At 59.0% G+C, this 114,349-nt stretch carries 106 protein-coding genes, 2 pseudogenes and 1 riboswitch (2 of these 109 only partly in view); of the genes and pseudogenes, 41 read left to right on the top strand and 67 right to left on the bottom strand.

Annotation, left to right across the window (positions count from 1 at the left end; translation table 11 throughout):
- The 4 genes from ACL2XM_RS14080 to ltaE form a co-directional block, all read left to right on the top strand.
- A protein-coding gene (locus tag ACL2XM_RS14080) for a VirK/YbjX family protein (protein ID WP_413722377.1) crosses the window boundary here: on the top strand, positions 1-304 show its 3' end. The gene continues 647 nt to the left of window position 1, outside the view; 304 of the gene's 951 nt are visible here — the last part of the coding sequence; its start codon lies off the left edge, out of view; the stop codon is at positions 302-304.
- A gap of 153 nt (positions 305-457) precedes the next feature.
- Positions 458-1,357: a lysine exporter LysO family protein gene (locus ACL2XM_RS14085; RefSeq protein ID WP_410015922.1), complete on the top strand. Its 900-nt coding sequence runs from the start codon at positions 458-460 to the stop codon at positions 1,355-1,357.
- 97 nt (positions 1,358-1,454) lie between these two features.
- Positions 1,455-3,176, top strand: a complete 1,722-nt coding sequence (poxB, locus tag ACL2XM_RS14090) for a ubiquinone-dependent pyruvate dehydrogenase (RefSeq protein WP_410015923.1) — start codon at positions 1,455-1,457, stop codon at positions 3,174-3,176.
- Between the two features lie 101 nt (positions 3,177-3,277).
- A complete protein-coding gene (gene ltaE, locus ACL2XM_RS14095) occupies positions 3,278-4,330 on the top strand; it encodes a low-specificity L-threonine aldolase (RefSeq protein WP_410015924.1) in 1,053 nt (350 codons plus the stop codon).
- Here ltaE and ACL2XM_RS14100 read toward each other — a convergent pair.
- Complete coding sequence (locus ACL2XM_RS14100) at positions 4,292-5,134, bottom strand: N-acetylmuramoyl-L-alanine amidase (protein WP_413733225.1); 843 nt, start codon at positions 5,132-5,134, stop codon at positions 4,292-4,294. The two genes, ltaE and ACL2XM_RS14100, sit on opposite strands and share 39 nt — an antisense overlap.
- Before the next feature lie 666 nt (positions 5,135-5,800).
- Between ACL2XM_RS14100 and ACL2XM_RS14105 the strand changes: the two genes are divergently transcribed.
- The 5 genes from ACL2XM_RS14105 (at position 5,801) to artM (ending at position 9,448) form a co-directional block, all read left to right on the top strand.
- Complete coding sequence (locus tag ACL2XM_RS14105) at positions 5,801-6,349, top strand: lipoprotein (protein ID WP_410015925.1); 549 nt, start codon at positions 5,801-5,803, stop codon at positions 6,347-6,349.
- Between the two features lie 228 nt (positions 6,350-6,577).
- On the top strand, positions 6,578-7,306 hold the full coding sequence (artP, locus tag ACL2XM_RS14110) for an arginine ABC transporter ATP-binding protein ArtP (protein ID WP_413731115.1): 729 nt from the start codon (positions 6,578-6,580) through the stop codon (positions 7,304-7,306).
- A 16-nt stretch (positions 7,307-7,322) separates the two neighbouring features.
- Positions 7,323-8,054 (top strand): arginine ABC transporter substrate-binding protein, encoded by a 732-nt coding sequence (gene artJ, locus ACL2XM_RS14115; protein WP_410015927.1) that lies wholly within the window; start codon positions 7,323-7,325, stop codon positions 8,052-8,054.
- A 9-nt stretch (positions 8,055-8,063) separates the two neighbouring features.
- On the top strand, positions 8,064-8,780 hold the full coding sequence (gene artQ / locus ACL2XM_RS14120) for an arginine ABC transporter permease ArtQ (protein WP_410015928.1): 717 nt from the start codon (positions 8,064-8,066) through the stop codon (positions 8,778-8,780).
- Positions 8,780-9,448 carry an arginine ABC transporter permease ArtM gene (artM, locus tag ACL2XM_RS14125; protein WP_410015929.1) on the top strand — a complete coding sequence of 223 codons (669 nt, stop codon included), beginning with the start codon at positions 8,780-8,782 and terminating at the stop codon, positions 9,446-9,448. Before artQ ends, artM begins: the two co-directional genes overlap by 1 nt.
- Here artM and rlmC read toward each other — a convergent pair.
- From rlmC to rimK, 8 genes are all read right to left on the bottom strand, one after another.
- A complete protein-coding gene (gene rlmC, locus ACL2XM_RS14130; RefSeq protein ID WP_413731116.1) occupies positions 9,425-10,576 on the bottom strand; it encodes a 23S rRNA (uracil(747)-C(5))-methyltransferase RlmC in 1,152 nt (383 codons plus the stop codon). The genes artM and rlmC overlap by 24 nt on opposite strands.
- Before the next feature lie 55 nt (positions 10,577-10,631).
- Positions 10,632-11,156 (bottom strand): YbjO family protein, encoded by a 525-nt coding sequence (locus ACL2XM_RS14135; protein ID WP_413722372.1) that lies wholly within the window; start codon positions 11,154-11,156, stop codon positions 10,632-10,634.
- A gap of 71 nt (positions 11,157-11,227) precedes the next feature.
- Positions 11,228-12,073 (bottom strand): putrescine ABC transporter permease PotI, encoded by an 846-nt coding sequence (gene potI / locus ACL2XM_RS14140; protein ID WP_410015932.1) that lies wholly within the window; start codon positions 12,071-12,073, stop codon positions 11,228-11,230.
- On the bottom strand, positions 12,070-13,032 hold the full coding sequence (gene potH, locus ACL2XM_RS14145; RefSeq protein ID WP_410015933.1) for a putrescine ABC transporter permease PotH: 963 nt from the start codon (positions 13,030-13,032) through the stop codon (positions 12,070-12,072). Before potH ends, potI begins: the two co-directional genes overlap by 4 nt.
- Before the next feature lie 14 nt (positions 13,033-13,046).
- Positions 13,047-14,180: a putrescine ABC transporter ATP-binding subunit PotG gene (potG, locus tag ACL2XM_RS14150; RefSeq protein WP_410016594.1), complete on the bottom strand. Its 1,134-nt coding sequence runs from the start codon at positions 14,178-14,180 to the stop codon at positions 13,047-13,049.
- 124 nt (positions 14,181-14,304) lie between these two features.
- Positions 14,305-15,417 carry a spermidine/putrescine ABC transporter substrate-binding protein PotF gene (gene potF / locus ACL2XM_RS14155; RefSeq protein ID WP_410015934.1) on the bottom strand — a complete coding sequence of 371 codons (1,113 nt, stop codon included), beginning with the start codon at positions 15,415-15,417 and terminating at the stop codon, positions 14,305-14,307.
- A 376-nt stretch (positions 15,418-15,793) separates the two neighbouring features.
- Positions 15,794-16,273 (bottom strand): YbjN domain-containing protein, encoded by a 480-nt coding sequence (locus ACL2XM_RS14160; protein WP_413731117.1) that lies wholly within the window; start codon positions 16,271-16,273, stop codon positions 15,794-15,796.
- Between the two features lie 269 nt (positions 16,274-16,542).
- On the bottom strand, positions 16,543-17,445 hold the full coding sequence (gene rimK, locus ACL2XM_RS14165) for a 30S ribosomal protein S6--L-glutamate ligase (RefSeq protein ID WP_413731119.1): 903 nt from the start codon (positions 17,443-17,445) through the stop codon (positions 16,543-16,545).
- A 243-nt stretch (positions 17,446-17,688) separates the two neighbouring features.
- On the opposite strand from rimK, the gene ACL2XM_RS14170 reads away from it, so the two are divergent.
- Positions 17,689-17,955 (top strand): GrxA family glutaredoxin, encoded by a 267-nt coding sequence (locus ACL2XM_RS14170; protein ID WP_410015937.1) that lies wholly within the window; start codon positions 17,689-17,691, stop codon positions 17,953-17,955.
- A 72-nt stretch (positions 17,956-18,027) separates the two neighbouring features.
- Here the strand turns inward: ACL2XM_RS14170 and ybjM are convergent, their stop codons facing one another.
- The gene (gene ybjM / locus ACL2XM_RS14175) at positions 18,028-18,396 is read right to left on the bottom strand and encodes an inner membrane protein YbjM (RefSeq protein WP_413731121.1); all 369 of its coding nucleotides are present in this window, start codon (positions 18,394-18,396) and stop codon (positions 18,028-18,030) included.
- A 1,515-nt stretch (positions 18,397-19,911) separates the two neighbouring features.
- Here ybjM and ACL2XM_RS14180 point away from each other — a divergent pair.
- On the top strand, positions 19,912-21,204 hold the full coding sequence (locus ACL2XM_RS14180) for a serine/threonine transporter (protein ID WP_410015940.1): 1,293 nt from the start codon (positions 19,912-19,914) through the stop codon (positions 21,202-21,204).
- Positions 21,205-21,258: 54 nt separating this feature from the next.
- On the opposite strand, the gene ACL2XM_RS14185 is transcribed toward ACL2XM_RS14180, so the two are convergent.
- From ACL2XM_RS14185 to ACL2XM_RS14200, 4 genes are all read right to left on the bottom strand, one after another.
- Positions 21,259-22,458 carry a serine hydrolase gene (locus tag ACL2XM_RS14185; protein ID WP_410015941.1) on the bottom strand — a complete coding sequence of 400 codons (1,200 nt, stop codon included), beginning with the start codon at positions 22,456-22,458 and terminating at the stop codon, positions 21,259-21,261.
- A gap of 280 nt (positions 22,459-22,738) precedes the next feature.
- Positions 22,739-23,398, bottom strand: a complete 660-nt coding sequence (locus ACL2XM_RS14190; RefSeq protein ID WP_410015942.1) for a methionine ABC transporter permease — start codon at positions 23,396-23,398, stop codon at positions 22,739-22,741.
- Complete coding sequence (locus ACL2XM_RS14195) at positions 23,391-24,407, bottom strand: methionine ABC transporter ATP-binding protein (protein WP_410015943.1); 1,017 nt, start codon at positions 24,405-24,407, stop codon at positions 23,391-23,393. The genes ACL2XM_RS14190 and ACL2XM_RS14195 overlap by 8 nt, the downstream gene beginning before the upstream one ends.
- Positions 24,408-24,479: 72 nt before the next feature.
- Positions 24,480-25,322, bottom strand: coding sequence for a MetQ/NlpA family ABC transporter substrate-binding protein (locus ACL2XM_RS14200; protein ID WP_413731123.1), 843 nt, complete (start codon positions 25,320-25,322; stop codon positions 24,480-24,482).
- Between the two features lie 368 nt (positions 25,323-25,690).
- Between ACL2XM_RS14200 and ACL2XM_RS14205 the strand changes: the two genes are divergently transcribed.
- Positions 25,691-26,317 (top strand): glutathione S-transferase family protein, encoded by a 627-nt coding sequence (locus ACL2XM_RS14205; protein WP_410015945.1) that lies wholly within the window; start codon positions 25,691-25,693, stop codon positions 26,315-26,317.
- Between the two features lie 133 nt (positions 26,318-26,450).
- On the opposite strand, the gene ACL2XM_RS14210 is transcribed toward ACL2XM_RS14205, so the two are convergent.
- Complete coding sequence (locus ACL2XM_RS14210; RefSeq protein ID WP_413731125.1) at positions 26,451-27,560, bottom strand: PQQ-dependent sugar dehydrogenase; 1,110 nt, start codon at positions 27,558-27,560, stop codon at positions 26,451-26,453.
- 286 nt (positions 27,561-27,846) lie between these two features.
- Between ACL2XM_RS14210 and ACL2XM_RS14215 the strand changes: the two genes are divergently transcribed.
- Positions 27,847-28,674 (top strand): 5'-nucleotidase, lipoprotein e(P4) family, encoded by an 828-nt coding sequence (locus ACL2XM_RS14215; RefSeq protein ID WP_413722365.1) that lies wholly within the window; start codon positions 27,847-27,849, stop codon positions 28,672-28,674.
- Between the two features lie 675 nt (positions 28,675-29,349).
- On the opposite strand, the gene gsiD is transcribed toward ACL2XM_RS14215, so the two are convergent.
- From gsiD to ACL2XM_RS14240, 5 genes are read right to left on the bottom strand one after another with little or no spacing between them, the layout of a single operon-like run.
- Entirely contained in the window at positions 29,350-30,255 is a 906-nt protein-coding gene (gene gsiD / locus ACL2XM_RS14220; protein WP_413722364.1) for a glutathione ABC transporter permease GsiD, read from the bottom strand.
- 9 nt (positions 30,256-30,264) lie between these two features.
- Positions 30,265-31,185, bottom strand: a complete 921-nt coding sequence (gene gsiC / locus ACL2XM_RS14225; RefSeq protein ID WP_413722363.1) for a glutathione ABC transporter permease GsiC — start codon at positions 31,183-31,185, stop codon at positions 30,265-30,267.
- 9 nt (positions 31,186-31,194) lie between these two features.
- A complete protein-coding gene (gene gsiB, locus ACL2XM_RS14230; RefSeq protein ID WP_413727010.1) occupies positions 31,195-32,736 on the bottom strand; it encodes a glutathione ABC transporter substrate-binding protein GsiB in 1,542 nt (513 codons plus the stop codon).
- 28 nt (positions 32,737-32,764) lie between these two features.
- Complete coding sequence (locus tag ACL2XM_RS14235) at positions 32,765-34,702, bottom strand: dipeptide ABC transporter ATP-binding protein (protein ID WP_413731127.1); 1,938 nt, start codon at positions 34,700-34,702, stop codon at positions 32,765-32,767.
- A gap of 11 nt (positions 34,703-34,713) precedes the next feature.
- A complete protein-coding gene (locus tag ACL2XM_RS14240; RefSeq protein WP_413731128.1) occupies positions 34,714-35,667 on the bottom strand; it encodes an isoaspartyl peptidase/L-asparaginase family protein in 954 nt (317 codons plus the stop codon).
- A 366-nt stretch (positions 35,668-36,033) separates the two neighbouring features.
- Between ACL2XM_RS14240 and moeA the strand changes: the two genes are divergently transcribed.
- Together moeA and moeB are read left to right on the top strand one after the other, a co-directional pair.
- Positions 36,034-37,269 (top strand): molybdopterin molybdotransferase MoeA, encoded by a 1,236-nt coding sequence (moeA, locus tag ACL2XM_RS14245; protein ID WP_413731130.1) that lies wholly within the window; start codon positions 36,034-36,036, stop codon positions 37,267-37,269.
- 9 nt (positions 37,270-37,278) lie between these two features.
- Positions 37,279-38,043 carry a molybdopterin-synthase adenylyltransferase MoeB gene (gene moeB, locus ACL2XM_RS14250; RefSeq protein WP_413731131.1) on the top strand — a complete coding sequence of 255 codons (765 nt, stop codon included), beginning with the start codon at positions 37,279-37,281 and terminating at the stop codon, positions 38,041-38,043.
- 123 nt (positions 38,044-38,166) lie between these two features.
- Here the strand turns inward: moeB and ACL2XM_RS14255 are convergent, their stop codons facing one another.
- Both ACL2XM_RS14255 and ompX read right to left on the bottom strand, forming a co-directional pair.
- On the bottom strand, positions 38,167-39,762 hold the full coding sequence (locus ACL2XM_RS14255) for an ABC-F family ATPase (protein WP_413731133.1): 1,596 nt from the start codon (positions 39,760-39,762) through the stop codon (positions 38,167-38,169).
- Positions 39,763-40,480: 718 nt separating this feature from the next.
- A complete protein-coding gene (gene ompX, locus ACL2XM_RS14260) occupies positions 40,481-40,999 on the bottom strand; it encodes an outer membrane protein OmpX (RefSeq protein ID WP_410015956.1) in 519 nt (172 codons plus the stop codon).
- A gap of 685 nt (positions 41,000-41,684) precedes the next feature.
- Between ompX and dps the strand changes: the two genes are divergently transcribed.
- The 4 genes from dps (at position 41,685) to ACL2XM_RS14280 (ending at position 43,762) form a co-directional block, all read left to right on the top strand.
- A complete protein-coding gene (gene dps, locus ACL2XM_RS14265; RefSeq protein ID WP_410016595.1) occupies positions 41,685-42,191 on the top strand; it encodes a DNA starvation/stationary phase protection protein Dps in 507 nt (168 codons plus the stop codon).
- Positions 42,192-42,321: 130 nt separating this feature from the next.
- The gene (locus ACL2XM_RS14270) at positions 42,322-42,588 is read left to right on the top strand and encodes a DksA/TraR family C4-type zinc finger protein (protein WP_410015957.1); all 267 of its coding nucleotides are present in this window, start codon (positions 42,322-42,324) and stop codon (positions 42,586-42,588) included.
- A gap of 159 nt (positions 42,589-42,747) precedes the next feature.
- Positions 42,748-43,389 (top strand): flavin reductase family protein, encoded by a 642-nt coding sequence (locus ACL2XM_RS14275; protein ID WP_410015958.1) that lies wholly within the window; start codon positions 42,748-42,750, stop codon positions 43,387-43,389.
- Between the two features lie 151 nt (positions 43,390-43,540).
- Positions 43,541-43,762 (top strand): hypothetical protein, encoded by a 222-nt coding sequence (locus ACL2XM_RS14280; RefSeq protein ID WP_410015959.1) that lies wholly within the window; start codon positions 43,541-43,543, stop codon positions 43,760-43,762.
- A 21-nt stretch (positions 43,763-43,783) separates the two neighbouring features.
- Here ACL2XM_RS14280 and ACL2XM_RS14285 read toward each other — a convergent pair whose 3' ends face one another.
- Together ACL2XM_RS14285 and ybiB are read right to left on the bottom strand one after the other, a co-directional pair.
- Positions 43,784-45,637 (bottom strand): M3 family metallopeptidase, encoded by a 1,854-nt coding sequence (locus ACL2XM_RS14285; RefSeq protein ID WP_413731135.1) that lies wholly within the window; start codon positions 45,635-45,637, stop codon positions 43,784-43,786.
- An 85-nt stretch (positions 45,638-45,722) separates the two neighbouring features.
- Positions 45,723-46,703: a DNA-binding protein YbiB gene (gene ybiB / locus ACL2XM_RS14290; RefSeq protein WP_413731137.1), complete on the bottom strand. Its 981-nt coding sequence runs from the start codon at positions 46,701-46,703 to the stop codon at positions 45,723-45,725.
- A gap of 852 nt (positions 46,704-47,555) precedes the next feature.
- Between ybiB and ACL2XM_RS14295 the strand changes: the two genes are divergently transcribed.
- Positions 47,556-47,993 (top strand): hypothetical protein, encoded by a 438-nt coding sequence (locus tag ACL2XM_RS14295; RefSeq protein ID WP_413723589.1) that lies wholly within the window; start codon positions 47,556-47,558, stop codon positions 47,991-47,993.
- Between the two features lie 77 nt (positions 47,994-48,070).
- Here the strand turns inward: ACL2XM_RS14295 and dinG are convergent.
- Positions 48,071-50,167 (bottom strand): annotated as a pseudogene (gene dinG, locus ACL2XM_RS14300) (ATP-dependent DNA helicase DinG); the annotation flags it as partial.
- Between the two features lie 248 nt (positions 50,168-50,415).
- Between dinG and ACL2XM_RS14305 the strand changes: the two are divergent.
- Positions 50,416-50,520 carry a hypothetical protein gene (locus ACL2XM_RS14305; RefSeq protein ID WP_410015963.1) on the top strand — a complete coding sequence of 35 codons (105 nt, stop codon included), beginning with the start codon at positions 50,416-50,418 and terminating at the stop codon, positions 50,518-50,520.
- A 17-nt stretch (positions 50,521-50,537) separates the two neighbouring features.
- On the opposite strand, the gene ACL2XM_RS14310 is transcribed toward ACL2XM_RS14305, so the two are convergent.
- The 6 genes from ACL2XM_RS14310 to bglX all read right to left on the bottom strand — a co-directional run bounded on the left by ACL2XM_RS14310 (position 50,538) and on the right by bglX (position 57,483).
- Complete coding sequence (locus ACL2XM_RS14310) at positions 50,538-51,269, bottom strand: ABC transporter permease (RefSeq protein WP_413731139.1); 732 nt, start codon at positions 51,267-51,269, stop codon at positions 50,538-50,540.
- A 1-nt stretch (position 51,270) separates the two neighbouring features.
- On the bottom strand, positions 51,271-52,209 hold the full coding sequence (locus tag ACL2XM_RS14315) for an ABC transporter ATP-binding protein (RefSeq protein ID WP_410015965.1): 939 nt from the start codon (positions 52,207-52,209) through the stop codon (positions 51,271-51,273).
- On the bottom strand, positions 52,206-53,357 hold the full coding sequence (locus ACL2XM_RS14320) for an ABC transporter permease (protein ID WP_410015966.1): 1,152 nt from the start codon (positions 53,355-53,357) through the stop codon (positions 52,206-52,208). Before ACL2XM_RS14320 ends, ACL2XM_RS14315 begins: the two co-directional genes overlap by 4 nt.
- Positions 53,358-53,387: 30 nt before the next feature.
- Positions 53,388-54,320, bottom strand: a complete 933-nt coding sequence (locus tag ACL2XM_RS14325) for an ABC transporter substrate-binding protein (RefSeq protein WP_410015967.1) — start codon at positions 54,318-54,320, stop codon at positions 53,388-53,390.
- A gap of 176 nt (positions 54,321-54,496) precedes the next feature.
- Entirely contained in the window at positions 54,497-55,039 is a 543-nt protein-coding gene (gene idi / locus ACL2XM_RS14330) for an isopentenyl-diphosphate Delta-isomerase (RefSeq protein ID WP_413727016.1), read from the bottom strand.
- Between the two features lie 152 nt (positions 55,040-55,191).
- Entirely contained in the window at positions 55,192-57,483 is a 2,292-nt protein-coding gene (gene bglX / locus ACL2XM_RS14335; RefSeq protein ID WP_410015969.1) for a beta-glucosidase BglX, read from the bottom strand.
- Between the two features lie 361 nt (positions 57,484-57,844).
- On the opposite strand from bglX, the gene dld reads away from it, so the two are divergent.
- The 4 genes from dld (at position 57,845) to ACL2XM_RS14355 (ending at position 62,043) form a co-directional block, all read left to right on the top strand.
- Positions 57,845-59,578 carry a D-lactate dehydrogenase gene (gene dld / locus ACL2XM_RS14340; protein ID WP_413731141.1) on the top strand — a complete coding sequence of 578 codons (1,734 nt, stop codon included), beginning with the start codon at positions 57,845-57,847 and terminating at the stop codon, positions 59,576-59,578.
- A 236-nt stretch (positions 59,579-59,814) separates the two neighbouring features.
- The gene (locus ACL2XM_RS14345; RefSeq protein WP_413731142.1) at positions 59,815-60,801 is read left to right on the top strand and encodes a Gfo/Idh/MocA family protein; all 987 of its coding nucleotides are present in this window, start codon (positions 59,815-59,817) and stop codon (positions 60,799-60,801) included.
- Positions 60,801-61,277 (top strand): GNAT family N-acetyltransferase, encoded by a 477-nt coding sequence (locus tag ACL2XM_RS14350; RefSeq protein WP_413722351.1) that lies wholly within the window; start codon positions 60,801-60,803, stop codon positions 61,275-61,277. The genes ACL2XM_RS14345 and ACL2XM_RS14350 overlap by 1 nt, the downstream gene beginning before the upstream one ends.
- A 76-nt stretch (positions 61,278-61,353) precedes the next feature.
- A complete protein-coding gene (locus ACL2XM_RS14355) occupies positions 61,354-62,043 on the top strand; it encodes a glutathione S-transferase family protein (protein ID WP_413731143.1) in 690 nt (229 codons plus the stop codon).
- 371 nt (positions 62,044-62,414) lie between these two features.
- Here ACL2XM_RS14355 and pbpG read toward each other — a convergent pair.
- From pbpG to ACL2XM_RS14390, 7 genes and pseudogenes are all read right to left on the bottom strand, one after another.
- Positions 62,415-63,227 (bottom strand): annotated as a pseudogene (gene pbpG / locus ACL2XM_RS14360) (D-alanyl-D-alanine endopeptidase); the annotation flags it as partial.
- 390 nt (positions 63,228-63,617) lie between these two features.
- Positions 63,618-64,817, bottom strand: coding sequence for a multidrug effflux MFS transporter (locus tag ACL2XM_RS14365; protein WP_410015974.1), 1,200 nt, complete (start codon positions 64,815-64,817; stop codon positions 63,618-63,620).
- A gap of 71 nt (positions 64,818-64,888) precedes the next feature.
- Entirely contained in the window at positions 64,889-65,356 is a 468-nt protein-coding gene (locus ACL2XM_RS14370) for a spore coat protein U domain-containing protein (RefSeq protein ID WP_410015975.1), read from the bottom strand.
- A 2-nt stretch (positions 65,357-65,358) separates the two neighbouring features.
- The gene (locus ACL2XM_RS14375; RefSeq protein ID WP_413731144.1) at positions 65,359-67,737 is read right to left on the bottom strand and encodes a fimbria/pilus outer membrane usher protein; all 2,379 of its coding nucleotides are present in this window, start codon (positions 67,735-67,737) and stop codon (positions 65,359-65,361) included.
- On the bottom strand, positions 67,710-68,435 hold the full coding sequence (locus ACL2XM_RS14380) for a molecular chaperone (RefSeq protein WP_410015977.1): 726 nt from the start codon (positions 68,433-68,435) through the stop codon (positions 67,710-67,712). The genes ACL2XM_RS14375 and ACL2XM_RS14380 overlap by 28 nt, the downstream gene beginning before the upstream one ends.
- 16 nt (positions 68,436-68,451) lie before the next feature.
- Positions 68,452-68,961, bottom strand: a complete 510-nt coding sequence (locus ACL2XM_RS14385; protein WP_410015978.1) for a spore coat U domain-containing protein — start codon at positions 68,959-68,961, stop codon at positions 68,452-68,454.
- Between the two features lie 306 nt (positions 68,962-69,267).
- A complete protein-coding gene (locus ACL2XM_RS14390) occupies positions 69,268-70,419 on the bottom strand; it encodes a helix-turn-helix domain-containing protein (RefSeq protein WP_410015979.1) in 1,152 nt (383 codons plus the stop codon).
- A 790-nt stretch (positions 70,420-71,209) separates the two neighbouring features.
- Between ACL2XM_RS14390 and ACL2XM_RS14395 the strand changes: the two genes are divergently transcribed.
- The 6 genes from ACL2XM_RS14395 (at position 71,210) to ACL2XM_RS14420 (ending at position 77,231) form a co-directional block, all read left to right on the top strand.
- The gene (locus ACL2XM_RS14395) at positions 71,210-72,496 is read left to right on the top strand and encodes an efflux RND transporter periplasmic adaptor subunit (RefSeq protein ID WP_413731146.1); all 1,287 of its coding nucleotides are present in this window, start codon (positions 71,210-71,212) and stop codon (positions 72,494-72,496) included.
- Positions 72,493-74,061, top strand: coding sequence for a DHA2 family efflux MFS transporter permease subunit (locus ACL2XM_RS14400; protein WP_410015981.1), 1,569 nt, complete (start codon positions 72,493-72,495; stop codon positions 74,059-74,061). Before ACL2XM_RS14395 ends, ACL2XM_RS14400 begins: the two co-directional genes overlap by 4 nt.
- A gap of 1 nt (position 74,062) precedes the next feature.
- Positions 74,063-75,664: an efflux transporter outer membrane subunit gene (locus ACL2XM_RS14405; RefSeq protein WP_413727024.1), complete on the top strand. Its 1,602-nt coding sequence runs from the start codon at positions 74,063-74,065 to the stop codon at positions 75,662-75,664.
- A 110-nt stretch (positions 75,665-75,774) separates the two neighbouring features.
- On the top strand, positions 75,775-76,062 hold the full coding sequence (locus tag ACL2XM_RS14410) for a YjcB family protein (RefSeq protein WP_410015983.1): 288 nt from the start codon (positions 75,775-75,777) through the stop codon (positions 76,060-76,062).
- A 131-nt stretch (positions 76,063-76,193) separates the two neighbouring features.
- The gene (locus ACL2XM_RS14415; protein WP_413731148.1) at positions 76,194-76,655 is read left to right on the top strand and encodes a DUF1348 family protein; all 462 of its coding nucleotides are present in this window, start codon (positions 76,194-76,196) and stop codon (positions 76,653-76,655) included.
- Positions 76,656-77,231, top strand: coding sequence for a TetR/AcrR family transcriptional regulator (locus ACL2XM_RS14420; RefSeq protein ID WP_413731150.1), 576 nt, complete (start codon positions 76,656-76,658; stop codon positions 77,229-77,231). It abuts the gene before it with no gap.
- A 67-nt stretch (positions 77,232-77,298) separates the two neighbouring features.
- Here the strand turns inward: ACL2XM_RS14420 and ACL2XM_RS14425 are convergent, their stop codons facing one another.
- Positions 77,299-78,000: a DJ-1/PfpI family protein gene (locus ACL2XM_RS14425; protein WP_413733226.1), complete on the bottom strand. Its 702-nt coding sequence runs from the start codon at positions 77,998-78,000 to the stop codon at positions 77,299-77,301.
- A 60-nt stretch (positions 78,001-78,060) separates the two neighbouring features.
- Positions 78,061-78,618, bottom strand: coding sequence for an isochorismatase family protein (locus ACL2XM_RS14430; RefSeq protein WP_413727027.1), 558 nt, complete (start codon positions 78,616-78,618; stop codon positions 78,061-78,063).
- Positions 78,619-78,785: 167 nt separating this feature from the next.
- Between ACL2XM_RS14430 and ACL2XM_RS14435 the strand changes: the two genes are divergently transcribed.
- Positions 78,786-79,409 (top strand): glutathione S-transferase family protein, encoded by a 624-nt coding sequence (locus ACL2XM_RS14435; RefSeq protein ID WP_410015987.1) that lies wholly within the window; start codon positions 78,786-78,788, stop codon positions 79,407-79,409.
- 26 nt (positions 79,410-79,435) lie between these two features.
- Here the strand turns inward: ACL2XM_RS14435 and ACL2XM_RS14440 are convergent, their stop codons facing one another.
- From ACL2XM_RS14440 to moaA, 15 genes are all read right to left on the bottom strand, one after another.
- On the bottom strand, positions 79,436-80,746 hold the full coding sequence (locus ACL2XM_RS14440; RefSeq protein ID WP_413731151.1) for an ABC transporter substrate-binding protein: 1,311 nt from the start codon (positions 80,744-80,746) through the stop codon (positions 79,436-79,438).
- A complete protein-coding gene (locus tag ACL2XM_RS14445; RefSeq protein WP_413722345.1) occupies positions 80,747-81,814 on the bottom strand; it encodes an ABC transporter ATP-binding protein in 1,068 nt (355 codons plus the stop codon).
- Complete coding sequence (locus ACL2XM_RS14450; RefSeq protein WP_413731153.1) at positions 81,814-82,638, bottom strand: phosphodiesterase; 825 nt, start codon at positions 82,636-82,638, stop codon at positions 81,814-81,816. Before ACL2XM_RS14450 ends, ACL2XM_RS14445 begins: the two co-directional genes overlap by 1 nt.
- A 10-nt stretch (positions 82,639-82,648) precedes the next feature.
- Positions 82,649-83,479, bottom strand: a complete 831-nt coding sequence (locus tag ACL2XM_RS14455; protein WP_410015991.1) for a carbohydrate ABC transporter permease — start codon at positions 83,477-83,479, stop codon at positions 82,649-82,651.
- Complete coding sequence (locus tag ACL2XM_RS14460) at positions 83,469-84,341, bottom strand: carbohydrate ABC transporter permease (protein WP_413722343.1); 873 nt, start codon at positions 84,339-84,341, stop codon at positions 83,469-83,471. The genes ACL2XM_RS14455 and ACL2XM_RS14460 overlap by 11 nt, the downstream gene beginning before the upstream one ends.
- A gap of 160 nt (positions 84,342-84,501) precedes the next feature.
- A complete protein-coding gene (locus ACL2XM_RS14465) occupies positions 84,502-85,167 on the bottom strand; it encodes a DUF1345 domain-containing protein (RefSeq protein WP_413722342.1) in 666 nt (221 codons plus the stop codon).
- 419 nt (positions 85,168-85,586) lie between these two features.
- Positions 85,587-86,543 carry a tRNA dihydrouridine(16) synthase DusC gene (gene dusC, locus ACL2XM_RS14470; protein WP_413722340.1) on the bottom strand — a complete coding sequence of 319 codons (957 nt, stop codon included), beginning with the start codon at positions 86,541-86,543 and terminating at the stop codon, positions 85,587-85,589.
- Between the two features lie 259 nt (positions 86,544-86,802).
- Positions 86,803-88,227: an ATP-dependent RNA helicase RhlE gene (gene rhlE, locus ACL2XM_RS14475; protein ID WP_413722339.1), complete on the bottom strand. Its 1,425-nt coding sequence runs from the start codon at positions 88,225-88,227 to the stop codon at positions 86,803-86,805.
- Positions 88,228-88,464: 237 nt separating this feature from the next.
- Positions 88,465-89,220 (bottom strand): L-cystine ABC transporter ATP-binding protein TcyN, encoded by a 756-nt coding sequence (gene tcyN / locus ACL2XM_RS14480; RefSeq protein ID WP_413722338.1) that lies wholly within the window; start codon positions 89,218-89,220, stop codon positions 88,465-88,467.
- A gap of 130 nt (positions 89,221-89,350) precedes the next feature.
- Positions 89,351-90,340 (bottom strand): D-cysteine desulfhydrase, encoded by a 990-nt coding sequence (locus ACL2XM_RS14485; protein ID WP_413730736.1) that lies wholly within the window; start codon positions 90,338-90,340, stop codon positions 89,351-89,353.
- A 353-nt stretch (positions 90,341-90,693) separates the two neighbouring features.
- Complete coding sequence (locus ACL2XM_RS14490) at positions 90,694-91,404, bottom strand: Bax inhibitor-1 family protein (RefSeq protein WP_413722337.1); 711 nt, start codon at positions 91,402-91,404, stop codon at positions 90,694-90,696.
- Positions 91,405-91,529: 125 nt separating this feature from the next.
- Entirely contained in the window at positions 91,530-91,991 is a 462-nt protein-coding gene (gene moaE / locus ACL2XM_RS14495; protein ID WP_410016597.1) for a molybdopterin synthase catalytic subunit MoaE, read from the bottom strand.
- Between the two features lie 15 nt (positions 91,992-92,006).
- On the bottom strand, positions 92,007-92,252 hold the full coding sequence (gene moaD, locus ACL2XM_RS14500) for a molybdopterin synthase sulfur carrier subunit (protein ID WP_413730737.1): 246 nt from the start codon (positions 92,250-92,252) through the stop codon (positions 92,007-92,009).
- Complete coding sequence (gene moaC, locus ACL2XM_RS14505; RefSeq protein WP_410016000.1) at positions 92,249-92,731, bottom strand: cyclic pyranopterin monophosphate synthase MoaC; 483 nt, start codon at positions 92,729-92,731, stop codon at positions 92,249-92,251. Before moaC ends, moaD begins: the two co-directional genes overlap by 4 nt.
- Before the next feature lie 8 nt (positions 92,732-92,739).
- Positions 92,740-93,726 (bottom strand): GTP 3',8-cyclase MoaA, encoded by a 987-nt coding sequence (gene moaA, locus ACL2XM_RS14510; protein ID WP_410016001.1) that lies wholly within the window; start codon positions 93,724-93,726, stop codon positions 92,740-92,742.
- Positions 93,718-93,858: riboswitch (molybdenum cofactor riboswitch) on the bottom strand. It overlaps the preceding gene by 9 nt.
- Positions 93,859-94,190: 332 nt before the next feature.
- Between moaA and yvcK the strand changes: the two genes are divergently transcribed.
- Positions 94,191-95,102, top strand: coding sequence for a uridine diphosphate-N-acetylglucosamine-binding protein YvcK (gene yvcK / locus ACL2XM_RS14515; RefSeq protein ID WP_413727034.1), 912 nt, complete (start codon positions 94,191-94,193; stop codon positions 95,100-95,102).
- A 14-nt stretch (positions 95,103-95,116) separates the two neighbouring features.
- Here yvcK and uvrB read toward each other — a convergent pair whose 3' ends face one another.
- Positions 95,117-97,126, bottom strand: coding sequence for an excinuclease ABC subunit UvrB (gene uvrB, locus ACL2XM_RS14520; protein WP_410016003.1), 2,010 nt, complete (start codon positions 97,124-97,126; stop codon positions 95,117-95,119).
- Between the two features lie 894 nt (positions 97,127-98,020).
- On the opposite strand from uvrB, the gene ACL2XM_RS14525 reads away from it, so the two are divergent.
- Positions 98,021-98,731 carry an ATP-binding cassette domain-containing protein gene (locus ACL2XM_RS14525; protein ID WP_410016004.1) on the top strand — a complete coding sequence of 237 codons (711 nt, stop codon included), beginning with the start codon at positions 98,021-98,023 and terminating at the stop codon, positions 98,729-98,731.
- 159 nt (positions 98,732-98,890) lie between these two features.
- On the opposite strand, the gene bioD is transcribed toward ACL2XM_RS14525, so the two are convergent.
- The 4 genes from bioD to bioB are packed head-to-tail and all read right to left on the bottom strand — an operon-like array spanning position 98,891 to position 102,522.
- A complete protein-coding gene (gene bioD / locus ACL2XM_RS14530) occupies positions 98,891-99,583 on the bottom strand; it encodes a dethiobiotin synthase (protein ID WP_413722334.1) in 693 nt (230 codons plus the stop codon).
- A gap of 5 nt (positions 99,584-99,588) precedes the next feature.
- Entirely contained in the window at positions 99,589-100,347 is a 759-nt protein-coding gene (bioC, locus tag ACL2XM_RS14535) for a malonyl-ACP O-methyltransferase BioC (RefSeq protein ID WP_410016006.1), read from the bottom strand.
- Positions 100,328-101,485, bottom strand: a complete 1,158-nt coding sequence (bioF, locus tag ACL2XM_RS14540) for an 8-amino-7-oxononanoate synthase (protein WP_413722333.1) — start codon at positions 101,483-101,485, stop codon at positions 100,328-100,330. The genes bioC and bioF overlap by 20 nt, the downstream gene beginning before the upstream one ends.
- Entirely contained in the window at positions 101,485-102,522 is a 1,038-nt protein-coding gene (gene bioB / locus ACL2XM_RS14545; protein ID WP_413722332.1) for a biotin synthase BioB, read from the bottom strand. The genes bioF and bioB overlap by 1 nt, the downstream gene beginning before the upstream one ends.
- A gap of 103 nt (positions 102,523-102,625) precedes the next feature.
- Here bioB and bioA point away from each other — a divergent pair, with 103 nt between their 5' ends.
- The 4 genes from bioA to ACL2XM_RS14565 all read left to right on the top strand — a co-directional run bounded on the left by bioA (position 102,626) and on the right by ACL2XM_RS14565 (position 106,289).
- Positions 102,626-103,912, top strand: a complete 1,287-nt coding sequence (gene bioA / locus ACL2XM_RS14550) for an adenosylmethionine--8-amino-7-oxononanoate transaminase (RefSeq protein ID WP_413731155.1) — start codon at positions 102,626-102,628, stop codon at positions 103,910-103,912.
- 102 nt (positions 103,913-104,014) lie between these two features.
- A complete protein-coding gene (locus tag ACL2XM_RS14555) occupies positions 104,015-105,058 on the top strand; it encodes an NADP-dependent oxidoreductase (protein WP_413731157.1) in 1,044 nt (347 codons plus the stop codon).
- A 55-nt stretch (positions 105,059-105,113) separates the two neighbouring features.
- On the top strand, positions 105,114-105,794 hold the full coding sequence (locus ACL2XM_RS14560) for a type 1 glutamine amidotransferase domain-containing protein (RefSeq protein ID WP_410016011.1): 681 nt from the start codon (positions 105,114-105,116) through the stop codon (positions 105,792-105,794).
- A 12-nt stretch (positions 105,795-105,806) separates the two neighbouring features.
- Positions 105,807-106,289 (top strand): kinase inhibitor, encoded by a 483-nt coding sequence (locus tag ACL2XM_RS14565; protein WP_410016012.1) that lies wholly within the window; start codon positions 105,807-105,809, stop codon positions 106,287-106,289.
- A gap of 303 nt (positions 106,290-106,592) precedes the next feature.
- On the opposite strand, the gene pgl is transcribed toward ACL2XM_RS14565, so the two are convergent.
- Positions 106,593-107,588, bottom strand: coding sequence for a 6-phosphogluconolactonase (gene pgl, locus ACL2XM_RS14570; protein ID WP_410016013.1), 996 nt, complete (start codon positions 107,586-107,588; stop codon positions 106,593-106,595).
- A gap of 177 nt (positions 107,589-107,765) precedes the next feature.
- Here pgl and ACL2XM_RS14575 point away from each other — a divergent pair, with 177 nt between their 5' ends.
- Positions 107,766-108,587, top strand: coding sequence for a pyridoxal phosphatase (locus ACL2XM_RS14575; RefSeq protein ID WP_413722330.1), 822 nt, complete (start codon positions 107,766-107,768; stop codon positions 108,585-108,587).
- Positions 108,588-108,683: 96 nt separating this feature from the next.
- Here the strand turns inward: ACL2XM_RS14575 and modC are convergent, their stop codons facing one another.
- The 5 genes from modC to ACL2XM_RS14600 form a co-directional block, all read right to left on the bottom strand.
- Positions 108,684-109,742 carry a molybdenum ABC transporter ATP-binding protein ModC gene (gene modC / locus ACL2XM_RS14580; protein ID WP_410016015.1) on the bottom strand — a complete coding sequence of 353 codons (1,059 nt, stop codon included), beginning with the start codon at positions 109,740-109,742 and terminating at the stop codon, positions 108,684-108,686.
- Positions 109,742-110,431 (bottom strand): molybdate ABC transporter permease subunit, encoded by a 690-nt coding sequence (modB, locus tag ACL2XM_RS14585; protein ID WP_413722329.1) that lies wholly within the window; start codon positions 110,429-110,431, stop codon positions 109,742-109,744. The genes modC and modB overlap by 1 nt, the downstream gene beginning before the upstream one ends.
- Positions 110,431-111,225 (bottom strand): molybdate ABC transporter substrate-binding protein, encoded by a 795-nt coding sequence (gene modA, locus ACL2XM_RS14590; protein ID WP_413731159.1) that lies wholly within the window; start codon positions 111,223-111,225, stop codon positions 110,431-110,433. Before modA ends, modB begins: the two co-directional genes overlap by 1 nt.
- Positions 111,226-111,373: 148 nt before the next feature.
- Positions 111,374-112,483: a D-alanine--D-alanine ligase gene (gene ddlA / locus ACL2XM_RS14595; protein ID WP_413731160.1), complete on the bottom strand. Its 1,110-nt coding sequence runs from the start codon at positions 112,481-112,483 to the stop codon at positions 111,374-111,376.
- Between the two features lie 241 nt (positions 112,484-112,724).
- Positions 112,725-113,066: a hypothetical protein gene (locus tag ACL2XM_RS14600; protein ID WP_413731161.1), complete on the bottom strand. Its 342-nt coding sequence runs from the start codon at positions 113,064-113,066 to the stop codon at positions 112,725-112,727.
- 301 nt (positions 113,067-113,367) lie between these two features.
- On the opposite strand from ACL2XM_RS14600, the gene ACL2XM_RS14605 reads away from it, so the two are divergent.
- Complete coding sequence (locus ACL2XM_RS14605) at positions 113,368-113,718, top strand: hypothetical protein (RefSeq protein WP_413731162.1); 351 nt, start codon at positions 113,368-113,370, stop codon at positions 113,716-113,718.
- A gap of 31 nt (positions 113,719-113,749) precedes the next feature.
- Here ACL2XM_RS14605 and ACL2XM_RS14610 read toward each other — a convergent pair whose 3' ends face one another.
- Entirely contained in the window at positions 113,750-113,929 is a 180-nt protein-coding gene (locus ACL2XM_RS14610) for an AcrZ family multidrug efflux pump-associated protein (RefSeq protein WP_410016021.1), read from the bottom strand.
- Positions 113,930-114,150: 221 nt separating this feature from the next.
- Between ACL2XM_RS14610 and modE the strand changes: the two genes are divergently transcribed.
- Positions 114,151-114,349, top strand: the 5' portion of a protein-coding gene (gene modE / locus ACL2XM_RS14615; protein WP_410016022.1) for a molybdenum-dependent transcriptional regulator. The gene runs 593 nt beyond the window's last position; the window shows 199 of its 792 coding nt (coding positions 1-199); the start codon lies at positions 114,151-114,153; its stop codon lies off the right edge, out of view.

Genomic DNA, 114,349 nt, shown 5'->3' on the forward strand with positions numbered 1-114,349 from the left:
GGTAATGCTGCTGGCGGCCAACCTGGATATCCAGCGCATTCTCGCCGTGGGCAATAATAGCCATATGTACCGGGCGCGGCGTTACTCTTCTAAAAAAAGGCGGTTCCTGCACGCTGACTACGACAATTTCTGGCTATCCCTCAATGGTCAACGCGACGAACAGGGTTATTTCCATCTGCCATTAAGCATCCCGCGCAAGCCTCTGGAAACAGTGCCCAGCAAAAAACGCGCCGAATACCGACGCCGATATGAGCTGCTGGACCAGCTTGCCCGACAAATCAACGCGCATTTCGCCAGGGACTAGCCGGCTGCCGCCTGGTCCCAGGCGGCAGCGCCGTGCGTACTTATCACGTTCATCCGCGCAAGACACCATCGCCCCACGCCGCCTTTACAGTTATCCCGGTTTTGGTTAGTTTAAGGCAGCTTTCCCCGCCGCACAAAAGGATGTGACCCCACTATGTATTCCGGCCTGTTGATTATTCTCATTCCTTTACTCCTCGGCTACCTGTTGCCACGCCTGCGCCAAGGGGTGCTGCGGGCCGTCAACCGCCTGTTGAGCGCGATGGTCTATATCATTCTGTTCTTCATGGGCATCAGCCTGGCATTTTTAGATAACCTGGCCAGCAACCTGTTGCTGATTGCCTGGTATGCCGGCATCAGCGCCCTGTGCATCCTGACGGTTAACGGCGCCGCGCTGTGGTGGCTGGAGAAGCGCGCGCCCTGGCCGGCGCCCACCCATCAGGACACGCCTCCCTCCCGGCTGCGCATGGCCATGGATTCGCTCAAGCTCTGCCTGGTGGTGGCGGCGGGATTTGCCATCGGCCTGACCCAATGGCGCTGGCTCAGCGTCGCCTCGCGCGCCAGCGAATTCGCCCTGATCCTGCTGCTGCTGCTGGTGGGGATGCAGTTGCGCAACAGCGGCATGACGCTACGGCAGATACTGCTGAACCGGCGCGGCGCCAATATCGCCCTGGTGGTGGCTGCCAGCGCGATGCTCGGCGGCGCCGGCGCGGCAATGATCCTTGGGTTGCCCCTGCTTACCGGACTGGCCATGGCCTCAGCTTTCGGCTGGTATTCCCTTTCCGGCATTTTAATGACCGATGCCTTTGGCCCGGTGGTGGGCAGCGCCGCATTTTTTAACGATCTGATACGCGAGTTGCTGGCCATCATGCTGATTCCCGGACTGATGCGCCGCAGCCGCAGCGTCGCCCTGGGCCTGTGCGGCGCCACGTCGATGGATTTCACGTTGCCGGTGCTGCAACGCAGCGGCGGCCTGGAAGTGGTGCCGGCGGCCATTGTGCACGGCTTTTTATTGAGCCTGCTGGCGCCGGTTCTTATCGCGCTATTCTCCGCCTGACCGGCCAGGCACTGCACTTCCCCGTTTAAAAGGACTAAGCTTTACCGGCATGGGATTTTTTTTGTCTTAGTCCCGACTCATTTTAAAGGGGAAAGCCATGAAACAAACCGTTGCGGCAGCCATTGCCAAAACCCTCGAGCAAGCCGGCGTTAAACGTATCTGGGGCGTCACCGGCGATTCGCTTAACGGCCTGAGCGACAGCCTTAATCGCATGGGCACTATTCAATGGATGGGCACCCGTCATGAAGAGGTGGCGGCCTTCGCCGCCGGGGCGGAAGCCCATGTCACCGGTCAGCTGGCGGTGTGCGCCGGCTCTTGCGGGCCGGGCAACCTGCATTTGATCAACGGGTTGTATGACTGCCACCGCAACCAAGTGCCGGTGCTGGCGATTGCCGCCCATATTCCCTCCAGCGAAATCGGCAGCGGCTACTTCCAGGAGACCCACCCGGAAGAACTGTTCCGCGAATGCAGCCATTACTGCGAATTGATTTCCAATCCGGAACAACTGCCCCAGGTGCTGGGCATCGCCATGCGCAAGGCCATTCTCAACCGCGGCGTCTCGGTGATCGTGCTGCCGGGGGACGTGGCGCTGAAACCGGCGCCGGAAGACTATCAGCCGTCATGGTATACCCCGCAGCCGTCCCTGAGCGTCCCGCCGGTGGGCGAATTGGAAAAACTGGCCGCGGTGCTGAACCAGGCGGAAAATATCACGCTGATGTGCGGCTGCGGCTGCGCCGGCGCCCATGATGAAGTGGTCAGGCTGGCCGGACTGCTCAAGGCGCCGATCGTCCATGCGCTGCGCGGCAAGGAGCATTTGGAGTGGGATAATCCCTATGATGTCGGCATGACCGGCCTGATTGGCTTCTCGTCCGGTTATCATGCCATGATGAACGCCGATACGCTGGTCCTGCTGGGGACCCGTTTCCCCTATCGCGCCTTTTATCCCACCAACGCCAATATCATCCAGATTGATATCGATCCGGGCAGCCTGGGCGCCCATTGCGCGGTGAACATGGCGCTGGTCGGCGATGTCAAATCCACGCTGGCGGTACTGTTGCCGCGCTTGACGGAGAAAACCGGGCGCCATCATCTTGATCAGGCGCTGGAGCATTATCACGCCACCAGGGGGGATCTCGATGCCCTGGCCAAACCCAACGGCAATAAACCTATCCATCCGCAGTACGTGGCGCAGCAGGTCAGCCGCCTGGCCGCCCGCGATGCCATCTTCACCTGCGATGTGGGTACGCCGACCGTATGGGCGGCACGCTATCTGGAAATGAACGGGCAGCGCCGGCTTATCGGCTCTTTTAACCATGGCTCCATGGCTAATGCCATGCCGCAGGCCCTGGGCGCTCAGGCGGCCTATCCCAAGCGCCAGGTGGTCGCCCTGTGCGGCGACGGCGGCTTCACCATGCTGATGGGCGATTTTTTATCCATGGCGCAGATGAAGCTGCCGGTTAAGATCGTGATTTTCAACAACAGCGTGCTGGGCTTTGTCGCCATGGAAATGAAGGCGGGCGGCTATCTGACCGACGGCACCGACCTGCAGAACCCTGATTTTGCCGCCATCGCCCGCGCCGCCGGGATCAAGGGCATCCGGGTGGAAAAATCCGCTGATCTTGACGCCGCGCTGGAAGAGGCGTTTGCCACCGACGGACCCGTGGTGGTGGATGTGATTACCGCCAAGGAAGAACTGGCCATGCCGCCGCAGATTAAATTCGAACAGGCAAAAGGTTTCAGCCTGTATATGCTGCGGGCCATCATTAACGGCCGCGGCGATGAAGTGGTAGAATTGGCCAAAACCAACTGGCTGCGCTAGGGCCCGGTATGATACGCCCGGCATCAGGGTCCCTTTGCCGGGCGGCGGCATCATTAGGGCACAGGTGTTAACGCCCGTATCAAGAACGTAACGGAGTGAGCATGATTGATCTACGCAGTGATACCGTCACCTTGCCAAGCGCCGCCATGCGCCGGCTGATGGCGGAAGCCGAGGTTGGCGATGATGTTTATGGCGACGATCCCACCGTGGCGTCGCTCGAAGCCGACGGGGCCCGGCTCAGCGCCAAAGACGCGGCGCTGTTTTTCCCCAGCGGCACCCAGGCCAACCTGGTGGCCTTGCTGACGCATTGCCAGCGCGGGGAAGAGTACATCGTCGGCCAGCAGGCGCATAATTACCGCTTCGAAGCCGGCGGCGCGGCGGTGTTGGGCAGTATCCAGCCACAGCCGCTTGACGCCGACGCCGACGGCACCCTGCCGCTGGATAAGGTGGCGGCGGCCATCAAACCCGATGATTTTCATTTCGCCCGCACGCGCCTGTTAAGCCTGGAAAATACCCATAACGGTAAAGTGCTGCCGCAGGAATACCTGCGGCAGGCCTGGCAGTTTACCCGCGACCACCGTCTGGCGCTGCATATTGATGGGGCGCGCATTTTCAATGCCGTGGCGGCGCTGCAGATCCCACTCAGCGAAATCACGCAATATTGCGATACGCTGACTATCTGCTTATCAAAAGGACTGGGTGCGCCGGTGGGCTCGCTGCTGTGCGGCGGCGCGGATTATATCCACCAGGCCCGGCGCTGGCGCAAGATGGTGGGCGGAGGGATGCGTCAGTCGGGGATCCTGGCGGCGGCGGGCCGTTACGCCCTTGAGCATAATGTGCAGCGGCTGCGCGAGGATCATGATAACGCCCGCTGGCTGGAACAGCGGCTATCGGCATTGGGCGTTGAGATCGTGGCCCCGGGCGCGCAAACCAATATGCTGTTTATCCGCCAGCCGGCGGAATTGGCCGCCAAACTCGGCCCCTGGATGAAACAGCATGATATCGTGGTGGCCGCCGGCACGGTTACCCGCCTGGTCACCCATTTAAATATCAGCCGCGCCGATCTGGAAAAGGTGGTGGGCTGCTGGGAGGAATTCCTGCGCCATCAGGCACAGCTATCCGGCGCCCCGCTCACCGGCGTGTATTTCCAGTAACGCATCCAGGATCGCCTCGGTTTCCGCGTCCGCCACGCCGCGGAAATCCCGCGGGCGAAAATGCATCTGGAACGCCGCCAGCGCTTTTTGCTGCAGCGCCGCCGGCAGTTGCGGCGCTACATCGTAACCGTATTGCGCCATCCGGGTCATTATGCCCGCCATCGCCGCCGGCGAGTTGGGGTCGCGCCCCGCCAGGTAATGCTCTACCCGCCGCGTATCCGGCCAGACGCCAACGCCCGCCGCCGCCAATTGCCGCCAGGGGAATAACGGGCCGGGATCCTGTTTGCGCCGCCAGGCGATATCGCTGTGCCCCACGACATTGCCTGGCAGGATATGATACCGGCGGATGATATCGCGGCTCAGGGCAATGACCAGTGCGATTTGCGCCGGGGGATAGGGGGTCGCGCGCGCGCCCGTCAGGGTACGCCGGTACCCGTGGTTTTCGATTTCAATGCCAATCGACGTATCGTTAAGATGCGTGCGTCCGCGCCAATAGCTTTCGCCCGCGTGCCAGGCGCGACGGGACTCATCCACCAGCCGTAGCGCGGTGGGTACGCCCGGCGCCCCGCCGGGCACCGCCGGGATAAGATAGTGGGCGCTGACCTGCTCGGCGGTCAGGGTGCTCAGCGACGCGGCAAAATCCTCGGCGGTATAATGGATGACTAAAAACTGCACCCGCTCATCCGCGCCATGCGCGCGCCGTGAATCGTCCACCCGGTAAGCCGCCTCATGGGCCGGCGGTGTTATTGCCTGCTGGCAGCCGGCGATGCACAGGATTAACAGGGTCATGGCCCACCATGGCATCGTTGGTTTCGGCCCGCCGGCCGGACAGCCCGGCGCGCCGCTGCTCATCATGCCAATATCCATCAAGCACCTAATCCTGTTGAGTCATATCACCCGACGGTGACGCGCTGTAAATGATATACGCCAGGTATCGGGCCGGCTATCCTGTTTACGATTTAATTATTTTCAACGCTGTCGCCAGCAACGCATGCCGCGGCTGATAAATATCCTTTCCCCTCGGCGCGAAAGCAGCGCTCGGGATTTTCCGGTCTTGACAAGACCAAGGATTAAAAACCGCTACAGGCGCGTTAATCAATAAAGAAATTGATGATTTACAGGCGCCACCGCAAGACGGCAAAAATGATGAAATACCCGCCGATTGCCCTGAATTAATGCAGATTAAAAAAATATCAGGAAAAATTGAGCAATAACATCCACTTGAAGTTTAATGCAAGCGCATTCTCCAAGGATGATAAAGATATTCACCCGCACAATACCTTGGGATAAAATGATTTTAAGACCGCTATCCCACCCCATTGCCCGCCAGAATAACGCCAGGCGCCATCTTAACCGGGCCTGGCGCGTCCCCGTCTTTAGCCAAACGTGCCGATCCTCACACAACCATCTGATTTTTAATTATACTCGATGGTACTGATCTATCGCCATCCTCTATCGTGAAGGTTAATAATGAACAATAAGCTTTATGCCCTCTTGCCGCTGGCATTGATTCTTGCCGCATGCACCCAGGTCGATCCGGCGTTTAAGGATATCGGCACGCGCAGCGCGCCCTGCGTCGACGGCGGGCCGGATACGGTGGCGCAGGCGTTCTACAATCTGCGCATCGCGCAGCCGCAGGGCAAACCCAGCGCCTCGCAGCTGGGGCAGTACCGCCCCTACCTCAGCGAACGGTTGTTCCACGTACTGACCACGGATCGTAAAGCGCAGGCCAAGCTTACCGCCTTGCCGCCCGGGGATATCTTCAGCAGCCAGGCCGACGGACCCGCCACGGCCGAGGTTCACAGCGCCTCGCGTATCCTCAATACCGATGCGAAAAATATCCCCCTGCGCGTAGACCTGTCCCGCAGCCAGGGCAGCAACGGCCAATCGGTGCGCTGGCAGGATGAAGTGCTGATGATCCGCGAAGGCAACTGCTGGGTGCTGGACGACGTACGCTACCTTGGCACGCTATCTCCCCATCCCGCCGGCACCCTGCGCCAAACGCTGGAAGAACGTTAATCGCATGTAGCCAGCGGTTCTTGCTGCCGCGGGCGCCAGCGGGCGCTGCGTCCACTGCCCGCTGGGATAAAATGCAGCACATCGCGGCAATGCGGCGGGGAGGAATGACGTTTTGTGCTGTTCGTGATATTATTACGCCCCTAAATGTAAATTTTAATCGCGGCGGATTGCATCGACAGGCCGTCGACGTTAACATCTGCCGCCTTAATGGCTATTCAGTTTCTTCGCATGAGTATTCAACTAAACCGCATTGACTGTTTTTACGGCGCCACCCAGGCGCTGTTTGATATCACCCTTGACTGCCCGGCGGGAGAAACGCTGGTGCTGCTCGGCCCCAGCGGGGCGGGTAAAAGTTCTTTACTGCGGGTACTCAACCTGTTGGAGATGCCCCGCGCCGGTCAGTTGTCGATCGCCGGCAACCATTTCGATTTTATCCAGGCGCCCGGCGAGAAAGCCATTCGCGAACTGCGTCAAAACGTCGGCATGGTATTCCAGCAATACAACCTCTGGCCGCATTTAACCGTGCGGCAGAATTTGATCGAGGCGCCCTGCCGGGTGCTCGCCCTGTCGCGCGCCGTGGCCAACGAACGGGCGGACAAGCTGCTCGATCGCCTGCGTTTAACCGATTTCTCCGATCGTTTTCCCCTGCATTTATCCGGCGGCCAGCAGCAACGGGTCGCGATAGCCAGGGCGCTGATGATGGAACCGCAGGTGCTGCTGTTTGATGAGCCGACCGCGGCGCTGGACCCGGAAATTACCGCACAAATCGTCAGCATCATTCGTGAACTGGCCCAAACCGGCATCACGCAGGTGATTGTGACGCATGAAGTAGAGGTAGCGCGTAAGACTGCCAGTCGCATCGTGTATATGGAAAACGGCCACATTGTGGAACAAGGCGATGCCACGCATTTCGCCACCCCCCACACCGAGGCGTTTGCTCACTATTTGTCGCATTAATTGTTGGAATAAAAAAATGAAAAAATTGATTATTGCCGCAGTGCTGGCCGGAATGACGTTTTCCGCCGCCGCGGCGCAGACCATTCGTTTCGCCACGGAAGCCTCTTATCCTCCGTTTGAATTTGTTGATGCCAATAACAAAATCCAGGGGTTTGATATCGATTTGGCCAATGCGCTCTGCAAACAGCTTCAAGCCGAATGCACCTTTACCAACCAGGCTTTCGACAGCCTGATCCCAAGCCTTAAATTCCGTCGTTTCGACGCGGTGATCTCAGGCATGGATATCACGCCGGACCGTTTGCAGCAGGTGACGTTCAGCCAGCCTTATTATGAAAACTCCGCCATTTTCGTGGCGCAAAAAGGCAAATTCGCCGATCTGGCCGCGTTGAAAGATAAGCGTGTCGGCATGCAGAACGGCTCCACCCATCAGAAATTCCTGCTGGATAAACATCCTGAAATCACCGCCGTGCCTTACGACAGCTATCAGAACGCCATCCTGGACTTGAAAAACGGCCGTTTGGACGCCGTCTTCGGCGATACCGCCGTGGTCAATGAATGGCTGAAGAAAGACGCCGACCTGGCCACCGTCGGCGATAAAATCACCGATAAAGCCTATTTCGGCACCGGCCTGGGCATTGCCATGCGCCTGAACAATAATGAGCTGCGCGACCAGTTCAATACGGCGCTGGATAAAGTCAAGCAAGACGGTACCTACCAGACTATCTACCAGAAATGGTTTAAGCAGTAATCGCCTTTCATGAATGAACTTCAACCCATAGCCAGCGCCGCCGGGACCACCGTCGGCCTGGCGCTGTGCGCGCTGGTGGCCGGGCTGTTTCTGGCGATGTGTTTTGCCGCCTGGGAATCTGTCCGCTGGAGATGGCTGGGGCTTATCGGCACCGCCGTGGTGACGCTGTTGCGCGGCCTGCCGGAAATTCTGGTGGTGCTGTTTATTTATTTCGGCGCCTCGCAGCTGCTGGTGATACTTGCCGACGGCTTTAGCCTCAACCTGATTGCGGCGCGTATACCGGTGCGCCTGCCGATTGATAACTTTAACGTCAGTCCCTTTGTCTGCGGCGTGATTGCCCTGGCGTTGCTGTATGCCGCCTATGCCTCGCAAACGCTGCGCGGCGCGCTGAAAGCCATCCCGCAGGGACAGTGGGAGTCGGGCCAGGCGCTGGGCATGAAAAAAAGCACGGTTTTTTTCCGCCTAGTGATGCCGCAGATGTGGCGCCATGCGCTGCCCGGTCTGGGCAATCAATGGCTGGTGCTGTTGAAAGATACCGCGCTGGTGTCGTTGATAAGCGTTAATGACCTGATGCTGCAAACCAAAAGTATCGTCAGTTTCACCCAGCAGCCGTTTACCTGGTACCTGGTCGCGGCGGCGGTGTATCTGGTCATCACCCTGTTCAGCCAGATCATCCTGCGGGCGTTCGAGCGCCGTTCCACCCGTTTCGAGACGAGGGATTCCTGATGCTGGCCTACCTGCCCGAACTGCTGAAGGGGCTGCCCACCAGCCTGACGCTGACGCTGTGCGCCATCATCATAGCCTTGCTGCTGGCGCTGCTGTTTACCCTGGTTATCAGCCTGAAGACGCCGGTGCTGACGCCGTTAATCAAAATCTACATTACCCTGTTCACCGGCACGCCGCTGCTGGTGCAGATATTTTTGATTTATTACGGGCCCGGGCAATTCGCCGCCCTGCGCGCCATTCCCTGGTTATGGGCGCTGGTCTCGCAGCCATGGCTGTGCGCCATGGTGGCGCTGGCGCTTAACAGCGCCGCCTACAGCACCCAGCTCTTTACCGGCGCTATGCGCGCCATTCCCGCCGGACAATGGCAGTCATGCGCGGCGCTGGGCATGTCGCGCCTGCAATCCCTGCGCTTATTGATGCCGTTCGCCATCAAGCGGGCGCTATCGTCCTACTCCAATGAAGTGGTGCTGGTGTTTAAAAGTACCTCGCTGGCCTACACCATTACCCTGATGGATATCATGGGCCATGGACAGTTAATGTATGGTCGCACCTACGACGTCATGGTGTTCGGCGCCGCAGGCATTATCTATCTGTGCGTTAACGGCGTGCTGACCCTGCTGATGCGTTTGATCGAGCATCGGGCGTTACGGTTTGAACGACGTAACTGAGGGAATGCGTTGCAGCAGAACCAACGTCTCGTAATGGGCGGTATGCGCAAACATATCAAATAACTGCGCCTTGACGATACGGTATGCCGGCAGGGCCTGCAGATCCCGGGCCAGGCTTTCCGCCTGGCAGCTGGAGTAAAGAATATACGGGGGCGCCATGCTCTCCAGATAGCGGCATAAATCCGCGCCAATGCCGCGCCGGGGTGGGTTGACCAGCACCAGATCCGGCACCTCCGCCCTTGAGCGCGCGAACTGGGTGGAATCCAGCGCCTGGAACATCACCTGGGTCAGCCCCATCAGCTGCGCCGACTGGCGCGCGCTGGCTATCGCCTCGGCGCTGATTTCAATGCCGGTCAGGCGCATATCCGGGCGCGCGCAGTGCAAACCAAAACCCCCCACCCCACAAAACAAATCCCACAGGCTGCTGATTTCCAGCTCGCCAACCCACTGCCGGGCGGCGGCGTACAGGCGCGCGGCGACCGACGGGTTGGTCTGGAAAAAACCGCGCGGGCGGATAAACAGCGGCACATCATTGAGCCGTTCCGCCAGCGCGGTATCCTCGGTCAGGATGATTTCAGTTTCACCTTCAAGAATGGCCATATGCACCGGCTGGAGATTCACCGATATCACCTGAAGCTGGGGCACACGCTCCCGCAGCCAGGGCAATTGGGCGCGCAGCGCGTCCAGCTTGGCCTGCGAGCGCAGCACGAAACGCAGCATCATGCCGCCGTCATGTCGGCTTTCGGTCAACAGCAGGAATTTTAACTCGCCGCGCCGGCGCGCCACGTGATAAGGCGTCAGGCCGGCGCGGGCGATAAAGTGTTTAAGCACGCCGAATACCGGCGCGAAGGTGGGGGGGTAAAGCGGGCAGGCGCAGAGGTCCAGCGGCTCTCCGTCCCGCGCCATGATGCCCAGCACCGGGCGTTCTACGCTGCCGCTTACCACCATTTTCGCTTTATTGCGAAACGCCGCGGGCGGCGAAGCCACCGGCGACAGCCACTGCGCCACGGGCATGGCCGACAATAACCCGGCCAGGGCGGCCTGTTTATCCGCCAACTGCTGCGCATAGGGTTTATCCAGCCACTGGCAGGAATGGCAACGATCCGCGCTGAAAAGTTCGCAATGCATAGGTTTTCTGGCCGGTTAAACGGGCGCGCATTGTACCACCGGTTTTAGGTAAAAATCACCGGCCGCGTTTAAAAAACCGCCGGCTGGAGATCGGCGCGAATAACAGCAACACGATCACCATATCCGGCAGTTTATGCATCAGCAGTTCGCCGGAGATCTCCGCGGCGCTGGCGCCCGGCAGCGCGAACATTTCAGGATAAAAACCATTCCAGGTGGCCAGGAACAAATAGCCGGCGCTCAGGCCCTGGCACCCGGCAAAATACCAGCGCGCCCAGGAATGACCGCGCATCACCGCAAATCCGCAGCGCAACTCGACGAACAGCACCGTGAGGCTTGCCAGAAACAGCAGCGTCAAATCCCACGAGCGGCTGCTGGTCTCGATAAAACTGCGCACCCCCTCCACACCCAGGTTGCTGGTCAACATCAGCATGCCCAGGCAGCGGGTGGCGACGATGGCGCTGCCGGCGACCAATACCGCCACCGGCACATTACCGCGCCAGCGCGTCCGTTCCGCCGCGGCGCGCTTTAGCATACGCCAATGCAGCGGGCCCGTATTGCCATCCCTCAGGATGTCCGACATGGCCTTTCTCCTTGTTATTACGCCGTATTAAACAGCGGCACACGGATAAAGACTAGCAGTAATCTGCGCAATCAGCCACGGGCCGCCCGCTGGCGATCCCGCAGGCGTTGCTTTTCAGCGCGGGACATCAGCCACCAGGCGATCAGGCCGATAATGCCGACCACGCCCAGGATGATGGTGGCCAGGGCATTGATTTCCGGATTTACCCCCATCCTGACGCTTGAGAACACCAGCATCGGCAACGTGGTGGCCCCCGGACCGGCGACAAAACTGGCGATCACCAGATCATCGAGCGACAGGGTAAAGGCCAGCAGCCAGCCGGATACTATGGCCGGGGCAATCATCGGCAGCGTTATAATAAAAAACACCTTGATGGGCGTGGCGCCCAGATCCAGCGCGGCTTCCTCGATGGAGGCATCCAGCTCGCGCAGCCTGGAATTGACCACCACCGCCACGTAGGCGGTACAAAACGTCACGTGCGCCAGCCAGATGGTGAACATGCCGCGCTCCGCCGGCCAGCCGATGGCGTGCCCCAGCGCCACGAACAGCAGCAGCAGCGACAGGCCGGTTATCACATCCGGCATCACCAGCGGCGCGGTCAGCATAAAGGCGAATCCGTTGGCGCCGCGAAAGCGGCCGAAACGCACGATCACCACCGCCGCCAGGGTACCCAGGATCACCGCCATGGTGGCGGTGGCGGCCGCCAGCGTCAGGCTGAGCGACACGGCGCTTAGCATCGCCTGGTCATTGACCAGGACGCCATACCACTGCGTCGACCATCCGGCCCATACCGTGACCAGTTTCGAGCTGTTAAACGAGTAGATGACCAGCATCAGCATCGGGGCGTACAAAAAGGTAAACCCGGTGATTAAAATCACGATGCGCCAGGGCGAACGCACGACAGGTAGCGTATTCATGCCCGATCCCCCAGGGTTTTATTCTGATGTTTATGGAACCACATAATCGGCACAATCAGCAGCAGCAGCATGATAACCGCTACCGCGGACGCCACCGGCCAATCGCGGTTATTGAAAAATTCCTGCCATAAAATGCGCCCGATCATGATGCTGTCGGGGCCTCCGAGCAGCTCTGGAATCACGTATTCGCCCACCGCCGGAATAAACACCAGCATCGAGCCGGCGATAATGCCGCCTTTGGTCAGGGGAACAATCACCTGGAAAAAGGTTTTCATCGGCCGGGCGCCGAGATCGAGCGATGCCTCCACCAGGGAATAATCCAGCCGTGTCAGCGCGGTATAAATGGGCAGGATCATAAACGGTAGATAGGCATAGACCACTCCGATATATACCGCCAGATTGGTATGCAGGATCACCAGCGGCTGATCGATAACGCCGAGCCACAGCAGGACGTTATTGAGAATACCGTTGTTTTTCAGGATCCCCATCCAGGCGTAGACCCGGATTAAAAATGACGTCCACGACGGCAGGATAACCAGCAACAGCAGGATATTGCGCGTCGAGGGTTTACTGTGGGCCACCGCCCAGGCCATCGGGTAGCCTATCAGCAGGCAGAAAAAGGTGGAAACGGCCGCGACCTGCAGTGATTGCAGATACGCCTCGATATACAGCGGATCGTCCAGCAGTTGCAGGTAATTGGCCAGGTTCAGCGAGATATCCAGCTTACCGTCGAGCCAGCTGACCAGGTCGGTGTAGGGCGGGATCGCCCGGGCCATCTCCGCCATGCTGATTTTGAAAACAATCAGGAACGGCAGCATAAACAGCAGCAACAGCCACAGGTACGGCAGAAAAATCACCGCCTTGCGCCCATGGCGCATCTGCAGCCTTGTCAAGATGCGGGGGGTGTTGACCCGCTCGACGGCCGGCGGGGGCAGTAATTTTTCGTCAGATGCAGACATGATGTTCCCCTGTCCTATACCGTCAGCACAACACAGCTGTCCGCATCCCAACAGAGACGCACTTCATCCCCCCAGGTCGGCGTGCCTTTTCGGTAACGGTGCGCATTTTGCAGCTGCGCGCTGATGGTCTGGCCGCTTTGCAGCAGCACATGGTAAATGGAGAGATCGCCGAGATAGGCGATATTGACCACTTCGCCGACGGCAAAGTTAAAGCCGTCCGCGGGCACCTCCTCGCACAGCATGATTTTTTCCGGCCGCAGCGCCACATGCACCGGCACGCCGTCAACCACCGACACATCGGAATTCACCTGCAGCGGATGCACCAGGCCGGGACTTTGGATAATGAGCGCATCGTCGTGACGCTCAACCAGCAGGCCGTCGAACATATTGACCGAACCGATAAATTCGGCGCTGAAGCGGCTGTTGGGATGCTCATAAATCTCTTCCGGCTCGCCGATTTGCACAAACTTGCCCCGGTTCATAATGGCGATGCGTCCGGCCATGGTCATGGCCTCTTCCTGATCGTGCGTGACCATCACGCAGGTCACCCCGACGCGTTCCAGGATATCCACCACTTCCAGCTGCATGCGGTCGCGTAATTTTTTATCCAGCGCGCCCATCGGTTCGTCAAGCAGCAATAGCTTTGGCCGTTTAGCCAAGCTGCGCGCCAGCGCCACGCGCTGGCGCTGGCCGCCGGAAAGCTGATGGGGCTTGCGGGCGGCGAATTCCTGCATATGCACCATCGCCAGCATCTCCGCCACGCGTTGCTTAATCTCGGCGCGCGGCAGTTTATCCTGCTTCAAGCCGAAGGCAATATTCTGTTCCACCGTCATATGCGGAAACAGCGCATAGGACTGGAACATCATATTAATGGGCCGTTGATACGGCGGCATATGGGACAGGTCCTGGCCGTCGAGCACAATCTGGCCATGGGTGGGTTGTTCAAAGCCCGCCAGCATCCGCAGCAGCGTGGATTTACCACAGCCTGACGCGCCCAATAAAGCAAACATTTCCCCTTTATAGATCGTTAAACTGACATCATCGACCGCCGACTGGCCGTCGAAGGTTTTGGTCAAATTGCGAATCTCCAGCAATGGCGTTACCATTTTCTGGGTTTTGGGCTGTGGGCGGGGTATGGCATCGTTCACTGACATGACTCTCCGGAACAGAAGAAACGGATAATCGTTAATCGTCTACCGTCTCTGAAATAGCATAACAGGCGGTATGAAACCGCCTGTTGGTTAGCATAATGTCAACCCTGCGGCGGGCAGATTACTTGCCGCTTTTTACCTTGGTCCAGGCACGGGTGATAACCCGGTCTATTTGCGGCGGCTGAACTTTAAGGCTAAATAATTTAGCGCGCACCTCGGGCGGCGGATAAATGCCGGGATTATTGCGCACCTCTTCATTGACCAGCGGCGTGGCCGCTTTATTGCCGTTGGCATAGAATATCTGATTGCTGACCTGGGCAATAACCTGGGGGTCCATCAGAAAATTAAGGAACTGATAGGCCTCGTCGGTATTTTTGGCGTCGGCCGGAATCGCCAGCACGTCAAAAAACGCCAGCGCGCCTTCCTTAGGAATACTATAGGCGATATGAACGCCGTTCTTCGCTTCCTTCGCGCGATTTGCCGCCTGCATCACGTCGCCGGCCCAGCCGATGGCAACGCAAATGTCCCCATTTGCCAAATCGTTGATATATTGCGAGGAATGGAAATAACGGATGCTGGGGCGCAGCTTTAACAGCAGATCGGTGGCCGGCCCGGTATAATCCGCGGCGTTGGCGCTGTTCGGATCCTTGCCCAGGTAATTGAGGACGGTGGCGAATATCTCCGAGGGCGCATCAAGGAATGAAACGCCGCAGCTTTTCAGCTTCGCCAGGTTTTCCGGTTTTAACACCAGATCCCAGCTGTTTACCGGCGCGTCCGCGCCCAGGATGGCTTTGACCTTATCGACGTTATAGGCAATGCCGGTGGTAGCCCACATATAGGGAATGGCATATTTGTTATCAGGATCGTGCTGGCTGATAAGTTTCAATAATTCCGGATCCAGATTTTTATAATTCGGCAGTTTACTTTTATCCAAAGGCTGGAATACCCCGGCGGTTAACTGTCGCTCCAGGAAACTGGCGGAAGGTACCACCACGTCAAAGCCGGTACTGCCGGCCATCAGTTTACCCTCCAATACTTCATTGGAGTCGAAAACATCATAGATGACTTTTATGCCGGTTTGTTTTTCAAAATCCGGCACGGTGTTCGGCGCAATATAATCCGACCAATTATAGACATGCAGCGTTTTTTGTTCCGCACCTGATGCGGTGACGGACGCAGCCATCAGCAGGCCGGCAACTATACCCGACAACCATTTTTTACGTTGGGTGAACATCCGTTGCTTCCTCCAAATCCCGGTCAATAAAAGATATTTCTGTATAACGTCGCCGGTATACAGTGCTTAAATAAGCGCAGCGGCTGTTGGCGGCACCGTGAATAGCCGATCCCCCGCGGACGCGCGCGGGGAGATAACGTTATGAAAACGGTTGTCCGACGGATCACGCGCAGCATCGCAAGCATAACCGCAGCGCCACTGCGACGCCAGCGATCCGCAAAAAAAATGGCTTTAATCGATTAATTATTCACTAATTAGTGAACAAATCTGGTATTGGACGCATAAATGACAAAGGATCTGCGCTCGCGCGGGCGCAACGACAGCATAAATGATGGGAAGGTACCGGGAGGGCACGCCGCCTGCGGCAGGCGGCAGATCAATGGATAACCGGAAGGGTATTTTTGGCGTCGGCGGGCTGTTCTTCGCCGTCAATAAACAGCAAATCATTGGCACGCGCTTCCAGAATCAGCATGGAAATCTGTTCTTCGGACTGCTGCATAAAATGTTTAAACTGACCAAAGGTCACGCCCACCTCAATGCTTAACGCCTGGCACGCCACCAGCTTGGGCAAGTTATCGTCCTGAATATCGATAAAGGCCTTCACCATCAGCGAACTGGCATTTATCTGACTTAAATCCCCCACCAGCGCTATCAGCGCGGTGGGACGCACCTCCGCCAGGGCGGAAAATAAAATGACGTTATCGACCAAATCAACTTTGGCATCGAAGATACCGTCAAAATTTTGCATATGCGGCAGATGCAACGCCTGGCAGGAGTCACACTCGAAAAACGTCAGGCTGAGCTTTTCCAGCCAGCGTCTAAGGATGTCCAGATCCGGGACAACAAGTGAATCCATGAAGGCCAACCTCTAAATGAAAAATGCGAAACGGGGCATAGCTTACGGAATAATCGTCAAAGGTGCCATGGACAAACGCAGGAAATTATTTTAACAGTCGGCCCGGCCGGTTATCCGGGCGTAGCGGCGCGCGGCGCGCTATTGCGCGGCAAACAACATCATATTGATTTTTAATAGATAGCTTTCTCATTAATCACCATAGGTCAGACCAATGTCCGCCCCCCGGGACAAAATCTGAAAATGCCCTTTTTGCCGCGGGTACGGTGGATTTACAAGGTATTGCCCGGTTTTAACATTTTCTGGCCGTGCTGTTCGATGTATTCAATCATCATTCCGGCAATATCGGTGCCGGTGGCGGTTTCCACCCCTTCCAGGCCCGGCGAGGCATTGACCTCCATCACCAAGGGCCCGCGCCGCGCCCGCAGGATATCGACGCCGGCCACATCAAGCCCCAAAGTGCTAACCGCCTTGATGGCCACCGCCCTCTCCCGGGGGGTAATGACAATTTTGCGGGCCGAACCGCCCCGATGAAGATTGGAGCGGAAATCTCCCGCTTCGGCCTGGCGTTCGATAGCCGCCACCACCCGGTTGCCCACCACCAGGCACCGGATATCGCAGCCTTTCGCCTCCTGAATATATTCCTGCACCAGAAACTGCGCCTTCAAGCCGCGAAAGGCGTCGATAACACTCTTGGCGGCCTGGGATGTTTCAGCCAGCACCACGCCGATGCCCTGAGTGCCTTCCACCAGCTTCACCACCAGGGGCGCCCCGCCCACCATGGCAATCAGATCGCCGGTATCGTCCGGGGAATCGGCAAAGCCCGTCACCGGCAGATCGATGCCCTCTTTTGCCAGCAGTTGAAGGGAATGCAGTTTATCCCTGGCGCGGGTAATGGCCGAAGAACCGTTGAGCGCATAGCTACCCAGCATTTCAAACTGGCGCAAGACCGCGGTGCCGTAAAAGGTGATGGCGGTGCCGATACGCGGGATAACCGCATCGTAATGCGCCAGGCGATTGCCGCGGTAATGAATGGCAGGCGCGTCGCAATTGATGTTCATATAGCAGGAGAGCGGATCGATGATATCCACGCTATGACGTCGGGATTCGGCCGCTTCCCGCAGTCGCCTGCAGGAAAACAGGGTGCCGTCCCGGGATAAAATGGCTATTTTCACGGTTTACCCAGATTGATCATAGTGGACCGGCTCATAATAATCCGCCCGCAGGCGCGGGTCGAGAAAAGTTTAGCGTCCCGGGACGGTTTGCTCGCGCATGAAACAGATAGGCGGGATGCATTGGACTAAAAGGTATTTTCTGCTTTTTTTTGACGCAGGTCACAGGCATAGTAGCTGTCAGCGAAAAGCATAACCGAGTGCAAAGATTCGTTTCGTTTTTCTTTTATGCGTTAAGGAGTGTATATGTTTGCTGTCATTTTTGGACGTCCGGGCTGTCCTTATTGTGTGCGCGCTAAAGAGCTGGCTGAAAAACTGACCGCTGAACGGGATGACTTCTCTTTCCGTTATGTCGATATCCATGCGGAAGGCATATCCAAGGCCGACCTGTCGAAAACCGTCGGCAAACCCGTGGAAACCGTGCCGCAAATCTTCGTCGATCAGGTTCATATCGGCGGCTGCACTGATTTTGAAGCTTACGCGAAAGAAAACCTCAGCCTTTACCAGCAATAATCCGCACTGCTTTATCACTGCATCACTGCCATGGAAGCCAGCCCGGGCTGGCTTTATTCTTTTATGCCGCCGTCAATGCGCCGCCCCTTTGTATATCACGCCGGCAAAGTAACACCCCAGCGCGCCGCAGGCGCACCAGAATACCGCGCTTAACGTGTAGGCAAGCTGATACCACAGGCTGATGGATAAACCATGTCCGAGGTAAAACAGCAGCAGGCAAAAAGGCGAAGCGATCAGGGCGCCCACTATCGGATTGATGATTTTATTCTCATGCAACAGCAGGCTGCCGACGATGCCGGGCAGTAAAAACAGCAGCAGGCCAAATGCCGCACCGTGATCCCCGGTCTTCATCACTTCGAAGCCGCTGACCTGGCTGGCAAAGATTACGCCGAACAGTACAGCACTGCTTATGGTTCCAGCCCAATGCCGGTAGAGCGCCATTTTTGCCTCCCATAATTCACGCTGTGATCAAAACGCCCTAGAAAAAAACGCGATTTCCCGGTGATGAATGCCGCCCAGATCATCCCCGGCCGCCGGTCATCGGCAGAAAATGTTTACCGCGATAAAATGACGTATATTTTCCCGGCGTCGAGGGAAAAACGGCGCCAAAGGCGAACGTCCGGTAACCGTCAAATCCCGGGACGCTTACCTGGCGGCAATAATTGTGTATTCTAAGATTTTATTCTAATGAATATACTTGATAATCTCATAATTATCAAACAGTTGCTGGTAACAATAAAGTTATGGCCCATGCTTATTAAGGTGGCTGATTTGTTACGCAAGAATGAAATTTTGTTATTCATTGTGAGAGAACAATCACACCCCGATGGACATATAATACCGATGATAATCTTCCAACCTTGTCATTAGCCTGACTTTTTTTACGGTAAATAAAATAATTTCTTTTTTTGCCCAGGGCGCGGCGCTGAAACGCTTTTTGCCACCATCAGACCTTTTCTATCCATGGCGGCGTGGCAATAAAATGAAAATTTCAGTTTTTTCTTATGATGACACGCCGCCCTCTTACATTAATTTTTTTACATAAACAGCAGCCACCGGCCGCGCGCGCCGCGCCGGCCGTACGCGTTGCCGGCTGCTGCCGTACGGCGCGGGCGCCGACGCATAAGCCCGGCGCTCATGGCGCCGGTCGGAAATGAGATTTTTTTGATCTAACGCAGAACTTTCGCTTATGGCCGCAGTCTGAATATGTGCCACTGCTTTTCTTTGATGTCCCCAAATTGAGGAGCCCGATCGTCCCGCCTATTAGGTTCAAGACTTTCGGGTTTTTTATTGTCCGCTATTCCCCCGGTCATAACGGTTGCCTGGCGCATCGAGCGGCGGTTTCCCCGGTACAACCTGCACCTCTGCGCCCCTGCGCTGACGCCGCCACCTGCAGGCCGGGCAGCGATTTTTTAGTCTGGTCGTTGGGCCGGGGCCGTATTATCCCCTATTATTCCACGAAAAATGACTAATTCAATTACAGTAAATTAATTAAAAGATAATTCATAATAACAGCAATAATAAATGCCGACATTAGGTGCTTGGCCGCATAATAGCGTTATAGGGGTGCAGGCTATTGGGCAGGCATTAATCTCATGACGGCGGCAGGTCGAAAAAAACGCCGCCGATGCCAAAAAATATTATTATATTAAAGCGTTAGATAACTTTAACGTTAATGAACCATTACAAATATTATAGCAGGAGTTATTATTATTACGCATTAACCTGACCCGTACTGCACCATTAAATAATCGACTTAGATCAAAAAAATCAACATAGCGCATGAATATCCCGAACAAATTCTATATTATGTCCATCTGATCTCACCACCCAATATTATTTACCTGATGACTCGCTCTTACTGTTTTTCGTAACTGCTATTGCAATAAAAGCGGCTATGTAATAAGCCTTTGCAGTTTATATATTATTCGTTCCGCTTTGTTTTTTGGAGATATAATGGATACAACTCAAGCCACCACGGAAACACTGGCCCATCGGACCGCGTCGGCATCCTGGAGCAAAACGGATGCTGTCTGGATGATGGGGCTTTATGGCACGGCTATCGGCGCCGGGGTGCTGTTTTTGCCCATCAATGCGGGTATCGGGGGCCTGGTGCCGCTGATCATCATGGCGCTGATTGCGTTCCCCATGACCTTTTTCGCCCATCGCGCTTTATGCCGCCTGGTGTTGTCGGGCGACGGCGCGTGCCGGGATATTACCGACGTGATTGAGCAACACTTCGGCGCCCGGGCGGGCCAGGTGATTACCCTGCTTTATTTTTTTGCCATTTACCCCATTCTGCTGGTCTACGGCGTCGCCATCACCAATACCGTCGACAGTTTTATTACCCATCAATTGCACCTTACCGCGCCGCCGCGCGCGCTGCTGTCGTTGATCTTGATCATGGGCCTGATGACCGTCATCCGCCTGGGTAAAGAGATTATCGTCAAGGTCATGAGTATGCTGGTATTTCCCTTTGTCGCGGTGCTGTTGTTCCTGGGCGCGTTCCTGATGCCCCACTGGAGCACCGACATTTTCCATACCGCCCTGCCGCTTCGCGGCACAGGAAACGGCGGGTTATGGCATACCCTGTGGCTGGCGGTGCCGGTGCTGGTATTCTCGTTTAACCATTCACCCATCATTTCCGCCTTCGCCATGTCGAAAAAAAAGGAATACGGCGATAACGCCGAGCAAAAATGCTCGCGCATTTTATTATACAGCAACATCCTGATGGTGCTGACGGTGATGTTTTTCGTTTTCAGCTGCGTCCTTAGCCTCTCGCCCCAGGACCTGGCGCACGCCAAAACGCAAAATATCTCCATCCTGTCCTTCCTGGCCAATCACTTCAACAATCCCTTTATCGGTTTTTTGGCGCCGGTCGTGGCGTTTGTCGCGATAACCAAATCCTTCCTCGGCCATTACCTCGGCGCCAGCGAGGGCTTTATCAGCCTGCTGGATAAGGCGCTGCGCAAGCCGGGCAGAACCGTCCATGAGGTTACACTGCACCGGCTGACGGGGCTGTTTATGCTGGCGTCGACCTGGCTGGTGGCGACCATCAACCCCAGCATCCTGGGTATTATTGAAATGCTGGGCGGCCCGATTATCGCCATGCTGCTTTTTCTGCTGCCCATGTATGCCATAGCCAAGGTGCCGGCCATGGCCCGCTATCGCGGCGCGGCCAGCAATTATTTTGTTTGGGCCATAGGCTTTATCGCGCTGTCGGCGATTCTGTATAAGCTGCTGGAATAAGGTGGGATAATGCCTCCCGCTGGGAGGCATCATAATAACGGAAGACGAGACGGCCTATTTGCCAAACCAGCCGTGTATGGTCTGTAGGATCCAATCCCAGATGTTGCGGAAAAAGCCGCCTTTCTGCACTTCATCGAGCACCACAAGCGGGCGTTGTTCGACAACCTTGCCGTCCAGTTGAAAATCAATGGTTCCTACCACCTGGTGGCGAGCCAGCGGCGCCTCAAGATGAGGAGACGCCAGGGTAAATGACGCCTTCAGGTTTTTCATCTGGCCTTTAGGCAAGGTAACAGACGCATCCTGCGCCACGCCCAAGTCCACCTCACTGCGATCGCCGAACCAGACCCGCTGGCGGGTAAAGGGTTTGCCGGCGGGAATCAGCGTCAGCGTTTCATAAAAATTGAAGCCCCAGGTGAGGATTTTTTCGCTCTCGCGAAAACGCACCCCGTCGGTGGGCGCGCCCAGCACCACCGAAATCAGCCGCATGCCGCCAGGGGTGATAGCCGACGCCACCAGGTTATGGCCCGCGCCATCGGTATAACCGGTCTTGATGCCGTCCACGGTGAGATTGCTGTTCCATAACAGCCGGTTGCGGTTGAGTTGTTTAATCTTGTTATAGGTGAATTCTTTTTGTTTATGCAGGGCATATTCGTCCGGGACATCCCGAATCAGCGCCTGGCTGATGATCGCCATATCCCGCGCGGTGCTGTATTGCCCTTCGGCATCCAGGCCATGCACGGTGAGGAAATGGGTATTTTTCAATCCCATGACGTCGACATATTTGTTCATCAGGCTGACAAACGCATCCTGACTGCCGGCGACATAATCCGCGAGGGCGATACTGGCATCGTTGCCCGACTGGATCACCACCCCGTTGTTCAGATCCGCCACGGAGACCTGCTCTCCGGGCTTCAGGAACATCAGCGACGATCCGCGCAGTACGGGGTTACCCGTGGCCCAGGCATCCTTGCCGATGGTGACTTTATCCTGCTCCGTGATTTTTTTGGCCTTCAGGGACTGCCCAATCACATAGCTGGACATGATTTTTGTCAGGCTGGCGGGGTCGAGACGCAGATCGGCATTTGACTCCGCCAGCACTTTGCCGCTTTGATAATCCATCAGGATAAACGCCTTGGCGTTTACTTCCGGCGCGGCGGGCGGCGTATCGGCCCGGGCTGCGGGGATGAGGGCCAGCACCAGCAGTGCGCCCAGGGTCAGGGTGGTTTTTTTTTGTGGAAAAATGTCATTCTTCATGGCGTGGCCAGAGTATCCCTTCAACAATGGTAACCGCGTTACTCACGGTAGAGATCCCAACAGAGTTTGATGACAAAGCCATACCTTGGGATGATGGGCAAAACCATAAACATAGCGATGTTCCTGATCATCATACCCGTTTTAAATTTGTGTGCTGGTTTGTCAGCCGTGCAAACACATCAAGTCTATGCGAAACAGTTCAACTTTGCCGCAACGGCGATCAATTTTCAGCTCTTTTTACATTTTTTTATCTTACCGCCGCCTGACGGCGGGCGGCGGTTTAGCGTTTACTGCGCCGGTCGGCGCGTTGTGCCAAGGCGTCGCCCAACACCTGGACTATCTGGACTAAAATAACCAGCGCCACCACGGTAATTATCATGACGTTGGTTTCGTAGCGGTAATAACCAAAACGGATGGCCAGATCGCCCACCCCGCCGCCGCCGACAATCCCCGCCATGGCGGAATAGCCGATAAGGCTGACCAGGGTGATGGTCAACCCGCGTAATAGACCCGCCAGCGCCTCCGGTAATAACACCGTGCAGATGATGCGCATCGGGCTGGCGCCAAAGGCTTCGGCAGCCTCGACAATGCCGGGATCCACTTCGCGCAGCGCGCCATCCACCAGACGGGCATAAAACGCGATGGCCGCCACGGATAACGGCACGGCCGCGGCGATGGGCCCGATGGTGTTGCCCAGCAACAATTGCGTTAACGGCAGCAGCAGCACCAGCAGGATGACAAAGGGTATCGAACGGATGATATTTACCAGCACCGTGCCGCTAAGATAGAGGGCGCGGTTTTGCCAGAACAGATGGCGGTCGGTGACATAGATGAGAAAGCCCAGCGGCAGGCCGCCGATAATGGCAAACAGCGTGGCGATCCCTACCATCTGGAAGGTTTCGCCAAACGCGGCAAAAAGATCGAGCCATAAATCAGCCATGCAGCACCTCCACGCGCGCGGTATTTTCCTGGATATAGGCGACCGCCAGGGCAACCTGTTCCGACCTGGTGGGATGGGTTAACAGCGCCACCAGCACGCCCAACGCGCGGTAGCCGATATACTCAATTTTTCCGTGCAGGATATTCACCGACACGCCGAAACGCGTGGCGACATCCGACAGCACCGGCTGCTCGGCGGAGGCGCCGACAAACAATATTTTCAACAGGGTACCGCGTAAATCCTGCATTAAGCGGGGCGGCAGCTCCAGATTAAAGGTATGCGAAACCAGTTGCCGGGTAAATTCGTGCCGGGGCGTGGCGAAAATGTCAAAAACCGCCCCTTCCTCCACCACTTTCCCCCCGGTCATCACCGCCACGCGGTCGCAGATGGTCTTGATGACCGTCATTTCATGGGAAATCAATACAATGGTAATGCCGAGGCGGACATTGATTTCCTTAAGCAGCGTCAGTATTGATGCCGATGTTTCCAGATCCAGCGCCGAGGTCGGCTCGTCACACAGCAACACCTCAGGCTGGTTAGCGATGGCGCGTGCGATGCCGACCCGCTGTTTTTGCCCGCCGCTAAGCTGTGCCGGGAAGGCCGCCGCCTTATCGGCCAGGCCCACCAGCGCCAGGATTTCCGGTACCCGCCGGGCGATATCACCGGAGGATTTGCCGGCCGCACGCAGACTGAAGGCGACGTTCGCCGCCACCGTGCGCGTATGCATCAGGTTAAAATGCTGGAAAATCATGCCGATTTTTTGCCGTTGCCGGCGCAGCGCGCCGCCGGAAAGCGCGCTGACCCGGACGTCGTTAACGATAACTTCGCCGGCGCTTGGCCGCTGGAGCAGGTTGATGGTGCGCAGCAGCGTGCTTTTGCCCGCCCCGCTGGCGCCGACGATACCGTAGATTTCACCGCGTTTAATCCGCAGGCTGACGTCGTCCACCGCACGGGCGCCCGGTTGCTTTCCCTGTGGGAAATCCACGCTGATATGGTCTAACTGAATCATTATCCGCATACTCCAAAATCACATCCAAAGCGGAAAACCGCCTGCCGGACAAGAGTGCCGGCAGGGGCTTGGTCAGGGTTTAACCTGGGGGGCGGCCTGCATCCATTCGGGTTTCTGGAATTGGCTGAACATCGAGCCGGGTTGGTTAATCACCGCAGCATACGCCGGCGATTCCACCGCGGCCTTGATGTCTTTGACAAAAGGTTTATCCAAATCGTCGGTGCGTACCGCAATGACATTTTTCAGATTTTCATCCAGCGTTTCCAGCGCCAGGGCCGATGACATCTTCAGGCCCGCGGCAATGGCAAAGTTGCCGTTGACCAGCGCGCCGCTGGCGCTGTCTAGGGTGCGCGGCAACTGGGCGGCCTCCAGCGGCTTGAATACCAGGCCGCGCGGATTCAGGGCGATATCGCGTTCGGAGGCTTTAGTGGGGTCGATATCCGCCTTGATTTTAATCAGACCCAGTTTTTCCAGAAAACGCAGGCCGCGCGCCAGGTTGGTGGGATCATTTGATAGCGTGATGATATCGCCCTTCTTGAGCTCGCGGATAGCGGTGATTTTATGCGAATAGAAACCCATGCTGGCGGTGGGCACGGTGATAAGTTTACTCACCTTAAGGTTTTTGTCGGCGGCAAACTTTTCCAGATACAGCGTATGCTGGAAAAGATTGGCGTCAATACTGCCGTTGGCCAATGCCATATTCGGCTGCACATAGTCGCTGAACTCCCGCACCTCCACCGTATAGCCTTTCTTTACCAGCTCAGGCTTGATGGCCTGCTTCACCATATCCCCATAAGGACCCGGCGCGACGCCGAAGACAATGGTTTTTGGATCGCTGTTCGCCTGGGCCAATTGCAACCCCAGGGCAAACAGCCCTACGGATAAAACCGCGCGCACGATTTTTATCACTATCATAACGATACCTTTCCCTAAATGAATGGACCCGGCCAATGGCCGTAAAACCCATGATTAAAGCATAATTCCCAGGCGGACATCGCGGATTCTTGCCGCGCTATTTTTTTTTGAAACAAAATATCGTTTAAAGATGCATGTTTAGATAATTATCAATTAGCGCAATAGTTTACAGGTTATAATTTATGAAGACCGGTTAAACCATGAAGATATGTCCGGGAAAAGCTCATTTTCTTTTTATGCGCTAAAATCAGGCTTAATACGGCGATAAAAGGCGGAGCAGGTAAACCGGTTTTTTTACGGCATAACCCCCTGTTAGGCCACGCTGAAGATTGCCCAACTATTTAGAAAAATATAACGGAGAAGGCGCAATGTTGACAATCTGGGGTCGTGAGAATTCAGTGAACGTGAAAAAAGTACTGTGGTGCGCCGCGGAACTTGAACTGGCGTTCAACGTAATACCGGCTGGCGGCGAATACGGTAAAAACAAGGATCCGCTGTTCCTGGCGTTAAATCCCAACGGCCTGGTGCCCTGCCTGCAGGATGATGATAACGATTTGGTGCTCTGGGAATCCAATACCATCGTACGCTATATGGCGGCAAAATTCGGCCAGGACCAGTGGCTATTAGCGGATGCGGCGGTACGCGCCGCCTCTGAAAAATGGATGGACTGGACGTTATCCAGCCTGTCGCCGGCGTTACAGCCGGTGTATATCAATCTTATCCGCACGCCACCGGCCAAGCGTGATAAACAATTGATAGAAAACGGCATTAAACGATGCGAGGAATTATTGGATATCGCTGAAACCGCTCTGGAAAAACACCCCTATTTTTCCGGGGAAAAATTCGGCATCGGCGACATTCCCATCGGATGCCTGGCGTATAACTGGTTTACGCTTGATATCGAGCGCAAACCACGTACCCATCTGCAAACCTGGTATGACGCCATTTCTTCCCGTCATGCCTTCAAGACGCGGGTCATGCTGCCGCTGAGCTAACCCGGGCCTGCCGACCGGCATGATGACGCGATGCGGGCCCGGGCGGAAGCGCCCGATCCCCGTGGCGGCCGTTGCCCGTCATGCGTGCGTTACGCTGTTCAAATACCGCAGCCATCGGCTATCAGGCCGGTGGTTATTCCAGCCCAAGCCTGAGCAATTTACCGTCCCGCTCGTCGGTGAGCGCGTAGACGAAGCCGTCGGGTCCCACGCGCACATCGCGGATGCGCTCATGGCGGTCTTCCAGCAAGCGTTGTTCAGACTTCACAACGTCTCCCTTTAGCGTCAGTCTGATTAACGCCTGTTGTTTTAATGCGCCGATAAACAGCGAGTTCTTCCACTGCGGAAATCGATCGGCGTTATAGAACGCCATACCGCTTATCGCCGGCGATTTTTGCCAATACCAGGCGGGTTGCACCGTGCCCGCGACCACACCGCCCTGCGCTTCGGGGATTTTCAAACCCGAGTAGTTAATGCCGTAAGTGGCGATCGGCCAGCCAAAGTTAGCGCCTTTGGTGATGATATTCACTTCATCGCCCCCCTGAGGGCCGTGTTCATTCTCCCAGATGACGCCGGTCCAGGGATTTAATGCCATTCCCTGCGGATTGCGATGCCCCAGGGACCAGATTTCCGGACGGGCATTATCGTCGTGGACAAAAGGATTATCCGGCGGTATTTCGCCATCGGCGGTTAAACGGACGATTTTGCCCTGGTGTTTGGTCATATCCTGCGCCGTGGGGCGGCGATTATTTTCGCCCAGGCTGATAAACAGAAATCCTTGCCGGTCAAATACCAGCCGTCCGCCAAAATGCTCGCCGCTGGACAGTTTGGGCTGCTGGCGGAAAATCACTTTAAAATCGGTCAGTTGCAGATTATTTTCCGATAAACGGCCATACCCGACCGCCGTCCCCGCGTCGTCTTTGCCCGCTTCGGCATAGCTAAGATAAATGCGCCGCGACTGTGCAAAATCCGGGGCCAGGACCACATCGAACAGCCCGCCCTGGCCGTGGGCGTAGACCTTTGGCACGCCGGCGATGGGGGCCGAAAGGGGCTGGCCGGGCTGCCAGTAGCGTAGCCGTCCCGGTCGTTCGGTAATCAACATACCGCCGTCCCGCGGCAAAAATGCCAGGGACCAGGGGTGATCCATACCCGTGAGCAATTGGGTGACCTGAAGTTCCGCCGCCATGACCCGGCCGCTGAAAAACGCCAGGCCGGCCAACAGCAGCAGAGGTGTTATCCAACGCATGGTGTTCTCTCCATTTTATCGTTCCCCTTAAGCGTAGAAATGACCCGCCGGTTGCGCGATAAATCACCGCCGGATTTACACTTACTGACATTACCGTTATTCCCTCGCGTGGTTCTCGTGTCCAATCGCACGATGTTTTTAGTTTCATAATTAATAAAATGCATGTTATTAATTTATAAATAACTAAGTTATCTTGAAAATTGATACCCCCTGCCAGACAACACTGAAATTACCCGCTTCGATGGGTCGAGCTATAGACAGTTTCGGGATACGACAAGGAGAAACAATGCATACTGTAAAATGCGGGTTCGCCGCTTTGACCCTCAGCCTGCTGCTAAGCGGCTGCGCTCCTCATCAGCAAGCCGCCGCGCCTGAGACGGCACAGCAAAAGCTCACGGAACAAACGGTATTTGCCGTTAACTGGATGCAGCAATCGGGCGAAATCAGCGCCCTGTCCTACCAGGCTTTTAATACCGCCGAAACGGCATTTATCCAAGCCAAGGCCCGCCCCGGCCTGAAGAAGGCGGTGGTGGTGGATCTGGATGAAACCATGATCGATAACAGCGCCTATGCCGGCTGGCAGATCAAGCATCACCAGCCCTTTACCGACGCTACCTGGAGCAAATGGAACCAGGCGCGCGAGGCCAAGGCGCTGCCGGGCGCGGTGGCGTTCTCCCACTATGTGCTGGAGCACGGCGGTCGTATTTTTTATGTCTCCAACCGCGCGCAGGCTGACTACACCGCCACGGTGGATAATCTCAAGGCGTTGGGTTTTGCCGACGTCAGCCCGCAAACAGTATTGCTGAAACCTACCGGCGGCAGCTCCAATAAGGTTGAGCGCTTCGCGGCGGTGGAAAAACAGGGCTATGATATCGTGGTGTATGTCGGCGATAACCTGAATGATTTCAGCGGCGAGACCTATCATAAACTGAATACCCAACGGCGGGATTTTGTTAACCGTCACCAGGAGGAATTCGGGCGCAAATATATTGTGCTGCCCAATCCCAGCTATGGCGATTGGGAGGGGGGCATGGCGCAGGATTACTTTAAGGTGAATGATGAGGGCAAGGTGAAGATCAGGGAGGAGAGAATCGATGCCTGGGATGGGAAATAGGGAAGGATTGGCACTGCGGGTAATGGTCCGTGGCAGTTGCTTTTATCATTGACTGTCGCTTCTGCCAATGGCATTTATTTTTGGCACTGGCTCTTGCTATAGATAGTGCCATTTTCTATTGCCACCTGCTTTTGACCTTCACCTTCACTTTGATTTTTACTTTGATTTTGACTTGGTCGTTGATTTTGACGTTGACGTTGGACCGGCATCAAGCACGCTGACGGCACGGTTCACGACCGGACGAGCCGCAGGGATGCGGCGAGAGCTTAGGCCCGCGCCGGGAGCGCGTGCCGTGCGGGCCGCAGGGCGGGAGCCGGGACGGAAGGCACCGCGCAGCGGCGTGCGATCTGCCGGTAGCCCGGGGGTCGAGGGGGCCGGGGCTACTGCCGGCCCCTCGTCGCTTGCCCGCACGGGGCAACATAAAACACCGCCGCCCGCGGCAAGCGAAGTCCCCACCTCACCCGCAGACATCCCACTCCGGCAAGCGAAATCCCCGCCTCACCCGTTGACAACCACCCCACGCCGGCAAGCGAAGTCCCCACCTCACCCGCAGACATCCCACTCCGGGAAGCGAAATCGCTGCCTGACCCGCAAACATCCCAATTTGGTAAAATCAATCAATGCCTCCCCCACGCCCAAAAACGCAAGCACATTCCCTCAGGGGCACCCTTCTCCTTAATTCTTTAACTTCGGATCCAGCGCATCCCTCAACCCATCCCCCAGCAAATTAAACGCCAGCACCGTCAAAAAAATCGCCAGGCTCGGGAAAATGGCAATATGCGGCGCCGTCACCATATCCGCCCGCGCCTCATTTAGCATCGCCCCCCATTCAGGCATCGGCGGCTGCGCGCCCAGCCCCAGAAATGACAAACTGGCGGCGGTGATAATCGAGGTGCCGATACGCATGGTAAAATACACCACGATGGAAGACATCGTCCCCGGCAGAATATGGCGCAGCAGGATGGTGCGGTCCGACGCGCCGATACTGCGCGCCGATTCAATAAAGGTCTGGTGCTTGAGCACCAGCGTATTGCCGCGCACCAGCCTGGCAAACGCCGGAATGCTGAAAATCGCCACGGCGATAATCACATTCGCCATGCCGCTGCCCATAATCGCCACCACGGCGATAGCCAGCAAAATACCCGGAAAGGCAAACAGCACGTCGCAGATCCGCATAATCAGCCGGTCCCACCAGCCTTCATAAAACCCGGCCACCAGGCCCATCACCGTGCCGATGACCATGCCGAGCAAGACGGAAAAAAAGCCCGCCGCCAGCGAAATGCGCGTGCCCATCAGGATACGGCTGAAAATATCGCGCCCCAGGGAATCCACCCCCAGCCAGTGCATGGCCGACGGCCCTTCGTTAAGCCGGTCATAATCAAAAAAGTTTTCCGCGTCAAACGGCGCCAGCCAGGGCGCCAATAACGCGCTGATTATCAGCAGCAGCACAAATACCCCGGCCGCCAGCGCCAGCGGCTGCTGTTTAAAGCGCCGCCAGAACTCGCTCCACGGCGTGCGCACGCGATGAGGATTAAGCACCGGCATCGCCGCCAGGGCGGCGTTTCGTCGCCAGAATTTCATCGCCGGTCCTTACTGATACCGGATAGACGGATTGATTGCCGCATATAACATGTCCACCAGTAAATTAATAATGATAAATTCCAGCGAAAACAGCAGTACCTCGGCCTGTATCACCGGATAATCGCGCATCTCCACCGAATCCACCAGCAAACGTCCCAGTCCCGGCCAGTTAAATACCGCCTCCACCACGATCGAACCGCCCAGCAGAAAACCAAACTGCAGGCCCATCATGGTCACCACCGGAATCATAGCGTTGCGCAGGCCATGTTTTACCACCACCCAGAATTCGCCCACGCCCTTGGCCCGGGCGGTGCGCATATAGTCTTCCTGCATCACCTCGACAAAAGAGGCGCGGGTAAAACGCGCCATGATGGATGCCACCGCCGCGCCGAGAGTAATGGCGGGCAGGATATAATGCCGCGGCGTGTCCGCGCCCACGGTGGGCAGCCAGCCCAGACCGACGGAAAATACCTGCATCAGCAGCATGCCCAGCGCAAAGGCGGGAAAAGAAATCCCCGAGACCGCAAGCGTCATGCCGATGCGGTCCGGCCAGCGGTTACGCCATACCGCCGAAACGATGCCCAGCGCCATGCCCAGAATCACCGCCCACGCCATACTGGCGACGGTCAGCCAGAATGTGGGCATAAACCGCGAGCTTATCTCGGCGCTGACCGGCCGTTTCGACACCAGCGAGGTGCCGAAATTGCCACGCACGGCATTGGAGATAAAATGGACAAACTGCTCCGGCAAGGGCCGGTCCAGCCCCAAATCCTGGCGCACCAGCGCCACCACCGAGGCATCGGCGTTCGGCCCCGCCGCCAGCCTGGCCGGATCGCCCGGCAGCAGGTGGACAAACAGGAACACCAGCACCGCGACGATCAGCAGGGTCGGGATCAGCCCCAATAAGCGCTTAATAAAATAATTCAGCATTCTGCCGGGTTATTTCATATCAGCGTGGGTGAAATCAAATGAACTGTCCGGCATGACATAAAAACCGGTCAGATTCTTGCTGCGCGCGTACAGCATTTTTTCCGTCAGCAGGAATACCCAGGGTGCGTCAGCCCAGATTTTATCCTGCGCGTCTTTATACAACCGGGTTTTCTCGGCGCGGTCGGTGGTTTTCAGCGCCTCGGTCAAATCTTTATCCACCTGCGGATTACTGTAAAAGGCGGTATTGAAGATGGCAGGCGGCGCGGAGGTGCTGGCGAACAGCGGCGTCAGGGCCCAGTCGGCCTCGCCGGTGGACGCGGACCAGCCGGTATAGAACATGCGCACGCCGGTTTCGTTCACCCCTTTGGCCTCGACCTGGGCCGCGCGCTGGCCGGCATCCATGGCGGTAACGGTGGTTTTAATCCCCACCTGGGCCAGCTGTTGCTGGGTAAACTGCAGCGCCTTCTGGAAGGTGCTGGTATTGTGCGATGACCATAGGGTGGTGGTGAACCCGTCCGGATAACCGGCTTCCTTCAGCAGTTCGCGCGCCTTGGCCGGATCGTAGGGCCAGGGTTTGTATTTAACCGCATAATCAATGCCTGCGGGCAGCGGCCCCTCGGCGGGCACGGCATAACCGGCATAGGCGACTTTGATCAGCGCGTCTTTATTAATGGCGTAGTTCACGGCTTGGCGCACCCTGACGTCGTCAAACGGCTTTTGCGTTACATTCAGGCTGATATAGCGCTGCAGGATGGAGGGCGCCGACACCACATCCAGCTTCGTGCTTTTTGCCAGTAAGGCCGCCTGTTCGTAAGGGACCGGGAAGGCAAAATTGGCTTCGCCGGTTTGCAGCATCGCCGCGCGGGTATTGTTGTCCACCACCGGTCGCCAGGTGATGCTGTCGAGCTTGGCGGCGTCTTTTTGCCAGTAGCCGTCAAAACGCTTCACTTTGACAAAATCGGTCTGGTTCCACACCTCAAATTCGTATGGGCCGGTGCCCACCGGATGAAAGCCGATTTCCTTGCCGTATTTTTGCAGCGCCGCGGGGGAAATCATCGCCGCCGCCGGATGGGACAAATTATTGATAAACGGCGAGAACGGCGTTTTCAGCGTGATTTTTACCGTTAACGGGTCGACCACCTCGGTCTTGTCGATCATTTTGAACAGATTGTAGCGCTTGAGATGGTTGTCCGGATTGCTGGCGCGATCCAGGTTCACCTTGACCGCTTCGGCATTAAAATCAGTGCCGTCCTGGAACTTCACGCCTTTATGCAGCTTGATGGTATAGGTGAGGCCGTCGGCGCTGGCCTGATAACTTTCCGCCAATACGTTAACCTGCTTCATATCCTTATCGAAGCCAAACAGCCCCTGGTAGAACGACTTGGCCACCGCCTGCGACAGGGTATCATTGGCGTCATACGGGTCCAGGCTGGTAAAGTTGGAACCCACCGCGATCACCGCGTCCTTGGCCGCCCAGGCCGGTACCGATACCCACGCGCCCATCACCGCCGAGGCGATAAGCATATTACGCTTAACCGTGTTTTTTATCATAAGGTTGCACTCTCCAAGAATATCCCTGTCAGTAGGCGCCGCCGATCGGATGACGGGCCACATAGTGCCCCTCCCCGACCTTAACCAACGGCGCAACGATTGGTTCATCTCCCAGCGCCCTGACGGGGCTGGGAATCTCATCTACCAGTAAAGCATGTTCCGGCCGGCGGCGCGTGGGATCGGGAACAGGCACCGCCGACATTAATTTGCGGGTATAAGGATGCTGCGGGTTGGCAAAAACCTGGCGACGGGGTCCGATCTCGACGATTTGCCCCAGATACATGACCGCCACCCGATGGCTGACCCGCTCCACCACGGCCATATCGTGGGAGATAAACAAAAAGGCAATGCCGAATTCACGTTGCAAATCGAGCATCAGGTTAATGATCTGCGCCTGTATCGAGACATCCAGCGCCGAGACCGATTCATCGGCCACCACCACCTTAGGATTAAGCGCCAGCGCCCTGGCGATACAGATACGCTGGCGCTGGCCGCCGGAAAACTCGTGGGGATAACGCTGGGCGTGTTCGGGCAGCAGCCCTACCCGCGTCAGTAACGTTTCCACCCGCCGTTGCGCTTCCTGGCCCTGCGCTACACCGTGCACCAGCAGCGGTTCCATAATCGAATAACCGACGGTGAGCCTAGGATCGAGCGAGGCGTACGGATCCTGGAAAATAAACTGGATATCGCGGCGCAGATGCTGCAATTCATGTCCCGTGAGCGCGGTAATCGACCGGCCGTTGAAAATAATATCGCCGCTCTGGCTCTCCACCAGGCGCAGCAGCGAGCGGCCTGTCGTGGATTTTCCGCAGCCGGATTCGCCCACCAGCGCCAGGGTTTCGCCGGGATACAGGGAGAAACTGACTTTTTCCACCGCGTGCACCCGGCGCCGGACACGGTTGAAAATACCGCCGCGGATATCAAAACCGGTGACCAAATCCTTGACCTGCAAAATCGGCGCGGCGCTCGGCGGCACGGTATCTTGCCCCCTGGCCGCGCTTAGCGCGGGAGAATCAGGCGCCCTGGCCGCGGCCTCGATATCCGCAGGCGCGGCGTCCTGTGGGTTGAGCAGCGGAAATTTCGCCGGGAAATCGCTGTCGGCCATCGAACCCAGCTTCGGCACCGCCGCCAGCAAAGCCTGGGTATAGCGGTGACGGGGGTGGGCAAATAGCGTGTCGACCGGGGCCGACTCCACATCATTGCCCTGATACATCACCAGCACCCGGTCGGCCATTTCGGCCACCACGCCCATATCATGGGTGATAAACATCACCCCCATTTGCATTTCACGCTGCAGGGTGCGGATCAACTGCAGGATTTGCGCCTGGATAGTCACATCCAGGGCGGTGGTGGGCTCATCGGCAATCAGCAGCGCCGGCTTGCACGACAGCGCCATGGCAATCATCACCCGCTGGCGCATGCCGCCGGAGAGTTGATGGGGATAGCGATCGAGCATGCTTGCGGCGTTGGGAATGCGCACCAAATCCAGCATGTGCAGCGCCTCCTGCCGGGCGCTGCGATGGTCTTTGCCCTGATGCAGGCGGATGGATTCGGCTATCTGCTCGCCCACCGGAAACACCGGATTCAGCGACGTCATCGGCTCCTGGAAAATCATCGCCATATCGGCGCCGCGCAGGCCCCGCAACGTGGATTGGCCGGCCCGGGCCAGATCAAGCACCTCGCCGCCACGGCGACGAAACAGCATGACGCCGCTGTCCACCCGGCCGCCGCCCAGCTCCACCAGCCGCATAATCGATAAGGCGGTGACCGACTTTCCGGAGCCGGACTCGCCGACAATCGCCAGGGTCTCGCCGCGGTTGATGGTAAATGAAATACGCCGCACTGCCTCGATGCGCTGGCCTTCATGGGAAAAATGCACGCTCAGGTCACGCACCGACAATACCTGTTCCTCCGGTAAACCGGGCGCTGCCGCCGGTGACGGATTCGGGTGGCGTCCTGTTGCCATAGGATCGGCCATCAGCGGTAGATGCCGATATCGGGCGTAGCGCCGACATAACCGACGCCGCGGTACATGCCTTCGCTATTGAATGGCAACGCCACGTTGCCCGCGGCATCCACCGCAATCAGCCCGCCGGAGCCGCCAAGGGCCAGAATCTTATCGAAAATCACCTGTCCGGCGGCCTCCTGGAGCGACAGTCCGCCGTACGCCATGCGCGCGCTCACGTCATAAGCGGCCACGCCGCGCATAAACACTTCACCGCTGCCGGTACAGGAGATGGCGGCGGTGGCGTTATCGGCATAGCATCCGGCGCCGATAATCGGCGAGTCCCCCACCCGGCCGGTCTGTTTGTTGGTCATGCCGCCGGTGGAGGTGGCCGCCGCCAGATGGCCGAGACTATCGCAGGCCACCGCGCCCACGGTGCCGAATTTTCGGTCCGGATCCAGGGGATCGCCGCCGGACGGGGCATCATGATCGAGAATGGCGCCGGCGTCATCGGCCAGGGCGCGCTGCAGTTGGGCGTAGCGTTCGGCGGTATAATAAAATGCCGGTTCCACCCGCTCCAGGCCGCGGGCAAACGCAAAGGCTTCCGCGCCATCGCCGGTAAACATCACATGCGCACTGTGCTCCATCACCGCGCGGGCGGCGAGGATGGGATTACGAATATGGGTCACGCCGCATACGGCGCCGGCGGCAAGCGTGTGGCCGTCCATAATGCTGGCATCGAGCTCATGACCGCCCTGGTGGGTAAACACCGCGCCCTTGCCGGCGTTGAACAAAGGGCACTCCTCAAGCAGGCGCACAGCCTCGGTCACCGCGTCGAGGGCGGCGCCGCCCGCCGCCAGGATAGCCTGTCCGCGCTCGACGATACCGGCCAGCGCCTGGCGATAGTGCTGTTCTTTCTCGGTGCTCATGGCCTGGCGCGCAATGGCGCCGGCGCCGCCATGGATAACTATGACTGCTTTGCTCATCAAATAACGTACCCTGCAATCGGTGGTCAAGGGACGGGGCGTCCGGCTGGCGAAGCAGCGAAGGCCCCGGACAATCTTTAGTTGTTAATTAAATAAATGTGACATAGAACTATTTAGTTATTATTTTTGACTATATTAACCCAGCCCGCCAGTGTAAAGCGGAAATGTCACTATTGACGGCATCAACAATAATGGCCTTTCGTTAGGTAAAATCGCCGCTTAAGCTTAGCTAAAAAGCGGCAAAGCCAATCCCTTGCGCATTTACTTCCCCGCCTTATTTTTTGGCATAGGTTTTCTGGCATAATAAGCCACGGCATACTTGCCCTTCCGGCCGCTGGATTAACGGCCGACGCTACAGGAGTTGATATGGCATCCTTGAATTCGTCCCTGCTTACGCTTGAACAGGCGCTGGAAAAAATGCTTTCCCGGGTCGGGCCGCTCGCCGGACGCGAAACGCTGGCGCTGACCGACGCCGCCGGGCGCATCACCGCCGCCGCGGTAATTTCCCCGGTAAACGTTCCCCCGTTTGATAATTCCGCCATGGACGGGTATGCGGTGCGCCTGGCCGATGTCGCCGCCGGCGCGCCGCTGCCGGTAGCCGGTAAAGCGTTTGCCGGCAAGCCCTTCGCGGCCGATTGGCCGCCGGGGAGCGTGGTGCGCATCATGACCGGCGCGCCCGTTCCCCCCGGGACGGAGGCGGTAATAATGCAAGAGCAGGCCGAATTATCCGGCGATGGGGTGTGTTTTACCGCCCCGGTAAAACCGGGACAGAATATTCGCCGTATCGGCGACGATATCCGCCTGGGTGACCAGGTCCTGTCCGCCGGTCGCGCATTGGGGGTGAGCGAGCTGCCGCTGCTGGCGTCGCTGGGCATAGCGGACATCAACGTGGTGCGACGGCCACGGGTGGCGCTGTTTTCCACTGGCGACGAATTACAGCCCATAGGGGCGCCCCTGGCCGCCGGGCAAATCCACGACACCAATAGGTTCGCCGTACGCCTGATGCTGCGCCAGCTGGGCTGCGAGGTTATCGATCTGGGCATTATCGCCGATGACGCCCAGGCCCTGCGCGACGCATTCCGCCAGGCGGACAGCCGGGCCGACCTGGTGATTACCAGCGGCGGCGTGTCGGTGGGTGAAGCGGACTATACCAAAACTATCCTTGAAGAACTGGGTGAAATCAGCTTCTGGAAACTGGCGATGAAACCCGGCAAACCCTTTGCCTTCGGCCGTCTGGAGCACGCCTGGTTCTGCGGCCTGCCGGGCAATCCGGTGTCGGCGGCGGTGACGTTTTACCAGTTGGTGCAGCCGCTGATAGCCAGGCTCGCCGGGCGGGCGCACTGGCGGTTACCCGCCCGGCTGCGCGCCAGAACGCTGACGCGGCTTAAAAAAACGCCCGGCCGGATGGATTTTCAGCGCGGCGTGTTCCATACCACGCCCCGCGGCGATATCGAGGTCGCCGGCACCGGCGCGCAGGGATCCCATGTTTTCAGCTCCTTCAGCGCCGCCAACTGTTTTATCGTGCTGCCGGCCGAGCAGGATGACGTGGCCGTGGGCGAATGGGTGGATATCGAACCCTTTAATCATCTGTTGTTATCATAGGGCCGGACCGTGGCGGACGAATTAACTCATGCGGAAATGCTGCGCTACAACCGGCAAATCATGCTGCGCGGCTTTGATTTTGACGGCCAGGAACGGCTGAAAAACGCGGGTGCGCTGGTGGTGGGCCTGGGCGGGCTGGGCTGCGCCGCGGCGCTGTATCTCACTGCCGCGGGCATAGGACGGCTCACCCTGCTGGATTTCGACATTGTGGCGCTGTCCAATCTGCAACGCCAGATACTGCACGACGATCGGCGCATCGGCATGGCTAAAGTCGATTCCGCCGCCCTTGCCCTGGCGTCGGTTAACCCCCATGTCACTATCGCCACGCGCAACGCCGCCCTGGACGACGAGTCGCTGACCGAGCTTATCGCGCAGCATGACGTCGTGGTGGATTGCACCGATAACGTAACGACGCGCGAGCAGCTCAACCGGCTGTGTTTTGCCCGCCAGACGCCGCTGGTGTCCGGTGCGGCGATCCGTATGGAGGGGCAAATCAGCGTCTTTACCTACCAGCCCGGCGAACCCTGCTATCGCTGCCTGAGCCGATTGTTCGGCGCAGGCAGCCTCACCTGCGCGGAATCCGGCGTGATGGCGCCGTTGGTGGGCATTATCGGCTCGTTGCAGGCCATGGAGACTATCAAGCTGCTGACAGGGTTCGGCAAGCCGCCGGCCGGCCGGCTGGTCATGTATGACGCCATGACGCTGCAGTTTCGGGAGATGGTGCTGCCGCGGGATCCGCATTGCGCCGTGTGTGGGACGGCGTCGCCCGGCTGAGAGGGAAATCGCGTTTGGCGCGGGCGGCGTTGCTCCGGCGAACACTGCGCGGCAATAGGAGAAATGGAACGGCCCCGCGCAACCAGGGCCGGCGCTTAAAACGGCGTTTAAACCGTCATCAGCTTAGTTTAAACCCTGGCTGCGCAGGTAATCTTCATAGTTACCGCTGAAATCTATCGCTTTTTCCGGCGTTAATTCCAAGATGCGCGTCGCCAGCGAACTGACGAATTCGCGGTCATGGGACACAAATATCAGCGTCCCCTGGTACAGTTCCAGCGCCGAGTTCAGCGACTCAATGGATTCCATATCCAAATGGTTGGTAGGTTCGTCCATCAGCAGGATATTGGGTTTTTCCATCATCAGCTTGCCGAACATCATGCGGCCCTTTTCGCCGCCGGATAAGACGCTGACCGGTTTATTGATATCGTCCTGGCTGAACAGCAACCGGCCAAGGATGCTGCGCACCGCCTGTTCGTCGTCGCTGGGCTGTTTCCATTGGCTCATCCAGTCAAACACGTTAATGTTTTCGGTGAATTCGCTGGAATGATCCTGGGCATAATAACCGATGCTGACGTTCTCGGACCACTTGATGGTGCCGCTCACCGGCGGCAGCTCGCCCACCAGGCTTTTCAGCAGGGTGGTTTTACCGATGCCGTTGGGACCGAGCACCGCCATCTTTTCGCCCACCTCCAGCATCAGGTTTATTTTACTGAACAGAGGCGGCTGGCCGTCATAACCCTGGGTCAGCTGCTGTACTTCCAGGGCGTTGCGGAACAATTTTTTATCCTGCTCGAAGCGGATAAATGGATTCTGGCGACTGGACACCTTCACCTCGTCCAGCTTGATTTTTTCAATCTGGCGGGCGCGGGAGGTTGCCTGGCGTGATTTGGACGCATTGGCGCTAAAGCGGCTGACAAAGGACTGCAATTCGGCAATCTGCGCCTTTTTCTTGGCATTGCCGGACATCAGCTGTTCGCGCGCCTGGGTGGACGCGGTCATATAATCGTCGTAATTGCCGGGATAGATGCGCAGTTCACCGTAATCCAAATCCGCCATATGGGTACAGACCATATTCAGGAAGTGCCGGTCATGGGAAATAATGACCATGGTGCTGTTGCGCTCGTTCAATACCTGCTCCAGCCAGCGGATGGTATTGATATCCAGGTTATTGGTAGGTTCGTCAAGCAGCAGAATATCCGGATTGGCGAACAGCGCCTGCGCCAGCAGCACGCGCAGTTTCCAGCCAGGCGCCACTTCGCTCATCGGACCGTAATGCTGCTCAAGAGGAATGCCGACGCCCAACAGAAGCTCACCGGCGCGCGCCTCGGCGGTATAACCATCCATCTCGCCGTACAGGACTTCGAGATCGGCAACCCGATAGCCCTGCTGCTCGCTCATCTCGGCCATGGCGTAGATGGCGTCGCGCTCTTCTTTCACCGCCCAGAGCTCGGCATGGCCCATGATGACGGTATCAAGCACGGTATACTGTTCAAAGGCAAACTGATCCTGGCGCAGCTTGCCCAGGCGTTCATTCGGGTCAAGGCTGACATGGCCGCCGCTGGGCACCAGGTCGTCCCCCAGGATTTTCATCAGGGTGGATTTACCGCAGCCGTTGGCGCCAATCAGGCCGTAGCGATTGCCGCCGCCAAATTTAACGGAAATATTTTCGAATAGCGGTTTGCTACCGAATTGCATGGTGATGTTGTTACAGATTAGCAAAAGGAGGTACTCTTCATTAAAAACGTGACATTGACCACATTATGCCACACTCCGCTGTAAAATTGCTCTCTCTGTGTGCACCTATGGCCATAAGCATTAAAATTGGCGTGCCCGGCGCGGCCCCGAGCCGGGTTAGCGCTCCGCGGCCCGCGTTCGCGGCCGGCAAAACGGCCCCTGATGGCCGCCACTTACGCGCCTCTTTCGGCCCGCTAACCAATATAAGGCATTATTATTTGATTTAATATTTTGTCATATTAACATCATCAATAAATATCAGGGTTGTCATATCATAAGGGTATACCTTATTTACCCGCCGAGCAGGATAAATACAGTGTCATTTCGCCAGCATCCCGCCAGGGCGACCGCTAATAATGCATAACCGATAAATAAGGGCGTCCCGTCAGGCAGGATAAAAGAGAGACACTATAGCGGTGTGGCATGCCATAGCCCATTATTCCCGGCTCACCATTGCCCTTCTTTAAAATACTGCTCTGGCGGCAGGAAGAATATAAAAACGCAGCTGCTCGATAAACAGCATGCGCGCCCTGATACGGGCCGGAGGGTGGATGGGCGATACGGGACAAGTGTCGCCGTCCAAGCAGGGAGGGCGCGGCCGGGATAAAAAAAAAAGCATGGCTGAAATGCTCAGCCATGCTTATCATGTCCACACCGGGGTCGTTAACCGGAAAACCGGCGCCGCCCGATCGCAGAAGGGAAATTAGAAGCGGTAACCAACGCCTGCGATCCAGGTGCCAACGTCTACGCTGCGGATGCGGCTTTGTTCGTAGGAAACGTCAAACGCGACATTTTCCATCGGGTTGAACTGCAAGCCTGCGCCGTATGCTACGCCAACGTCGCTGGTGCGGTGTGAATCGCGGCCGTCTTGCGCGTTGTCGGTAAATTGGCCCACGCCCATGCCGACTACGCCGTATACGCTGGCCCAATCGTTAATGCGGTAAGCCGGACCGGCGGTGATGCCGTAGTAAGTGCCTTTTTCGTAGGTGCCTTGTTCAGCCTGGTTCTTTTCCAGGTAGGTGAAGGAGCTGATCATGCTCCAAGGCGCGCTATCATCCATTTCATAACGGTACTTCAGGTTAAAACCCGATGCCTTGTTGATGACGCCCTGCATATCACCTTGGGCATAACCCGCGGAAACGGTGCTTTCGCCCGCAGTCGCCGAACCCGCCGCTACTGCCAATACACAAGCTAACGCTGAAAGACATGCAATTTTGTTCATAACCACCTCAAATGTGAATTTACGTCCTAACCATGAAAATATAACAAAAAGTAGCACGAAACTCTGCTTAATAAATGTTGTCCAAGTAAACGTATCGTGTAACATAAGTTTTCAAAGCTTTCTATCCCATTCATTTTACTTATGTTTTGTGCTATATGTCACAAATCAGACTTTACGTATCCTTACAACATATCCAGATTAATCCGAACTGAATGACTAAAAAATAGACCACTATCGTGCAATGCGCGTGATTTTTTTTCACAACTCATGTCGCCGCCCTCATATTTTCTGCTCATAAAAACCGCCACTACTATTTAATTATGTTATTACGGCATTTTGGAACACAAAATGCATCTCCTTTCACAGCCGTTCTGCCTGATTTTCAGCGCCTGTTTCTGCGGCACGCTGTGCTGAACCAGAGACTTTTTGCTATAATAATTATTAGAGGCATTATTTTAAATGAAAACCATTTGTATTACCGGCCCGAAACAACAAAACGCCGTTGTGATGCCGGGAGTACTCTCATGGTTGATGTCTTTTATCCTGCTAAGCTGTTTAATGCGTTCAGCGGTGGCGACACTGAGAGGTATCGGCGATATGAGTGATAGGATGCAGGATTGCGAAACGCTGTTATACTTTATGCCTGAACGAAATTAATAATGATCAATTAAGAGGATGATTAATGATGAGTACCGCTAAACTGGTTAAAACGAAATCTTCCGAACTTATTTATACGCGTAACGATCTGGAAGAGTCGGTCAAGGTCTCCAGTATCGCGCTGTTAAACCGTCTGGTGATCGAGTATGTCGACCTGGCGCTGATCACCAAGCAAGCCCATTGGAACATGCGCGGCGCGAATTTTATCGCGGTACACGAAATGCTTGATGGTTTCCGTACCGTTATCCAGGATCATCAGGACACCATCGCCGAACGCGTGGTCCAGCTAGGCGGCGTCGCCTTGGGTACCGTACAGGTCACCAATGACAAGACCCCGCTGACCAGCTATCCGACCAATATCCACAGCGTTCAGGATCATCTGAAAGCGCTGGCGGATCGTTATGGCGTGGTGGCGAACGACACCCGCAAGGCGATTTCCGAAGCAGAAGACGACGAAGATACGGCTGATATCTTGACCGCCGCTTCGCGCGATCTGGATAAATTCTTGTGGTTTATCGAGTCTAATATCGAATAATACCTTGCTTCGCCGGTGGGTGCGATGCACTAGCGCCGGCTAATCAGTTGAATGCAGCAAAAGCCGGCAGCGTAATGACCTTGCCGGCTTTTTTGACTTTTCACACCGGCTTAACGGGAGGAGCGATCCCATGGCAAGCGGCTGGGCGCCGGAAGGCGCGGTACAAGATCAAATCGATTCCACCATCAACGACGCGGTGCAGCGGGCGCGCAGCGCTTTGCTGCAAGGAGAAAGCGCCCATCATTGCCAGGAGTGCGGCGAACCTATTCCGCAGGCGCGGCGCGCGGCGTTGCCCGGTGTGCAGCTGTGCGTGCATTGCCAGTCCGAACAAGATAAAAAACAGCTGGCCCACAGTGGCTATAACCGCCGGGGAAGTAAAGACAGCCAGTTGCGCTGAGCGCTCCCTGAGTACACTATTATTGCCACCTCGCCACGTCGGGGATTGCCGCCCTTTCCCACGCGATCCCACGTGTTAACCACGGTGCGAAGCCCGCTACCGGCGGCACAGAAGCCGATGCCCGTCGCCGGCGTAAATGTCCATAGTGTTGGAGAAACCATGAGTTCATCTTCCCGTTATTATTATGAACCGCGTCACGGGCACGGCCTGCCGCACGATCCGTTTAACGCTATTATCGGTCCGCGGCCTATCGGCTGGATTGCCTCGGTCGATAAGCAAGGGCAGCGCAACCTGGCGCCGTATAGTTTTTTCAACGGTTTTAACTACCATCCGCCGATCATCGGATTTTGCAGCGTCGGCTGGAAGGACAGCGTGGCCAATATCACCGCCACCGGGGAGTTTGTCTGGAATTTGGCGACCCGCGAACTGGCCGATGCGATGAATAACAGCTCCGCCTCGCTGCCAGCAGGACAGGACGAATTCAGCTTTGCCGGCCTGACGCCCATCAAGGGAACGCGGGTGGCCGCGCACCGGGTCGCCGAAAGCCCGGTCAATTTTGAGTGCCAGTTAACCCAATGCATCCAGTTGCAGGACGCCCAGGGCGGATTAATCGAAAGCTGGCTGATATTGGGTGAAGTCGTAGCGGTACATATTGATAAAAAGCTGTTTAATGAGCAGGGCGTATACCAAACCGCCGCCGCGCATCCCATACTGCGCGCCGGAGGGCCGAGCGCGTATTACGGCATTTCGGACGAGCAGCGCTTTGATAAAGTGCGTCCGGACGATCGCCCCGCGCGTTAACCCCAGGGCGGCGGCCGCTTTGTCCGTCAAGACACGCCGGTCACTGTCCATCAAATTTACTGATGCAATTTATCAATAATCACGGCTGTAAAATCCATGTAACAAGCGTATCATAAGCATCCGATATGATATTATTTACAGCGTGATTATTATGAAACGTACAATCCTTGCCAGTCTGCTTGTGATGCTCAGCGCTGCGGCTTACGCCCTGCCCGCCTATCGGCTGCCGGATATGCCGCGCAACCCGCGCGCGGACAGCGCCTGCATCAATAAAACCACCGCCAGTACCGCCGGCAATTGCCCGCGCCAGGTTTTTTCCCCGGAAAAAAACCAGGCTATCGAAGGCTACAGCCCGGTTTATCATAAAAACTGATCGCAGCGGCTTACCCGCGGATCAATACGCCTGACGAATCGCCGCGGCAAACTCCCGGCACATCTGCTCATCGCCCTGCGCGTTGGATGCCAGCACCCGCTCGCCGTCGATAACGGTGATGACGGCGTCCAGGGCAAAATCGGCGGCCTGCTGCGGCCGCGCCATCCCGCGCGCGATGGTCTCCTGCGCCTGACGCCAAGCCTGATCCACCGTCTGGTTGCAGGCCGCCGCCAAATACAGCGGATTAAATCCCTCCCCGGTCAGGCTCCTGAGCGTATCGTCATGGGCGACGCTATTGCCCGGATGCCAGTAATGGGCGGCAAGATCGGGCCCGATGGCCGGGTTATCGGTGAGATACCCGTCGCGCTTAAGGAAAAACTGCCGGGTTTGCTCCACGGCCATCAGCGCCAGCAGATAGCCCTGATAAGAACAGGCGGACTCTTGCGATAACAGATGCGGAATCGCCATCGTCGGCCGCGGGCTGCCGTCAATCCCCAGGATGCGTTGTTCTGTTTCCCGCGCCAGCCGCGTAATGGCGTCGGGCGTCAGCTGGTCATCGTCCCATTGATACAGCGCCCATTCAAAATAAGGCACCAGCAGGATATGGCGCTCGTTAAAGGCGCGCATAGGCTGGCGCGCGGCGATGGCGGCCTGGATCAGCGCGTCCGGCGGCGGCTCGCCGTTGCCGTTAAGGGCATAGCGTTTCAGCCAGTCGGCGTCGTCCAGCAGGCTGTCGCAAAACATGGACTGCGTTTCAGCGTAGGCCATAGAGGTGGGCGGAAACTCCTGGGAAAAACACGGGGCGTTCTGGCGGATATTGGCAAAATGCGCCGCGTGCCCGCCCTCGTGAAACAGCGTATTGATACCGCTGATGCCGCTGCCGATCTGGTCCGGTTTGGCCAGGCTGGTAAAATTGATGCGCGCCGGGACCCACTCGCCCTGGCGCCGGAACGGCGGCACGGGGGCATGCATAAAACCGTTTTCGTACTTATCCTTGCGCACCAGCAGATCGAGCTGCAACCGCGCGCCGTTAAAGCCGATATGCAGCCGTTTAAAGCTGTCCACCCAGCGGCCCAGGGACTCGGCAAACGGCAGGTAGGGATCCAGCTGGCGGGTCACGTCGCCGGCGGTGCGGTAGCGGATATTCCAGGGTTGCAGCGCGTTCTCGCCTTTTACCGCCGCCAATTGCCGCAGGCTGCGTAAATTACCCTCCCGCGTCTCCCGTTCAAACCGATCCAGAATGGCGAACAGCTGTTCCGGCGTCATCCGCTCGGTTTTATTGACCTTATAGTCAAAGTAATTGCGATAGCCCATCTGGCGGGCAAAGCGGTTACGCAGGCGCACCAGCGCCGGAAAACCGTTATGCAACAGCCATTGCTCCAGCTCGCGCAGCGCCTGCTGCGAGCTCTGGCGCGCTGATTCATCGGCGTTATTGGCCTGATTGGTCATCAGTTCGCCCAACGAGGCCGCCACCCGTTCGCCCTTATCGTTGATATGGGTCAGCGCCAGGGTTTTGCGCCGGGCGTAGAGGTCGTTTTCCGCGGCGATAAGGTCATCCATCAGGGTCTGCGCCCGGGCATCCTCAATCACGTTGCAGTCAAAAAAACGCAACCAGCCGCGCAGTCCGTGCAGGGTGTCGTCACGTTCCCGGCCTGGCGGCAGCTGTTCCAGCGCGGCGATATGACGGCGAATTTCCGCCGGGCGCGCCGGCGCCGCGATAAACCGCTTATACGCTTGTTCCGCCGCGGCGAAACGATCCGCGACGTCCTCGCCGCCGATGGCCATATAATGCTGCCAGAAAAGGTCTTCCTTGGTCTGATGAACCGCCAGGTAATCGCGGTTCAGCGCGTTAAAATACGCTACTGCCTGTTGCATAACATCTCCTGATAACAGGTATTGCTTCATTTCTCAGTCAGGGCAAAAGGCGCTTGCCCATGCCGCTCTGGTTCAGGGTACGCCGTCAGTCGTGGGGTATCGCGCGATCGACAGTCGCCAGCGCCTGGTCAAGCTCGGGAGCTTGCCCGGTGGCAAGCAATATGGCGGCCAACTGCAGCCGGATAGCCTCCGGCAAGGCGAATTCGCCCCGCAGGCAGGCTTCGGTCCAGCGCGCGGTGGTCAGCGCGTCGCGCGCGCGCGGCAGATTTTCCAGCGGCGGCAGCGGATGGGCCAGCGGGTCCAGTATGACCTGCTGCCGCCCTTGGTGCAGGGCATAGATTTTCGCCAGACGCTGCGGATTGGCGTAGGTTTCGCCCTCGGTGCCGTTCATCAGCAGGGCGCTGCTGTTGATGGCGTTGAAAAAGGCGGCGATACGGGTGATATATTCCGGATGCGATACGCTGCACAGGCGCCAGTGCAGATGATGATGGAACGGCGTCGCCAGTTTGGCCAGCGTATGGGCGCTGTTGCGTACCCCCATGCGCCAGCGCAGCGTTAACTGGGCGTCCAGCGCCGGGCACAGATGGCCCACCGGGATAAATACCGGCGCACGCGCCATGACCAGCGCGCTTTGCGCCGCCAGGGAGTTATCGTGCCAGGCTACGCCCAGGGCGCGGAAAATTTCCGCGCTGGTCACCCGGCCCGGATCGTCGGTAACGCCGTGCACCACGACCGGAAAGCCGAGGCGCGCGAGCGCCATGGCCAGCAATGGCGTCAGGTTGGCCTGTTTGCGCGCGCCGTTATAGCTGGGAATAACCACCGGCGGCGGCATATCCGCCGGCGCCTGCAGCGCCATCACCCGCTCCTGCATCGCCTCATAAAAGCCCAGCATCTCTTCTTCGGCCTCGCCTTTGATACGAAAGGCAATTAATAGCCCGCCGAGCTCCAGCTCCGGCACCTCTCCGGCCAGGATGGCGCGATAAAGTGCAACAGCGGTGGATCTCTCCAGATCGCGGGCATGATTTTTTCCCCGTCCGACTTCTTTTATGACTTTGCTATAATCCATAACCGACCGTTTCCAATACGCATGTAAAGTTCAACCTCTGCCATCCGCCGCGATCACGCGGATGTCTCAATCCACAATACCTTTCATTAACGCGCTAATAAAGTGCTTCAACTTATTCCTAGCAAATACAGCGCCGGGATAGGGATAACCGGGTTCAGCGTCGCCGCGACCATGCCGCGCATAACCTGTCCTATGTCCGGTCTGGGCCCGTCGCTCGCGCGGCACGCCTTGCCGCTAAAAATTTAATATTCTTTACTGAAGTTTAATTAAAAAGGCCAAAATGGCTCTCTTTTATAACCGGACTTGTAGATAACGCTCAATGGGTAGTAAAAACATCGAATGCAACATTGATGCGTGATATAAAAAAAATGACTTTTTTTACCTTTCTATTTTGTAATTTATTATCAGGAAAACATTATGCATATAACGGGTATGAATTCCTCCTTCTTTACGAAAATCACATCATGGAGTGAGGGCCAGGTTACACTCAGGACCCATGTATTAACGTCCGTGATCAAAAAACTGGTTAATATCAGGAGCTATTCGGCAAGGGCTGCAGCTAAATCCAGCATGGATAGCGAGGAAAGCTATAATGCGCTAGCGGAAGACGACGATAGCGTAGCCGCGTCAGAGTCAAGGAACGGCGGCGGTTCCTCGCCAGGTCGAGGGGTTAAATCTTTTATACCGGCCTTCGTCGGTTGTAACAGTAAACGTTATGATCTTAGCGCCGCGCAAAAAAACAGGGACGCCGCTTACGACCAGCTTCAGTTGAAAAGGCATCTGCCGCTGGAATTATTACACGACCGACCGGTCGATCGCGAAACCTTTATTAGCCAAACCGCGGAAGGCATAGTGAAAGAAATGAAATCCGGTTTATTGAAAGAACAAAAAGATAAACTAGAATGGAAATCAAATGAATTTGCACTTTATCTTCCGGCGCAGATAAATAAAACCATCGATCAGGTCATGGACGCCCGGCTTAAGGAAAATAAGCCGTTGAATCTTACCCCGACGTTTAACCGGGATATTATCCAGCAGGCCATGACCAAAACGGGAATTTGGCGCCAATATGCCCATATCACCCGCATTGAGAACGGCTCCGCAACGTCCACCGTCGCGGTGGTAAGGCTGTATATGAATAACCATCAGATGGATTGCCCTGACCTTATTCGCCCTGTTGCCGACCGGGTGTACGAAAGGCTGTTTAACTGTCCGGGGCTGGTGGCGCGGGTTACCCTGGCCGCGGAACATGCCATAGCGCAAAAGCTGGACAATGAAAGCCGTGCCTGAACAGGCGGCTCATCCAGTCGCCCGCCGGTTTCTCAGCCCTTGGCCGTGACAGTCCCGGGCTTGGCATCGGCCGGCATCGGCATCGGCGGCTGCTCGATGGGAAAGACCGGCAGCGCCGCCAGCAGCCGCGCGCCGTAGGATTTGGTGATAAGACGCCGGTCATAGATAACGATTTCACCGGTGCATTCATGGCTGCGGATAAGCCTCCCCACCTGCTGGATAAGGTTAAACGAGGCGCTGGGCAGGCTTTGCACCTCGAACGGATGCCGTTTCTGGGTTTTCAGCCACTCCCCTTCGGTCAGGATCACAGGGCTGTCGATGGGCGGGAAGGCGATTTTGTGGATATGCACCTGGGTCAGCAGTTCGCCCTTCAGGTCGAGCCCCTCGGCAAAGGACTGCAGGCCAAGCAGTACGCTGGTCTTGCCCTGATCCACGCGCCGGCGGTGTTCTTCAATTAAGCGATAGCGCGGCTGGTCGCCCTGTACCAGCAGTTGCAGCCGCAGATCGACGACATGGGTCAGGAAAAGCTGCATCGCGCGATGGCTGGCAAACAGGACCAGCATGCCGCGATGCGCGCCGGCGGCAAGCTCAGCGCGGAAAAAGGCCGCCATTTCGGCCAGATGTTCGCCCTCCCGCGCCATCACCGGTTCGTTGTGCATCTGCGGGATCACCAGTTTGCCCTGATGGCGATGATCAAACGGCGACCCGAGGGTAACAAAACGATCCCCCGCCCGTTCCTGCAACCCCGAAAGCTCCTGCAGCCGGGCAAAACTATTAAGCGATCGCAGGGTGGCGGAGGTCACCACCGCATGGGGTATCTTCGACCAGAGCAGCTTTTCCAGCTGATCGCTGACGCGGATGCCGACGCAGTGCAGGAAGATATGCGCGCCTCCATCGGACATTTCACGGGTCAGCCATTTGGAGATCGGCGCATTGGATGCCTTATCCTGCGCCGCCAGCTTCCATAACCTGCTGGCCGATTCCCAATAACCCAGGGTGCGGCTGGTATGAAGCAGCGCCTGGTGCAGGCGCACAATATCCTGCTTGCCCGTTTTCTCGCTCAAATCATTCAGCAGGAACTCGGTCAGCATGCGCAGCGCGTCGGTAAGCTTGAACAGCCGCGCGGCCAGCTCGCTCATGGCGATGGGCAGTTGCCCCATGGCAAAACGAAACTCCCCCGCCACGCTGTCCCTGGGCAGCACGGAGACCGCCTGCCGTTCGAACAGCGCCACCAGTTCCTGGATTTCAGCGCAGTGGTTCTTCAGGCGTTCACCGCCGCTGAGCAGGGGCGGCTTGGCCGGCTTGAACTGCGCCAGGGTCTGTTCGGTCTGGCGCATAAACAGCTCCAGCTGATGGGCGATAAATCCGGCGGTGATTTCGCCGCTCATTTCCAGCGCGTCCCGCGCCACGTCGGGCAAATGATGCCCCTCGTCGAGCACCAGCAGCATATGCTTGGGATTGGGCAGTACCGATTCGCTGTCGAGCGCCGCCATCACCAGCGCATGGTTGGCCACCACGACATCGGCGCTTTCAATTTCCTTGCGGGCAATAAAAAACGGACAGTCGCGGAAATAATGGCAATTACGTCCGAGACAGTTCGCTTTATCGGTACTGAGTTTACCCCACAGCCCGTCGCTCACCGATTTGGGATAATGATCGCGCAGGCCGTCCCAGGCGAAGCGGGCCAAGTCCTGCTGCATTTTGCCGCATAACGTGCGCTCTTTACCGTCGGCGGGGACCAGGCCGTCATCGAGAAACAGCTTCAGGTCGCCCTGGAATACGTTGTCCGCCGCCATGGCCGCCAGGTTGCGCGGACAGACATAGCGCCTGCGGCCGAAGGCGGCGGTAAATTTCAAATCCGGGATCAGCTTTTTCAAAAGCGGCAGGTCTTTACTGAAAATCTGGTCCTGCAGCGCCACGTTGGCGGTGCTGACCACCAGGGGCTTATCCTCGGCGCGGCTGATGGCGATGCCGGGGATGAGATAAGACAGCGTTTTCCCCACGCCGGTGGGCGCCTCAATCACTAAATGGCGTTCGATATCCCCGGACAGCGCTTTCGCCACTTCGGCAATCATCTGGCGCTGCGGCGTGCGGGATATAAAATCCGGGATATGTTTTTGCAGCGCTTTATACCAATCATGGATTTGCGCTTTGGTAGCGACGGACAGCGGCATGAGCCTTTATCTTCTCAATACGGGATGGGGTTATTGTCCCACAGACCGGCTCCGGCGTCAGCCTTATGCTGTATATATCTGCAGTTATCCACCGATATTGGAACCTGGATCCAGCCCAGACGGCCAGGGGCCGCGGGCGGGTTGAGGCGCATAAGCCACGCCTGGGGTGTAACCTGCGCCGCCCTATCGCGCTTGTATCGCTGCGCGCAGCACTTATAATGAAGTGAATCGCGACCTTAAGGAAGGGTATGAATCTTATCAAAGCGGGCGTGTTCGGCCTGATCTCATTGTGCGCCCTCGGCGCCATCGGCGGCGTCATGCTGGCCGGTTATATCGTCATCGTCCATAGCTGAGGACGTCCCTGCGGCCATCAGGTAGGGTGAAAACAGCGCAGCCAGCGTTCGAACAGCATATCGCTGATGACCGCCAGCAGGGCCACCAGCATCGCGCCCTGTAGAATATAGGCGGTATTAAAGCCGCTCAGGCCGATGATTATCGGCGAACCGAGCGTTTTGGCGCCCACGGTGGAGGCAATGGCGGCGGTGCCGATATTAATAATCACCGAGGTGCGGATGCCGGTGATGATAACCGGCGCGGCCAGCGGCAGCTCCACCCGGCGCAATATTTGCCAGCGGCTCATGCCGGCGCCGGTGGCGGTTTCCAGAATGGATGCCGGCACCGTTTCAATGCCGGTGATGGTTCCCTGCACAATGGGCAACAGGCCGTAGAGCACCAGCGCGATAATCGCCGGTTGTTCGCTAAAGCCCATCACCGGCACGGCGACGGCCAGCACCGCCACCGGCGGAAAGGTCTGGCCGACCGCCACGATGGTTTCCACCAGCGAGCGAAACTCCCGGCCGCCCGCCCGCGTCACGCCGATACCGGCGCCGACGCCAATCGCCACGGCGATAAGGCTTGATAGCAATACCAGTTGGACATGGGCCCAGGCCAGCGAAGCAAAGCTGTCCTGCAGATAGACCGGACGATCCAGCGCCGGAAACAACTGCGAGAACAGCCAGTCCAGCCTGGTCATGCCGAACATCAGCGCCAGCAGCAGCAGCGCGCACCATAACAGCGGATCGGTAATTACTCGGCGCAGCATGCTATTCCTCCTTCCCGGGTTTGACCAAATCGCGGAAATGGAGCACGCCCAGCGATGCGCCCTGCTCATCCACCACCGGCAGCAGTTCGGTCTGGCGGGAGACAAACTCCGACAGGGCCTCGCGCAGAGTCATGGCGGCCGCTATCGGTTTGCCGGGCAAGCGCTCGCCTTTGCGCGCATGGCTCCCCGCCGCGCCCAGCGCCAGTAATTTAATGCCGATATCGCTGCGGCCGAAAAAATCCCTGACAAAGACATTGGCCGGCTGGGTGAGTAAATGACGCGGCGTACCCTGCTGGATCACCTGCCCCTGGTCAAGCAAGACAATGCGGTCCGCCAGCGCCAATGCCTCGTCGATATCATGCGTCACCAGCACCACCGTGCGGCCGGACAATTGGTGAATACGGGCAATTTCCGCCTGCAGCGCGGCGCGGGTAACCGGATCGAGCGCGCCGAAAGGCTCATCCATCAGCAGCACCTCCGGATCGGCGGCCAGGGCGCGCGCCACGCCCACCCGCTGCTGCTGCCCGCCTGAAAGCTGGTGGGGATAACGGCCGCGGAACTGCGCCGCGTCCAGATGCAGCAGTTCCAACAATTCGGTGACGCGATCGCGTATTTTAGCCTTCGGCCACTTCAGCAGCTGCGGCACGGTGGCGATATTCTGCTCCACCGTCCAATGCGGGAACAGGCCGATGGACTGGATGGCGTAACCCATGCGCCGGCGCAGTTCCTGCGGTTTAAAACTGTGGATCTCATCGCCGGCGAACAAAATCTTGCCCTGGTCATGTTCAATTAAACGGTTAATCATTTTAAGCGTGGTGGACTTACCTGAGCCGGAAGTACCAATCAGCACGGTAAACTCGCTTTCGGCAATGTTCAGGTTCAGGTCTTCCACCGCCGGTTTGCCGTGAAAAATTTTACTGACATGTTGAAATTGAATCATTGGTGTACCGTCTCAAGAAAAGAGATGATCAGTTTAAACAACGTGTCCACCAGCACCGCCAGCGCGATAGCCGGGATCACCCCAAGCAAGACCAGCTCCAGCGCGCTGCTGAGCAGGCCCTGGAACATGAGCGCGCCGAAACCGCCGGCGCCGATCAGGGCGGCGATCATGCCCATGCCGACGGTCTGCACGGCGATAATGCGGATGCCCGAGAGGATCACCGGCAGCGCCAGCGGCACCTGAATACGGCGGAATATCTGCCCGCGGGTCATGCCCATGCCCAGCGCGGTTTCAATCACCTCGGCGGGTACCTGCGTCAGCCCGGCGTTCACGCTGCGCACCAGCGGCAGTAGCGCGTACAGCACCAGGGCAATCAGCGCCGGCGCCAGGCCGATACCGCCTACCCCCGCGTCGCGCAGCCACGGCCAGGCGGCGGCCAGGCCGCTGAGCGGCGCAATCAGCAGGCCGAACAGGGCGATGGCCGGTATCGTCTGGATAATGTTGAGGGTGGAAAACAGCGCCGGGCGCCAGCGCGCCGAGCGATGACAAAGCAGCCCCAGCGGAATGCCGATAACGATAGCCGGCACCAGGGTGCCGAACAGCAGGGTCAGATGTTCGCCCAGCGCCTGCTGGAAAATCTCCCGCCGGTTGGCATATTCGATAAATAACGACAGTTGATCCAGCCGCCCGGTCCAGATCAGCGCCACCGGCGGCAGCCAGATTTGCGCATTGGCCACGACGCGCAGCGTATGACTGGCGGTCGCGCGGCCGATGGCGTCGGCGGCGATCAGCAGGCACAGCGCGAGCAGCAGCCAGAAACCGCTGCCGAACGAGGTGCGCGCCAGATGCCCGCCCCGCCCGGCCAGTTGCGTGGCCGTGTCGCCGGCCAGCGCCACCAGGCACCACAGCAATACCTCCGCCAGCAGCATAACCGCCAGCTGCGCGCGGCGCGAGGGCGCGACAAAACACAGCGCCACCAGCGCGGCAACCGGCGCCAGCAGCAGTAACCACCCACCGCCCAGCAGGGCGGCCAGCCCGATGCCCTGGCCTGACATCAGGCGGTTCGGCGCATAGTTGACAAAAGGCAGCCAAACGCCCGCCGCAATCGCCAATAGCGACAGGGTCAGCAGGACGCGGTTTTTAACCACGCAGGGCGGCTCTCCCCGGCGCCGGGAGGGTTAGGATTTGACAAACCCTTTTTGTTTAAGATAATCCGCCGCCACTTTGCTGGCATTCTGTCCTTCCACCGCGATGCCGGCATTGAGCTTTTGCAGCGTCTGGGTATCCAGCGAGGCGAATACCGGTTTCAGCCAGGCCGCGATATCAGGATGCTGTTTGAGCACCGCCTCGCGGATGATGGGCGCCGGCGCGTAAATAGGCTGTACGCCCTGCGGATCGGCCAGGGTATGCAACCCGAGCGCGGCCACCGGCCCGTCGGTACCGTAGGCCATGGCGGCGTTGACGCCGGACGTCTGTTCGGCGGCGGCCTTCAGCGTCACGGCGGTATCGCCGCCGGCCAGCGACAGCAGCTGATCCTGCTGCAGTTTAAAGCCATAGGTTTTTTCAAAGGCGGGCAAGGCGTCGGGGCGTTCGATAAATTCCGCCGAGGCGGCCAGCTTGAATTTGCCGCCGGCTTTCAGATAACCGCCCAAATCGGCCAGTGAATTGATATTTTTACTTTTGGCCAGGTCCTCGCGGATGGCGATGGTCCAGGTATTATTCGCCGGCGCCGGTTCCAGCCAGACAATATGATTCTTGTCATAATCGAGTTTTTTGACTTTCTGGTAACCCGCGTTGGCGTCTTTCCAGGCGGGATCTTTTTCATCGCTGAAGAAAAACGCGCCGTTGCCGGTATATTCGGGGTAGATATCTATTTCGCCGGCGGTGATGGCCCCGCGTAATACCTGGGTGGTGCCCAGTTGGGATTTATTGATGGTCTTGACGCCGTGGGACTCCAGAACCTGGACAATGATATTGCCGAGCAGCGAACCTTCGGTATCGATCTTCGATCCCACCCGTACCGCCGAATCGGCCGCCTGAGCGCCGGCGGTCATACCCAGCATGGCTGCGGCAAGACACAGCGCTCGTCCGTGATGAAAAAAATTGACCATGATTTTCATTCCCCTCAGAGGTATTGGTAAATTATCCGCAGCGGTTGAACGGATATTATGTTCTTGAAAGAATAGTTCAAATTAGAATTTATTCATTAAAAAAGAAAGCATAAGAATAGAACCGAAAGTATGGAGACAACATTAAGGCTCGCGGGGAGATCGCGGGCAGAATAACCTTAACCCGCGCGCTTTAAGCGCATAAATTCGGTTATATGGCCTGGTATGGCGGCCAGTGTCAGCTTGAACCAGGGAGTGTACCGCGCCGGACGCGCCTTGATATCCGCCAGCACCGCCGGCAATGGCTGGTAGCGGCAGGCCATGGCTTCTTCGGGATTAAGCGTCGGCGCCTGCGCGCTGACGCCGAAAAAAACATGATCGAATTCATGTTCTATCAGCCCATTGGCCAGCGGCAGGCGGTATTGCAGCTTAAACACCGGCGTCAGGGCGCAGCGCAGGCCCATTTCCTCATGCAGGCGGCGCCGGGCCGCGGTCTGGGTATCCTCGTGGGGCATGGGATGGCCGCAGCAGGTATTGCTCCATAAACCGCCGCAGTGGTATTTGCCGGCGGCGCGCTGCTGAAGCAGCAGCTCACCGCGTGGATTAAAGAGATATACCGTGATCGCCCGATGCAGCAGCCCCTCGCGATGCGCCTGGAGTTTTTCCATCCTGCCCACGCACTGATCGCGCTCATTAACGAGGACGACTTCGGTAAACGCCATGATAGTGTCTCATTAAGCCCCTGCAAACGTCTATTTTAACGGCAATGATGGTAAAAATCTGCGCAACGGCTGGGAATAAACGTTACGCAGCGGCATATTTTGCAAAAAAGCATGTCCACAGCGACAGGCTCTTGAGACTCACGTTAGGATGATTACTGCAGGGTAAACCTCGCGGTTTTGACCCGGGCGGAATCCAGCCCCACCATCACCTCGAATTCGCCCGGCTCGGCGGCAAACCGCATCTGCTGATCATAGAATTTCAGCGCGGCGGCATCCAGCCTGAACGTCACCGTTTTTGCTTCCCCGGCCTTGAGGAACACTTTCTGGAAGCCTTTTAATTCCTTCACCGGACGGCTTAACGATGCCGCGATGTCGTGTACGTAGAGCTGGGCCACGGTATCGCCGTCGCGATGGCCGGTATTGGTCAGGGTGACGCTGACGGTGATACTGCCGTCGCGCCCAAGCGTAGTGCTTGACAGCGCCGGCGCCGATACGTCGAAGGTGGTGTAGCTCAGGCCGAAACCGAACGGATAAAGCGGGCCGTTGGCCTCGTCATAATAATGCGAGGTGTATTTATCCGGTTTGTCCGCCAGATAGGGCCGCCCGGTGGGCAGGTGATTATAATAGGTTGGGATCTGCCCCACCGAACGTGGGAAGGACATCGGCAGTTTACCGGACGGGTTGTAATCGCCAAACAGCACATCGGCGATGGCGTTGCCGCCCTCGGTGCCGCTGAACCAGGTTTCCAGCATGGCGTCCGCCTGCTGGTTCTCACGCACTAGCGCCAGCGGCCGGCCGTTCATCAGCACCAGCACCAGCGGCTTGCCGGTGGCCTTAAGCGCGTCGATAAGCGCGCGCTGGCTGTCTGGAATGGTGATATTGGTACGGCTGGACGCCTCGTGGGCCATGCCCTGGGATTCCCCTACCGCCGCGATGACAACATCCGCTTTGCGGGCAGCCTTGACCGCTTCGTCGATCATCGCCTGCGGCGCGCGCGGGTCGTTCTTCACCGCCTGATCGTAGGAATTCAGGTAAGCGAGCATATCCTTATGATCGGTAATATTGGCGCCCCGGGCATACACCACGGTGGCCTTGTCCCCCACGGCGTTGCGTATTCCGCGCAACAGGGTGACGGATTGCTCGGGCCGCCCGGCGGCGGACCAACTGCCCATGATATCCCGCTGGCTGTCCGCCAACGGCCCCACCACGGCGATAACGCCCTGTTTTTTCAGCGGCAGGGTATGCAGGCGGTTTTTCAGCAATACCAGGCACTGGCGCGCCACCTGGCGAGCCGCGTCGCGGTGCAGGCGGCTTTCGGCGTTGGTGTCCTGCGGATCGCTGCCCACGGGGCCCAAATGGCTGTAAGCGTCGCGGAACAGGCCCATATCGTATTTGACATTGAGCACGTGGCGTACCGCTTCGTCAATTTCCTGCTCGCTGACCCCGCCGCTTTTCACCAGCTGCGGCAGATAGCGGATAAAATATTCGTCGCTCATGCTCATGTTGATGCCGGCGTTAAGCGCAATTTTTACCGCCTCGATGGGCGAACTGGCCACGCCGTGTTTGATCAATTCCTTGATGGCGCCGTGATCGCTGATGGTGATGCCGGTAAAATGCCATTGCTTGCGCAGAATATCCTTTAACAGCCAGGCATCGGCGGTGGCCGGAACGCCGTTTACGGTATTCAGCGCCACCATCACCCCGCCGCTGCCCGCGTCAAGGGCCGCTTTATAAGGCGGCATATAATCCTGGAACATGCGTTGCGGGCTCATATCGACCGTATTGTAATCACGTCCCCCCTCCACCGCGCCATACAGGGCAAAATGTTTTACCGACGTCATCAGCGCGTGGCGATCGCCCGGATTCTTACCCTGGATGGACTGCACCAGGGTGCGGCCGATTTCCGCGGTCAGGAACGTATCTTCGCCCAACCCTTCGGAGACCCGGCCCCAGCGCGGATCGCGCGTGACGTCCACCATGGGCGCCCAGGTCATGTTAAGTCCGTCTTCGCTGCCCTCATAGGCGGCGATGCGTCCGCTGGTGGCTACCGCATCAAGGTTCCAGCTGGAGGCGAGCCCCAGGCTGATGGGGAAAATAGTGCGCTGGCCGTGGACGATATCATAGGCGAAGAAAAGCGGGATTTTCAGCCGGGGCAATTGCATGGCCTGATCCTGCATCTGGCGGATATCCTGGCGGGTCACCGTATTAAAAATAGCGCCCACCTGGCCGTTTTTGATCATCTCCCGGATGGCTTCCTTCGGATTTTCCGGCCCGACGCTGATAAGTCGCAGCTGGCCGATTTTTTCCTGCAGGGTCATTTTTTGCAGCAGCGCGTTAACATAAGCGTCGCGGGGCAAATCGGGAGAAGGAAGCTGGGTATCGTCCGCCAGGGCGGGGTGAAGCGATAATGCTGCAAGCAGGCTCAGTGAACACAGCCATTTCATATCGTTGTTCTCATACTCGCGAAAGCGTACCGGGCCCGGCGCCCGCTACGGATATTCTGGTTAATATGCCATAAGGCATCGCAGTGCTCAGTGTAGACCATCACGAACGCGAGTGGGTAAGGTTAAATTATTGAAAGCGTTTGTTTCTGGATAAGAATATCGTTAATCGGCCGCGCGCCCGGGATGCGTCCGGCGACGCCGCGGCGGCCGGACCGGCTGCCGGCAAAGCGCCTTTCTCATTATGTTCACATTGACGCCGCTCCGGGCGTATATTCATTATCCATATGCGCCAGTTTACATGAGTCCGTATCCCGTCCGTGGGTATAAAATCAGTTTGCTTCGCAGAGAAAAGGATATCGTTATGCCGCACACTTCGCCTTATCTATCGCATGCGTTTTTAGAACGGCTTACCGCCATCGTCGGTAAGCGTCATGTCCTGACCGATAGCCGCCAGACCCAGCGTTATTGCAAGGGATTCCGCTCCGGCAGCGGCCCGGCCCTGGCGGTGGTGCTGCCCGACTCGCTGCTCTCGCTGTGGCGGGTGCTGGAAGCCTGCGTGGCCGCCGACAAAGTGATTATCATGCAGGCGGCCAATACCGGCCTGACCGAAGGCTCCACGCCCAACGGCTCCGATTACGATCGCGAGGTGGTGGTGGTCAGCACCCGGCGCCTGGATGGCGTACAGCTGATCGACGAGGGCCGGCAGGCAGTGGCCCTGGCGGGCAGTACGCTTTATACGCTGGAAAAGGCGTTGAAGCCCCTGAAGCGGGAACCGCATTCGGTTATCGGCTCCTCCTGTCTCGGCGCGTCGGTCATCGGCGGCATTTGCAATAATTCCGGCGGATCGCTGGTCAAGCGCGGCCCGGCCTATACCGAAATGGCGCTGTTCGCGCAGCGAGATGAAGACGGCCAATTGCGGCTGGTCAACCATTTAGGCATCGATTTAGGCACCACGCCGGAGCAGATCCTCACCCGGCTGGAGAACCGGCAATATTCGGCGGCGGACGTTCAACCGGCCGGGCATGCCTGCTCCGATCATGATTACGCCGAACGGGTGCGCCAGGTGGATGCCGCCACCCCGTCGCGATTTAACGCCGACCAGCGCCGGCTGTTCGAGGCGTCGGGCAGCGCCGGTAAGGTGGCGGTGTTCGCCGTGCGCCTGGATACGTTTCCCGCCGAGGAACGCCAGCAGGTCTTCTACATCGGCACCAACGACCCGCAGGTCCTGGCCCGGCTGCGCCGCGACGTCCTGTCCGGCTTCGCCAACCTGCCGGTGGCGGGCGAGTATATGCATCGCGATTGTTACGATATCAGCGCCACCTACGGCAAAGACACCTTTATCATGATTAACCGGCTCGGCACCGACCGGATGCCGTGGCTGTTCCAGCTAAAAGGCCGTATCGACGCCACGCTGAACGCCCAGGCCTGGCTGCCGCCGCAGCTCAGCGATCGTTTCCTGCAGTTGGCAAGCCGTCTGTGGCCGCAGCATTTGCCGCCGCGCATGACGGCGTTCCGAGAGCGTTATGAGCATCATCTGCTGCTGAAAATGTCCGGCGACGGCATTAACGAGGCCGAGGCCTACCTGAAAAACTTTTTTGCCGTGGAGCCGGGGGATTATTTTATCTGCACCGACGACGAGGGCGGCAAGGCTTTCCTGCACCGTTTCGCCGCCGCCGGGGCCGCGGTGCGCTATCATGCGGTACACAGCGATGAGGTGGAGGATATCCTGGCCCTGGATATTGCCCTGCCGCGCAATGAAACCCAGTGGTTCGAAACCCTGCCGCCGGACATTGACCGGCAACTGGTGGCCAAGCTTTATTACGGTCATTTCATGTGCCACGTCTTTCATCAGGATTATATTGTGCGTAAGGGGGTCGACAGCCATGCGTTGAAAGCACGGATGCTGGCGTTGCTTAATCAACGCGGCGCCGAATATCCGGCCGAACACAACGTTGGCCATCTTTACCAGGCCAAGCCGCAGCTGGCGGCGTTCTACCGGCAGATCGATCCCACCAATACCTTTAATCCCGGCATCGGCAAGACCTCCAGGCTAAAGCTTTGGCGCGAGCCCGGCGCGGAGCAAAAGCAGCCCTGACGGCGACGCTTTCCGCCCCCGGGCGTGCGCCGCCTTCACGGGGGGCTTGGCAAGCGCGATGACCTTTGCAATACTGCTTGGCAGTGTTACAAGTCATGATCGGTCTATACAGGCGTTGACAATCCGTTATGCGGCGCCGTCCGATGCCCGATGGCAAGGCCGGCCGCGCTTCAGCGGCAATCGTGATATTCAGGGACGATCGGTTCTTCATTTTTCAACAAGGCATCGACTCTGTTATGAAATATGTCATCGTGGGTACAGGTAACATCAGCCGCACCTATCTCAAGGCGCTGGACGCATTGCCGGCAAGCGAAGCTGTGGGGTATATATCCCGCAGCAAAGCGGCGGGCGCTACCGTTGGCGCATTACCTTGCTGGCCGGCGCTGGCGCAAGTCGATCGGCCGTTTGACGCCGTTATCGTCACCACGCCCAACGCGCTGCATCATCAAAGCGCCATCGAGGCCGCGCAGCTGGGCAAGCATGTGCTGGTGGAAAAACCGCTGGATATCACCCAGGCCGCCATGGACGATATGATAAGGGTTGCCGCGCGGCACCAGGTGGTGTTGGCCGTGAGCTACCAGCGCCGCACCAATCCGGACAACCGGGCCATTAAACGCCTGCTTGAGCAGCAGGCGTTCGGCCGAATCTATTCCGCCGACCTGAGCTGCCGCTTCTGGCGCGATCAGGCGTATTACGACAGCGCGGCCTACCGCGGCACCTACGCCGTTGACGGCGGCGGGGTCTTTATCCAGCAGGCCAGCCATAATATCGATAACTACATCTGGTTTTTCGGCATGCCGGAACGGGTGCAGGGAGAGCTGGACACCTTCGCGCACCAGATGGAGGCCGAAGATCACGGCGCCGTGGTGTTGCGCCATGCCGACGGCATGATCGGCACCATCGTCGCCTCCACCTGCGCCCCGCCGGGATACCCTCCGCGCCTGGAGGTCAGCTGTGAAAAAGGCACCTTTACCCTGCTGAACGACCGGATCAGCGCCTGGCACATCGCCGGCCTCGACAATCCGGCGGAGCAGGCGGAACCGGCGCCCGATGACGGCGCCAGCAACCCGGCGGTGTCCGACACCTCCCGCCACGAAGCGGTGCTCGAGGATTTCGAGCGGGCGGTTACGCGGGGCGATACGCCGTTGGCCGCGGGCATAGATGCCCGGCGCGCTACCGACCTTATCCTGCGGATTTACCGCTGTCGGACGGAAAACCGTTGATGTTCCGGCTCAGAGCGGCCCGTATCGATGAGTTGAGCCGACTCACCGAGCTCTGCGTGCAGTCAACAGCCTTATTGGGCTATGACGACGCGTTGCGGCAATCCTGCCGCGATAAGCTGACTTTTCGCCCGGCGGATATGGAAAACTCGCTGATTTGCGTCGCCGAGGCCGGCAATGCCTTGCTTGGCGCCGCCCAGCTGCTGCTCCAGGATGAAATCGCCCTGCTCGAACGGTTGTTCGTGGCGCCGGACAACGCCAATACCGGCATCGGCAAAATGCTGTTCGGCTGGTCCATCAACGCCGCCCACCGGGCCGGCGCCGAACGGTTGCTCATTGATTGCCATCCCCTTGCCGCCGGCTTTTACCAGCGCATGGGCGCGCGCGCGGAGGGCACGGTCGACACCGGCCTGCTGCCCGGTCAGCCAACGCCGCGTTTTCGCATTACCCTGACCCCCTGCCGGGCCGCCGCCAGGTAGCGGCACGGCAGGCCGGCGGGATGCGCGTATTGGGCAGCGGCTTACCAACCCCACGACAGCAACGGAGCGTGACATCGTGTATCAATTGCATATTGCCAATAAAAATTATTCGTCCTGGTCGCTGCGTCCCTGGCTCTTGATGAAGACGCTGGATATTCCGTTTGACGAGGCGCTGCATCCTTTCCAGTCGGGCGACAATCACCCTCTTTTCGCGCATTTTTCGCCCTCCGGACGGGTGCCGGTGCTGTATGACGGCGCCACGGCGGTGTGGGACTCGCTGGCCATCGCCGAATACCTGGCGGATACCCATGCGGGCATCTGGCCGGAAGAACGCCAGGCCCGGGCCTGGGCGCGCTGCGCGGCGGCGGAAATGCATGCCGGGTTCGGCACGCTGCGCAGCCTGTGCCCGATGAACTGCGGCGTGCGGGTGCGTTTGCGGGCGATTCCCGACACCCTGCGCGCCGATCTGGCGCGCCTGGACGCGTTGTGGCAACAGGGGCTTTCCCGTTTCGGCGGGCCGTATTTGGCGGGCCGCGAATTTAGCGCCGCGGATGCGTTTTTTGCCCCGGTGGTATTCCGGGTGCAGACCTACGACCTGCCGCTGTCGGCCGCCGCGCAGGCATGGTGCCGCACCATGCTGGCGCTGCCCGCGCTGGAGCAATGGTATCAGGATGCGCTGGCCGAGAAGTGGCGCGAGGCCTCGCATGAGGAAGAGTCGGCGAACCAGGGAGAGATTATTGCGGATCTGCGCGGCCGGGCGGAGTAGCGCCGGCCGCGGTTGGCACCTTAATCGACCTGTTTGTCCCGATCGCCGGCGCCATTTTTCGCCGTTTGTCCGGACGGATGGGTTTTGGACTTCTTAAATGCCGTCTGGCCGGGCTTGGCGGCTTTGGTTTTTTTATACGCCGTCTGGCCGGGTTTGGCTTTACCGGCGGCGGCCGTTTGTCCGCGCCTGGCCTTGTGGGCGGCAGCCGTCTGGAGAGCGTTGGCGTTGCCGGCCTTTTTCGCCGTTTGCCCCGTCGCATGGCGTTTCAGCGCTTTATCGCCTGGCTGTTTATTATTGGCCAGGGCGCGATGGGCCGCGGGTTTATAGGCCGAGCGGGTGGAGCGCAGCGCCGGAGCTTTCGGATAGACCTGCGACGGCAGCGCCGTGGCCTGGCCGGTTTCCAGCCAATTGCGGATACGGCTGGCATCGGCAAAATGGGTATATTTACCGAAGGCGTCCAATACCACCAGTCCCACCGGGCGATGATTGATCACGGTGCGCATCACCAGGCAATGCCCCGCCGGATTGGTAAAGCCGGTTTTGGTTAACTGTATGGTCCAGTCCGGACGATAAACGAGATGATTGGTATTGCGAAACGGCAGGGTATAGGACGGATTGCTGAACGTCGCCATGGTCTCGTGCGTCGTGCTGAGTTCGGTAAGCATCGGGTATTGCTGGCTGGCGATAAGCAATTTTGACAAATCGCGCGCCGTCGACACGTTATTGAATGACAAACCGGTAGGCTCGACATAATGGGTATTCATCATGCCCAATGAGCGCGCCTTGGCATTCATCGCGGCGATAAACGCCGAATAACCGCCGGGATAATGATGCGCCAGGCTGGCGGCGGCCCGATTTTCCGAAGACATCAGCGCCAGCAGCAGCATATTGCGCCGGCTAATTTCGCTGCCTACGCGCACCCTTGAAAACACCCCCCTTAATTCCGGCGTTTCATGGATATCCACGGAAATTATTTCATCCATGGGCTGCTGCGCGTCCAATACCACAATGGCGGTCATCAGCTTCGACAGCGAGGCAATAGGCACCACTTTATCCGCATTGGAAGAATAAAGCAGGTGATTATCCGTCATATCAAAAACAATCGCGCTGCCGGAGGCAATTACCAGCGGCGAAACCAGGGGCGCCGCCTGTGCGTCGACGGCGGCCTGTGCATCGTTAATCATCACATTTGTAAGCGTTAAAAGAGACACGCCAAAACAAGCGACACGAAAAAAAGATAACATTAGCCATTACCTGAAAGATACTGCGGGACCGCAGTTGATGACGACATAGTATATCCGATTCTCCCCAAACGAAAATCGCTTAACGCCTGTATTTTTTTGTCACCAAAAAAGGCGGCGCCTTGATTGACAACTTTCAGCATTGCGCAACATCGCAGAAGATATTATTTCACCATAATTAATCAATTAATGACCTATTAATGAATAACAAACAGGCAATATTCAGCGATATCGCCCGCCAATTTTGCTTAGCGGGCGATCGGCGGGGAATAGCGGCAATTGCCCGGCTTTTTTCCGGTAAACGGAGTTAATTACCTTTTACAGGCAATATGTTTATTCGGGCCGCGGACGCGGGGCTTTTCTATTGACCAGTAGCAGGAAAAGCGCGCCGGCAATGATATGGCAGCCCCAGATGGTTATCCCCATGGTCACCGCCGACGTGCCGCCGATGCCGGTAATGGGGACGCTTACCGCCCCGAGGGCGAACATCGCCACGCCAATCATGGCGGAGGCGCTGCCGGCATTCTGGCCCTGGGTTTGCATCGCCAGTGAGGAGGCCAGCGTTCCGATCAGGCCGTTGATCATAACCGAAAAAAACAGGGCCGCCAGGATAAAGGACAGCGGCAAACCGAACAGGCCGCACAAGAGTAAAGCGGTGGAGGCCGTCCCCGCCACGCCCAGCCCCCAGGTCAGCACCCGGTATTCGCCGATCCTGGCGCTGGTGCGCGCGGCGATCTGCGAGGCGGCAATCAGGCCCAGGCCGTTGACGGCAAAACAAAAGCTGAAGTCCTGCGGGCTCAGGCCATAGAGCTGCTGCAAGACAAAGGGCGAGGCGCCGATATAGGCGAACATGCCCGCCATGCTGAACCCCTGCGTCAGGCACAGCCCCATAAACTGCCGCTGCCGCAGCAGGCGACCCAGGCCGCCGAAAACGCTGAGCAGCGGCGCCTGGCTGCGCCTGGCTGCGGGCAGGGTTTCTTCCAGCCGCCAGGCGCTGAGCGCCAGCAGCGCCGACGCCATCACCGCCAGCACGATAAACAATCCGCGCCAGTCCAGCCAGGCCAGCAGCGCGCCGCCCAGAACCGGAGCGCCGATGGGCGCCAGCCCGTTAACCAGCATCAGCAGGGCAAAAAACCGGGTCAGCGCAATGCCGCTGTACAAATCCCGCGCCACCGCGCGCGACAGTACCGCGCCGCCCGCGCCGGCCAGCCCCTGTACCAGCCGGGCGGCCAGCAGCTGGCCGATATTTTGCGCCAGCGCGCAGGCGATGGAGGCCAGCAGCAGTATTAGCAGGGAAAACAGCAGCGGTCTCATGCGCCCCAGCTTATCGCTGAGCGGGCCGAAAATAAGCTGCCCGGCCCCCAGGCCCAGCAGGCCGGCGGTGAGGCTCAGCTGCGCGGAGGCGGTATTAGTGGCAAGCGAGCCTGCCAGTTGCGGCAGGGCGGGCAGGTAAAAATCGGTACATAAGGGGCCGAGCGCGGCCAGCGAGCCCAGCACCAGGGCATAACCAAGCTGTCGTTGTGCGAAAGCCATGAACGCGGATATCCTTTTTCCCGCCGGACAACCTCGGCCCGGCGCGGGCGACACCGTGCCGCCCCTGGCGTTTAATATAGCAGTTGCACAAGGGTAGTGGCGATATAGCTTCCCGGCCGATCGTCGCGGCCGGCCCTCATCCTGGCGTAAACGGTGTAGGTACGGGTTACCGTGGCGTTGGCCGCCAGGCTGTAGCCGTCGGTAATGGCCCCGCCGCCGCCGTTTCCCCACACCTGCTGGTAATTATCGGAGGTATAGAGCTGATAACCGGCGTTATGACCGCCGGCCGACATTTGCCGTTGCCCCTCCCCCGCCGGCCCGTCAAGCAAAATCCGGTAACTGACGTTGGCCGCCGCCGCGCCGGTACGGCAGACCACGGTCAGGGTGGCGGTGGTCTGCCGCGTGGCGCCGTCGACCCCCGCCAGCGCGCCGAAACTCAGCGGCGTGGCGGCGATGGAACAATCGTAGGCCAGCGCCGGACCGGAGAACAGGGCGCAAAGCATAACGAACCAGGCACCCCTTACGCGTGTTAAAAACATATTCAGGCTCCCGTATTACAGGTCAGGGGGCCGATTTGCGGCAGCACATTGGCCTGGGGATGATAATCAAAGCTCAGGGTACAATCGGGCCTGCCCGACGTTTCGACCTTAAGCCGGTTGTGTTCCGCCAGATTCTCGAAAAACGTCTGGCCGTCGTAGCCGACCATGGCCTGGGCGCCGCTGTCCACCAGGGTCGCCACGCTGCCGAGCGGCAGGGGATGCCGCTGCGTGTCCACCAGCAGCAGGGTGGCGCCGCGGCTGCGGCGGATGGGAAAGCGGGCGATCACGCCGGCGCGATCGCCCGGCCTGACCATCAGCACGTCATTGGTGAGGGCGACATCCATCGGCACATCATTGGGGTCGACGGACAGGCGGTTGCTTTCGTAGGCGCGGATATCCTCGATAAACATCAGTCCATGGCCGTCGGTCTTGCCCACCGGGCGGTTTTCCTGCAGGACGGTTATGCCGGGTAAGCCGTCGGTATCCACCAGCGCGAAGCTGTCCTGAATGGTATTGGCGGCAAAAACATGACCGCCGATGGCCGCCAGGGAGCCGCGGGCGGAAGCCCGGACCGCGTGGCCGTCATTGCCCTGCTCGGCGTCGGCGCCGATAAGCCCCCAGTCGGCTTTATATTCCAGCCCGGCATTTTGCCGCGACACCGCGCCGTGCTGCTCAGCCAGGTTCCAGCCAATATCGCCGTGCCGTACCGCTGATTGCTGCGCCTGCAAGGTTTGCGTGCTGTCGCCCTGGCCGACGCTTACGCTGGTACTGATATTCGCCCGCGCGCCGAAAGGGATGGAGATGCCGGCAAACAGGCTATTGCCCTTATCGTAATCAAAATCATGTAATAGCGTGATATAGCCAAACGCCGCCAACACCGGCAGCGGGGCCGAATACGTGGCCGAGAGGGTCGAGGTGCTTATCCGTTGGGACTCATAATTATAACTGTTGTAGTAATTAACTAATTTGCGCGCATAGACCAGGCCGAACGAACCGTTGCCGGGATAGACCGGGAAACCAAGGCTGGCGCGCAGGGTGGTGCCGGCGGTATTGTCGCCATAGGCCGCGGCGATATCATAAAAGCCGGCATTCGCCCTGAGCGCGCTAAAGCCGTAGCTGAAGCTGTGCATCATATGGGAAAAACCGATGCCGTACTGCTGCCCCTGTTTTTCGCCATAACGACTGGCGGCCAGGGAACCGGACAATACCCCCGCATCGCCGATCAGCAAATTGGCGCCGCCGCCGCCCATCACCAGTTTTTGCGTGGCTTCCAGATGGGTCTCCAGCGTCACCGCCGGCCATACGCCCCGCCGGTAGCTCACCGAGGCCGCGCCGCCGGTATAATCGGCGGACCGGCTGGCATACTCACGCCGCACCGTGCCGGCTTCCACCGACAAGGACTCCAGTCCCTGTCTCAGCATCGCGTTGCTGGCGTAAAAAGGCAGGGTTTGCGTGGTCTGCCGGCCGTTGGCGTCCTTCACCACCATGGAGACGTCGCCGCCGCCGGTGGTTACCGGCAGCGAGGTGATGTCAAACGGCCCGGCATCCACCTGGCGGGTCATCTGATGCAGGCCGTTGACGTAGATATCCACCGACGACGGGACCGCCACCTCGCCGCTGATGCCCGGACGGGGGAACGTCACGAGATCGGGGCGCAGGCCGAAATTGGTGGTCATCTGCATGCCGCCCATGCGCACGGGACGGGTCCAGTCCAGGCCGCCGCTGATATAATCGCCGGCGTTCCAGGTACGCAGGGTGGCGACATCGGAATAGCTGTAGGTGCTTTCCAGCCGAACCGTGCGATCGAGATAAGGACTATGGGTTTGAATGGCGCTGTTGGCCAGCACGCCGCTATCGCCGAACAGCCGCAGATCGCCCAGCAGGCTATGGCTCTCTTCGCCATGATACTCGGTCACCTGCCCGTCGTAGTTCAGCACCGCGCCCCGATCGCTGTGGGGCGCGCTGTCGTCCGGGGAAAGGCTATCCGACGAAAACTGCTGGGCAATCTGGTCGCCGGACGGCACCTGTAAAAACAGCATCTGGGCGTTTTCATCCAGCCGCCAGGTCCAGCCCTGGATGCTGTTTAGCGCAATCAGGCCGCCGCCGGTGTCGGTATAGGAGCCGGTGAGTTTCAGCCCGGAGGCGGTAATCTGCGCGCGGGTCAGTAGCAGGGCGCCCGGCTTGCCGGCGACTTCCTGGATATTATCGTGGATGCGTCCGTTAACCACGACATTGAGCAACAGGCTTTGGCCGGCATCTGCCGCGGGCGCTGTTTCAGCGCCCCACGCCAGTATCGGCCATAGCAGCGCCAGGGCCAGCATGCGGCCTGGCTGGCGACGCCGCCCGGCGGCTGTCAATGCGTCGGGCCGACATTGACCCATTGATCCGATTTATCCTGGGGACCGGGGTTTTGCACATGTATCCGGGTCCCGGTGGTCAAGACATGTTTGGGATCGCTGATAAGCCAGTGCTGTTGATTGCCCGCCAGGATATAGGGCATGCCGGGGCCGGTCAGCTTCAAGCGTTCGCCGCCGACGGTGGTGGCGCTCACGTTATAGAGCATACTGTGTTTAAGGCCCAGGTTATTCGCCACCAGCATCATGCCGTCGCCCTGGCGCTCAATCCGCCACTGCACATCCGCCGCCGCCGGCTCCGCGCTCAGGGAAAATACCGGCACGGTAAAGCGTATCGCCAGTTGCACTTTCGCGTTGGCGCGATCGGGGATCTGATCAAAAATAATACGATAGGATTCCTCGCCTTTGCTTGCCGGCTCGCGCAGCAGCAGCCTGACGGTTTGTGATTTTCCGGCGGGAATAGTGGCGAACGGCGGGCTTACCGACAGTTTGTTGGTGCTGACGAAGCTGTCGTTATTACCCTTTTGCACCCAGCTGTATCCCCGGATCTGGATAACGCTTGGGGTATCGGCATTATTGGTCAGGGTAAAACTGGCGGATCGGTGCGCGGACGACAGATCCTGACGGATGGGAACGATAGCCAATGCCTGCGCAGAAACCTGGGGCACGATGGCCCACAGGCTTGCCAGCATAAGCGCCCGGATAAAATGATTGTTACGGGGCATAGTGGCTGATCTTGTATTAATAGGTAACGGTTACGGCGACGGTATCGGTATAGTCACCGACCGCCGAGGTGAGCTGGTTGGCGGCGATTTCACCGTACACGGTAATATTCTGCTCACCGCCGGTGCCGACGCCCGCGACGGTATCGTCGCCGGTGGCTTCACCCCAGTTGGTGGTATGTTCGATATTCTGGTATAAGCCGTAGTTCAGCGTCGAGCCGGCCACTGAACCGGTCATGACGCGCACCGCGGTGGTGGCGTCGGTGCCGGTGCCCGCGCCCAGCGCAACCGTATACGGCGCCGCGTTAGAACAGGTCAGCGATAAGGTGGCGGTGGTATCTACCGCGTCGGTACCGGTATAGGCCGGGAATGCCATGGCGGTAGTGGCGATAGTACAGGCTGACTGCACCTCGGCGGTAACCGCGATATTGGTGGTGGCCGTACCGGCCGCGAAAGCGGAAGACGCCACGGTGGCGCCGAGGCACAACAGAGACAAAGCACCGACTTTAAAAAGACGTTGGCTGGACATGATATTTCCTTGAAAGAAGCGATAGGCGATATGAATGGATTTGGCGCGTTAAACCGGCCATTTCTCGCGGTTATTTTAACCGTTAAAAAGAAGGCGCGGTAATGTTAACCATCGCAAATCCGGACGGAACACCTGCTTTAACGGCCAAAACCATTAATAATCATTTTGTCTGCGGAAAATATTAACCATTGCGCGGGATAATGGCCGAATGGAATAATAGCGGCTGGATTGACCATTATTTTACGCTAGCTTATATAGAATGAATTACAGTTTATATTTTGATTTTGCCGGTATTAACCAATGCGGTTACTCAACAACGGCGTTTTCCTGTAATTCCCGCAGCCAGGAGGGAATGGCGCGGCCGTCAAACAGGGCCGCATACAAGGGGTAATCAAGCGTGGGCGTAAGCGTGCCGGGCTGCGTGCGGTATTGGTGCGGGCTGACGTTAAAAAACTTGCGGAACATGCGCGCCAGTTGCTGGCCATCGTGCAATCCGCCGCGCCGGGCGATCTTGTCGATGGGCAAAGCGCTGTCGAGCAGTGCCTGACGCGCTAATTCCAACCGGAGCAGCAGCAAAAAAAGATACGGCGAATAGCCCACCTCGAGCGTGAAATGGCGGCGAAAACTGCGCTCGCTCATGGTCATGAACCGCGCCGATCGCTCCATGCTTAAATCCTCGTCAATATGCTTCAGCCACCAGAGCGTCACCCGATGGGCTATCGTGTCATGACGGGTGAATATCTGCGCCGTGACCGGGGTATTATCGCCGAGTCGCAGCATTCGTTCGCCGTCCTGGGTGGGACGAGCCAACGGCAACGGCCCTTTCAGCAGCAGCAACGCCAGTTCACGCAAATTGATATGTTCGCTGGTGGTCAGGATATTGCCGTCAATTTGCAGCGCCGCCGGCATATTGACATTGACCAGCGGATAATGCTCGGCAAGATACGGCGCCAGCGCGGAATGGGTGGTCGCCTGGCGATGGTCCAGCAGCCCGGCCGCCGCCAGGCGCAGCACGCCGGATCCAAGCGCGACGATCTGTCCGGCGCCGGGACAAGCCGCCTGCAGCCAGCGGGATAACAATTCATTGGGCGCGGCCGCGGCCGCCCGGGTACCGTGGGCGATGATCAGCAGATCGGGACTGAGCGGAACCGGCCCGCGCACCGTCAGCGTTTCCGCGTGGATTAACCGGCTGGCCGGCGAAGATATACGTCCGCCGACCGCCGAGTAGATCTGCGTAACGAAGTGTATTTTTTGTCCGCCGTGCCGTACGGCAAAATCGTTTAAGCCCGCCAGCATTTCCAGCAGCTTGACCATTTCGCCGAGAAAGCAGCCGGGATAGGTGAGGATAATCACCCGGCGCACCCGGCTGCGCCCGGGCAGGGCCAGCAACGCGCCCGCGGGGTCATCATCACGCAGGGGGAAGGCGGCGGCAATAGCGGGCATGGCGGTCTTGGTCATGATTAACGGTATCCCGCAGGGGGTGTCATTAACGGTTTGCCACGGTAACAATTGACAGACGGAGCAGTTCGTCAATACCCGGACGGTGAACTTCCTGTTAACGTAAATAATCCTTGTTACCCGGAAGCATGGCAGAAAAAATAGCGTAACAAACCCTGTTTAAATCAGCTTAAAAGATTGACTGGGCGCTTTTATTAATGCCATAAAAGTAAAGCACAGCGCCGTTTCAGGATAAAACAGCCGCCAGAAAAAAATAAAACCATCGCCAACCCGCGTTTATATGGCGCACTGACGCAGGGTTATTTGGCTTAAATCCGGAAATTAATATGTGCCGTTCAGGCTCTGAATGCAATTAATTTATGATATAAAACAGACCAGAAAAGCATTATTGACTCTAAACGTCGTAGAAATGATATTTTTTAATCGTGTTTATTTTCAGGATGAGTAAAATCCTAAAACACCCCGGTTTACGCCTGCCTTTGCCACGGCGGCGACATGAGAATCGCAGCGCGTCATGGCCGGCATATAGCTCTTCGCCAGCGGCACCCTGACGCCCTGACATAAATTTTAACGCTTTTCCCATTTTTTGCCCGCGCGCGGGCTTTCTTTTTAAACCAAATAGGATAATTAATTGTTTTTTATAAGGTTATAAATCACCTGTTGACGCCCCCAAGGCAAGCACAGGAAAACCGCGACTTTTTTTCCCTTTGCTATAATTCGTTTCACTACCCCCTTAACCCCTTGTTTAACACCGGCGCAGCACTCCGCTGCCGATATTTTGATGAGGCCTATGGACAGCAATAACAATAGCGAATCCAATAACGCATTGCCCAGGCGCGCCGCCGCCCAAGGCGATGACCAACAGGGAAACGCCGGCCAGGCGGGCCGGCAATCACAAGACAGCGGCGACCTGCCGCCAAAAAGTCAGGATCGGGCCGACCAGAACACCCGCAGGAATAACGACACAGGACGGGATAGCGCCGGCGGCGACAACGAGGCACACGGGGATGACGGCGACGGCGCGCAAGAAACGCAGCGCAAGCGCCCCGGTAAAAAACCGTTGATTATCCTTGGGGTGGTGGTGCTGATCCTGATTGTGGTCGGCCTCTATTTTTGGCTGACGACCCGCAACCAGGAAACCACCGATGATGCGTTTACCGAAAGCGACGCGGTGACCGTGGCGCCGAAAGTCGGCGGTTACGTGGTTAACCTGGCGGTCAGGGATAACCAGCGGGTGCATAAAGGCGACCTGCTGCTGCAAATCGATGCGCGGGATTATCGTGCCCAGCACGATCAGGCCCTGGCCCAGTTGGGGCTGGCCGAGGCGCAGCTTCACCAGGCCGAGGCGCAATTGGCGCTGTCCAGGGTGCAGTACCCGGCGCAACTGGCCCAGGCCCAGGCCCAACAGGCGCGGGCCGACGCCAATCTGCAAAATGCCGAAGCGGAATTCCGCCGCCAGCGCGGCGTGGATCCCCGCGCCACCACCCAGCAAAATATCGATACCGCCAGCGCCCAGGTGCGCGCCGCGCGCGCGGATGCCGCCAGCGCCCGCGCCCAGGTGGAGGTGGCCGCGCAGGTCGCCCTGCAGATCAACCAGGCCGAGGCCACGGTTGAAGCCCGGCAGCAGCAGGTACGGCAGGCGAAGGCCCAGTTGGAAACCGCCGATCTGAACCTTTCCTATACCGATGTCCGCGCGCCGTTCGACGGCTATGTGACCCGGCGTAATGTCCAGCCCGGCATGCTGGTGCAGGCGGGCAGCGCCTTGTTTTCAGTGGTCTCGCCCGACATTTGGGTAATGGCGAACTTCAAAGAGTCGCAGCTCGAACGCATGCGCCCCGGCAATAAGGTGGAGATTACCGTCGACGCCTTTCCCGATATGAAGCTGCAGGGCCATGTGGACAGCGTGCAGCAGGGCACCGGCTCCCGCTTCTCGGCGTTCCCGGCGGAAAACGCCACCGGCAACTTCGTCAAGATCGTTCAGCGCGTGCCGGTGAAAATCGTTATCGACAGCGGACTGGACGCCAATACCCCCCTGCCCCTGGGCCTGTCGGTGGCGCCGAAGGTATTGCTGGAATGAGCGGTGAACGCAACTGGCAGCCGGCCAGCAATCCCTGGCTGGTGGCGATGGTGGTGACGCTGGCGGTGTTTATGGAAATCCTCGACACCACCATTGTCAACGTGGCCCTGCCCCACGTCGCCGGCACGCTGTCGTCCAGTTACGATGAATCCACCTGGGTGCTGACCTCCTATCTGGTGGCCAACGGCATCGTATTGCCTATTTCGGCGTTCCTCAGCCGGGTGTTCGGCCGTAAACAGTATTTCCTGTTGTGCATTGCCATGTTTACCCTGTGCTCGTTTCTGTGCGGTATCGCCACCGAGCTGTGGCAAATGATCCTGTTTCGCGTATTGCAGGGATTTTTCGGCGGCGGGCTGCAGCCGATCCAGCAATCGGTACTGCTGGATTATTTCAAGCCGGAAGATCGCGGCAAGGCGTTCGGCCTGTCGTCTATCGCCATCATCGTGGCGCCGGTGGTCGGTCCGACGCTCGGCGGCTGGATCACCGATAACTACAGCTGGCGTTGGGTGTTCCTGATCAATATCCCGGTGGGCGTGCTGACCCTGCTGGCCATTTACCAGTTGCTGGAGGATCCCCCCTGGGAGCGTAAGGTGAAAGGTAAAAAACTCAGCATCGACTTTACCGGCATCGGCCTGATTGCATTGGGCCTGGGCTGCCTGCAGGTAATGCTGGACCGCGGCGAGGACGACGACTGGTTCACCTCCGGTTTTATCCGGCTGTTCGCGCTGCTTACCGTCATCGGCATCGTCGGCGCCGTCTATTGGCTGTTGTATGCCAAAAAGCCGGTGGTGGATTTGCGCTGCCTGAAGGATCGTAATTTCGCCGTGGCCTGCCTGCTGATGGCCGGCATGGCCATGATCCTCTACGGCAGCTCGGTGGTGATGCCGCAACTGGCGCAACAGGAACTGGGTTATACCGCCACCCTGTCCGGGCTGGTGCTGTCGCCGGGGGCTATTCTGATTGTCCTGTCGATCCCGCTGGTATTAAAGCTGATGCCGATCGTGCAAACCCGCTGGCTGGTGGCCTTTGGCTTCCTGCTGCTGGCGCTGTCGTTTATCTATTCGCGCCATCTGGTGCCCAACGTAGACTTCAATACCCTGGTGATGATGCGCAGCGCGCAGTCCATCGGGCTGGGTTTCCTGTTTGTGCCGTTGACCACCGTCGCCTTCGTCACGCTGGCACCGCGGCTGAATGCAGACGCCTCGGCGCTGTTTACCATGTTCCGCAACGTGGCGGGGTCGGTGGGCATTTCGCTGTCCACCGCGGCCATCACCGAGCGATCCCAGGCCCATAGCGCCGCCATGGTGCATAATATGTCGCCGCTTAACGAACAGTTTCAACAGACGCTGAACCGCACCGCGGCGGCAATCCGCGATTTTTCCCACCAAATAGGCGATCCGATGCAGCTGGCGACCGGCCAGATGTATCAGCAGATGATATCCCAATCACGGATCCTGGCGTATATCGACGTCTTTTCCCTGTGCGCGGTGGTGGCGTTTATCCTTATACCTTTTTGTCTGTTGCTTTCGCCCGTCAAGAGCGAAGGCAATGCGGGAGCACATTGATATGCCGGTTTGTTTCCTGGCCGCCCGGCGGCGGCATCGCTCATTGATAGGGCGTTTCAGTCTCGGCGTGGCGCCGTTCGTCCTGGCCGCCTGCGCGGTAGGACCGGACTATCAGCCGCCCCATCCCGTCACCCCCGCCGCCTTTGCGCCGGCCGGCGATAAATCCGGCGCCGCGGTCACGCTGGCGTCGCAGCCGGACCCGTCCTGGTGGCGCAGTTTCAACGATCCGCAGCTCGACAGCCTGATCGCGCGCGCCATCGCCGGCAACCTTTCGCTGCAACAGGCGGTGCTGCGCATCGCCGGCGCGCGTGAACAAAGCGTGCAGGCGGGGGCGGCCGGTTTGCCCGCGGTAAACGCCAGCGCCAAGGCTACCCGGCAGCAGCTGGGCCTGAAGGGTGAACTTGAATCCTCCGGCGTCAACCTCAGCGATGAAAATACCAGCCCGGAGATTGCCTCAGGGCTGGATAGCCTGTTCAAGCCGGTCAATCTTTACCAGGGCAGTTTCGACGCCAGCTGGGAAATTGATCTGTGGGGCCGGGTACGTCGCTCGGTGGAGGCGGCGAACGCCCAAACCCAGGCCGCGGTCGAGGGACGCAACGACGCGCTGGTCTCGCTGGAGGCGGAGGTGGCGCGGACTTACCTGCAGTTGCGCGGCGCGCAGAGCGTGGCCGCTACCCTGGAAACACAAATTGCGGTGGCCCAGCAATCGGCGGAACTGACGCGCAGCCAGCAGCAGCACGGCCTGGCCCCGCAGTATGACGTGGAAAACGCCAACGCCCAGCTTGGTTCGCTGCGGGCGCAACTGCCCCAGTATGAAGCGCAGCAGCGCCAGGCCATGAACGGCCTGGCGGTGCTGCTGGGCCAGCCTCCCGGCACCCTGGATCACGAGCTGGCGCCCGTCAAACCCCTGCCTGCGGTTCCCGCGGCGGTGCCGGTGGGCGTGCCATCGACGCTGGCGCGTCGGCGGCCGGATATCCGCCAGGCGGAAGCCAACCTGCATGCGGCCACCGCCAATATCGGGGTTTCGGTGGCGCAGTTGTTTCCCGATCTGTCATTGACCGGGCAGTTCGGGATGCGCAATACCGATGCGGACTACCTCACCCACTGGAGCAGCCATTTTTACAGCTTTGGTCCCCAGGTTTCCCTGCCGATATTCCAGGGCGGCCGGCTGGTGGCCAGCGTGAAACTGTCGCGCGTACAGCAGGCCAATGAAGCGCTTGCCTATCGCCAGGCAGTGTTGACCGCCCTGCAGGATGTGGAAAATGCCCTGGTCAGCTACCGCACCGATCGGCAGCGGGTCGAGGGGCTGGAGCAAACTGCCGCCTCGTTGCAGAATGCCTTCGATCTCGCCAGCGCCAGCTATCGCCAGGGCATCAGCACTTTTATCAACGTGCTGGACGCCCAGCGGCAGCTGGCGCAGGCCCGGCAGCAGGCGGCCAGCGCGCGGGTGCAGACCGGCACAGATCTGGTGGCGTTATATAAAGCGCTCGGCGGCGGCTGGGAGCCGTATCAGAATATGACGCTGCCCGACTACCCGGTTTTTGGTCCGGCGGAGTCGGGAAACGCGCCGGTGCAATTGACTAATAAATCGCCACAATCTTAGGCGCAAGCACAAATCGGTCTAAAAATGTGTCTTGGATCACATATTTTTGTAGCGCAATGCAACCAAACAGGAGAAAATTACACCATCTTACAAATGGGGGGTTGGTTGTCATGGGTACTCTTGCCGCAGGCTTCGTGATGATGCGCTGGGAATTGCTCAGCGCGGTGATGATGTTTTTCGCCAGCACGTTAAATGTCTTTTGCCGTAAAAGCAGCCACAATGCGCTGGCGTTTATTTTCAGCGGCGTCGGCATCAGCATGGCCTGCTGGTTTGTCACCGGACTGCTGGGTATCACGCTGTCGGTTGAAATGGTGTCCTGGCGCGAAGCCTGGGATAACCTGAAAGATATCGCCACGTATGTGGTTTCCCATACGCCGCCGGAATGGCAGGTAAACTGACCGTCTCCGCCGGCCGTCCCCGGGCGGGGTAGTAGCGCTGACCGCTCCCTGCCGCGGCACAAAAATAGCTTGCCCGGCGCTGTACCGATTGGTACAGTCAGGATTCCCGTTCTCCTGACAAGGCATCCATCATGGCAAACCTGGTCCCTCCCTTTACCCCTGACACCTCCGCCGCTAAAGTCCGTATGGCGGAGGACGGCTGGAATAGCCGCGACCCGCAGCGCGTATCGCAGGTGTATACCCTTGATACGCAATGGCGTAATCGCGCGGAAATCGTCACCGGCCGCGACGAGGTAGTGGCGTTCCTGACCCGGAAATGGGCTAAGGAACTGGATTATCGGCTGATCAAGGAACTGTGGGCGTTTACCGGCGCGCGCATTGCGGTGCGTTTTGCCTATGAATGGCATGACGACAGCGGCAACTGGTTTCGCTCCTATGGCAACGAAAACTGGGAGTTCGATGCCGCGGGGTTAATGGCCCGCCGTTTTGCCTGTATCAACGATCTGCCCATCGCCGACGGCGACCGCAAGTTTCACTGGCCGCTGGGACGGCGCCCGGACGATCACCCCGGTCTGTCCGACTTTGGCCTCTAGATGACCGACCACAACGCGGATAGCGCGGCGCTGATAGCGCAAATAGCCGACGTTTTCCGTGAATGCGGCTTCGAGGGCGCGTCCCTGAGCCGTATCACCGAACGCACCGGCCTGGGCAAAGGCAGCCTGTACCACTTTTTTCCCGGCGGCAAAGACGCCATGGCGGCGGCGGTGCTCACCCAGGTCGAGGCGTGGTTTCACCGCCACATTTTCCAGCCGCTGGCGCGGGATAACGCGCCGGACGCGCTTGACGGCATGTGGCGGGCGGTGGATGCGTATTTCCTGTCCGGACAGCGCATCTGCCTGATGGGGGCCTTTGCCCTGGACGGCACGCGCGATCGATTTGGCCATGCTATCGGCGTGTATTTCCACCACTGGATCAGCGCGCTGCAACAGGCGTTGCAACGGGCCGGCGTCGCAGTTCCGGCGGCGGGCGAACTGGCCGAGGACACCGTCGCCGGTATCCAGGGCGCGTTAACGCTGGCGCGAGCCATGAATGACACCGATCTGTTTATCCGCGGCACGCGGCGGCTGCGGGCACGGCTTATGCTCGCCATACCCTTTCACCATCCTTGATGCCGTCTTGCGTGCCGGCACGGCGGATCGGACCTGTCCGCCGCGCGGCATGGCCGCCTGCGGGCGGTTATTTTCCGTCCCGGGCGGCGAACATGGCGCGGGCCGCTGCTGCAACCACGGGTTGACGCGTCGCCACAGTGGCGGCGATACGCGCCGCCACCGGTTCCCGCACCGATCCGGGGGCGGTTTCCGGCCGGCCGGCGTTAAACGGCGGCGCCGGCGCGTATTCCAGTCCCAGCTGGATAGCCTCGGCGGTCGCCTGGTCGAAGACCTGGTTAATCACCGCCAGCGCAAAATCCATGCCCGCGGTTACGCCGCCGCCGGTGATGATATTACCGTCCTGCACCACGCGGCCCGCGTCGGGTATGGCGCCGAACAGCGTTAACAGATCACGCCAGGCCCAGTGGCAGGCGGCGCGTTTACCCACCAGCAGCCCCGCAGCGCCCAGGATCAGCGACCCGGTACACACCGAGGTGATATAGCGGGCGCCGCCGGCCAGCCGGCGGATATCGGCCATAAACACCGGGTCCGCTATCATCTCGGTACTGCCGGCGCCGCCCGGCACGCAGAGGATATCGCACCGCGCGATAGCCGCCAGATCGGCCAGGCCGGAAAATACCAGGCCGTCGGCGCTTACCGGCCGGCCGGCCGTCGAGGCGGCAATCACCCGGGTATCCGGCAGACGGGAAAAGAACTGGTGGGGGCCGGTGAAATCCAGCTGGGTAACGCCGGGGTAAAGCGGCATGACGATAATCAAGGGCTGCTGCATCATTCTTTCCTCATGACGGTAACCTGTTATCAGTAGGCCTGGCGCGGGACGACTACCGCCTTAAAACTCAATTTCGCCGGCCGGGCGTACGCTGACGCTATGCGGCCCGGCGTTAAATCCGTCCAGCAGGGCATTATGATGGGCGATGATCTGTGCAAAGCCGAGGGCGCCGCTGTCCGCGGTGGTATGGCCGTCGCCGGCCAGGACCACGTCATACCCCAGGGAAACCGCGCGGCGTACGGTGGTATCGACGCAAAACTGCGTCATGCATCCCCCCGCCACCAGGCGCGTGACGCCCAGGCGCTGCAAACAATCGGCCAGATCGGTGGCATAAAAGGAATCGCAGCTGCGCTTATGCACCACGATATCCCCGGGCGCAGGCCCCAGGTCCGCACGGATGCGCCACCCTTCCCCGCCCCGCGCCAGCCGGTGATCGCCGTCGCCGTCGTGCTGCACCAGGATAACCGGCGCCCCGGCGGCGCGCGCCCGCAGCTGCAATGCCGCCAGCCGCTGCGCCACCTCGCCTAACCGCCGATCGAGCAGCGGCTGGCGAGCCGCATCGGCCAGCCCGTGGAGAATATGGTTTTGCATATCAATAATCAGTAATGCCGTGGTCATATTACCCTCTTATGCTGCAAGTTCAGGCGCCGCGCACGGCGGGGAAATGCGCCAACCCGCCGGACGACGGGATAGGCATGGAGCGCGCGGGCTATTTAATCTGGCGAAAAACAATGCCATTATGCCATATCGATCTCACCGGCACCGTGGCGACTAGAAGGACATCTATGCTGAAAATTCTGGGCAAGTCAACTTCCATCAACGTGCGCAAGGTCTTATGGACCTGCGTGGAACTGGGTATCGATTTTGAACGGGAAGACTGGGGCAGCGGATTTAAAGATCCCCATGACCCGGCTTTTCTGGCGTTAAATCCCAATGCCATGGTGCCGGTCATCCTGGACGGGGATTTTGTGTTGTGGGAGTCCAATACCATTATCCGCTATCTGGCCCGGGCCTACCGGGGCGAGGCGTTATATCCGGCGCCGCCGAAAAGCCGGGCGCGGGTGGATCAGTGGATCGACTGGCAGGCCGCCGAACTCAACCCGTCCTGGAGCTACGCCTTCACCGCCCTGGTAAAACGCTTCGCCACGCATAACGACGCGCAGCGCATTGCCGGGTCGATCGCCGCCTGGTCGGGGACGATGACCATCCTCGACCGGCAGTTGGCCGCCACCGGCGCTTACGTGGCGGGAGACGCCTTTACGCTGGCGGATATTCCCATCGGCCTGTCGGTGAACCGCTGGTTCTCCACCCCCATCACCCATCCGGAACTGCCCGCCGTCAACGCTTATTATGAACGGCTCAGCCAGCGTCCGGGCTATCTGGCCCATGGCCGCAACGGGATGCCGTAAGCGGCGCGCGCTGAAATATAAAGTGCTTACGGCAGTTTCAGCGCCGTTTGATCCACATAGGGTTTCATCAGCCCGTCCGCCTCCTGCTGGGCATCGCGCGCCGCGTCGTCCACCTTGCGCGATTTGTCGGTCACCAGCGATGCCAGCTGGTTTTCGATGGCCTGGCGCACCGCCACGGTCTCATAGGTGGCATACCAGGGATACGCGTATTGCAGCTGCTGCAACGCCACCGCCGCGCGCGGGTCCTGGGCCAGGTACGCTTTCATTTCCGGCGTGTCGTAGGCCGCCATGCGCGGGGCGAAATAACCGGTAAAACGGCTCCAGGCGCCGTTGACCTCCGGGCTGACCAGGTAGGTCATAAACCGGTAGGCCGCCTCTTTCTGCGCTTCACTGATACCTTTGAAACTGACCAGGCTGGCACCGCCGATAATAACCGCCTGCCGCTCCTTGGCCGGCAGCATCGCGACCTCCAGGGTGAAATCGCGGCTGTTTTCCCGCATATACCCCAGCGCCCCGGTGCTGAGCAGCGCCATGCCCAGCTTGCCGGAGAAAAACGCGGCGCCTATCTGTTTGGAATTCAATACTCCCGCCGGCATCACCTCATCGCGATACACCATGTTCTGCCAGAACTGCAACGCCCCGCGCGTGCTGGCGCTGTTGTAATACACTTCGCCCGGATAGGCGGCATTATTAAAATTACCGCCGTTGGCGTGGGTCAGCGCCGAGAGCATCCAGCCGCCGTAATCATCGTTGGTGGAAGGGATCATGATGCCCCACTGCCCGGTATTTTTATCGGTCAGCTTTTTGGCATCCGCCACCAGTTCCTCCCAGTCGCGCGGCGGATGGCTGATGCCAGCCTTGGCAAACATGTCCTTGTTGTAATACAGAATCGGCGTGGAGTTGTGGAAGGGAATGGCGTAAGTCTGGCCCATCACCTGGGCGTTTTGTTGTACCGCCGGGAAGAAGTTTTTTTGCAGGAAGTCGGTGGCCGACTGCTTTTGCGGCGCAAATTTAAACAATTCGTCCATCGGCAGGATTTCATTTTTCAGCGCCAGATCGACGGTAAAATTGGCCGACATAATCACCAGCGCCGGCGGCGAACCGGCCTTGGCCGCCGATTCGGCCTTCATTTTGGTGGTGTCGTAGTTGCCGGTAAAAATACCGCGTACCTCCACCTGATCCTGCGACTGATTGTATTCCCTGATGACGCGGGTCATCTCGGTGGTCAGCTTGCCGTCCACCGGCGCCGGGAACATAAAATCAATGGTGTCTTTCGCCAGCGCTCCATGGCTTAACGCCATGCCGGTCAGCATCACTAGCCAGCCATATCTTTTCATTTACTGCTCCTGTAATAAATTGCGTTGGCTCGACACCGCGAACAGATAGCTGTCGCGGGACGAAAAAGAGAGGTTCAGGTCCTGGCCTACGGCGGCAACCGCGCCGCGGTTTTCCCGACGGTACTGCACCCGCCCCGCCGGGGTATCCAGCGTGATAAGGTATTCCGCGCCGTGCAGTTCGCGCCGCAGCACCCGGCCCCGCAGCGCCGCACCCGGTTCCTGCGGGTGTTCCGTCAAATGCTCCGGCCGGATACCGAAAAACACCGCGTCTTCACCATAGTCCGGCAGCCGGGCAATCGATTGCCCCATCAGCCAGACCTGCTGGTCATGCACAGGAAGGCGCAGGATGTTCATCGCCGGCGTACCGATAAAGCCGGCCACGAACATATTGGCCGGCTGCCGGTAGAGCGCCTCGGGCGTGCCCGTCTGCTGCAGTCGCCCGTCGTTGAGCACCGCGATCCGGTCGGCCATGGTCATGGCCTCGATCTGGTCGTGGGTCACGTAGACGGTGCTGGTTTTCAGGGTATGGTGCAGCGCCATGATGCCGTCGCGCACTTCGCCGCGCAGCTTGGCGTCAAGATTGGACAACGGCTCGTCCATCAGGAACAGCGCCGGCTCGCGCACGATGGCCCGGGCCATGGCCACCCGCTGGCGCTGGCCGCCCGACAGCTGCGCCGGCTTGCGATCCAGCAACGCCTGCAGTTGCAGCAGCCCGGCGACCTTCTCGACCCGCTGCGGGAACTGCGCCTTCGGCTCGCCGCGCATTTTCATGCCGAACAGAATATTGTCCCGGACGGTCAGATGGGGAAACAGGGCGTAATTCTGGAAGATCAGCGAAAAGTTACGCTCCCGGGGCGGACGGGCGCTGATATCCACGCCATCGAGCAGAATTTGCCCGCTGGTGGCGCTATCCAGCCCGGCCAGCAGGCGCAGCAGCGTGCTTTTGCCGCAGCCGGACGGTCCCACCAGCACCAGAAACTCCCCGTCCCTGATCTCCAGATCGATATCCCGCAGAACATCGGTCCCGCCAAATTTTTTTCCTAAGCCTTGGACGACAATGGCCGACATCAGAAACCCTCGCCCGGACAACTGATGCGCGAGTCGTAGAGCCAGGGACCGGCGTAATTGGCCAGGGAATGGTAGCTGGTCACCAGGCCGACGCCCGGCACCAGGTTATGCATCATCATGGCTCCCGGCTCCAGGCTGTAAAGCGGACGCGGGTCGGTATGCATGTAGGGCACCTGGTGCACGGTGGCGGGCGCGGAACAAATCAGCGCCTGGCGAAATTGGGTGGCGATCATCCGGTGGACATGGCCGCAGAATACCCGGGTCAGCTGCGGAAACCGTTCTATCAGCGCCAGCAGCGCCTCGCCGTTGCGGCAGGCGATGGGATCCATCTGCGCCGAGCCGAACGCCACCGGCGGGTGGTGCATAAACACATAGCTTTCCTTATCGTCGCGGGAAAGCCTCTTTTCCAGCCAGTCGAGGGTAAAATCGCTCAGGTGCCCCCAGGATGCCCCGGCCACCGATGTATCGATAAACAGCAGACGCACCGGGAACTCATCGACTTCATAGGCCATATTGTCCGGATCGTGGCCCAGCCGCGGGCACAGTCCGCTGAAGGCATCCAGAAACAGGGCCTTATTGTCATGGTTGCCGGGGATCAGATACAGCGGATAGTCAAGCTGGCCGAGGATATGGCGCGCCAGGCGATATTCAGCGGGTTCGCCGCAGTTGACCATATCGCCGGTAATGATGACCGCGTCGGGACGTTCCGCGAGGGCGTTGACCCGGTTGATGATTTCCGCGTTCATGGCGTTAACATCGATAAAATCATACAGCCGGGCGCCCCGGCTGCGGAAATGCATGTCGGACAATTGGGCGAGATACATCGCTATCCCCTTATTTAATACCGGAAAAACCAAAACCACTGAGAAAGTGCTTTTGGCATAAGATAAACGCCACCATCAGCGGCAGGCAGACCATCAGCGAACCGGCGCTGATCATGCCCCACTGCCCGCCGGATTCCGCCCCCATGGCAAAAGACGCCAGCCCCACGGTAAGCACCTGCTTATCGGGATCGTTAAGCACCATCAGCGGCCAGAGAAATTCGTTCCAATGATAGGTAATGGTCACGGCGGCAAACGCCATCAGCGCGGGACGGGTCATGGGCAGCAGCACATACAGCACCACCTGCCACCAGCGGCTGCCTTCCATCAGGGCCGCATCCTCCAGTTCGCGCGGAATATTCAGAAAGGCCTGGCGCATCAGGAAGACGCCGAAGGCCGACGCGAAGTACGGCATCATGGCGCCGGTCAGGGTGTTGAGCAGGCCAAGCTGGTGCAGGGTCATCATATTGGGCACCATCAGCATCACCGGCATGATCATCAGTTGGATCAACAGCAGGTAAAACAGCAGGGTTTTACCGCGGAATTCATGGTAGGCGAACACATATCCGGCGGTGGTGATGGTGACCAGCTGTACCAGGAAGGTCCCCAGCGCGAAAATCAGCGTATTGGCATACAGCCGCAGCCAGTCGGCGCTGTCCCAGGCCCCGGCAAGCGTGGCCAGCGTCAGCGGCCGGCGCGGCACCAACGAGGCCATCGCGGATGAAAAACTGTCCGGGCTGATGGCGGCGGAAAACATCCACAGCAGGGGCGACAGCCACAGGAAAGCGGCGCACGCCAGCAGCAGGGATAAGGTTCGCAGCGGAAACGACGGGTTAGCGCTCATAGTGCACCCCTTTTTCCAGGGTGCGCAGATTCAGGATGGAAATCACAAACAGCGCCACCACGGTAAAAAAGGTAGCGGCCGAGGCTTTGCCGAAATCATGGCTGTTGTTGGCCAGATCCTGGATGTAATACAACAGCACCGAGCTGGCGTGATTGGGTCCGCCCTGGGTCATGATGGCCACATGATCGATTTGGGTAATGGAATACACCAGGGCGATAATGATGACAAAGTTAAGCGTCGGCCTGAGCAGCGGCAGCTGGATGTACCAGAATATCTGGCGTTCCGACGCCCCTTCCATCAGCGCCGCCTCGCGCGGCGACGCGGGCAGGCCTTGCAGAGCGGCCAGGAAAAACAGCATATAATAGCCGGCAAATTTCCAGATGCCGACCAGCGCCAGGGCAAACAGCGCGCTATTGCCCATGCCCAGGTAATTAATGCCCATGGGGCCGGCGACCTTAGCCAGGTAATAGTCCAGCAGGCCCAGGTTGGGAATAAAGATAAAGGTCCAAAGCGTAGCGGCGCTGACCAGCGGGATAATGGTGGGGAAAAAAAACGCCGCGCGCAGCAGCCGGTTGAACCGGGTATTGCGCGCCAGCCAGACCGCCAGCGACAGCGCCAGGATCACGCCGGGCACCACCGTCACCAGGATATAGAGCAGATTATTGCCGACCGAGAGCCAGAATACCCGGTCCTGGAACAGGCGGACAAAATTATCCAGGCCGACAAAGGGCGGGTTATCGGTGGCAAGCCGCGAGTCATACAGGCTATCCACCAGCGAGCGCAACAGGGGAAAATAGGTGAAGCCGGCTAAAAATATCAGGGTGGGCGCGAGCAGCAAATAGGGAAACAGGCGTTTTAACATAAATAGACTTCTGCACAGCTTCAGCAAGTGGCCCCTATGCTAAGGGCCATGCTTGACAGTTTTAAGACAATGAGATGACGGAATCAAGATCCCCGGCCGCGGAAGCTACCGCGCTACGATGCCGGGGCGGCGCCGCAGGCGCCAGGCGATGGACGCAAGGCTATCCCAGCAGGCCGGCGCCGACGTTTATCGACAGGCCGAGGATGGCGAGGTTGAAGATAAAAGAGATGACCGATTGCAGCAGCGCCGCCTTGCGCGCCTCGGTGGTGCCGGTGGCGATATCCGCGGTCTGCGAGGCGACGGCGATGGTGAACGAGAAATAGAGAAAATCCCAGTACAGCGGTTTTTCCGGGTCTTTGGGAAACAGCAACGGCACTTCAGCAACATCCCGATCGCGGTAGAATAGATGGGCATAGTGCATGGCAAACGCCGTGGGCAGCAGCGCCCAGGAGACCACCAGCGTCACGCCGGTCAGGATCAAATGCCAGGCTTTCACCGAACCCGAAAGCTGTTTCACCGTGCTCAGCTCCAGCAGAATCACCAGTACGCTGACCATACAGGTCAAGGTCACCAACGCCAGCACCGTGCTGGCGCTTTCGTCCTGGCGCAAGGCGATGGCGTGCATATCCTCCGGCCCGGCGCGCATCATCTCCCACCACAGGAATACTAAATACAGCCAGGCGAGGGCGTTCCAGCTTATCATCAGGCGCAGCAGCGTGGAAAACTGCGCGGGCAGGCACCAGTAGCAGATCACGCCGGCGGCGATGGCGATCAGCAGCCGGGGCCGCGCGGTAAAATAGTGCTTAACGGGATGGAGAAAACGCATGTGTCTGGCCGGACCTTAGTAAACGTGGCGATAACCGGCTGGCCCGCGGCAAGGGCCCCGGGCACCCGGCACGGCGGGGATGAGCGTAAAATAGAGCCTGCCGGTGAAAAAGACAAGGAACCGCCGGTAATATAGTTCCTTTAACGCCGGATAGGGCCGTGCGAAGGAGGGTGCGGCCGACGTCATGCCGTTAGCGTCCCGGGCGCGGGCCTGATTAGCGTCCCGTGTCCGGATAGAAATCGGTCCGGCGCGGGATAGCCTAGCGCGGCGGGCCTGGCGCCGCCAAACGGACCCGCGCGCCATGCCGGCGGCAAAGCCGGTTTAACCCCGATTAACACCCTGTATAACCATAGCAACACGTTGGCTTGTTGAAGGGAAAAAATGCATATGGCGGCGGTTGCCCGGCGGTGGCGGCATGGTTACGCGCAGCGGCTCCCGGCTTGCGTCTGGCGGCCAATCACCCGGGCGATGTCCGCGGAGGTTTTTAAAACCCTGATGTCGCCAAACAGCGTGGCGGCCTCGTCATACTCCTGGCGCAGGAAACCCAGCCATTGCTTGATGCGCGCCACATGGTACAGGCCGGTGTCGCCCTGCTTTTCCTGGCGCACATATTTTTGCAGCAGATCAACCACGTCCGGCCACGGCATCCTGGGTTCACGATATTTTATTACCCGGCTCAGGTTCGGCAGGCTTAGCGCGCCGCGCCCCAACATCACCGCGTCGCAGCCGGTTACCGCCAGGCAGTCGCTGGCGCTTTTCCCGTCGCGGATTTCACCGTTGGCGATCACCGGGATGGTTAAACGCCGGCGGATTGCCGCAATCGCCGGCCAGTCGATGCATTCCGCTTTGTAACCGTCTTCCTTGGTCCGGCCGTGGACCACCAGTTCAGTGGCGCCCGCCTGCTGGACCGCGTCGGCAATTTCCATGCTGCGGTGCGGGGTATCCCACCCCAGGCGGATTTTTACCGTCACCGGCAGATGGGCCGGTACGGCGGCGCGCATGGCCTTGGCGCCCCGGTAGATAAGCTCGGGATCTTTCAGCAGCGAGGCCCCGCCGCCGCTGCCGTTTACGGTCTTGGAGGGACAGCCGCAGTTGAGATCCACGCCCAGCGAGCCGAGCTGCACCGCGCGCCAGGCGTTTTCCGCCAGCCATTCGGGATATTGACCCAACAGCTGAACCCGCACCGGGGTACCGTCGGGCGTCCGGCTGGCATGATGCAGTTCCGGACAGAGGCGATAAAAGGATTTGACCGGCAGCAGGCTGTCCACCACCCGCAAAAATTCGGTGATGCAGAGATCGTAATCGTTAACCTCGCAAAGCAGTTCCCGCACCAGCGAATCGAGAACGCCTTCCATCGGTGCCAATAATACGCGCATAAAGTACCCGGCCGGAAAGAAGCGCCATAGTAGGTGATGAGGGGTGGCAAAATCAACGCTTTTACCGCCCTGCCCGGCGGCAAATGGCGCCTATAAAAAAACCGCCGCGCTTGCGCGGGCGGTCTGCTGATCGGGTGTCAGGGGTAAATACGGGGCGGATACCGCCGGTCGCATGACCGGATGCCCAACGCGGGTAAGCGGCGCCAGGATCCGCCTGCAACCCTGGGTCAAACCAGGGCTTCAGGCCAGGGGGCGCGGCTTATTTCTTGCCGCGGCTGTCGCGTGCGCCTGAACCCGCGTAAGCGGAGGAACCGCCGGCCGGGCGGCGCGGCGCGGCGCCACGTCCCGGCTGCGAGGCGCCTTCGCCTGTACGGCGGCGCTGGGGCGGACGACCCTCGCGGGCTCCGCCTTCGCGCGCGCTGTTGCCGCTGTCGCGGGCGCCGCCGCCGTTACCGGACGACGGGCCACCGCGGGAAGCGCCGCCACGGGACGGTCCGCCGGAACGGCTGCCGCGGCCGGTTTGCAGCGGCTCGGCCTTAATGGTCGGATCCGGCTCATAGCCGGGCACCGCGATGCGCTGGATCGGTTTTTTCAGCAGGCGTTCGATATCGCGCAGCAGGCCGAGTTCATCAACGCAGACCAGCGACAGCGCCTCGCCGGTGGCGGCGGCGCGGCCGGTACGGCCGATGCGGTGCACATAGTCTTCGGCAATCAGCGGCAGCTCATAGTTGACGACATGGGGCAGCAGATCGATATCCAGGCCGCGCGCGGCGATATCGGTGGCCACCAGCACGCGCACCTGGCCGGCTTTGAAGTCGGCCAGGGCGCGGGTACGTGCGCCCTGGCTTTTATTGCCATGGATCGCCGCCGAAGTGATGCCGTCTTTATTCAGCGCTTCCGCCAGTTTATTGGCGCCATGCTTGGTCTTGGTAAATACCAGCACCTGACGCCAGTCGTGCTTGCCAATCATATAAGACAGCAGCTCGTGTTTGCGCTTTTTGTCCACCAGGTGGACACGCTGTTCAATCTGGTCGGCGGTGATATTGTCGCGTGCGACGGCAACCGCGGCCGGATTGCTGAGCAGGGTATTGGCCAGCACCTTGATGTCATCGGAGAAAGTGGCCGAGAACATCAGGCTCTGTTTTTTCGCCGGCAGCAGTTTCATGACGCGGCGAATATCGTGGATAAAGCCCATGTCCAGCATACGGTCGGCTTCGTCCAGCACCAGAATTTCCACGCTGGACAGATCGACGGCACGCTGCTGCGCCAGATCCAGCAGACGGCCGGGGGTGGCGACCAGCACATCGACGCCGCCGCGCAGCTTCATCATCTGCGGGTTAATGCTCACGCCGCCGAAAACCACCAGCGAACGGATGGAAAGATGGGCGCTGTATTCCACGACATTTTCGCCAATCTGCGCGGCCAGCTCGCGAGTCGGGGTCAGGATCAACGCCCGTACCGGACGGCGACCTTTCACCGCCGGGCTCTGCTGGGTCAGCAGTTGCAGAATAGGCAGGGTAAACGCGGCGGTTTTACCGGTGCCGGTCTGTGCGCTGGCCATGATATCGCGGCCTTGCAGCACAAACGGGATAGCCTGGGATTGTACCGGAGTCGGCTTGTCATAGCCCTTCTCGGATAACGCACGCAAAATCTCGGCACTTAGGCCAAGTGATTCAAATGACATAATAATGAAAAACTCCAGATCCGCCCCGACGTCGCCTGTCCAGTCTGCGCTCAGGGGGATAATCAGATGGGAGGCAAAGCCTTACCATGGTGAACGGACAAAAACTATTGAACGGATTGTAGCAAAATTACCGGCAAAATGGGATGGGTATCAGGTAAATAACTGTAATCTACCCCGCCCAGCCGGCGTCCCGCATGGCTTTTGTTGCTGAAAAACCAGAGAAAAATGCTCTAAACATTAATGGGCATTAATAAACTTATCCAGGAATTGTTTGGTTCGCTCGTGCTCGGGATGGGTAAAAATCGCCTTGGCCGACCCCTGTTCGGTGATAACGCCGTGGTCCATGAATATCGCCCGGTCGGCCACATCGCGGGCAAAGCTCATTTCATGGGTAACGATAATCATGGTGCGTTTTTCTTCCGCCAGCGCGCGGATGGTGTTCAGCACTTCGCCCACCAGTTCGGGATCCAGCGCCGAGGTGGGTTCGTCAAACAGGATCACCTCGGGGCGCATGGCCAGCGCGCGCGCAATGGCCACCCGCTGCTGCTGGCCGCCGGAGAGGCGCTTGGGATAAGCGTCTTCCTTGCCGCTCAGACCCACCTTGGCCAGCAGTTCCCGGGCGCGTTCGATAGCCTCGGCGCGCGGCTCGCCCTTGACGACCACCGGTCCTTCGATAATGTTCTCCAGCACCGTACGGTGGGGAAACAGATTAAAGCTTTGGAAGACAAAGCCCACCTGCTGGCGCAAGGCGCGGATTTGCCGTTTTTGCGCGCTGAGCGGCCTGGCGCCGTCAATGACGATCGACCCGACCTGGATGGTGCCGCTGTCCGGCTCCTCGAGTAAATTGATGCTGCGCAGCAGGGTGGTCTTGCCGGAGCCGCTGGGGCCGACAATGGCCAGCACGTCGCCGGTATTCACTGACAGGTCGATGCCGTTCAGCACCCGTTGGCCGTTGAAGGTCTTGACCAGCTGCTTGACTTCAATAGTACTCATTACGACTCCCGATCGTATCAGCGCGTGTCACTATCCCCGCGGGGCGACTGTTTAAAACCCAGGGCGCAGATTATCATGAGCGCGCGCCGGCCGCATCAGGCAAACGCCGCCGCGGGCGCGGCAACGGCATTTATACGCCGGGATGATAGGCAAACAGCGCCGGCGCGCCGCCGGTATGGATAAATATCACCGGCTCCGGGCCGATGCGTTTTTGGTCGATGGCGTCGATAAGCCCGGCCATGGCTTTGCCGGTATAAACCGGGTCGAGCAACATCCCTTCCAGCCTGGCCAGCAGCTTGACGGCCGCCAGCCCTTCATCGTTCGGCGCCCCGTATCCGGGCGCGAAATAGTCATCCCAAAAATGGATGGGCGCCAGCGGCGCGGTGAATTCCAGCGCGTCGGCCAATTGCCGCTGCAAGGCGGCCACTTTCGGACGCTGCTGCGCGTCGGTCCTGGAAACCGTTACGCCGATAAGCCGGGTTTCCGGCATCAGCGCCTGCAGGCCCAGCGCCAGTCCGGCATGGGTGCCGCCGCTGCCCGAGGCGGTGACGACATAACCGGGGGCGAGCTGGCCGGCGCACTGATGGGCTATTTCCAGCGCGCAGCCGACATAGCCGAGCGCGCCCAGTACATTGGAGCCGCCCACCGGTACCACATAGGGGCGGAACCCTTGCGCTTCCAGGCGTTCGGCGGTGTCGGCCAGTTGCCGATCCGGTTCGTCCAGGGCGTCGCACATTATCACCTCGACGTCGAACAGATCCAGCAGCAGGCGGTTGCCGTTGGTAAGATAATTTTCCGCCTGGGTGCCGATCGGGTTCTCCAGCAGCGCGACGCAGTGCAGGCCGAGCTTAGCCGCTACCGCCGCCGTTTGCCGTACGTGGTTGGATTGAATGGCCCCGGCGGTCAACAGCGTATCGGCCCCCTGGCGCAGGGCGTCGGCGGCGAGAAATTCCAGCTTGCGCAGTTTATTGCCGCCCATGGCCAGGGGCGTGACGTCATCACGCTTAACATAGATTTCCTGTCCCAGGTGCTCGGATAAGCGCGGGAGGAATTCAAGGGGGGTGGGCGGACCGATGAGATCGAGGCGGTGAAAGTTGGCAAGCTGCAGGGATAGATCCATTTTCGGCTTCCTTTAACAGGATCGTTTTTAAGTCGGTGGCGGCGGGCATGCCGTGCCATGGGGTGCTCTCCCTTTAACACGTCTGCTTTAAGCGCGGTGCTGGCGGGCATACCGCGCCATGGGGCGCTCGGTCGGGCGGGAAAACCACGCCCGATTCGACCCCATTGGCACGCTCTCCCTTAACACGTCTGCTTTAAGCGCGGCGTTGGCGGGCATGCCGTGCCATGGGGCGCTCGGTCGGGCGGGAAAACCACGCCCGATTCAACCCCATTGGCATGTTCTCCCTTTAACATGCCTTATGCAGCATCGGTGATCCGTGCCTGGCGCGCCATGGGGCGCCCGGTCGGCCAGTCTTACCGGCGGTTGCCAAAAATACGCAGCAGCATCAGGAACAGGTTGATGAAATCCAGATACAGGGTCAGCGCGCCGACAATGGAATATTTACGGTACTGATCCTTGTCGTCGATGGAAAGCTGGGCGCCCATGTTTTTCAGCTTCTGGGTGTCGTAGGCGGTCAAACCGACAAACACCAGCACGCCGATATAGGTCACCGCCCACATCAGCGCGGTGCTCTTCAGCCAGATATTGACCACCGACGCCAGCACGATGCCGATCAGCGCCATAAACAGCATGCTGCCGAAACCGCTTAAATCACGCTTAGTGGTGTAACCATAGATAGACATCACGCCGAACATGCCCCCCGCCACCACAAAGGTGCCGGCGATGGACGAGGCGGTATAAACGATAAAGATACTCGCCAGCGTCAGCCCGGTCAGGGCGGAGTAGAGCATAAACAGCCCGGTGGCCACCGTGCCGCTGAGGCGGTTGACCATGCCGGAGATCACGAACACCAGCGCCAGCTGGGCGATAATCAGGCCAAAGAAGGTGATCTGGCTGGAAAACACCAGGTTCAGCACCGCCGGCGTGCGGGCGGCGTACCAGGAAACAAAGGCGGTTAATAATAATCCGCACGTCATCCAGCCATAAACCTGGGCCATAAAAGGCTGGATGCCGGCATCAGCGCGTTCAACTATCGAACCCTGGGAACGGGGAAATCGGTCCATGACTGTCACCTTTAACGTAAACGGAAAACACAGGCCGCGAAGGCGACCCACCTGAAAACAGCATACCACAAAAACCGGGGGCCGAATCAAAGGCCCGGCGCAAAATCACCGGTGCGAGGTTCTCTTCAGGAGGCCTGCCACCGGTCAGCGGCCTGGCGATCGCTGTCGCGCGCATCCACCCAGCGGCTGCCCTGGTCGGTGGTTTCACGTTTCCAGAACGGCGCGCGGGTTTTCAGGTAATCCATGATAAATTCGGCGGCGGCGAACGCCGCCCCGCGATGGGCGCCGCTGACGCCGACCAGCACGATCTGCTCGCCGGTGGCCAGCGCGCCGACCCGGTGGATGACCGTGACGCGCCGCAGCGCAAAGCGTTGCCGGGCCTCCGCCACGATTTCCGCCAAGGCCTTTTCAGTCATACCGGGGTAGTGTTCGAGGGTCAGGGTGCTGACTTCGTCGCCCAGGTTGCGGTTGCGTACCTTGCCGGTAAAGGTCACCACCGCGCCGTCGTCAGCGCAGTCCGCCAGCCAGGCGTATTCCCGCGCCATATCAAAGGACTGCGGGCCGACGCTGATACGTGTGTCTGTCATCTCATCCATAGCGGCTCAGCCCCCGGTCACCGGCGGGAAGAACGCCACTTCATCGCCACTGGCCAGCGGATGCTCACGCGGGACCAGCGCCTGGTTTACCGCCGTCAGCAATTGGTCGGCGTCCAGGGCCTGCGCCCAACGGTCGCCGCGCGCCATAAGCGACAGGCGCAGCGCCTCAACGCTTCCGTAGTCATCATCAAGCCGCAGGCTTTCGACCCCCACCCGCTCCCGCACCTGGGCGAAAAACAGCACGGTTATCATAATGCCTCCGCCGTGAAAACGCCGGATTTGCCGCCGCTTTTCGCCAGCAGCCTGACCGGCCCGATAACCATATCCTTCTGCGCCGCTTTGCACATATCGTAAATAGTCAGCGCCGCCACCGAGGCGGCGGTCAATGCTTCCATCTCCACGCCGGTCTTGCCGGTCAGGCGACAGAGGGTTTCGATGCGCACCCGGTGGCGGGCGGTTTCCGCCGTCAGGTGGACCTCGACCTTGCTGAGCGCCAGCGGATGGCAAAGCGGAATCAGTTCCCAGGTGCGTTTGGCGGCCTGGATGCCGGCGATACGCGCGGTGGCGAAGACATCGCCTTTATGATGCTGACCATCGACGATCATGGCCAGCGTCTCCGCGGACATGGTGACAAACGCCTCGGCGCGGGCTTCGCGCAGCGTCTCGGCCTTGGCGGAGACATCCACCATGTGGGCTTCGCCGCTGGCGTTAATATGGGTAAATGATGACATACTCTTCCTTAACCGCCGATAAATGACAAATTGCGGGTACCGCCGGTATTGCCCTCATGCAGGAAATGGGTCTGCTTCTTCAGCCGCAGGCCGCCCGAAATACGATCTTTGAGCCTGTCTAGCCCCCGATCGTCCCCCAGCAGGTCGCGCAGCGGAATGCCGTCCTCGCCGAACAGGCAAAGATGGAGATCGCCGACGGCGGATACCCGCAGGCGGTTGCAGCTGGCGCAGAAATCCTTGGCATAAGGCATGATAAGGCCGATCTCGCCCTCGTAATCCGGATGGCGGAACACCAGCGCCGGGCCGTCGCTGCGTCCGCGCGGCTGAAGTTCCCAGCCCATCGGCTCCAGCCGCCGGCGAATTGTGTCGCCGGAAACATGGCGGGTGCGGAACAACTCGCCGCCGTCGCCGGTTTCCATCAGTTCAATAAACCGTAATTGGATGGGCCGGGTTTTTATCCAGGCGAGAAAACTGTCAAGATGGATATCGTTGACGTTGCGCATCAGCACGGTATTGACCTTGACCTTACTGAAGCCGGCGGCAAAGGCGGCATCGATGCCGGCCATCACCTGGCGGAACTTGTCCTGGCCGGTGATAAGCCTGAACTGGCGCGGGTCCAGGCTGTCGACGCTAACGTTCAGCGCCGTCAGTCCGGCGTCGCGCCAGCCGGCGATATCGCGCTCGAGCCGATAGCCATTAGTGGTAACCGCCAGGGTATGGATTTGCGGATGGGAACGCACGGCGGCGATGATATCGCGGAAATCTCGCCGCAGCGACGGCTCGCCGCCGGTCAGGCGCACTTTTTCCGTGCCCAGTTCGGCGAAGGCCTGGGTGACGCGCCGGATTTCATCCAGCGACAGGAAACTTTTATTGGTATTGCCGTTGGGACGGTAGCCGTCGGGCAAACAATAGGTACAACGAAAGTTGCAGACGTCCGTGACGGACAGGCGCAAATAGTAAAACTTGCGCGCAAACGCATCGATAAGTTCTGGCACCGTTAAACACCTTTCCAAATACGGGAGATGCGGACATTTCTATCCTGCACCCTGGTGGCTGTCGCCACGGCCTGAACGCCATATCGCTCGCAGGAGCCACTTAGGCGTAAAGGCTAGGAGTTGGCCTTCCCGACGCCGTCATCAGCGCGGTAAAACCTGGTTGAAAATTATTCTAGCCCTAATTGTTACTGGACGCTATGGCCGCAAGGAGAAATTTCGCTATATAAACAAATATATAGCGTTGAAATCATGCGACTTTCTCTCCGTCGTTACCCTGGCAATATCATGATAGTGCGAGCCGCAACCCGTATCTGGCGCCGGCATTTCGCTTTTGCCGCGCCATCGGCTATGTTTAGCATAACAAGAACCCCGCTCGGCGCCGGCGCGCTTACCACCGGCCATGGCGTGCGGCGTACCTGGCCTGCGGGCGCCGGGGGTTTTATCACGTGGTTGCAAGGAGAGGTATGCGTAATCGCACCCTGGCGGATCTCGATCGGGTGGTGGCACTGGGCGGCGGACATGGCCTCGGCAGGGTGATGTCCGCCCTTTCCCCGCTGGGGTCGCGCCTGACCGGCATTGTCACCACCACCGACAATGGCGGTTCCACCGGGCGGATACGCCAGTCAGAGGGCGGCATCGCCTGGGGCGACACCCGCAATTGCCTCAATCAATTGATTTCAGAACCCAGCATCGCGGCGGCTATGTTTGAATACCGTTTTAACGGCCAGGGTGAACTGGCCGGCCATAACCTGGGCAACCTGATGCTTAAAGCGCTGGATAACCTGAGCGTGCGCCCGCTGGAAGCCATCAACCTGATCCGCAATATGCTCAAGGTGGACGCCCTGCTAATCCCCATGTCGGAGCAGGCGGTGGACCTGCTGGCGATCACCGGCGCGGGGGAAACCATCCATGGCGAAATGGCGGTGGACAGGCTGGCCGAACTCCCCGCCAGCCTGCGGCTTACCCCGCAGGTCAGCGCTACCCGCGAGGCGTTGCAGGCTATTGCGGCGGCGGATCTTATCCTGATAGGTCCGGGCAGCTTTCTGACCAGCCTGATGCCGCTGCTGCTGCTGCCCGATTTAGCCCAGGCGCTGCGCCGGACCCAGGCGCCCATGGTCTTTATCGATAACCTGGGGCGGGAACTGAGCCTGGCCGCGGCGAACATGAGCCTGCAGCAGAAACTGGCCATGATGGAGCAGGCCATCGGCCGGCAACCAATAATCGCCGCCCTGGTCACTGGCCCGTCCGCCGATACCGGCGGCATCCGCGATCGTCTCCTGATCCGCCAGCCCCTGGCCGCCGCGGACGTGCCCCATCATCACGACCGTCTTCTGCTGCGCGCGGCGCTGGACCACGCCCTGCAGGCGCTGGGCTGAGCCGGCGCGGCCGATCAGGATATGGCGATAAAATGCTCGCGCAGCGCGTGGATTTCGTCGCGCACGCTGGCCGCTTCCTCGAACTCCAGATTTTGCGCGTGCGCCTGCATTTTTGCTTCCAGCTCGGTGATTTTTTTATCCAGCGCCTTGGGCGTCATGTCGCCGTAATGGGCCGCCGCTTCCATTGCCTTGCGTTTTTTCTGCTTGGCGTGGGCCGGCGACTGGCCCAACTCCATAATATCCGCCACCGATTTATTGAGCGCCTGGGGAATAATGCCGTGTTCCTGGTTATAGGCGTGCTGCTTGACGCGCCTGCGCTCGGTTTCATCAATGGCGCGGGCCATGGACGGGGTAATTTTATCGCCGTACAGGATCGCTTTGCCGTTAAGGTTGCGCGCGGCGCGGCCAATGGTCTGGATAAGCGAGCGCTCGGAGCGCAGGAATCCCTCTTTGTCGGCGTCCAGGATGGCCACCAGGGAGACTTCCGGCATATCGAGCCCTTCGCGCAGCAGGTTGATGCCCACCAGCACGTCAAATTCGCCCAGGCGTAAGTCGCGGATAATCTCGACGCGCTCCACGGTTTCGATATCCGAATGCAGATAACGCACGCGCTCGCCGTGCTCCTCAAGATATTCGGTTAAATCTTCCGCCATGCGTTTCGTCAGGGTGGTGACCAGTACCCTCTCGTTGATCAAGACCCGTTTACGGATCTCGGAGAGCAGATCGTCCACCTGGGTGGTGACAGGGCGCACTTCGATCAGCGGATCGAGCAGGCCGGTCGGCCGCACCAGCTGATCGACCACGTCGCCCCCGCACATTTCCAGTTCATATTTGCCCGGCGTCGCCGAGACATAAATGGTCTGGGGCGCCAGCGCGGCGAATTCCTCAAATTTCATCGGCCGGTTATCCAGGGCGGAGGGCAGCCGAAAGCCGTACTCCACCAGGGTTTCCTTACGGGCGCGGTCGCCGCGGTACATGCCGCCGATTTGCGGTATCGTGACATGGGATTCATCAACGATCAAAAGCCCGTCGGCGGGCAGGTAATCGAACAGCGTGGGCGGCGGCTCGCCCGGCCCGCGTCCGGAAAGAAAGCGTGAGTAGTTTTCAATCCCGGAGCAATAACCCAGCTCGTTCATCATTTCCAAATCAAACTGCGTGCGCTGCGACAGGCGCTGCTCTTCTAGCAGCTTATTATTTTCCAGCAGGTTCTTGCGGCGATCCGCCAGTTCGACCTTGATATCTTCCATCGCCTGCAGCAAGCGTTCGCGCGGCGTGACATAGTGGGTCTTCGGATAGATGGTGTAGCGCGGAACCACCTGATCCACCTGGCCGGTCAGCGGATCAAACAGCGACAGGCGCTCGACTTCGTCGTCAAACAGCTCCACCCGCAGCGCTACTTCATCGGATTCCGCCGGGAAGATATCGATGACTTCGCCGCGCACGCGGAACGTGCCGCGCTGAAACGCCTGATCGTTGCGGGTGTATTGCAGTTCCGACAAACGGCGCAGGATAGAGCGCTGATCGATAATCATGCCGCGCGTCAGATGCAGCATCATCTTCAGATAGGCGTCCGGATCGCCGAGGCCGTAGATGGCGGAAACCGACGCCACCACAATCACATCGCGCCGCTCCAGCAGGGCCTTGGTGGCGGATAAGCGCATCTGCTCGATATGCTCGTTCACCGAGGCGTCTTTCTCGATAAAGGTATCCGAACTGGGCACGTAGGCTTCCGGCTGGTAATAGTCGTAATAGGAAACAAAGTATTCCACCGCGTTATCCGGGAAAAACGCCTTCATTTCCCCATACAGCTGGGCGGCCAGCGTCTTGTTGGGCGCCAGCACCATGGTGGGCCGGTTCAGATCGGCAATCACATTGGCCACGGTAAAGGTTTTGCCTGAACCGGTTACCCCCAGCAGCGTTTGATGGGCCAGGCCGTCCAGCAAGCCTTCCTCCAGACGACGTATCGCCTCCGGCTGATCGCCGGACGGCTTGAAACTTGACTGCAGTTTAAACGCTTTACTCATATCTCGTGGGCTACCTGCTGAGGAACATGTTTGAGTATGGAAACAGAGCGGCGATTTTACCAGCGCGATAGCACTGGATACAAAACCAGTATTATAATACGCTATCCGCTCAAGGGTGCAAGAGTATTGACCCATCGGCCGGTACGGTTCGATCCGACAGGATCGTACCAGGGGTGATTTTATTACAAATCGTTATGAAATTAATAAAGAGGCACCTAATGATGCAATTTGACACATCGGTGATGCGCCTCCTATAAATTCGCTTGATTTTAATTAAGCGTTTGTATTTATAACATTTAAAAAAAACGTGGAGAATACAGGCAAATCTCCACGAGGCCGCGCCCGCTCTCGTCTAGCCGGGCTTTTCTAAACCTAATGCACACGGTTATCCACAGGAATAGTGGATAAGTCTTACCGCCCCGCTGGCGGCGTGAGTTCCGCAATGCCGACATTGATGACAGGCAAATGACAAATGAGGCTTTTTTTAGCTATTTTTCATCTGCAATAAGACTTTTCTTATGCCAAAAAGGACTAATGCCTGCCAGCAAATGCGTCAATGTCTTTAGCCAAAAATAGCCGCTAACGCACCGGTATAGTGCTTGTTTAGCCGCGGATTATTGAATTGCACCATGGAAAACTTTCCCGGCACCGTGAGCGGGCAAAAGGCCGTGGTTGCAACGGGCCCTACCCGGATTCGCTGTGCCGGCGTACCCTCGCCCCGCCCCGATGCTCCCCCCTCCCCCTCTCGTGCGCGGCTGCGCCAAGATTGGCCTGATAGTTGCTTGCTAAATTTGGCAAGAGCTAAAGCCTGGCGGATAGCCGTGAGTCGCAAGCGACAGGATACCGTCCATCATGAATGTGAAATAACAGTGAAAAGAGGGAGGAAGGATTCTTATGTTACGTTTGCACGCGGTGAATCAGTTTTTTGGGTCAAAGCAGATCTTGCGGGACATCAGCATGGAACTGCCCGCCGGCCACTGTACCTATGTCTTGGGACGCAACGGCGTCGGCAAGACCACTTTAATCAACTGTATCATGGGTCATCTGCCGGTCTCAAGCGGCACCGTAACCTGGCAACAGGCCGGAGAGGCGGAACTGAACTTACTTCAGCATCCGGTGGAGCGGCGCGCGGCGCTGGGGATCGGTTATGTGCCCCAGGGCCGTCAGGTCTTTTCGCAGCTGAGCGTGGATGAGAACCTGCGCGTCGCCCTCTTGGCGGGCCGCAATAAAACCCGCCAGGTTCCCCCGATGGTGTACGAATTGTTTCCGGGACTGCACAATATGCGCCATCAGCGCGCCGGGGATTTAACGGAAAGCGGGCAACAGCAGCTGGCCATTGCCCGCGCGCTGGTGCTGGAGCCGGAACTGCTGATCCTGGATGAGCCTACCGGGGGTTTCCAGCCGTCGGTCGTGGAGGAGATAGGCGTTAATATCCGGCGGCTGCAGCGCGATTTCGGCCTGACGCTGCTGGTGGTGGAACAGCAGTTGCCCTTTACGCCGGCCATCGGCGATCGGTTTTGTTTACTGGAAGGCGGATGTAACGTCGCGCAGGGTACGCTGGATCAGCTGGATGAAAGCCTTATCCAGACCTATCTTGCCGTATAAAAGATCAATGACGAATATAAGACGCCGGTTTATGCCTCATTTCACAGCAAGCTATCATGCGGTTTTTTCCCACGGCCGGGACATTCAGCGCCATTAACGTCCCGGCGGTGCTTGTCATCTCCTGCCTTCCCCATTTCCGTCCGTACCGCTAACGTCCCCCTACGCGCCGTGCCGCGCCAGCAATGGCCCAAGATCGATATAGTCCGCAAGCGCAGCCGTGCCCGGATCCGCCAGCCAGGGTATTTCACCCAACAGCGGCGCATCGAGCCGCTGGCGCAGCGTCGCCAGGTAGTCGGCCCGCCGGTGCGGCGCTGGCGAGAGATCGTTGGCGATCCACCCCGCCAGGGGCAGTCCGCACTGGCGTATCGCCAGCGCCGTCAACAGCGCATGGTTAATGCATCCGAGCTTCAGCCCGACCACCAGGATCACCGGCAGACGCTCGGCCGCCACCCATTGGTCAAAGGTCAGGGTGTCGCCAAGCGGGGTGTACCATCCCCCCGCGCCCTCGACAAACACCCACTGCGCCTGGCGCGCCAGTCGGTCCAATCCCTGCGACATGACGGCCGGATCAAGGGTGCGGCCCTCATCCCTACAGGCAAGGTGGGGCGAGGTCGCCGCCAGCAGGGCCAGCGGATTGACCTGCGCATAGGGCAGGCTGATGCCGCTGTCGGCCAGCAACGCCAGCGCGTCGTCGTTGCGCGCGCCGTCGGCGGTCTGCCGGCAGCCGGCGGCTACCGGCTTATAGCCCGCGGCGCGCCATCCGGCCCGTTTCGCCGCCTGTAGCAAGGCGCAGGTAGCCAGGGTTTTACCGATATCGGTATCGGTGCCGGTAATAAAAAAACGTTTCGTCATGATAATCAGTCCCGATAGATCAGGCCGTAGATCAATTGATAACTCAGCGGCAAACCCGCCGATTGCCGTTGCCATGCCGCGTCCAGACGTACAAGACGCTGCCGCCCGGTCAGCCCGGGGGTGCGTCCGTCACGCAGGTAACCTGCGCCCACGCCTTTCAGGCCGTGCAGCAGCGCCGACAGATGCGGATAATGCAGGGTATGGCGCGCCGCGCTCAGCCGGTGGCGGTACGGCGAAAACGCCCGCTCGATCGCCCCGGCCGTCAGGAAGCGGTTGATATGGACCGCCTGGTCCACCTGCGACCAGGCCTGCTGCAATTCCCCAAGCGATCCCTCGGCCAGCGTGGAAAGGGCAATCAGGCCGCCAGGGCGGGTGACCCGATAAAACTCCGCCAGTACCCGGGGCAGGTCGTCACACCACTGTACCGCCAGGTTGGAAAAGCAGATGTCCACACAGGCGTCGGCCAGCGGCAAACGTTCGATATCGCCGGCCAGGTAGGCCGCGGCCGATAGGTTACGCCGCGCCTCGGCGAGCATGGCGGGCGAAAGATCCAGCGCCACCACCCGGCTGCCGGCCTCCTGCCAGCGGCGGCTGAACCAGCCGGTGCCGCAGCCGGCATCCAGCAGGCGGCGCCCCGGCTGTTCGCCCAGCAGCGCCATCAAACGTTCGCCGCTGTCCCGCTGCAGGGCGGCATGACGTTCGTACCCCACCGCTGCGCGGCTAAAGGCGCGGGCGATGCCCGCTTTATGCGCATCGGTGTGCATGATCCAGGGCCTCCAGTAATTTATCGATATCCGCATCCTGATGCGCGGCGGTGAGGGTGATGCGCAGCCGGGCGCCGCCCGGCGGCACCGTTGGCGGTCGGATGGCGGTAAGCCAGCAGCCTTGTTCGCGCAGGCTGGCGCTGAGGCGCAGCGCCAGCTGATTATCCCCCACCAGCAGCGGCTGGATAGCGGTGTCCGATCGGCCGAGCGGGTAACCCAGCCCGGCGGCGCCCTGGCGGAACCGGTCGATATTGCGTTGCAGGCGGGCGCGAAGCGCATCACCGGCGATGATGGCGTCCAGGGACGCGTCGATAGCGCACACCTGGGCCGGGGGCAAGGCGGTGCTGTAGATAAGATGGCGGGCAAACTGCAGCAGATATTCCGCCACCGGCTGCGCGCATAATATCGCCGCGCCGCCCACGCCGGCGGCTTTACCGAAGGTCACCACCAGCAGTTCCGGATGGCACCCCTGCGCCCAGGCGCTGCCCCTGCCCTGCTCGCCGAGGACGCCGAAGCCATGGGCATCGTCAACCAGCAGCCAGCCGCCGGCGTCGCCCATAACCTGGTGCAAGGCGGCCAGCGGCGCGCCGTCGCCGTCCATGCTGAATACGCCCTCGGTGACGGCCAGCCGCACGCCCGGGCACGAGGTTTGCGCCAGCCGCGCCAGGGAACCGGCGTCATTATGCTGGAAACGGCGCAGCTGTGCCGGCGCATGCGACGCGGCTTCCAGCAGGGAGGCATGGCTGAGTTTATCCGCCAGGATCTGATCGTCCTTGCCCGCCAGCGCGCAGATCGCCCCCTGGTTGGCGGCATAGCCGGAGGTAAACAACAGCGCGCGCTCGTAGCCCAGCCAGGCGGCCAGCCGTTGCTCCAGCGCCTCGTGGCACGCGCTGTGGCCGGTGACATGGCCGGAGCCGCCGCTGCCTACGCCGTGGCGCGCCGCGCCGTGGCGCCAGGCGGCGACCAGGCGCGCATCGCGGGCCAGGCCCAGGTAGTCGTTGCTGGAAAAATTCAGATAGCGGCGCCCCTGGTATTCCAGCAGCCGGTGATTGCCGTCGGCGACGGCCCGGCGCTTGCGGTAGGCATCGGCCTGTTGCCGCTCGCGCAGGCCCCGATCGATTTTGTCAGCCCAGTCCATCAGCGCGCCGCGTTGTAAAATTGCGGCGTATCGGCCGCCAGCAGCTGTGCTGCCAGCTGCTGCTGGCGCCGGTTATCTCCCGCGTCGGTGTGGTGGTGCTGCGGATTAAGGCCGAGTTTGCGAAACAGCGCCAGATCCTGATCTTCCCCGGGATTGGGCGTGGTCAGCAGCTTGCAGCCGTAAAAAATGGAATTGGCGCCCGCCATAAAGCACATCGCCTGGGTCTGCTCGCTCATCTGCTCGCGCCCGGCGGACAGGCGTACATGGGAGCGGGGCATCATGATCCGCGCCACCGCGATGGTACGGATAAAATCGAACGCGTCGACTTCATCATTTTCCGCCAGCGGCGTTCCCTTGACCTTAACCAGCATATTGATCGGCACGCTTTCCGGCGGCTCCGGCAGGTTGGCCAGCTGCACCAGCAGGCCGGCGCGATCGGCGATGGTTTCACCCAGGCCGACGATGCCGCCCGAGCAGACCTTGATGCCCGCGCCGCGCACTTTATCCAGGGTATCCAAGCGATCCTGGTAGGTACGGGTGGTGATGATCGAACCGTAGAATTCCGGCGACGTATCCAGGTTATGATTGTAGAAATCCAGGCCGGCGGCCGCCAGCCGTTGCGCCTGCGTTTCGCTGAGCATGCCCAGGGTCATGCAGGTTTCCATGCCCATGGCCTTGACGCCCTGCACCATTTGCTCCAGATAGGGCATATCGCGATCGCGGGGGTTTTTCCAGGCCGCGCCCATGCAAAACCGGGTGGAGCCGGCGGCCTTGGCCTTTTGCGCCGACGTCAGCACCTGTTCCACCTGCATCAGCTGCTCCGCCGCCAGGCCGGTATTATACCGGGCGCTTTGCGGGCAGTATTTGCAATCCTCCGGACAGGCGCCGGTTTTGATCGACAGCAGCGTGCTGACCTGGATTTGATGGGGATCGAAGTGCTGGCGGTGAACGGTCTGCGCTTCAAACATAAGATCCATAAAGGGTTTGGCAAACAAAGCCTGGGCCTGCTGCAATGTCCAGCGCGGGTTATGTTGCATGGGGTTATCGTCTCGCGTTACCGGCTTAAAATAGTTTCGCTAGTGTAAGTCAAGCCGTTATACTGTCAACCAAATATTCTCTATTCCGGTTTACAACTCATTGATGATTGCCGACGATCTGATTTTCGATCAACGCCATATCTGGCATCCCTATACCTCCATGACCCACCCGCTTCCGGTGTATCCGGTCGTCGCCGCCGCGGGCTGCGAGCTGGAGCTTGCCGACGGCCGCCGGCTGGTGGACGGCATGTCCTCCTGGTGGGCGGCGATCCATGGCTATAACCATCCGGCCATCAACCAGGCGGTGGCCGCACAGCTGCAGGAGATGTCCCACGTGATGTTCGGCGGCGTTACCCACCCGCAGGCCGTGGCGCTTTGCCGTCGCCTGGTCGCCATGACGCCCGCGCCGCTGGAATGTGTATTCCTGGCGGATTCCGGCTCGGTGGCGGTGGAGGTGGCGATTAAGATGGCGCTGCAATACTGGCAGGCGCGGGGCGAGCGCCGCAAACACCTGGTGACCCTGCGCCGGGGCTATCATGGCGATACCTTCGGCGCCATGTCGGTGTGCGATCCGCAGACGTCCATGCACCGGCTATACCAGGGTTACCTGCCGCAACATTCTTTTGTCGCGGCGCCGCAGTGCCGTTTTGGCGAAGCGTGGCGGGAAGAGGATGCCGATGAGCTTGCCGCCCTGCTGGCCGGCGGGGAACGGCCGGCGGCGGTGATCCTGGAACCCATAGTGCAGGGCGCCGGGGGCATGCGATTTTATCATCCCACCTATCTGCGGCGGGTGCGTGAACTGTGCGATCGCTACGATACGCTGCTGATCGCCGATGAGATTGCCACCGGTTTCGGCCGCACCGGCAAGCTGTTCGCCTGTGAGCATGCCGGCGTCGCGCCGGATATCATGTGCCTGGGCAAAGCGTTGACCGGCGGTTACCTGACCCTGTCCGCCACCCTGGCCACCCGCGCGGTAGCCGATACCATCAGCAACGGCGAGGCGGGCTGTTTTATGCATGGCCCGACTTTTATGGCCAATCCGCTGGCCTGCGCCGCCGCCAACGCCAGCCTGGCGCTGCTGGAACAAGGCGATTGGCCGGCGCAGGTGGCGGCGATTGAACGGCAACTGCAGGCGGGGCTGCTGCCGTTGCGTGACCATCCGCAGGTGATCGATGCGCGGGTGCTGGGCGCCATCGGCGTGGTTGAAACGCGTTCGCCGGTTAATATGGCGGCGCTGCAGCGCTTTTTTGTCGACCGCGGCGTGTGGATCCGCCCGTTTGGCCGCTTAATTTATCTGATGCCGCCCTATATTATGCCAGCACGACAGCTGTCCCAGCTGATAAGCGCGCTTGCCGCGTCGCTGGACGAACCGGCCCATTTTTCCGCCTGAGTGCCCCTGATGATAAGGGCGGCCGGGTGAGCAGGCTAAGGGACCATGCACTATGATCAACACTTGGCCTGATGTCTTTAAACAAGAAAACAGGGAAATCAGATGAACCAGAATAAACACATCAACCGGCGCATTGTCCTGGCCTCCCGTCCGGCGGGCGCGCCGGTGCCGGATAATTTCCGCCTGGAAACCGCCGCGGTACCGCAGCCGGGCGCGGGTCAGGTGCTGCTGCGCACCGTTTATTTATCGCTCGATCCCTATATGCGCGGGCGGATGAACGACGCCGAATCCTACTCGGCGCCGGTGGCGCTGGACGCGGTGATGGGCGCCGGTACGGTGGCGCGCGTCGAGGCCAGCAACCATCCTGATTTTGTGCCCGGTGAGTGGGTGCTGAGCTACAGCGGCTGGCAGGATTATGCCCTGACCGACGGCAGCGACGTAAAAAAGCTTCAGGGCGATCTTCTGGAGCATCCCTCATGGGCGCTGGGCGTGCTGGGTATGCCCGGTTTTACCGCCTATATGGGCCTGATGGATATCGGCCAGCCTAAAGCCGGCGAAACACTGGTGGTGGCCGCCGCCAGCGGCGCGGTAGGCTCGGTGGTCGGCCAGGTGGCGCGGCTGAAGGGCTGCCGCACGGTGGGTATCGCCGGCGGCAAGGATAAATGCCGCTACGCGGTGGAGACGCTGGGATTTGACGTCTGCCTCGATCGCCGCGACGCGGATTTCGCCGGCCAGCTGGCGCGGGCCTGCCCGGACGGCATCGATATTTATTTCGAGAACGTCGGCGGCGCGGTGTTCGATGCGGTGCTGCCACTGCTCAATACCTCCGCCCGTATCCCATTGTGCGGGCTGATTGCCAACTACAATATGCAAAACTTGCCCGACGGCAAGGATCGCCTGCCCTATTTACAGGCGCTGCTGTTGCGCAAACGCATACGGATGCAGGGGTATATCATTACCCTGGACTACGGCCACCGTTACGACGAATTTATCCAGGCGATGGGGCCTTGGGTGAGCGAAGGCAAGGTGCGGATGCGCGAGGACATCGTCGATGGGCTGGAGCAAGCGCCGCAGGCCTTTATCGGCTTGTTGGAGGGCAAGAACTTCGGCAAGCTGGTGGTGCGGGTGGGTAGCGATCGGCTATAGCGTTTTTACTTGAACGCCCCTTCTTATTACGATGACCCAACGACGGAGATAATCGATGAAAGTTGCAATAGTCCTGACTTCGCACGATAAATTGGGCGATACCGGCAAGCCCACCGGTTTCTGGCTCGAAGAGCTGGTGGCGCCGTATTATATTTTCCACGACGCAGGTATCGAGATTACCCTGGCCTCGCCCAAGGGCGGACAGCCGCCGCTTGATCCCAAAAGTGACGACGCCGACGCCCAGACCCAGGATACCGAGCGTTTCCGTACCGATCGCGCGGCCCAGCAGGCCTTGGCGAATACGGTGAAACTCGATACGTTGGACGCGGCGGATTTTGACGCGGTATTTTATCCCGGCGGCCATGGCCCGCTGTGGGATCTGGCGGAAGATCGGCATTCGATTGCCCTGATTGAAAATACCTTTGCCGCCGGTAAACCGGTAGGCGCTGTCTGCCATGCGCCCGGCGTCTTGCGCCATGTTAAAAAGCCGGACGGCACCCCGCTGGTGGCGGGGAAACGGGTAACCGGTTTTAGCAATAGCGAGGAAGAAGCGGTGCAGTTAACCAAGGTGGTGCCGTTCCTGGTGGAGGATGAGCTTAAACGGCTGGGCGGCGATTACCAGAAGGTCGACGATTGGCAGTCATTGTCGGTTATAGACGGCCATCTGGTCACCGGCCAGAATCCCGGCTCGTCGGCGGCCACTGCGCAGAATGTATTAAAATTGCTAAATTGCTGATAAGGAGCGGATATGGCTTTTACGTTACGCAGTAACGATCTGCGGGATGGCGAAAAGATGCCTGAGCGCCATGTGTTTAACGGCATGGGCTATAGCGGCGAGAATATCTCGCCTCATCTGGCCTGGGACGGCGCGCCCGAGGGAACCAAGAGTTTTGTGATTACCGTTTACGATCCCGATGCGCCTACCGGCTCCGGCTGGTGGCATTGGCTGGTGGCCAATCTGCCGGCCGATACCCGGGCGCTGCCGCAGGGGGCCGGGTCCGGGCTGGTGAACCTGCCGGCCGGGGCGGTACAGTGTCGTACCGATTTCGGTAAAGCGGGTTATGGCGGCGCGGCGCCGCCGCAGGGCGATACCCATCGTTATCAGTTTAGCGTACACGCGCTGGACGTTGAGAGCATTGAGGTGGATGAGCACGCCAGCGGCGCAGTGGTGGGGTTTAACGTGCATTTCCATTCATTGGGCAAGGCGTCGCTGACCGTCACATATAATTAGCGGGCGCGTGCTCCCTTGAACAGGCCTGCTTTGGGTTCAGGGCTGGCGGGCCTGCCGCGCCATGGGGCCTCGGTCGGGCGAAAAACCACGCCCGATTCCACCCCATTGGCGCGCTCTCCCTTGAACACGTCGGCCTTAGGTAGCGGTGTTAACGGGCCTACCGCGCCATGGGGCCTCGGTCGGGCGGGAAAACCACGCCCGATTCCACCCCATTGGCGCGCTCTCCCTTGAACACGTCGGCCTTAGGTGCGGTGTTAACGGGACTGCCGCGCCATGGGGCACGCTGTCTTCAACACGCTGGGATTAGCGTTCGAGGATCGACACCCACATCGGTCCCTGCCCCACCGGGTAGCGCGCCAGCGGCGTTAACCCGCCGGTATCGCCTTCGATGCGATAGACTCCGATATGCCCCGATTTCTGCCCAGCGGCGACCAGGAAGCGGCCTGCGGCATCGATATTAAAGCCGCGCGGCTGGGTTTCGGTGGGCTGGTAGCCCAGCACATCCAGGGTGCTGCCGTCTTCCGATACCGCAAAACGGGTGATGACGCTGGCGGTGCGATCGCAGCCGAACAGGTAACGTCCGTCCGGGGTGATATGGATATCCGCCGCCCAGCGGGTATCGGCGAATCCCGGCGGCATCAGATCCAGCGTCTGGATAATACGCGGCGTGTTTCCCGCATCATCCAGGGCATAGACGTTGACCGAGCTGTTCAGCTCATTGAGGCAGTAGGCATAGGGGCGGTGGGGATGGAACACCATGTGGCGCGGTCCGGCGCCGCTGACCGTGTTCACCGCCTCGGGCCGGCGCGGCTGCAGCTGGCCCGAGGCCGCGATATCAAACAGGCGGATGCGATCTTCCTTCAGGCAAGGCACCCATAAAATCCGGTTGGTCGGATCGACATTGGCGGAATGGCAATTAACCAGGTCGTCCAATACCTGCAGCGGCGCGCCGGCGATGCCGTTTTCATCGATGGGGCTGACGCTGACGCAGCTTTTGCTGTAGGAGGCGCAGAACAGAAAACGCCCCTGGCGATCGGTGCTCAGATGGGTGGGGCTTCCGGGCAGCGGCGCCATAGCGGCCTCGGTCAACAGGCCCTGTTCATCGATGTGGTAACTGACGACACCAAAATCAGGACGCACGCCGAGGTAGAGATGGGTTTTAGCCGGGTTTATCGCCATCGGCTGTCCCTGCCCCGGGGTGTCAACCACCTGCAGCAGGCTCAACTGGCCCTCCTGATCCATTTGCCAGACATGCAGCTGCTGACTTTCGGGACTGGCAACATAGACGATCTGCTTCATGGGTTCTCCTTTATTCGCATTAGCGCCTTGAGCATTGATAATAGGTGAATAATGGGCTCTCCGGTTAGCATCTCACTGTTGTTGTTTGTTATCCACCGACATTTTTCACGGTTTTCGTCACCTGGCTTACGGTGTACCATCTGGCATGACTTTACTTATCCGCATAATGAGAAAACTATGACCTATCGCGTAATAGCCCTGGATCTTGACGGTACCTTGTTGGATCGACAAAAAAGAATTCTGCCGCAATCGCTTAAGGCCCTGAATGATGCCCGTGCGGCGGGGATGGAGGTGGTGGTGGTGACCGGCCGCCATCACGTGGCAATCCATCCTTTCTACCAGGCGCTGAAGATTAGCACTCCCGCCATATGCTGTAACGGCACCTATCTCTATGATTACCAGCAAAAAAAAGTCATCACCGCCAACCCCCTGGAGAAAGCTCAGGCCCGGCGGGTGCTGGAACTGCTGAAGCAATATGATATCCATGGCTTGATTTACGTGGATGACGCGATGATCTACGAACAACCCAGCGATCACGTGATCCGTTCGCAGGCCTGGGCCGCTACCCTGCCGGAGGCGCAACGGCCGAACCTGCTGCAGGTGGACAGCCTGTTCGCGGCGGCTGAAGAGGCAAACGCCATCTGGAAATTCGCCACCTCCTATCCGGATACGGTAAAGCTTCGCGCCTTCGCCGGGGTGGTGGAGCAGGAAATGGGGCTGGCCTGCGAATGGTCCTGGCACGATCAGGTGGATATCGCCCAAACGGGCAATAGCAAAGGCAAGCTGTTGCAGCAGTGGGTGGAATCCCAAGGATGGAGCATGGATCAGGTCATTGCGTTTGGCGACAATTATAACGATCTGAGCATGTTGGAAGCCGCGGGCCTGGGCGTGGCGATGGGCAACAGCGATGACGCCATCAAGGCGCGGGCCGACGTCACTATCGGCGATAATGAATCCACGGCCATCGCCGATTTCATCTACCAGCGGGTACTGGGTTAACGCAGCGGACGGTTAAACCGGACAGCGTAATCACGCGACGCCGGGTCATTCCCGTCCGGGGGCCATGGGCCGGGCAGGAAACGGGCGCGGCCGTATTTACGCGTTGATCGATACGCTTTTGATCTGCGCATAAAGCGCCATGCCCGGGGCTAGCGCCAGTTCGTCCCTGGCCCAGGGACTGATCCGCGCCCAAAGCGTATGGCCGTCGATTTCCAGGCGTACCTCAATTTGGTCTCCCACCGTCAGGCATTCGCGCACGGTGGCGGGCAGGATGTTGCGGATACTGCTGCGCGCGGGCGGCGCCATCACCAGGGAAATATCGGTGGCGGCGACACGAATGCGCAGCGCGCTGCCTGGCGGCAACGCCACCCTGCCCACCCACAGCCGCTCCCGGCCGAGCGACAGGGCGGTCATGGCGTAGTCCGGATGCTGCTCATCCACCCTGACCTCCAGCACGCTGCTTTGCTCTTCGCGCGGCAGCCAGGGCCGCAGCGCGCTGCTGGCCCATACCGTCTCCAGGCTGCCGAAGGCTTTCAACTGGCCGTTATCCAGGATCAGCACGCGTTCCGCCAATTGCAAAATTTCCTCCATGCTGTGGGTCACATACAGGATCGGGATTTTCACCTTGACGGCCAAACGCTCCAGGTAAGGCAACAGCTCGCGCTTACGCGGCAAATCCAGCGACGCCAGCGGCTCATCCATCAACAGTATTTCCGGCGCGCTCAGCAGCGCGCGGCCGATGGCGACCCGCTGTTTTTCGCCGCCGGAAAGCGTGAGGGGAAAACGTCCCAGCAGATGACCGATGCCCAGCAATGAAATAATGGCGTCGAACTCCGGGCGCATCGAAGCCGCCATGCCGTAAAACAAATTGCCGCGCACCCGATAGTGTGGAAATAGCCGGCCGTCCTGGAAAACATAGCCGATCCGCCGCTTCTCCGGCGGCAGGGCAATGCGCCGTTCGGAGGAAAACAGGGTGCGTCCGTTAAGGATGATATGCCCGCGCTGCGGGCGCGTCAGGCCCGCCACGGCATTGATCAGCGAGGTCTTGCCGGCGCCGGAAACGCCAAACACAGCGGTAATGCCGCTGGCGGGTACGTCGGCCTTGACCGCGAGGGTAGCCTCGCCGAGCCGTTGGCTAATATCGATCTCGAGCATCAGCCCCCCAGCCGCCTGCGGCCCCATTTGGCCAGCCAATCGGCGACAAGCAGCGACGCCAGCGACAGAATAATGGCCAATACGCACAGGCGCCCCGCCGCCGCTTCCGCGCCGGGCGTTTCAATAAGCGTATACATGGCCAGCGGAATGGTGCGGGTTTCCCCGGGAATATTGGAAACAAAGGTGATGGTGGCGCCAAACTCGCCGAGCGATCGGGCAAAAGCCAGTACCGTCCCGACGACGATACCGGGAAAGGATAGCGGCAGCGTAATAGTGAAAAACACCCGCCAAGGGCCGGCGCCCAAGGTGCGGGCCGCCTGCTCCAGCCGCAGATCGATGGCCTCGAGCGACATGCGGATGGCGCGCACCATCAAAGGGAACGCCACCACCGCCGAGGCCAGCGCCGCGCCGCGCCAGCTGAAACTAAAGCTGAACCCCGTAAGCTGATACAGCCATGCGCCGATAAAACCCCGGCGCCCGAGCGCGATAAGCAGCAGATAACCGATCACCACCGGCGGCAGCACCAACGGCAAATGGATAATACCGTCCAGCAACGCCTTGCCGGGAAAGCGCCAGCGCACCAGTATCCACGCCATCAGAATGCCAAAAGGCAAGCTGCAGGCAACCGCCAGGAGCGATACTTGCAGACTTAAGGCAACCGCCTGCCACTCGTACTCGGTCAGCGGCATTATCTCGGGGTAAAGCCGTTCTGTTTAAACACCGCCGATGCCGCCGGGGTTTTCAGGTAGTCATAAAAGGCCTTGGCCGCCGGCGTGGCGTTATCCTTGATCAGCGCCATGGGATATTCCACCGGTTTATGGCTGTCTTTCGGGAACGTGGCCACGACTTTAACCCCTTTACTGGAAAGCGCATCCGAGCCATAGACGATACCCAACGGCGCTTCCCCACGTTCAACCAGCGCTAATGCGCCGCGTACGTCGCTGGCGCGGGCCATCACCGGCGACAGCTGATCCCAGGCGCCCAGGTTCTGCAAGGCTTCCTTGGCATAAATGCCCGCCGGCACATGATCCGGATCGCCAACCGCCAGTTTCTGTCCCTTCAGCAACGATGTCCAGTCGGTCTTTTTATCGATGGTGAACGGCTTGAGGGCGCTTGATGTCGGCGCCACCAGCACCAGTTCGTTACCCAGCAGGGTATAGCGGGTATCGTTGACAATCTGTTGTTTATCCTGCGCGTAGTCCATCCACTGCTGGTCGGCGGAGATAAACATGTTGGCCGGCGCGCCCTGCTCTATCTGGCGCGCCAGCGTAGAGGAAGAGGCAAAAGACGAAACGATCTCGACTTTATGATCCCGTTGATAATTTTTGGCGATATCCTGCAAGGCATTGGTCAGCGACGCGGCGGCAAATACCGTGACTTTATCCGCCGCCGGCGCGGCCAGCGCCTGAAAGCCCAGCAACTGCACACTCAGCGCCGCGGTAAATGCCGCGCCGGCAATCCATTTAGAACGTAAAGTAGTCATAGCTCACCTTGAATGATCGTTATGCAAAAAATAATATAACGCACGATCACTTTTGTCATTAGTTATTGTAGGGATTAATGAAAGGTTACGGCAGGCGAAAAAAAACGCGCCGCGGTGCCCTGGCCCGGAACACCGCGGGAAGAAGTGACTATCGGTCGGTTTTGATAGCGGCCGCGTCCCGGGCGCGATCCAGCGCCAGGGTAATCAGTTTATCCACCAGTTGCGGATAACCCAGCCCGCTGGCTTCCCATAATTTTGGATACATGCTGATGGAGGTAAAACCGGGGATGGTATTCACTTCATTGATGATGATCTCCTGCTCCCGCGTCAGGAAAAAATCCACCCGGGCCATGACCGCGCAGCCCAGCACCCGGAAGGCGGCCTGTGCGATCAGGCGTATTTCATCGCTAACGGCGCTATCCAGCTGCGCCGGTATCTCCAGTTCCGCCTGTCCGCCCTTGAGGTATTTAGTATCGTAGGTATAAAATTCGTCATTGGCGACAATCTCGCCGCAGACGCTGACGGCGGGGGTGTCGTTGCCCAATACCGCCGTCTCGATTTCACGCCCATCGATAGCCGTTTCAACCAGGACCTTGTGATCAAAGGCAAAGGCCATAATCAGCGCTTGCCGGAATCCGGCGGCATCCACGACCTTGCTGACGCCAACCGAGGATCCCTGGCTGGCCGGCTTGATAAACAGCGGCAGCCCCAGCTGTCCCACAATAGCATCAAAGTCCGCCGTGGCGGAATCGGTGCGGTGGAGCGTGACCGACGGGGTCACCGGCAGGCCCGCGTCGCGCAGCACGCGTTTGGTCATGTCTTTATCCATGCAGACCGCGGAACCCAGAACATCCGGCCCGACAAAGGGCACGCCCAGAACCCGCAGCAATCCCTGGATGGATCCATCCTCGCCGGCGCCGCCGTGCAGCACGGAAAAAGCCACATCAATGGCGGGCAGCGCTTCGCCGCTGGTGATATCAATCAGCTGCGCGGCGTTTTGCCCCGGCACCACCGCCAGATAACGGGCCGAGGGAGCCAGTTTTATCCGCGCCGGGTCGTCGGGATAAAGCAGGTAATCGGCTTCATTGCACAGGGTCCACCGGCCACGCTTATCGACACCGATTAATGTCAGATCAAATTTGTGCCTGTCGACCGCATTAATCACGTTAATGGACGACCGTAACGAGACTTCGTGTTCGGTGGATTGCCCGCCGAATAGCACCGCCAGCCGTTGTTTGCCCTTTTCCGCTTGTTCCATCACATCCTCTTTGATCGTTAAAACATCACTTCAACGCCAACAGAGTATTAGCCGAAAGTGTGCAAGTAAAGCCTGGGATGGACTTGAAGGGTAAACAGGTGCCGCGATACCATTTTCGACGCGGATTAGGCGCGAACCCCGCATTGTCAATGGCTGATGGCCGGTCTGTTCAATATGAATCTCACCGTGTTATTTCTCGCCGGAAACAACTTATTTCGCCGCGTTTATGGCGGTTGTAACCTTATACCGCGTCGGCATCCTGACCGGCGGGTATAGCGGCGGCATCGCATAAGGACAACAGGGCAATGCAGTCATCTTCCAGCGCGGTAAAGAAGGTGGTTAACGACATAGTGCGCAGCTTGGCCTGCAATAGCGATGTTTTGAGCATCGCGCGATCATTGCGCCGCGCGGCGAGCCTGGCATCGGCATAGCTGGCGAGAAGGCGCGTCAGGCGTTCATTAAAGATCTCATCGGCATGTTGATCGTCCCGGGCATTAAGCAGCTCAGTCTGATCGATTCCCATATGTCCGGAAATTGAAAAAATCGCGTTCTTTATTTCCTCGAAAGAATGCTGGCTAACCATTATTATGTTTCCTAGATATATTGATAATCAAAGAATTTCACACCATACAATTAACAAAACTGGTCAATTAATGATTAATAATCTTTTATTTCTGTTTCGTTAACGTCGCTATTGCATACGCTAAAATCATGCTTCGTTCAAAAATGATACTATCACTGATTCTTAAATGAATGTTTAACGAAAAAGAAAATCTACCGAACGCCTAGACTAAAGCATAGAAAAAATGGCGCATGGTCCCGACGAACACTGAATGAAATGGGCATTAGTATTGAAGTACTGGCAACGCATTTAGGAATAGAAAATGATGAATACCGCTTTAAGATCATCCTTACTCATGGTAATAATGTTAACTGCGCCTGCGTGTTATGCTGTAAAAAACAATATCATATTCAGTAATATTTGTGAGCCATTAACTACATTAAATATAAACGGTGAAGTCATCCATCACTTACTTATTGATACAGGCGCCACCGGCGGCATACACCTAAAAGAAAATATCCTTAACTCTCTTCCAGGCAATCCCGCACAATACATAAAGAACAACAGATACGTAGATGCTTTCGGGTTACCGATAATAACTTTATTGATAAACCGGCATGAAAAAGCCCCGAAACGGGGCTTTATTGGCAAAACAGGCTCACCGCGCGAATGATTACCACCAAAGCGGCACAGGCCCGTCACCATTAATGCGCATCGGCACCGCGCTTATCATCGGCATGGGGATCACGCTTCTGTTTAGGCTGGCCGATTTTCGAGATAATGTTAAACAGCTCGCCCAGGCCATAGATTGATCCAAGAATGATCACCATCACGATGGGCACCATCAGCACTACCATTAGCAAACTTTCCAGTAATTCTAACATCTTCACCTCGTATCATGCCGCTGCCGCCGGCGATGTTGCTATGCTTATCCCCCTTTATACCAGTTTATGGCGCGGCAACTTAGGCTTTTTATGTTATACCCCGCAGAAAGCGCACGCGCGGCGACAGGTCATTTGCCCGCCGGCGTAAGATCGGCGACAATTCGTAGCCATCAACGCGCGTCACCCAGCGCAACGTTTAATCTCATACAAGGCGCACAGGCATGCAGGCCGAAATTCTTTTAACCCTGAAACTCCAGCAACGCCTTTTTGCCGATCCGCGGCGCATCGCCCTGCTCAAGCAGATCAAACACACCGGCTCCATCAGCCAGGGCGCAAAACTGGCGGGCATCAGCTATAAAAGCGCCTGGGACGCTATCAGCGCCATGAACGAACTGGCGGAGCAGACCCTGGTGGAACGCG

Source organism: Sodalis sp. RH20, from assembly GCF_047324205.1.
In the GTDB taxonomy this organism is placed as follows: Bacteria; Pseudomonadota; Gammaproteobacteria; order Enterobacterales; family Enterobacteriaceae; genus Acerihabitans.

Excerpts from the sequence above, each read along its gene's own strand:
- ACL2XM_RS14100 (WP_413733225.1), bottom strand. The coding sequence starts at position 5,134 with ATGCCATGGTGGGCCATGACCCTGTTAATCCTGTGCATCGCCGGCTGC.
- ACL2XM_RS14195 (WP_410015943.1), bottom strand. The coding sequence starts at position 24,407 with ATGATTCAGTTAGACCATATCAGCGTGGATTTCCCACAGGGAAAGCAA.
- ACL2XM_RS14450 (WP_413731153.1), bottom strand. The coding sequence starts at position 82,638 with ATGTATCTCGCCCAATTGTCCGACATGCATTTCCGCAGCCGGGGCGCC.
- ACL2XM_RS14185 (WP_410015941.1), bottom strand. The coding sequence starts at position 22,458 with ATGAAGAATGACATTTTTCCACAAAAAAAAACCACCCTGACCCTGGGC.
- bglX (WP_410015969.1), bottom strand. The coding sequence starts at position 57,483 with ATGAAATGGCTGTGTTCACTGAGCCTGCTTGCAGCATTATCGCTTCAC.
- yvcK (WP_413727034.1), top strand. The coding sequence starts at position 94,191 with ATGCGTAATCGCACCCTGGCGGATCTCGATCGGGTGGTGGCACTGGGC.
- rlmC (WP_413731116.1), bottom strand. The coding sequence starts at position 10,576 with ATGCATTGCGAACTTTTCAGCGCGGATCGTTGCCATTCCTGCCAGTGG.
- ACL2XM_RS14385 (WP_410015978.1), bottom strand. The coding sequence starts at position 68,961 with ATGTCCAGCCAACGTCTTTTTAAAGTCGGTGCTTTGTCTCTGTTGTGC.
- ACL2XM_RS14305 (WP_410015963.1), top strand. The coding sequence starts at position 50,416 with ATGAATCTTATCAAAGCGGGCGTGTTCGGCCTGATCTCATTGTGCGCC.
- ACL2XM_RS14190 (WP_410015942.1), bottom strand. The coding sequence starts at position 23,398 with ATGGCTGATTTATGGCTCGATCTTTTTGCCGCGTTTGGCGAAACCTTC.
- ACL2XM_RS14610 (WP_410016021.1), bottom strand. The coding sequence starts at position 113,929 with ATGTTAGAATTACTGGAAAGTTTGCTAATGGTAGTGCTGATGGTGCCC.
- ACL2XM_RS14285 (WP_413731135.1), bottom strand. The coding sequence starts at position 45,637 with ATGCAACAGGCAGTAGCGTATTTTAACGCGCTGAACCGCGATTACCTG.
- ACL2XM_RS14425 (WP_413733226.1), bottom strand. The coding sequence starts at position 78,000 with ATGCAGCAGCCCTTGATTATCGTCATGCCGCTTTACCCCGGCGTTACC.
- moaD (WP_413730737.1), bottom strand. The coding sequence starts at position 92,252 with ATGATAACCGTGCTGTTTTTCGCCCAGGTGCGGGAGCGGGTGGGGGTC.
- ACL2XM_RS14370 (WP_410015975.1), bottom strand. The coding sequence starts at position 65,356 with ATGTTTTTAACACGCGTAAGGGGTGCCTGGTTCGTTATGCTTTGCGCC.
- ACL2XM_RS14180 (WP_410015940.1), top strand. The coding sequence starts at position 19,912 with ATGGATACAACTCAAGCCACCACGGAAACACTGGCCCATCGGACCGCG.
- ACL2XM_RS14410 (WP_410015983.1), top strand. The coding sequence starts at position 75,775 with ATGGGTACTCTTGCCGCAGGCTTCGTGATGATGCGCTGGGAATTGCTC.
- ACL2XM_RS14280 (WP_410015959.1), top strand. The coding sequence starts at position 43,541 with ATGAAACGTACAATCCTTGCCAGTCTGCTTGTGATGCTCAGCGCTGCG.
- ACL2XM_RS14455 (WP_410015991.1), bottom strand. The coding sequence starts at position 83,479 with ATGAGCGCTAACCCGTCGTTTCCGCTGCGAACCTTATCCCTGCTGCTG.
- dusC (WP_413722340.1), bottom strand. The coding sequence starts at position 86,543 with ATGCGCGTATTATTGGCACCGATGGAAGGCGTTCTCGATTCGCTGGTG.
- ybjM (WP_413731121.1), bottom strand. The coding sequence starts at position 18,396 with ATGGCGCTCTACCGGCATTGGGCTGGAACCATAAGCAGTGCTGTACTG.
- ACL2XM_RS14375 (WP_413731144.1), bottom strand. The coding sequence starts at position 67,737 with ATGGGTCAATGTCGGCCCGACGCATTGACAGCCGCCGGGCGGCGTCGC.
- ACL2XM_RS14395 (WP_413731146.1), top strand. The coding sequence starts at position 71,210 with ATGGACAGCAATAACAATAGCGAATCCAATAACGCATTGCCCAGGCGC.
- idi (WP_413727016.1), bottom strand. The coding sequence starts at position 55,039 with ATGGCGTTTACCGAAGTCGTCCTCGTTAATGAGCGCGATCAGTGCGTG.
- modC (WP_410016015.1), bottom strand. The coding sequence starts at position 109,742 with ATGCTCGAGATCGATATTAGCCAACGGCTCGGCGAGGCTACCCTCGCG.
- rhlE (WP_413722339.1), bottom strand. The coding sequence starts at position 88,227 with ATGTCATTTGAATCACTTGGCCTAAGTGCCGAGATTTTGCGTGCGTTA.
- dld (WP_413731141.1), top strand. The coding sequence starts at position 57,845 with ATGCCGCACACTTCGCCTTATCTATCGCATGCGTTTTTAGAACGGCTT.
- ACL2XM_RS14560 (WP_410016011.1), top strand. The coding sequence starts at position 105,114 with ATGAAAGTTGCAATAGTCCTGACTTCGCACGATAAATTGGGCGATACC.
- artP (WP_413731115.1), top strand. The coding sequence starts at position 6,578 with ATGAGTATTCAACTAAACCGCATTGACTGTTTTTACGGCGCCACCCAG.
- ompX (WP_410015956.1), bottom strand. The coding sequence starts at position 40,999 with ATGAACAAAATTGCATGTCTTTCAGCGTTAGCTTGTGTATTGGCAGTA.
- ACL2XM_RS14275 (WP_410015958.1), top strand. The coding sequence starts at position 42,748 with ATGAGTTCATCTTCCCGTTATTATTATGAACCGCGTCACGGGCACGGC.
- potI (WP_410015932.1), bottom strand. The coding sequence starts at position 12,073 with ATGAATACGCTACCTGTCGTGCGTTCGCCCTGGCGCATCGTGATTTTA.
- dps (WP_410016595.1), top strand. The coding sequence starts at position 41,685 with ATGAGTACCGCTAAACTGGTTAAAACGAAATCTTCCGAACTTATTTAT.
- ACL2XM_RS14555 (WP_413731157.1), top strand. The coding sequence starts at position 104,015 with ATGAACCAGAATAAACACATCAACCGGCGCATTGTCCTGGCCTCCCGT.
- gsiC (WP_413722363.1), bottom strand. The coding sequence starts at position 31,185 with ATGCTGAATTATTTTATTAAGCGCTTATTGGGGCTGATCCCGACCCTG.
- ACL2XM_RS14435 (WP_410015987.1), top strand. The coding sequence starts at position 78,786 with ATGCTGAAAATTCTGGGCAAGTCAACTTCCATCAACGTGCGCAAGGTC.
- ddlA (WP_413731160.1), bottom strand. The coding sequence starts at position 112,483 with ATGGAACAAGCGGAAAAGGGCAAACAACGGCTGGCGGTGCTATTCGGC.
- artM (WP_410015929.1), top strand. The coding sequence starts at position 8,780 with ATGCTGGCCTACCTGCCCGAACTGCTGAAGGGGCTGCCCACCAGCCTG.
- artQ (WP_410015928.1), top strand. The coding sequence starts at position 8,064 with ATGAATGAACTTCAACCCATAGCCAGCGCCGCCGGGACCACCGTCGGC.
- bioB (WP_413722332.1), bottom strand. The coding sequence starts at position 102,522 with ATGCAACATAACCCGCGCTGGACATTGCAGCAGGCCCAGGCTTTGTTT.
- ACL2XM_RS14135 (WP_413722372.1), bottom strand. The coding sequence starts at position 11,156 with ATGTCGGACATCCTGAGGGATGGCAATACGGGCCCGCTGCATTGGCGT.
- bioA (WP_413731155.1), top strand. The coding sequence starts at position 102,626 with ATGATTGCCGACGATCTGATTTTCGATCAACGCCATATCTGGCATCCC.
- uvrB (WP_410016003.1), bottom strand. The coding sequence starts at position 97,126 with ATGAGTAAAGCGTTTAAACTGCAGTCAAGTTTCAAGCCGTCCGGCGAT.
- modA (WP_413731159.1), bottom strand. The coding sequence starts at position 111,225 with ATGACTACTTTACGTTCTAAATGGATTGCCGGCGCGGCATTTACCGCG.
- poxB (WP_410015923.1), top strand. The coding sequence starts at position 1,455 with ATGAAACAAACCGTTGCGGCAGCCATTGCCAAAACCCTCGAGCAAGCC.
- ACL2XM_RS14365 (WP_410015974.1), bottom strand. The coding sequence starts at position 64,817 with ATGGCTTTCGCACAACGACAGCTTGGTTATGCCCTGGTGCTGGGCTCG.
- ACL2XM_RS14565 (WP_410016012.1), top strand. The coding sequence starts at position 105,807 with ATGGCTTTTACGTTACGCAGTAACGATCTGCGGGATGGCGAAAAGATG.
- ACL2XM_RS14605 (WP_413731162.1), top strand. The coding sequence starts at position 113,368 with ATGATGAATACCGCTTTAAGATCATCCTTACTCATGGTAATAATGTTA.
- tcyN (WP_413722338.1), bottom strand. The coding sequence starts at position 89,220 with ATGAGTACTATTGAAGTCAAGCAGCTGGTCAAGACCTTCAACGGCCAA.
- ACL2XM_RS14170 (WP_410015937.1), top strand. The coding sequence starts at position 17,689 with ATGTTTGCTGTCATTTTTGGACGTCCGGGCTGTCCTTATTGTGTGCGC.
- ACL2XM_RS14210 (WP_413731125.1), bottom strand. The coding sequence starts at position 27,560 with ATGCGTTGGATAACACCTCTGCTGCTGTTGGCCGGCCTGGCGTTTTTC.
- bioC (WP_410016006.1), bottom strand. The coding sequence starts at position 100,347 with ATGCACACCGATGCGCATAAAGCGGGCATCGCCCGCGCCTTTAGCCGC.
- bioF (WP_413722333.1), bottom strand. The coding sequence starts at position 101,485 with ATGGACTGGGCTGACAAAATCGATCGGGGCCTGCGCGAGCGGCAACAG.
- ACL2XM_RS14525 (WP_410016004.1), top strand. The coding sequence starts at position 98,021 with ATGTTACGTTTGCACGCGGTGAATCAGTTTTTTGGGTCAAAGCAGATC.
- ACL2XM_RS14325 (WP_410015967.1), bottom strand. The coding sequence starts at position 54,320 with ATGGTCAATTTTTTTCATCACGGACGAGCGCTGTGTCTTGCCGCAGCC.
- moaE (WP_410016597.1), bottom strand. The coding sequence starts at position 91,991 with ATGACAGACACACGTATCAGCGTCGGCCCGCAGTCCTTTGATATGGCG.
- ACL2XM_RS14445 (WP_413722345.1), bottom strand. The coding sequence starts at position 81,814 with ATGTCGGCCATTGTCGTCCAAGGCTTAGGAAAAAAATTTGGCGGGACC.
- ACL2XM_RS14490 (WP_413722337.1), bottom strand. The coding sequence starts at position 91,404 with ATGGACCGATTTCCCCGTTCCCAGGGTTCGATAGTTGAACGCGCTGAT.
- artJ (WP_410015927.1), top strand. The coding sequence starts at position 7,323 with ATGAAAAAATTGATTATTGCCGCAGTGCTGGCCGGAATGACGTTTTCC.
- ACL2XM_RS14440 (WP_413731151.1), bottom strand. The coding sequence starts at position 80,746 with ATGAAAAGATATGGCTGGCTAGTGATGCTGACCGGCATGGCGTTAAGC.
- ACL2XM_RS14215 (WP_413722365.1), top strand. The coding sequence starts at position 27,847 with ATGCATACTGTAAAATGCGGGTTCGCCGCTTTGACCCTCAGCCTGCTG.
- potF (WP_410015934.1), bottom strand. The coding sequence starts at position 15,417 with ATGTTCACCCAACGTAAAAAATGGTTGTCGGGTATAGTTGCCGGCCTG.
- ACL2XM_RS14105 (WP_410015925.1), top strand. The coding sequence starts at position 5,801 with ATGAACAATAAGCTTTATGCCCTCTTGCCGCTGGCATTGATTCTTGCC.
- gsiD (WP_413722364.1), bottom strand. The coding sequence starts at position 30,255 with ATGAAATTCTGGCGACGAAACGCCGCCCTGGCGGCGATGCCGGTGCTT.
- ACL2XM_RS14160 (WP_413731117.1), bottom strand. The coding sequence starts at position 16,273 with ATGGATTCACTTGTTGTCCCGGATCTGGACATCCTTAGACGCTGGCTG.
- gsiB (WP_413727010.1), bottom strand. The coding sequence starts at position 32,736 with ATGATAAAAAACACGGTTAAGCGTAATATGCTTATCGCCTCGGCGGTG.
- ACL2XM_RS14390 (WP_410015979.1), bottom strand. The coding sequence starts at position 70,419 with ATGACCAAGACCGCCATGCCCGCTATTGCCGCCGCCTTCCCCCTGCGT.
- ACL2XM_RS14400 (WP_410015981.1), top strand. The coding sequence starts at position 72,493 with ATGAGCGGTGAACGCAACTGGCAGCCGGCCAGCAATCCCTGGCTGGTG.
- ACL2XM_RS14415 (WP_413731148.1), top strand. The coding sequence starts at position 76,194 with ATGGCAAACCTGGTCCCTCCCTTTACCCCTGACACCTCCGCCGCTAAA.
- ACL2XM_RS14270 (WP_410015957.1), top strand. The coding sequence starts at position 42,322 with ATGGCAAGCGGCTGGGCGCCGGAAGGCGCGGTACAAGATCAAATCGAT.
- ACL2XM_RS14345 (WP_413731142.1), top strand. The coding sequence starts at position 59,815 with ATGAAATATGTCATCGTGGGTACAGGTAACATCAGCCGCACCTATCTC.
- ACL2XM_RS14465 (WP_413722342.1), bottom strand. The coding sequence starts at position 85,167 with ATGCGTTTTCTCCATCCCGTTAAGCACTATTTTACCGCGCGGCCCCGG.
- moeA (WP_413731130.1), top strand. The coding sequence starts at position 36,034 with ATGGCATCCTTGAATTCGTCCCTGCTTACGCTTGAACAGGCGCTGGAA.
- ACL2XM_RS14420 (WP_413731150.1), top strand. The coding sequence starts at position 76,656 with ATGACCGACCACAACGCGGATAGCGCGGCGCTGATAGCGCAAATAGCC.
- ACL2XM_RS14350 (WP_413722351.1), top strand. The coding sequence starts at position 60,801 with ATGTTCCGGCTCAGAGCGGCCCGTATCGATGAGTTGAGCCGACTCACC.
- ACL2XM_RS14085 (WP_410015922.1), top strand. The coding sequence starts at position 458 with ATGTATTCCGGCCTGTTGATTATTCTCATTCCTTTACTCCTCGGCTAC.
- bioD (WP_413722334.1), bottom strand. The coding sequence starts at position 99,583 with ATGACGAAACGTTTTTTTATTACCGGCACCGATACCGATATCGGTAAA.
- ACL2XM_RS14380 (WP_410015977.1), bottom strand. The coding sequence starts at position 68,435 with ATGCCCCGTAACAATCATTTTATCCGGGCGCTTATGCTGGCAAGCCTG.
- ltaE (WP_410015924.1), top strand. The coding sequence starts at position 3,278 with ATGATTGATCTACGCAGTGATACCGTCACCTTGCCAAGCGCCGCCATG.
- ACL2XM_RS14485 (WP_413730736.1), bottom strand. The coding sequence starts at position 90,340 with ATGGATCTATCCCTGCAGCTTGCCAACTTTCACCGCCTCGATCTCATC.
- ybiB (WP_413731137.1), bottom strand. The coding sequence starts at position 46,703 with ATGGATTATAGCAAAGTCATAAAAGAAGTCGGACGGGGAAAAAATCAT.
- ACL2XM_RS14205 (WP_410015945.1), top strand. The coding sequence starts at position 25,691 with ATGTTGACAATCTGGGGTCGTGAGAATTCAGTGAACGTGAAAAAAGTA.
- moaC (WP_410016000.1), bottom strand. The coding sequence starts at position 92,731 with ATGTCATCATTTACCCATATTAACGCCAGCGGCGAAGCCCACATGGTG.
- ACL2XM_RS14310 (WP_413731139.1), bottom strand. The coding sequence starts at position 51,269 with ATGCTGCGCCGAGTAATTACCGATCCGCTGTTATGGTGCGCGCTGCTG.
- ACL2XM_RS14315 (WP_410015965.1), bottom strand. The coding sequence starts at position 52,209 with ATGATTCAATTTCAACATGTCAGTAAAATTTTTCACGGCAAACCGGCG.
- ACL2XM_RS14430 (WP_413727027.1), bottom strand. The coding sequence starts at position 78,618 with ATGACCACGGCATTACTGATTATTGATATGCAAAACCATATTCTCCAC.
- ACL2XM_RS14575 (WP_413722330.1), top strand. The coding sequence starts at position 107,766 with ATGACCTATCGCGTAATAGCCCTGGATCTTGACGGTACCTTGTTGGAT.
- ACL2XM_RS14200 (WP_413731123.1), bottom strand. The coding sequence starts at position 25,322 with ATGATAGTGATAAAAATCGTGCGCGCGGTTTTATCCGTAGGGCTGTTT.
- ACL2XM_RS14235 (WP_413731127.1), bottom strand. The coding sequence starts at position 34,702 with ATGGCAACAGGACGCCACCCGAATCCGTCACCGGCGGCAGCGCCCGGT.
- ACL2XM_RS14405 (WP_413727024.1), top strand. The coding sequence starts at position 74,063 with ATGCCGGTTTGTTTCCTGGCCGCCCGGCGGCGGCATCGCTCATTGATA.
- ACL2XM_RS14240 (WP_413731128.1), bottom strand. The coding sequence starts at position 35,667 with ATGAGCAAAGCAGTCATAGTTATCCATGGCGGCGCCGGCGCCATTGCG.
- potH (WP_410015933.1), bottom strand. The coding sequence starts at position 13,032 with ATGTCTGCATCTGACGAAAAATTACTGCCCCCGCCGGCCGTCGAGCGG.
- ACL2XM_RS14460 (WP_413722343.1), bottom strand. The coding sequence starts at position 84,341 with ATGTTAAAACGCCTGTTTCCCTATTTGCTGCTCGCGCCCACCCTGATA.
- modB (WP_413722329.1), bottom strand. The coding sequence starts at position 110,431 with ATGCCGCTGACCGAGTACGAGTGGCAGGCGGTTGCCTTAAGTCTGCAA.
- ACL2XM_RS14600 (WP_413731161.1), bottom strand. The coding sequence starts at position 113,066 with ATGGTTAGCCAGCATTCTTTCGAGGAAATAAAGAACGCGATTTTTTCA.
- pgl (WP_410016013.1), bottom strand. The coding sequence starts at position 107,588 with ATGAAGCAGATCGTCTATGTTGCCAGTCCCGAAAGTCAGCAGCTGCAT.